We start from the raw sequence: 88,831 nt of genomic DNA on the forward strand, positions 1-88,831 counted from the left end.
GCCGTAAACTCGCGGACGGAAATGTCGGCCGGGTAGAGGCCGGATTCGGCGTAGGCGCGCCACATCCAGGAGTTGGGCTTCATGCCGGGGTAGATAATGGCGCCGTCGGCAAGCGAAAGCTCCTCGTCGACTAGGCACGACAGATCAATATCGGAGACGCGGCCGGTACCCTCGCATTCGGGGCACATGCCGCCGGTGCGCTCGAAACGGCGCACCTCCTTAGTGCCGTTGACCTCGATGGCGCCCTGGCCGGAGGCGGAGGGCACATTAAAGGAGTAGGCCGCCGGGCCGCCGGCGCGCGGGGTGGCCATGCGCGAATACAGCACGCGCAGCATGGCAGTGATATCGGTGGCGGTGCCAAAGGTGGAGCGCGAGGAGGCGGCCATGGGCTCCTGGCCCACCACGATGGCGGCCGTGAGATGCTCTAGCTTATCGACGTCCGGCCGGGCCAACGACGGCATAAACCCCTGCACGAATCCGGGGTAAGTCTCGTTAATAAGCCGCTGAGACTCGGCCGCGATGGTGTCGAAGACCAGGGAGGATTTGCCGGAGCCGGATACGCCGGTAAAGACGGTGAGCTGGCGCTTAGGGATGGACAGGGAGATATTGCGTAGGTTGTTTTCGCGTGCGCCGGTGACCTTGATGTATTCCACGGGCCTAGTCTAGGTACAACAAAACCCGCCGCGCGGGAAGCGGGGCGGGCGATGTTGGGAAGGTTTAGTGCTGGTGGCCGTGACCGGCGTCAGCAGGCTGCTCTTCCTGTGGCTTTTCCACCACGGAGGCCTCGGTGGTAAGAACCATGCGGGCCACGGAGGTGGCGTTGACCACGGCGGAGTGAGTGACCTTCACCGGGTCGATAATGCCGTTATCGATGAGGTTGCCGTACTCCAGGGTATTGGCGTTGAAGCCCTCACCGTTGGACATCTCGGCAACGCGGGAGACGACGACGGCGCCGTCGAGGCCAGCATTTTCGGCGATCCAGAACGCCGGACGGGTCAGGGCGCGGGCGACGGCGAGAACGCCGACCTTAGCCTCGCCCTCAAAGCCCTCAGCGAAGGACTCGAGTTCCTTGGAGATCTGGACCAGCACGGAGCCGCCGCCGGCGATAACGCCCTCTTCGACGGCCGCGCGGGCGGCGTTGATGGCATCTTCGACGCGTAGCTTGCGCTCGTTGACCTCGGTCTCGGTAGCCGCACCAACGCGGATGACGGCCACGCCGCCGGAGAGCTTCGCCAGGCGCTCCTCGAGCTTTTCCTTATCCCAGGTGGAATCGGTGCGCTCGATGTCGCGGCGAATGTGCTCGCGGCGCTCTTCTACTGCTTCAGCGGTGCCGCCGCCATCAACGATGACGGTGTCATCCTTGGTGATGGTCACGCGGCGGGCAGAACCGAGCACGTCGAGGCCAGCCTCGTTGAGGTTGACGCCCACCTCTGGGTCGATGACGGTGGCGCCGGTAACGACGGCCAGGTCATCCATGAATCCCTTGCGGCGCTCGCCAAAGTACGGGGCCTTCACGGCCGCGACCTTGAGCACCTTGCGGATGGAGTTGACGACGAGCGCCTGCAGCGGCTCGCCCTCGACGTCTTCCGCAATGATGAGGGTCGGGCGGTTGGTCTCGGCGATCTTCTCCAGCAGCGGCAGGAAGTCCGGCAGGGAGGAGATCTTGTTGCGGACGAGCAATACTGCGGCGTCGTCCAGCACGGCGTGGTAGGTCTCTTCTTCCGTAGCGAAGTACGGGGAAAGGTAGCCCTTGTCAAAGGAAATGCCCTCGGTGACGTCAACTGCGGAGTCGATGGTCTGGGATTCCTCGACGGTGACCACACCGTCCTTGCCCACCTTGTCCATGGCGCCGGCAACCATCTCGCCAACCTCCGGGTCGCGGGAGGAGACGGTAGCTACCTGCGCGATTTCAGAGGAGGAGTTGACCGCGGTGGCGCGGGCCTTGAGCTCCTCGACGGCCTTTTCGGCCGCTGCTGCGATGCCGCGGTTGAGCTCGACTGGGTTGGCGCCGGCCGCGACGTTGCGCAGGCCTTCGAAGATGAGCGCCTGGGCCAGCAAGGTAGCGGTGGTGGTGCCGTCACCTGCGGTGTCATTGGTCTTGACAGCAACGGACTTGACCAGCTGCGCGCCGAGGTTTTCGAAGGGCTCCTCGATGTCGATATCGCGGGCGATGGTCACGCCGTCATTGGTGACGGTGGGGCCACCGAAGGCCTTGGACAGCACGACGTTGCGGCCGCGCGGGCCGAGGGTGACCTTGACGGCATCAGCCAGCGTATCGACGCCGCGCTGGATTCCCTCGCGGGCTTCTTGGTCGAATGCAATGAGCTTTGCCATAAGTGGGCCTACTTCTCGATGACGGCGAGCAGGTCACGGGAGGACAGCAGCAGGTACTCCTCGCCGTTGTACTTCAGCTCGGTGCCGCCGTACTTGGAAAAGACCACGGTATCGCCTTCGTTGACGCCTACCGGGGTGGCCTCACCCTTGTCGTTGGTGCGGCCTGGGCCTACTGCAACGACGGTGGCTTCCTGTGGCTTTTCCTTGGCAGAATCTGGGATGACCAGGCCGGAAGCGGTGGTGGTTTCAGCTTCTACGATCTGTACGAGGACGCGGTCCTCGAGAGGCTTGATGTTTGCCATGATGTTTCCTCCGTAGTGTTCGTATGCGCACCGGTATGGCGCGCGCGTGCCGGTTGTGGATGTCCAGCACAGCCGTCGTCGCGGGTGAACAACTGTGGGTCAAACAACCTGATTAGCACTCTACCCTCGTGACTGCTAACCCTCAACAATGGCTCGGCCCACATTTTTACGCCCTCAGCGATCCCCTCAGCGCTCCCGTTGCCCGGCGCGCACGAATCCGGCAAGCGCCAGCTTGACGACGCCCAGTGCGATAAACATGGCACCAAAAATCACGGCAAAGGCCGACCACCACAGCTCCTCCACCAGCGTTCGGCCGAAGGAAGCCTGCGGGGTGAGCAGGTGGTGGAGTGGGAGGAGTGTCGCCAAGCACAGCGCCCAGACCACGCCGGCCGCGGTCAGGGTGAGGCACGCCGCCTCCCCCACTTGCACGCGGGCCCAGGCCGAGGGGGTGGCACCGGCCAGGGTGAGGCCGCGGATATCAGAGGCGATGCGCCCGTGCATCAGCAGCGAGGTAAGCACAGCGCCCACGATGCTGGGAGCAAAGACAGGCCCTAAAAGGGCGACGAAGACTTGCCAGGAGGACAAGGTTCCACCGGCGCCTGCGTCGCTTGCAAAGCGCAGGCCCGAGCCGACGGCGACGATAAAGCCGCTGACGAGCACCCATGGCACGATGTGCGGGGTGGAAAAGCACCGGCGCACGCGCACGTTGGCCCCAGCGATACCGGCCGGACGGGTCCATTGGTCGATACCGGGCATGAGCCAAGGTAAGACGAGAGCGACGAGGATGACCAAGCCCATCTCGGCCGAGAGCAGGTCTCCAGGGTCATCAATCTGCAGGCACCCGTATGTTGTGCCGCCAATGGCCGCGGCTGCAAGCAGGAATTTCACCGTGAGCCACGCCGGGTGTGCGGCGGCGCGCGGCCGGAATACGCGGCGCAGCGGAGGCAGCGCACCGACTAGCGCCGCGGACGTGCAGACGGCTACCGCAATGACTACGACCTGGCCGGTGATGTCAATGTCCGGCATGGGGATGCCATCGCTGCGCAGGGCGCGCACGCACGGGGCAAGCAGCGGGCGGGCAGGCAGCACGCCGAGTAGCCCGGCGCCCGCGCTGACCACTGCGACTTGGCCCAGGATAAAAGCGAGGATCATCCAGCCGGGCATGCCCACCATGCGCCAGGAGCGGTAGACCGGCTCGCGCTCGGCAATGATAAGGCGCATCTGCGATAGCGTCACCAATACCACCACGCACAGGGCCATTCCCAACACCGTGCCACCCAGCGGGCCGGCGGGGTCTTCTTCGGCCCCGGAGGAAGCCACCAGCATGGCCAGCGCCAGGGTGCACGAGGTGGAAGACACCACCAGGGTCAGCGCCACGGCCAGCCACGATAGCCAATTGGACTGTAAGTCCTTAAGCCACACCAGCATGGGCCACCTCCTCTAAGGAAATGATCCGGTCGGCCGCCTCAGCGGCGAGGTGAGAGTGAGTCACCATGACCACACTGGCGCCATCGCGGGCGGCGGCGCGCAGGTGGGAAAGGACGGTGGATGCGGTGGCGTCGTCAAGCGCGCCCGTAGGCTCGTCAGCGAAGATATAGGGCGCCTGAGCCAGCAGTGCCCGGGCGACGGCCACGCGTTGCTGCTGCCCGCCAGAAAGCTGTGCGGGTAGGCGGCGCTCTAAACCAGCAAGGCCAAGCGAATCAAAGACCTCTGCCACCTGGCCGCGTGTAGGGCGCCGGCCGGAAAAGCGCGCGGTCAAGGTGGCATTGCGCTGCGCGTTGAGGGATTCCAGGAGATTATAGTCTTGGAATACAAATGCACGCTGCTTGCGCCCCGGCGCGTTGACTCGGCCGGAGGTGGGCTTATCTAGCCCGGATAGCAGGTTCAACAGCGTGGTTTTCCCGCTGCCGGAAGGCCCCATGATGGCGACGAATTCGCCTGGGGCGATGGACACATTCACGCGATTGAGCACGGTGCGGCGGCCGTAGCGCTTGCTGAGGTTATCTGCTTTTAACATGCCTTTGATTCCACTCGGCCGCGCAGAAGAAAGACATGGAGTGGGCCGCCCAGAAAATGGTAGAGCTAGCTCTACTGCCCCTCACTGGGTAAGGCGGCTAGGCTCATGGGTTATGCGAACCCTCAAAGCCTGCGCGTGGAGCCTCGTCCTTGGCGCGCTATTTATCCCGGCGTTGGTGGTTTCGGTGCTGATGCTGCCGTGGATTCCGTTGGTGGGACGCGCCGCGGAATTTGTCGGCCGGTTGGGTGCGCAGTGGATGGGCGTGGAGATCCCACCCCGGCGTGCGGGCCGCTGGTTTGATTGGCAGCAATTTTATCACCTTATTGTGCAGCTATTGCTTTCGGCTGCCTGCTTTGCCGCGTGGACAGCCTTGGGCTTTACAGCGGGTGTGCTGGTCATTGCGCCATTCGTGCCAAAGACCGAATTCTCCTTTGGCGAGTGGTCTACCTCCAACCGGCCGCTGATTTTCTTTACCTGCTGGCTCACCGCGGCGTTGCTGGTGGCTTTATTGGTGGGGCTCAACCGCTTGTTGGTCTTGGCCTCTACCTCGCTAACCCGGCTGGCGTTGAGCCCTTCGGCCGAGGAGTTGGCGGCCTCGCGTTCCACGCTTATCGATGCCTTCTCCGGCGAGCGCCGCCGCATCGAGCGCGAACTGCACGATGGTCCACAGCAGTACCTCACCGCGCTCAAGCTCAACTTGGCCGCGGCGAAATTGCAGGCCCCTCCCGAGGCACAACCGGCCCTGGCCGATGCGGAACATAATGCCTCATTGGCCTTGGCCTCCCTGCGGGCGACGGTGCGCGGCATTGCCCCGCAGGTGCTTTTCGACGCCGGATTAATCCCCGCCCTCGACGAACTCCTCGCCCACTCCGGGCTGGAGACCGAACTACACGTCGAAGGCGCCGAACGCTCAGTGGATGAAACCACTGCCCTGCTGGCTTACCACGCGGTGGCCGAGGCGCTTACTAATGCTTCCAAGCACGGCGCGGCTACCCAGGCGATAGTAACGGTTGCTTTCGGGCAGACGTTGCGCCTAGGCATCGTTGATAATGGCACGGGTCCCTGCCCCGGCCCCGGAGCTGACCTCGACCCCACGGACAAGGAGCTAGCTGGGACGGGCACCGGTCTCGCCGGGCTGCGCGAACGCGCCGCCGCACTGGGCGGCACGGTGAGCTTTGCCGCAGCTCATGACGCGGCTGCGGGTGAACTCGGTGGCCGGCTGCAGGTCGAATTACCGCTAAAGGAGGCGGAATGAAACTACTACTGGCGGAAGATTCCGCGCTGCTGCGCGCGGGGCTCGAGCAGCTACTTAGCGCCTTGGGGCATAGCGTTACGGCGGCCGCGGATGCCGAAGAACTGCGCGCTATTGCCCGGCAGGAAGATTTTGACCTGATTATCAGCGATGTGCGCATGCCACCGTCCATGACCGACGATGGCCTGCGCGCCGTGCACGACCTGCGAGCGGCCAATCCCACCCAACCGGTGGTGGTGTTGAGCCAATACGTAGCGGCAAGCTACCTCGACCGTCTCTTGGAACACGGCGGATTCGGGTATCTGCTTAAGGAACGCGTTTCTGACGTGGAAGAATTCGTGCGCACGCTAGACGAGGTCGCCCGCGGCGGCACCGTGGTGGACCCCGAGGTGGTCACAGCGTTACTGTCGGCGCGGCGTACTGGTTTAGCCCAGCTCACCACCCGCGAGCGGGAGGTGCTGGGGCTGATGGCTCAAGGATTGAGCAATAAAGAAATTGAAGACACGCTCGTTCTTACCGCCGGAGCGGTAAGCAAGCATGTCTCCAATGTGTTTATGAAGCTCGGGTTCCGGCCCGAAGACGCCAACCGACGGGTCAAGGCCGTATTGGCGTGGCTGCGCCATACAGAGCGCTAGCCAATGGGGCGACGCTCGCTACTTCTTCGAGCTGAGCCCGCCGAAAATATCGCTGGAGCTCAGGGAGCTGCCGCCCTCCGGATCCTTAGGCACCTCTGGGGTGTCTGGGTCGGTGGACTCGGTGGAGTCGGCGGGGTCGGTGGCGTCGTCGGCAGGCGCAGCGCCGCGGTCCTTCTTCTTGAGGGAAACCTTGTCCACCAGCGTGTTATCGCCTTCGTTGAAGGTGGTGAAGGTGAGCTTGTCATCGGAGACGTCCACGCGCATGTAGTCCTCGGTGTAGTCCTGGCGCCACATGGCGGTGGATTCGTGGGCAAGCTTTGGATCGATGGTCTCCATGCGCGCGCCCTTGTGCTTTTTGTTATTCACGTCGGTGAAGTCGTAGTACTTGCCACCGCCCGCGGTGGTGGTGGTCAGGTACAGCGCCTCGCCATCCTTGGGCTCGAGAACGTCGCCGCGCTGCGGCTTTTCTTCCGGCAGGACCGGCTTGTTGTTCTTCATCAGGTGGCTGCGGGTGTAGATGTGGTCGTGGCCGGAGAGCACGGCATCGACATTGAGTTCAGACAGCACCGGGGTGAGCTTCTCGCGCAGGTTGGTGACGTCCTTATCAAAGTGATGCGAGCCCTGGGAGTACGGGCCGTGGTGCATACCAACGACGATCCAGTCATTATCCGCGCCGCGGGATTCGATGGCCTCGCGCAGGAACTGCTCGTGGCGGGCGATATCGGCGTCGGAAGAAGCATTGGAGTCTAGGCCGATGAAGAGTACGTTATTGCGCTCGAAGTAGTGGTCGCGGATATCGTCCGCCTGGTGCGGGTTGGAGAAGTGCTCATCATGATGCTTCATGGTGAGGTTATAGGTCTCGTGGTTGCCCGGGACCGTGTTGGTGGGGATGTGACGGATCTCCGGGGCGGAGAAGTACGCATCGTACTGCGGCACATGGGCACCCCAGCCCTCCACCTGATCACCCAGGGACCAGATCATGCTGGCATTCGGCACGTGGGAGGCCGCGTGGCCGATGGTCTTGCGCCACTGTTCGGCCTGGTCATCCACCTTGAGGTCCACGCCGATCTGCGGGTCAGCGACAGTAAGGAAGGACCAGTCATCGCCATTGGAGCCAGTGTTAAAAGTCTCTGGCTCGGACCAGCCGCCTTCCTCGGAACCAACGCGGTAGGAATATTCGGTATCCGGCTGCAGGTTGGTAGCGGTGGCGAACTGGGACTTATACAGCAGGGCGCCGTAATCGCGCTCGTCGGCCTGGAAGGTGGTGGTGCCTTCTGGGCCGGTAACCTCGAGGACCTCGTCTGCCTTGGACTTCGTGCGCCAGGTGACCATGACCTGGGATTCATCCTCGCCCGGCTGCAGGATGGTGCGGTAGATGGGCGAGTCAGCGGCCAGCGCCGGGGTGGCGGGCACGACGGCGGCAGCGCCACCCACGGCGAGGGCGGTGGCGAAGGAGGCGACGAAACGCGACGAACGGAGCATACAGTTTTCACCTTTGGAGTCTTAGAAGAAGCGGTACGGCTCCCTAGAACACCATAAGAATGTGAACACCGTATTACGAGCGCGCGAAAAGCGCTTGAACCCTACCTGTGAGGGCTTGGCTTAAAGGCTCTTATCGGAGTTGATAACGGCCGCGCGCCAGAGGGTGTATTCCTCCGGGTTATCTTCGCGGTAGTTCTTCACTGCGCGAATACCCTGCTCCACGGACTCGATAACGGCATCGATAGTGGTGTCTTCGCCCTCAGCATCGACGAAAATGACGGGACCGCAGATGGAGCGGATGGGATCCTGCAGGAAAGCGGCGTTGCCGGTGGCAGCCGCGTTGCGCGCCAGGGAGGCTACCGGGTTCGGCTCGGCGCCTTCGGCCTTGGCTTCGGGGTTGTAGAGCGCGGCATAGGTGGTGCCGTCTTCCTGGAAAACAACGGAGACGCGGTCCTCGGTGGTGCCGCCCAAGAACTGGTTGGCGTGCTCCAGCTCGAACTCGAGCTTGCGGCGGGTGAGATCAGGGTTGACAAGGAAACCGACGGTCATGAGAGAAAGCTCCTTCAGAAAGCCAAGAGGGCATGAACGCTCTTTAGAGTACCGGCCCCCTGCCCCGCCTGCAGCGCGAGCGAGAAGAACTTTAGGTTAACTGCGGCTCTTCCACATCCAGCTGGGTATCGGTGCCTACGCCGAGGCCAGAGGGCTGGGCGCCTTCATGAATGAGTTGCGCGCCGATGGCCGCGATCATCACGCCGTTATCGGTGCACAGCGAAAAGCGCGGCACACGCAGTTCCACCCCGGCGGCGGCGCAGCGCTCGGCGGCCAGCTCGCGCAGGCGGGAATTAGCGGCCACGCCGCCTCCCAAGAGCAGCACGCGAGCGCCGGTGTCCTCGCAGGCACGCACGGCCTTGGCGGTCAGGACATCGGCCACGGCTTCTTGAAAGCTGGCGCAGACATCTTCCACGCTGATGGTCTCCCCTGCCTTTTCGGCGCGCTCCACGTAGCGGGCTACGGAAGTCTTGAGCCCGGAGAAGGAGAAGTCGTGGCGGTGCGGGCCGCGCAGATCCTCGGCGCGAGACATGCCGCGCGGGAAATCGATGGTGGCTTCGCCGCGGGCAGCGAGCTTATCGATCACCGGGCCGCCCGGGTAGCCCAGGCCGAGGAGGCGGGAGACTTTGTCGTAGGCTTCACCGGCGGCGTCGTCAAGCGTAGAGCCAAGCTCGCGCATGGGCTTGCCGACGGCCTCTACTTCCAACAGCTGCGTATGCCCGCCCGAGACCAAGAGGGCCACCGAGTGCGGCAGCTCTTCGCCTTCCAGGTTGGCCACGGCAACGTGGCCACCTAGGTGATTGACGCCGTAGAAAGGCACACCCCAGGCCGCGGCATAGGCCTTGGCGGCCGAGGCTCCCACCAGCAAGGCACCGGCTAGACCCGGCCCCACGGTGGCGGCGATGGCATCCGGCTTTTCGATGCCCGCCTCATTCAGCGCCGCCTGCATGACCTGCGGCATGGCCTCAAGGTGGGCACGGGAGGCGATTTCCGGGACGACGCCGCCGAAACGCGCATGCTGCTCCATGGAGGAAGCAACGGCGTTAGCGATGATCTCCATGTGGCCGTCCTCGCGCAGCTCGACGATGCCCACGCCGGTTTCATCGCAGGAGGACTCGATACCCATGATCTTCATGACTGCTCCTTAATCTTCTGGGCGCTCGGACTGGCGCGGGCGCACCATCACGTGCGCATCCGCCCCGGAAGGTTGGTAATAGTTCTTGCGGATCCCCTGCTTGGCAAAGCCGTAGCGCTCATACAGGCCAATAGCGGGATCATTGCCCACGCGAACCTCGAGGAAGACCGGGGCATCCTTAAGATCCGCGATATGGCAGATATTGTCCATCATCATCCGCGCGATGCCGCGGCGCTGCGCGGCGGGGTCAACGCCGATGGTGTGGATTTCAAACTCCGGGTCCGCGGCCGGGCCCATCATGCCGATGCCCGCATAGCCCAACAGCTTTACGGGCGCCGGTTCCTCGATCGCGCCTTCCACCCCGAGATAGAAGTTGAAGGGCTGGGCCATTTCTTCCCGGAAAATCCGGCTGGACCACGGAGTTTCGCCTGGGAAAAGGACCTCTTCCAGCTCGGCACACCGGGGCGCATCGGCCGGGGTCAGCTCGCGCAGCTTCACAGTTCGACCCTGGGGATGGCGGCAGAAAGCTGCTGCTGCTTCGGCGGGACCGCATCCGGGCGGCGCAGGTACAGCGGCACGACGGGAGCGGGTTCTGCCTCGAGGTCGGCCGCGGCAACGAGGGCCGCCGCACTCGGATGGGCCGCGCGGTGCGGGAGGGCGGCGAGCCGCTCGGGGAGTTGCTCAGCAAGGCGGTCAGGAATGATGACCTCGGCGGTGGAGGCAAGTTCCACTTCGAGTTCGGCCGGTTTCGTCACCGTGGGACCAGAAATGCGCTGCACACCGGAGTCGGTAGCGCGATAAGTGGCCCAGTAGATCTCTTTGCGGCGGGCGTCGGTAGCCACCAAGGCGGTCGCCTCGTCGGCCGCGGCGGCAGGATCTACGTGGAGCTCGGCGGCGGCCGCGATGGCATCGTGGGTGCAGATGCCGTGGAGGGGGATAGAGAGGGCGTCGGCAAGCGCGGAGGCCGTCGCCATCCCCACGCGCAACCCGGTAAAAGGCCCCGGGCCCACACCGGTGACCACCGCATCGAGATCGGAATACTCCATGCCCGCCTCGGCGAGGACCTCGGTGATGGTAGGAATGAGCTGCTCATTATGCGCGCGGGTATCCTCCAACACGCGCTCGGTGCTCTGCCCAGTGGCGGTATCCACTACCCCGGTGACCAGGGCGGTGGTAGCCGTATCGATCGCGAGGACGCGCATTAGGCGACCATCTTCCAGGTGCCATCCTCGCGCTGGAAGCCCAGCGGCTGGGTGCCCTGGATCATGGGCACGCCGCCATCAAGGCTCTGGCCCTGCTGCTCCATGGCCTTGACCTGCATGTCAATCATCTCGCACACCTCGACCTTTTCCGGATCCAGCTCTTCGATGAAGGGCTTAGCGCTCTGGGAGATGGCTACCGCGTAGCTCTTGCCTTCCGGCACCGCACCATCTTCAAAGGTGATGTTCTCGGTATCGATCTGTGCCTCTTTAACCTTGTCTTCGCGCATGCCCGGGCAGATGAAACCAATCGCGGGGTACTCCTCGCCATAGACATCGGTGGGCATAACGGTCATGACCTCCAAGTTACTTGGCGCCTTGGACAACGTGGAGGAGAGGTTTCCCTCCAAGTGGTTTTCCTCGCGCAGCGTGGAGGAGGCAAGAAGAACCATCATGACAACGATAAAGATGGCGATGATGGCGGCGGTGAGGTTGCGAGCGAATTTAGTCATGGGGTGAGTATGGCTCCTTGAAAAATGTTTAAGTTTCAGGCGGGCGGCGGTAATTCTGGCAACCGATGCTACCTGGTTAACCGCAACACAAAACCCACAGGGTAGTGCCTGCCAGTGTAGGCGGGCGACCCTGTGGGTGAGTAATTAACGCGAGATATTGCCGCTATAGCAACAACAGGAGCAATACCTGCGAGGCAATAATCTTGCCGATAATTGTGGTGGGATAGACCGTGGCCCATCCGCGGCCGGCCAGCTCGGTGCCGGTTTGGTCACGAATATAGGCAAAGACTGCCGGGTTGGTGGTCATGCCGGCTGCACAGCCCATGGCCTCGTCCCACTTCAGCTTGAGCACCAGCATGCCGATGACGCCGATCAGGATGGCGGAAACCAACGTGATGATAAGGCCCACGCCCATGATGGTCAGGGAGGATGGATCCGTCAGGGCATCGCGGAAGGAGGCGCCGGCCGAGGTACCCACGCCGGCCAGGAACAAGGTAAGGCCCATATTGGACAAGGTCTCACGGGTGTGGAATGGCATCTGCCAGTTCAACGGGCCGGTACGGTTAAGGTAGCCCAAGAGCAGGCCGACGACCACGGGCCCGCCACCGAAGCCCAGCTGCAGGGTGGAACCGCCCGGCATCGGAATCGGAATGAGGCCGAGCAGCATACCCAAGGACAGGCCGATGGCCATGGACAGCAGGTCCGCATTACCCAACGCGGCCTCAGAGTCACCGAGGTACTTGCGCACGTATGGCAAGCGGCTCGGGCTAGTCACCACGCGAACGCGGTCGGAGTAGTTGAGCACAGTGTCCGGGTGCGGCACGAGGTCCTTATCGCCCTTACGGATACGAGCGATGATAAAGCCGTGGTCGAGGGCCTTGATCTCGCGGACGGATTTACCGGCAATCTCCGGGTTGGACACGGTAACGCGGGTGTATTTAAGCCCAGCGTCCTCGGTCAGCTCCACTGGGTGTTCTTCACCCAAGACCTCAATGGCCTTATCGACGGCCTCTTCGGAGCCGTTGAGCAGATATGCTTCACCCTCGCACAGTGGCATTTCTGGGACGGCGAGGCGGTGGCGCTCCTCGTCGGAGATGATACGAGTAGCCACAACGGTCTGGCCAGTAACGCGGTAGATATGACCAGCGGTGTCATTGAAGTTCTTGGTCAGGCGCACGCCTTTGGCTACGAGCTCGGCGGGAATCATGCCCTCTGCGCGGGCATCTTCCTCATGGTTGGCTTTGACAACCTTGGCGCCAATGGCGGCGACGAGAATCGCGCCAATAACCGCGCCTGGGTAGGCCAAGGAGTAACCGACGACCGGGGTGGAATCGCCCACCATTTCCACCACGGCAGCCATACCCGGCGTGGAGGAGAGCGAACCGGCGAACATGCCGACGGCTTCTGGCACGCTCAGGCCAAAGCCACGGATGAGGCCATAGCCAACCGCAACCAAGACAACCAACATGCCCAGCATGAAGACGGTGAGCTTCCAACCGCGGGTTTTAAACTCGCGGACAAAAGAAGGCCCGAAGCTAAGGCCAATGGCATAAACGAAGATCGCCAGGCCAAATTGATAGACCAGCGGCGGAATTTGGATATCCGGATTGGCAGTAGATAGACCCAGTGCCACAAACATCGCAGCCGCGGCACCGAGGGAGATGCCGAAGATCTTGATCTTGCCAATCGCTAGACCCACCGCCATGATGACGAAGAGAGATAGCAAAGGACTTGAGGCGAGAAAATTCAACACCGTAATAGAATTACGTAGTGGTTATACCCGGATCAAGTTTGCTTTCTGGGATATTCATCACTTAACCCCCTATAAGGCGGAACGATGTACTATGCACCACTTTTCCAAGACCATGTGAAGCGGCGAACATCCTCTTCTGCGCCGGCATAGTCCACCGGCTCACGGTCGATGCTGATAAATAGGTAGCGCTCCGCAATCTGTTCCACGAGTCCCCCGCCCCATTCGGCAATAACCACGGCGTCCTCTAGCTCCGTGTCCAGATCCAGCGCGTCGAGCTCCCCTAGCGGGTCCCCGGAATTAGCACCGCCTTCATCGAGCAGGCGGTAGGCATCCACGTGCACAAGGTCTGGCCCACCCACAGTAGAGCGGTGCACGCGGGCGATAACGAAGGTTGGCGAGGTAACGCGGCCTTTAACCTGCATGCCCTTGGCGACGCCCTGCGTCAGCGTCGTCTTTCCAGCCCCCAACGGCCCATCCAGGATCACTACATCGCCGGCTTCAAGCGCCGCACCTAGCTCTTCACCAAAGGCATAGGTGTCTTCCACCGTGGATAGGTCGCGGCTGCCGGATTCGGGAAAGCTATTGCGCATTTTCTTCTCCTATATATTCGCGTTCGGTGCGGCCATCGGGCAGGCACACCACCTCATAGTTAATGGTGCCTGCTGCCGCGGCGAGATCCGTGGCCGATACTCCCCCGTTGCCAAAGATCACGGCGTCTTGCCCCGTGTCCACGCCATGCGGGTTCTCACCTAAGTCCACCACAATCTGATCCATGCAGACTCTTCCTACCTGCGGGTAGAGGTGCCCACCAATGCCCACGTGCAGGTCGCCCTGATAGCCACGCGGCAGGCCATCGGCATAACCACAGTCCACTGTGGCCAAAAATCCCGACTTATCCGCCTTCCAGGTCAATCCGTAGCACGTGCCCTCCCCCGGTTTAATGGGCTTGACGTTAAAAATCTGCCCGGACCAGGTCATGGCCGGGCGCAAGCCGTGTTCGCGTCCTTCAATGGGCTCCAAGCCATAGCAAGCGGCGCCTACGCGCACCTGCTCGAAATAGGAGGAAGGACGCGTCAGCACTGCGGGCGAATTGGCCAGGTGATTGATTGGGCATTCCAAACCAATCTCACGCGCGAGTTGCAGGGCCGTGCGGAACGCCTCCTCTTGCGCGTCATTGTGCGGATTATCCGGCTCATCGGCGCACGCAAAGTGGGACATGAGCCCGAGCACCTTGATGTGTGGGGCATCGCGCAACACCTTAAAGGTCTCTGCCCAATCCTCTTCGTCCACACCGGAGCGGTGCATGCCGGTTTCCACCTTGACGTATACCTCGGCAGGAAAATCGGCCTTGACCAGCTTATGCGCCTGCTCAAGGGAGTTGACCGCTACCTCGATTCCATTGGCCAAGGCTTCTTCGAGGATTTCATCTGTTTGCCAAATCCACGCCACGATGGGCGCATCCACGCCCGCGCGGCGCAGGTCCACCGCCTCCCGCAGGGTGGCCACGCCAAAGCAATCCGCACCGGCGCGCGCCATCACCGGCACAACCTTGGCCGCGCCGTGCCCATAGGCATCGGCCTTGACCACGCACATGAGCTTGACCTCAGGCCCCACCTTTTCCTTGATGAGGCGGACGTTGTGCGCTATGGCGGAGAGATCAATCGTGGTTTTCAGCATGCCCACCATTGTGCCACTGCTCACCCTTGGGCTGAATTCGGGTGGGGTGCGGCGCACTGACTCGCGATACCTCCACCTTGGAGTCGGCACATCCAATTTCTTCTATGGAAACTTGCCTCGTAAGTTCTATCCGCGAGCAGAAATCTTCATCATGGCTAACCACTAGCAATGCGCCCCGATAGTTCTTCAAGACCGAGACCAACCAATCAACAGTTGAAATATCAATGTTGTTAGTCGGCTCATCGAGCATTAGCAATTGCGGCGCCGGATCCGCTAAGAGCACTCTGGCGAATTCCGCCCTAAATCTTTCGCCTCCCGAGAGGGTCCCTGTCAACGCATGAACCGAGTCAGATTGAAACAACAACTGAGCTAGCTGATCACGGATGAACTGCGGATCCTCTCGTGGATTCGCGTTGGTAACCACGTCCCATACGCTTAGAGAAGGATCTAATCCAATTCGTTGACGCAAATACCCCGAGTTGCCGATCACGTAACCCGCCTCACCGGAGTTAATTCGGTTTAAGAGCGTGGTCTTGCCACTTCCATTTGGTCCTGACAAGCGCACCCGTTCTGGGCCGACAATCGTCAGCCCGGGAATCGAAATAACCCGCTTTCCTTCCGGCAGCTCAGTTTGTGGCAGCTCGATATAGACCGAATCATCATCTCGTATGTTTCGCTCAGCTCGAGCTAAAGAGCGTTGGGCCGCTTCAACTGCGCCTGAATGGATCTGCGCTCTGCGCGATGCCGTCTTTTCGGATCGCTGCTTATCAAGCTTCATCGTCATGCCTGGTTTGCGCTTCGACTCCGCGAACTTCTTTCCACGGCGCGCATCACGCGCAATCCGTGTCTGCATTGCTTGTTGTTCGCGGAGTTGCTGCTTATAAGTCGCCTTGGCGGTAGATACTGCTTTTTGAGCTACTTCCTGCTCTACATCAATCGTGGTTAGGTAGTCGGAATAGTTGCCTTGGAAGAAGCGTAGGTTCCCATCCCTTAATTCCGCTACCTCGGAAACTACATCCAACAAGTCTTTGTCATGGCTTACCACTAACACCGGCGCAGCGGCATTCACCAACATTTCTTTCAGATGCTTCTTTGCAGATCCGTCGAGGTTATTGGTCGGTTCATCAAGGATAATGAAATCCGGCTCGGACAGGAACACCGCCACCAAAGCGACGCGTACCGCTTCCCCTCCAGAGAGGCTTGCGATAGGGCGGTCTAATGGGATATCCAATCCAGCGGCGGAAAGGGCAGCGGCAATGCGCTCACCGACGTCCCATTGCTCCCCAATTAACTCATAAAGTTCTGGTTCATACTCACCGGCTTCGACTGCGTAAATCGCCGCGAGCACTTGGGTGACACCGAAGATGTCTGCTACTACATCATGTTCATTCCAAGCAAGGTCTTGTGACAGGTACGCTATCGATTCCGGCTTTTCCACCGTTCCAGCAGTGGGCAAGATTTTGCCAAGGATGACGTTAAGCAGAGTTGTTTTTCCTGCACCGTTATCCCCAATGAGCGCAGTTAAAGGACCAGAAAAGACACCGTTTAGGCCACTGAAGCAGGTTGTGCCATCGGGCCATACTAGGGAAAGGTCGTTCAATAAAATAGGCATGCTTAAATCCGTTCTTCCTTTAGTGTTTTACGCAAAAACACGACGGATGAGCACTGCCTACTCCTTTCACCGACAACAATCGCTCCTAATAGCATAACAGTTTCAAGCTTCAATGAAATGCCAAAGCCCCCTTCCCTTCCACGCAAGAAACGCAGCAGGCAAGGAGGCTTAGCTAGTACCGTTCGGCGTGGATTACTCCACGGTCACGGACTTGGCCAGGTTACGCGGCTGATCCACGTCGTAGCCCTTGGACTTTGCTACATGGGCGGCGAAGATCTGCAGCGGCACGGTGGCCAGTAGCGGCTGCATGAGGGTCGGTGCCTTCGGGATGCGGATGACGTGGTTAGCGTAATCCTCCACGGCGGTATCGCCCTCTTCCGCAATCACGATGGTGATGGCACCACGGGCGCGGATCTCCTGGATATTGGAGACAACCTTGGAGTGCAGGGAGTCGCGGCCGCGCGGGGACGGCACGATGACGAAGACCGGCTGGCCTTCCTCAATCAGTGCAATCGGGCCGTGCTTGAGCTCGCCGGCGGCAAAGCCCTCGGCGTGCAGGTAGGCGATCTCCTTGAGCTTGAGCGCGCCCTCAAGAGCTACAGGGAAGCCAACGTGGCGGCCCAAGAAGAGCACGGATTCCGCATCCTTCATGGAGTTGGCCAGGTTGGCCACCTGGTCCTCTTCGTCGATGACGTTTTGAACCTTGTCCGGCATGTGGCGCAGCTCAGCCAGAACGCTCTGGATTTCATCGGCGAACATGTTGCCGCGCAGCTGGGCCAGGTAGAGGCCAAGCAGGTAGGTGGCGGTAATCTGCGCCAGGAAGGCCTTGGTGGAGGCCACGGCGATTTCCGGACCGGCGTGGGTGTAGAGCGCGGCATCGGATTCGCGCGGGATGGACGAGCCCTGGGTATTGCAGATGGCGATAACCTTGGCGCCCTGCTGGCGGGCGTGGCGCACGGCCATCAGGGTGTCCATGGTCTCGCCGGACTGGGACAGGGCGACGACCAAGGTCTTTTCGTTCACGATCGGATCGCGGTAGCGGAACTCGTGGGCGAGCTCGACCTCGGTAGGAATGCGGCACCAGTGCTCGATGGCATAGCGTGCCACGTGGCCCGCGTAGGCCGCGGTACCGCAAGCGATGACGATGATCTTGTCGATGGACTTCAACACGGTCTCATCGATGCGCAGATCATCGAGGGCCAGCTGGCCCTGTTCGTCGAAGCGGCCGAGCAGGGTATCGCGCACAGCGGCGGGCTGGTCGTGGATTTCCTTTTCCATGAAGGAATCGAAGCCACCCTTTTCGGCAGCGGCGGCATCCCATTTGATTTCAAAAGGCTTGCCCTGTGCAGGGTTGCCCGCATAATCGGTGATTTCTACTTCGTCGGCGGTGATGGTCACGACCTGGTCGTTGTCCATCTCCACGGCGGACTTGGTGTAATCGATGAAGCCGGATACGTCGGAGCCAAGGAAGTTCTCGCCCTCGCCCAGGCCGATAACCAGCGGCGAGTCACGGCGAGCGGCAACGATGCGATCGGCCTGCTCGGCGTGGATGGCCAGCAGGGTGAATGCGCCCTCCAAGCGGGAGCAGGTCAGCTGCATTGCCTTGGTGAGGTCACCAGCGGCCTCGTTGTGGAAGACATCGCCCAGCAAAGTAGCGGCAACTTCGGTATCGGTCTCGGAGACGAAGTTGTAGCCCTTGTTCAAAAGCTCGGACTTGAGCTCGGCGAAGTTCTCAATGATGCCGTTGTGCACCACGGCCAGCTTGCCGCCATCGACCACGTGCGGGTGCGCATTCAGGTCGGTAGGGCCACCATGGGTAGCCCAGCGGGTATGGCCAATGCCCAGCACGGAGTCTGGCAACGGGCGGCCATCAATCTCAGCATCCAACGCAGCGACCTTACCGGCCTTCTTGCGCCAGCTAATGTCCCCATCGGCGTACATTGCTACGCCAGCGGAGTCATAGCCGCGGTATTCCAAACGGCGCAGCCCTTCCAAGACTACGTCGAGGGCGAAGTAATCACGGTCACCACCAGCGTGACCAATATATCCAACAATTCCACACATGGTTGCTGATTTTACAGCACGTGGAAGAAACCTCTAGGCGGGCGGGGCGTCGGCAAGCGGGGCATAGTGCCCCACCCGCTAGTGCGCTGGGAAAACTAGCGCGTCGCCTGCTCCAAAAGTTCCAGAATGTGGTGATAATCCTCGCCGGTAGCACGGGTCAAGCCGAGCTCGCAGGTGCGGTTGGTCGAGGCGTGATACTGCGCCCCGATTTCCTTGACTTGCGCTGCCTCGGCGCGCGTTGCGGCGTCGGTTAGCTCCGGATGCAGCATGCCGCGATCGCCGGCATAGCCACAGCAATTCCATTCAGTGGGAATGTGTACCTCGGCCGCGGCGGCGCGGGCTACCTTCTCCACATCTTCCATCATGCCCAGCTGGAAGGCAGAGCAGGTGGGGTGCACGGTCACGGAAGCCGCGGGGTTCTTGACCGCAAGCTGCGGCAGGAGGGTATCGGCCGTAAAGCTAATGGCGTCGATGACGGTAATGCCCACGGACTCCAGCATGTCCTTAAATCCGGCGGTGCAGCTGCTGGCGTCCACGATGACCGGCAGGCGCGCACCATCGGTGGCCTCCATGACGACATCGCGCACGCGCTGCTCCATCGCATCGTGGCCGGCCTGCATGCCCTTAGACGCCCATGGGGTGCCACAGCAGAGCTTGTCGATGCCCTCCGGAACCTCCAGCGCTACCCCGGCGCGCTCCAAGAGAGCCACGAAGGAATCGGTAGTGCCCTTGCCACCGCCCTGCGGGCCAAACATGGTGTTCACGCAGGCCGGCAGGTAAATTCCGGTGGTCTGAGCGTAGCGGTCTCCCACGCGCCCGGCCAAGCGGCCGCGGGACTTGCCGCCCTTGCCCAGCTCCGGCTGGTACTGCGGCAGATTATCGGTGCCGATGAGGTTGCGGCCCACGTCGGTGACCTTCTTGACCAGCTCGGTGGGCAGCAGGTGCGCGCCGGTCAGCGCCAGCCCGGCGCCTTGGCTAACCACCTGCCAGTTCTTGGCGGCAGCGCCCCACAGCTTCTGCTGCGCTGGTTGGGCCTCCTCGCGGCGCAGGCGCTTGATGAACTTGCCGGTATCGATACCTACCGGGCAGGCGGTGCGGCACATGGAATCCACCGCGCAGGTCTCGATGCCCATGTATTCATAGGCCCCATCCAGCTCGGCTACGAGCTGGCTATCGCCGGCTTCTTCCGCGCGCTTGCGGGCGCGGCGCACGACGATGCGCTGGCGCGGGGTAAGGGTGAGATCGCGCGACGGGCAGACCGGCTCGCAGTAGCCGCACTCCACGCAGCGGTCCACTTCCTCTTCCACGGTGGGGTTGAGCTTGATGTTTTTGATGTGCGCATCGGGGTCATCGTCCAAGATAACGCCTGGGTTCATCGTGTTGGTGGGATCGCAGGCCCGCTTGAGTTCTTGCATGACCGCGTAGAGTTCGTCGCCATACTGGCGGCGTACATATGGCGCCATGGCGCGGCCGGTGCCGTGCTCGGCCTTGAGGTTGCCCTCGGCCGAGAGAACCAAGTCCACCATGCCCTCGTTGAAGTCGTTATACCGACCGATGGCGTCATCGCCTTCAAAACGGTCCGTGAGCAGGAAGTGGATATTGCCGTCTTTGGCGTGGCCGAAGATAACGGCGTCGTCATAGCCATAGCGGGCAAAGAGTTCCTGCAGGGAAGAGCAGGTATCAGCCAAATCCCCCACGGGCACGACGATATCTTCCAAAAGCGCGGTTGTACCGGACGGGCGCGCCTCAGCGACCTGGGCGTACAGGCCCTTGCGGAAGCTCCACGCGGTATTGCGCGAAGCGGCATCGGCCGAGAAGGCAGCCGGCGATTGCAGCGGCAGCTCGCGCAGAAGCTGCGAGCCCTTGCCTTCCTTCTCCCGCAGTTCTTCTTCTGCATCCGCGTGGTACTCAATGAGCAGTGCGGCCTGCTTGTCCACATCGAAACCGGTGATGGCCTGCGGGATCTTGTCAAAGCCTTGGCCTACGCGGATCGAGGCAGAGTCCATCAGCTCCAGGGTGGCCGCCCCGGTATCTAGCAGGGCCGGCAGGGACTTGGTGGCAGCGGTGAGGTCATCAAAGACAGCCACCGTGGTGGTGGTCAGCTTGGAAATGGGCACGGTGCGGAATACCGCCTCAGCGATGAAGGCCAGGGTTCCCTCCGAGCCGATGAGCAGGTGCTCAAAGAGCTTGACCGGGCTATCAAAATCCAGGAAGGAATTGAGGCCATAGCCCATCGTGTTTTTCAGCTGGAAGTGGCGGCGGACAATATCCACGGACTCCTGGTTATCGCGCACGCGGCGCTGCAGGCGGGTAAGTGTTTCCACCAGCTCCGGTTCCTGCTGTTGGAACTGCCGGTCTGCATCCGCATCGGCGGTATTGATCACGGTGCCGGTAGGCAGCACGAAGGTTAGCGATTCCAGAGTGTTATACGTATTGAGCTCGGTACCGCAGGCCATACCGGAGGAGTTATTGGCCACCACGCCACCGATGGTGCAGGCAGATTCACTAGCCGGATCCGGGCCAAGCTTGCGATTGCGCAGGCCTAGGCGGGCGTTGACCTGGCGCACCGTCGCGCCGGGCTGGACGCGCACGCGCTTGCCCTCATCCAATACCTCGATGCCGCGGAAGTGCTTGCGCACGTCCACCAGGTAGCCATCGCCGGAAGCCTGGCCGGCAAGGGAGGTACCGCCGGAGCGCAGGGTGACCGGAACATTCTGCTGCCGGCCCGCGCGGAAGATGGCGGCCACGTGCTCGGCCGAGCGGGCCTCGATGACTGCCTTGGGGGTGTACAGGTAGTGCGAGGCATCGGAGGCATGTGCCACGCGGTCAATGACCTCGGTCTTTACCTCCATCCCATAACGAGTAGAAAGTTCTTCCACATCAACGACGCCGGTAGTCATGTACCGCAGCCCGCCTTCCCAGAAAAATAGAGTATGTAGTTGCCCACACATTGCACTCCCCTACCCACAGGGGCGCAAGTTAGGAGGGGCTTAGGAAAGCCTTTCCACCACACCCGTGGCTCGGCTGGATACTACGCAGACATTTCTCAGATAAACCCGCACCCTTTCCCGCCTAGCGGGTGATCTTCCTCTATCCTGGAATGCGTGTCTGCGAATTTGAATAAACATCTAGCAACGTTGTCGAAGCGCGGTCGCAACCGAGTTTTGGTTGGCGACCTTGACTATGCCGGAATCACCGGCAAGGTTTATACCCCTGCGGAGGGCCAAAGCCTGCCCGCCGTGGCCTTTGGCCATGACTGGATGCACAAGATTAAGGATTACCACGCCACCCTGCGCCACCTGGCTAGCTGGGGCATCGTCGTGGTAGCCCCCGATTCCGAGACCGGCCCCTTCCCCAACCACCGCAACTTGGCCGCGGATATGGAATCCGCGCTGCAGATTGCCGCTGGGGTGAAGCTTGGCGCTGGCAATATTACGGTCTCCCCGGGCAAGCTCGGCATGATTGGCCACGGCATGGGCGGTGGCACGGCCGTGCTGGGTGCCTTAGATAACCAGAAGGTCGCCGCCGTCGCCGCGATTTACCCTTCCATCACCGCGCCATCTGCGGTGCAGGCGGCCCGCCGCATTACTACCCCGGGCTTGGTCATTGGCGCCGGCCAGGAAGATATTTTCAATGCCGGCAACCCCGCCAAGCTGGCCCATAACTGGAATGGCCCGGTCTGCTTCCGCGCCATCGATAAGGGCAGCCACGCCGGCTTTACCGAAGATCGCCTGCGCAAGTTGGCCATCGGCACCGCCGCCTTCCAGTCCGGCCCTACCGAAATCGCCCGCGGCTTGGTCACCGGCTTCCTGCTGGCCACCCTCAATGGCGATTCCACCTATGACGCCTTTGCGGATCCAGAGGCGAGCGCCAAGAAGGTCACAAGCCTTGTAGGCGAGGACTTGGCCGAGCGCGCCGGCGTCACCCGCGACGCCTAAGGTATTAGCCCCGCCGCAGCACAGATTGCACCTGCCCCGACGCGTTCCTTGAGCGTGCCGGGGCAGCGCCATATCGGGGCCTTGGCGCCGTCGCCGCTTGCCGACGCCCCACCTGCCCCTTCTCCCATCGCGCCTCCTGCATGGCCTTATCCGCGGACTTTTCTAGCTCGTCTTGCGCTTTCGCCAGCGTTTTTTCAAATTCCAGCAGGCGTTTAGCCGTCCTTTCCCGAAAGCCCTGCGCAAATTCTGCGAAGTCGTTATTCATTACCACTGACCTGCCTTTCGTGCCTTAATGGTTGGTTCTTCTGGCGCGGGCGCCGCCTCCTGCTGCGGCGCTGGGGCCGGTGCCGGTGCTGGCGCTTCTTCTGGAGCCGGCTGCGGTGCCGGGGCTGGTTCAGGAGCCGGAGCTGGGGCTGGTGATGGTGCCTCTGCTGGACCGGCCGCCTGGAGGTGTGCGACCTTCTCTGGTGGCGGCGTTGGCTCCTCTACCTGAGACAGCTCAGGAGGCGGCGCCATAACGCCATCATCACCAGCTGGCTCCGGTTCAGGACAAGGCTCCGGCTCGGGTTCGGGCTCAGGTTCCGGGCAGGGCTCAGGCTCAGGGTCCGGTTCGGGCTCTTGCACCGGGCAATCCGCCTCGGACATTTGCTCCAGGCACTGCGCGGCACCTTCCACAATCAGGCCCACACCTACTAAAGCGATTCCGGCCCCTACCAGGCCGAGGCTGCCGCTGCAGGAGGATTCAATTTCACAGCCTTCTGAGCTGGTTTGGGTCGATTCCACACATTCTTCGGTACTTTCCGCCGTATTTTCCGGGCAGAGCGTTTCCTCGCCTGCGCCCGAGTCAGAAGCGGGTTCCGTGTCCATGTCCGGCTTAGGTTTTGGATCTGGCTGAGGTTCAGGTTCCGGGCACGGCTCTTCTTCTTGCTGTGGCTGTTCTGGCGGCTCCTGCGGCGGAATGATCTCCGCCTGTGCCGGCCTGGTGATCTCTACTTCGCGCTGGGACTGCGATGGACGCTCGGTAAATGATTGCTCGGTGCATTCATTGCAGTGGCAGCCCGCGCCGTGTTCTGCGGTGGTCTCCGTGTGCACTTCCGTCTTGGATGATTGCTCCGGCTCGGGCTCGGGGCATTCCCTTGATGGAACTGATGGTGGCGAAGGAGGCGTCGGCTGTGGCGGCGCGGAAGTCGTCTGGCTCGATTCTTGCTTTGAGTCAGGCTCCGGCATGGGCGTGGGCTCTGGTGGACACTCCACCTGGGCCGGCTCGGTGGGCTGCGAGGGCGGAGGTGGGCATTCTTCCTTCGGCATCGGCTTAGTGGGAGTAGGAGTCTCCGGGCATTGTTCTACCGGTTCGGGACAGGCATTATCTGTAGGTTTAGCCGGCGTCGGGCATTCTTCCGGCATTGGGCGCTCACAGACGCATTCGCAGCGCGATTCAAATTCGTTATAGCAGGACTCAATCGCATCATCGCGGTCGCGGCAGGTGCTAGCGATATTGTGATTCGTCTCTTCGATAACGCGCCCGCCGATGGTGGAAAGAATCGGGATAATAAACCTGGCCAGCGGGTGCTTGGTGGCCACCATGGACAAGATATTCAGCAGTGGAATGACCGCAGAGATGAGCTCGGTAAGGGCAGTGTCGGAGACATCGACGACGTCGGCAATAGCGCCCGAGCACTGCTCCGCCGAACTGGTGAGATGGGCAGCATCCTGGCGGTCAATGTCGAAATCTTCCTGCACGCCGCACAGGTGCTCGCGCATAGCGCCTTGAGCAACCTCGGAATCATCTTGCTGCAAATAGCCCGCTAATCCAGCACCGCCTCCCTTCGGGCGGTTACCGCCTACGGCCGCAACGGTGTTTTTCACCAGGTTTTCGGGCGCGATACCGTCCACCGCACCGACTAGCTCCCCCAGTAGGTTCATCGGCATGCTGGGACCCGAGTAGCTTCCCAAGCATGCGAACTGGAATTGGGAAATCGCGTTTGAATAGTCCCCCAGCAGGGATTTTGTCAGCGTACTCACTTGCTGTCCGCCTCCCCGCCGCGCGCAAAGGAGCTGCCGAAGGACTCATCAAAATCGGCAAAGGCGCGCACCTGTTCATGAGCGGCATGGGCGGTGGCGGATAGATTATCCAACCTCCGACCGCCGCGCTCATGGATGCGCACCAAGACATCACGAATGCGCTCACCGTGGCCGCCAAAATTGCGTCCAGCCGCGGCCACCGGAAAATCCGGCACCTCGGCCCGGTGGGCATCGCGTTGTTCGTCGTTATCGGCTACGACCTGCCGTAGTGCGGACATCGCCTCCAAGGGGCGAAGAAAAACCTCAGACACTGGTGTATTCCCCCAAATCCATATGCGGTAAAAGTTCTCACCTTCATTGGACTGGGGATTGCGCCAAATGGTTCCCTAGGATGCCAAAATTCTTCCGCACCCGGCGGTTGCGCTAGACCGAGGAAACGATGGCGGAAAGCCTGCCGGCAACCTTGCGGGCCTGCTCCTTATCGGCGGCCTCCACCATGACGCGGAAAACCTCCTCAGTGCCGGAGGGACGCAACAGGACGCGGCCGGTTTCGCCGAGTTCTTCCTCGGCCTGGGCAATGGCTTCTTGTACCTCGGGGGCGTCCATGATGACGCCCTTATCAGAAACCGGCACGTTAATGAGCACCTGCGGCAGCACGGTCATCACCGATGCCAATTCCTTCAGGGACTTTCCGGACTTGGCCATGCGCGCCATGATGGACAGGCCAGTAAGCGTGCCGTCGCCAGTCGTGCAATCATCTGGCAACACGACGTGGCCAGACTGCTCGCCGCCCAAGGAGAAATCGCCGCGGTTGAGCTCTTCCAGCACGTAGCGGTCGCCTACTGCGGTGTGGCGCACCTCGATGCCTTGTTCCTGCATGGCTAGCTTCAGGCCCAGGTTAGACATGACGGTTGCTACCAGAGTGTTATAGCGCAGGTCATTATCCTCCTTCATGCCTACGGCCAGCAGGGCCATAATCTGGTCACCGTCCACAACATTGCCCTCGGCATCCACAGCCAGGCAACGGTCGGCGTCACCATCGTGTGCCAGGCCCAGATCGGCGCCATGCTCGACGACGGCCGCCTGTGCCTTTTCAATGTGCGTCGAACCGCAGTCTTCATTGATATTGAAGGCATTCGGCTTGTTGTGGATAGCAATAACCTCTGCACCAGCCGCCTCGTAGGCGATCGGAGCAACCTTGGAGGCCGCACCATTGGCGGTGTCTACGACCACCTTGATGCCGCTCAGGTCGGTGGAGACCACTTCCTTCAAGTGGTTGAGGTAGCGCTCGCGTCCGTCCGGGGCCTCCGAGATGATGCGGCCCAACTTGGTGCCGGTCGGGCCATCCTCGGTGAGGTTTTCCATGGTGGCCTGAATCTGATCTTCTACCTCGTCCGGTAGCTTCTTACCACCTGCGGAGAAGAACTTGATGCCGTTGTCTGGCATTGGGTTGTGGGAAGCGGAAATCATCACGCCGAGATCCGCGCCATAATCATCCGTCAAGTAGGCAATCGCCGGCGTCGGCAGCACGCCCACGCGCACCACATCCACGCCGCGGGAAGCCAGCCCGGACGCAATCGCTGCATCCAGCATCTCGCCAGAAACACGCGGGTCGCGGCCAATAATGGCCAGCGGCTGGCGCTCGTAGGATTCACGCTTGGCGGTAAATACCTCCGCAGCGGCCTGGCCTAGCTGCAAGGCCAGAATAGGGGTCAGCTTCTTGTTCGCGAGGCCGCGAACGCCATCGGTTCCAAAAAGTCGAGTCATGCAATCAATTATGCACTCCTGTGCCCATCGATTGCATGTTGGGGCGGTCTAGGCGGAAGCAAGCTTCTGGTTTATCAATGCGTTGAGTGAAATTCCTTCCGTCCTTGCTTCCATCACTAGCTTACGATGCAGCGACGGAGAGGTTCGAACGTTGAATCTTCCCGAAAATGAACGAGCCCCCAGCGGTTGTGGGATGACTTCCCCTGAAACCTGCATATCTTCTACTACTTCCGCGACCAACTTCAGAAGTTCCTGCTCTGCACAGCTACGGTCAGAATCCAGCCACGATAGCGAAGGAAACTCGGCAACCGTCGCCACAAACTCAATATTCTCTGCCGAAGCTCAAAACGACGAAAGCCGCCGCCTCCCAAAGGAAGCAGCGGCTTTGCGTAGCGCTTGCGCGCGCAGTATAAGCGAGATTAACGCTTGGAGTACTGCGGTGCGCGACGTGCCTTGTGCAGACCAGCCTTCTTACGCTCAACTGCACGAGCATCTCGGGTGAGCAGACCAGCCTTCTTGAGGGCGGTGCGGTCAGCCGGGTTGTAGATGTTCAGTGCACGAGCGATAGCCAGGCGCAGGGCGCCAGCCTGACCGGTTGGGCCGCCGCCGTTAACGGTGACCTTGAGGTCGAACTGGTTCTCGCGCTCCAGCAGGGTCAGCGGAGTGAGGATATCCTGCTGGTGCAGCTTGTTCGGGAAGTACTCGCCGAACTCGCGGCCGTTAACCACAATCTGGCCGGAGCCAGCAACGAGGCGAACACGTGCGACGGCGCGCTTACGACGACCGACGGTCTGGATCGGGCCCTCGTGTACCGGAGCGGCAGCCTCGACCTCTTCGGTCTCGGCCGGTGCGATGGAATCACCGATGGTGTTGGTGAACTCTTCGGTAGCGGCGCTTGCTGCAGCGATGTCAGCAGCGTCGGCTACGTTGTTGTCGATGTTCTGCTCAGACATTACTGTGCCACCTGCTTAAACTCGAAGGTTTCCGGCTTCTGGCCGGCGTACGGGTGCTCTTCGCCTGCGAAGACGTGCAGCTTCTTGATGGAAGCGCGGGAGAGCTTGTTGTGCGGCATCATGCCGGCAACGGATTCTTCGATAACGCGAACCGGGTTGGCGTCCAAAGACTGACCCAGGGTCATGGACTTCAGGCCGCCCGGGTAACCGGAGTGGCGGTAGCGCATCTCGCGGCCGCGCTTGACGGAAGAAACGTGGATCTTGTCAGCGTTGATGATGATGACGTGGTCACCAGCATCAACGTTCGGTGCGAACTGTGGCTTGTGCTTGCCGCGCAGCAGGTCTGCAACGGTGGAAGCGAGCTTGCCCAGCACCACATCAGTAGCGTCGATGACGTACCACTTGCGGGTGATGTCACCGCTCTTTGGGTGGAAAGTAGACAATTTGACTCCTTGAAAGTCTGTCTCGGAACTGCCGGCCAGCGCTAAGCATCCATTCACTCCCGTACAGCGGCCGGTGGAGACCTGCAGGGAGCGCTTCGCCAGCTGCTTGCCGACGAGCGAACACATAGGTTTCCTACCCTACTTGCTCACCTGCCCAAAGACCAAAACACCGAAACCGGCACCTTCCGCGGCTCAAACGGGAGGTGCCGGCTCGTGGGTACGGACTAGAAAGGTACGACTTCAAAGAGTGGAAGAGATAGCAAGAGAAAAGAACTAAACAGGAGTAGTCACGCCGGTTTCCTTGGTCGGGGCTGCGGCTGCGTCCGCCTCCTGCCACGCGGGTGTGGTCAGTGGCACCGCAGCCCCGACGGCGACAGCGTGGAACCGTGCAATCAGGGTGTGGATTTAGCCCCAGCTTGCGGCGGCGCGACGGTTGACGTCGCTCATTGCATCGTTGCCCTGCGAAACCGTCTTGGAGATGGTGGCGAGCACGGTGTTGAGTTCCTGCGATGCCTTATCCCACTTCGCCTGCGCTTGGTTATAAGCCACGGCGGACTCACCCTCCCATGTGCTTACCATCGGCTGTAGGCGCGCCTTCAGGTCTGCCAAGGTGCTGTTGATGCGACCAGAGGTGGCGTTGATATCGGCTGCGGCGGAAGAAATGGCACCGAATTCGTACTTGATCTCGGACATGTGGTGGTGGATTCCCTTCTGTGAATCTATAGCTTTTGGGCTGCGGAGTAGTGAACTGTGCGGAGCGGTTTAGAGGGCGAGGCCGCCGCCCACGTTGGAGAAGGCCTGGGTGTTTTCTGCTTCCACGTTGTCGAAGTTGTGGGCGTTGCTGCGGATATTGTCAGAGATAGAGGCCAAGGCCTCGCGCAGCTGCTGTGCAGAGGTGTTGTAGCGCTGCATCAGGTCATCGAAGGAGACCTGCGCCTGGCCAACCCAGCTGCCACGGACGGAGTCGACGACGCCCTGCAGGCGGGTGAGCTCGCTTTGGACTTCATCGTTGGTGTTATCGACTTTGCCAGCGGTGGCAACCATGACATCGGCTTGTGTCTTGAAAGTCTGAGACATAAGAGTGCGCCCCTCCTTAGGGCGGATGAGATTGTGTGTATTTCCCCCGAAAAAGCAGCTGTGCTTCGCATCTGTGCTTTCTCACTCTTATTGGACTGAACTTTCCGCCAAACGGTTCCCGGCTGGGGCAAAGTTTTTGAGACTATTTTTTGACCAGGCTTTCCGTGGCCATGCGGCAGGCTGCCTTTTGAACGGCGTTGGAGTTATGCCGGGTATGGCACCCCACGGACATCTGGTGGCCTCGGTCTTCCCAAGTGGTCCATTCCACCAAGGAGCCGTCCCCGGGGTCTTCGGTATAGGTCAGGCGCCCTGCCTCATCGGTGGCATCGCGAAGCGTCGGATCTTCGTCGACCTGCGCGTGAATTTCTTTGAACAGGGCATCCGCCGGCACGTTAAACATCTCATCCGCCGCCAGCAGGATGCGTAGGTTCGGGTCTTTCCCGGTGGCGGTGACCAGACCATCTTCTACCTTGGTGTGGAACCCACTGGGGACTACTACTGACATTCCTTCCACGTCTAAGCGCTTTTCGCCTGGGTTCAATTCGTCGCTGCCGGAATCTGACGCGCCTGGCATTCCCGGTTGCGGCGAGGCCGGCGCGGACTCCGCCGCACCATCGCCGCTTGGCTCGGCAGCGCGGGGTTGCGGGTGCGATGCATCCGAAGCGGCGTCGTCATCGTCTGAAGCTTGGGCACCGATGGCCCACCAAGAAGCCCCAGCCACGGCGATGATGACCACGGCAATTGCCACATGAAAGATATCGATGGCTCCGAGCCAACCGCGCAGGCGGTCGGTCCAGCGTGGCGTTACCGGCTCGTCATAAGCAGGTGCCTCCATCACCGTAGTGGGAGGTGCCGAATCAGTGGTTTCAGGAACCGGGTGAGGAGGCGGATCGAGTGGGTCCGGGGCGGCTAGCGGGGAGATGGTTGGTTCTGGGTCGATGAGGCGCACGCCTGTGACTTCCAATTGCCGGCAGATGATGGAGGTGGCTTCCTGCGCAATGTCCGTGCCGGAAGAGTCTGCCACCACGCAGGCTTCCACGTCGGGCCAGGACAGTCCCGCCATCTTGGATATCTGATCCATGACTTGGCCCAAGGCCCAGCCTTCCACAATGCCGGTTCCCGGCAGGTCATAGCGATAGACCGTTTCGGGTCCTTCAAAGATTGTGGCCGCATCCAGGATGGTGACGGTAATGGGGACGGCGGTGGTCTCCCCACCAGTAGGAATAGGGGTGTCGGTTGGCGTATGCGCGCTGAGATTGGTGGTCATTTACTTCTCTCCTTCTAGGTACACCGCTTGGGCGACGCCGAGGTTTTCACCGCGGATGCTCCACTGACCGCGGCCGGGTGGTTGGTGGCAGGGCTTGAGTCCGAAGATGGTTCCTTCGTCGCGGTCGGCGTCGAAAAGCAACAGCGCCGGCTGCAGATCGCGCACCGCGGAAAAGAATTGGCCAAAGAGGGCACGGCCGATGCCGCCGGATTTGCGAGCGATAACAAGGTGCAATCCAATGTCGCGGGCATGTGGGAGCAATTCCAGCAGTGGCGAGAGGGCAATATCGCTCAGCAGGTCCGCATCATCGATGACTAGGTATATATCTGGGCCCTGCCACCAATCTCGTGCGGCGAGCTGCGCCGGGGTAATGTCCGGGCCAGGCAGGCGAGATTCCAGGGTCCGGACTGTATCGACAATGGTCTCTTGCGCACTCGACTGCGTCGCGGCATACGCCGCAACCATGTTCTGGTCCAAGGTTCCCAGGTGGGCTCGGCGCTGGTCGATGACCACGAGCCGGGCGTCTTCCCGCGCAAAGGCGCTAATGCCGCGCATGATCTGCGCCAAGAAGGTGGATTTGCCGCAGCCCTGCGCGCCTATGGCCACAAGGTGCGGCTCGCGCGATGGATTCCAGGTCAGCGTATCGAGGTCGCGCCCGCCGATGCCCCAGGCGATCTCGCTGGCGGGAACATCCCCTTGAGCTGCAAGTGCGGCCGGGGTAAGCACAGCGGGCAGCATCTTGAGTTGTGGGACTGGGTCAGCCGCAGCATGCACGCGGCAGATGTGGGCGATGTCCTGGTTCGAGGTGCGAGCTAAGAGCATATTTTCACCGGCCAAGGTGAGCCCGCGGCCCGGCGCGCTAGGGAGTTTTTGCTGTAGTTTGCGGTCGATGAGTGAATCCAAGGCCTCACCCAGGCGCAGCTCGAGGCGGTTGGCAATGAGATCGCGGATCGCCGGGCGCATCGTGGTCCACCGCGAGGTAGCAATGATGACGTGCACATGGGCGGAGGCGCCATCGGCGACGATCTCGGTAACCTTCTCCGCTATGTCTTCAAACTCCGCATTCGAGGTACCGATGTGGTGCCAGCCATCAATGACAAGGAAGGTTGCGCACCGTTCTGGGCGGCGGATAAACCCAGCTACTTCGTCGACGATGCGCCGTACCTTTTCACCCTCCTCACGCCCGGCAACTCCGGCGACGTGGGGCAGTCGCTCCAGGGATGCTAGCTGACCGCCGCCAAGATCGATGACGTAGAAGCGTGCCGCTTGCGGGTCATGCCGTAGAGCTAACGCAGAGACGATCGTGCGCAGCGCACTCGATTTACCGGACTGCGGGCCACCACACAGGGCCATGTGTCCGCCGTGCTGGGTCAAATCAATAATCAGCTCGTCCTGGCGTTGGTAATACGGCCTATCGATAATGCCGATGGGCGCGCGCAGCGACCCTTGGTCCACTGCGGGCGAGACTGCACCCGCGTCATCTGCACCGGAAAGCCCTGGCAACGCGGAAAGCTCAATGACCGGCGGTAGTGGCGGCAGCCAGATGCGGTGCGCCGATTGATCGCGCATGTGGGCCTCTTCCGCCGCGGCGCGCACGACCTCGGTAAGCACAGTGGTGGAGTCATCGAGAACCACTGCAGCACTAGTATTGTCCTCTTCCTGGGACCAGCCATGAAAGAGCTGCACGCGGCCGCGGGAGGCTGCGGGGTGGTCCACGGAGACGTCGGCAAGCGCCCGGCGCGGCAGGGGCCCAGACACGTAGGAAGCTTGGAAGCGGGTCAAGGCCTCGGCATCGGATTTGAGGTAGCCCGCGCCGGGCTGGCCGGGCAGGTGGTAGGCATCGGTCACGCCCAAGACCTGGCGGGATTCCGCTGAAGAGAAGGTTTTCAGGCCGATTCGGTAGGACAAGTGGGAATCTAGCCCCCGCAAGCGGCCTTCTTCGAGCCTTTGGGAGGCCAAAAGCAGGTGCACGTGGAGACTGCGCCCCAAGCGGCCGACGGCGACGAAGAGTTCCGCAAAATCCGGGTGCTGGCCCAAAAGCTCCGAGAACTCATCGACCACAATGACCAAGGCCGGAAGCGGCCCGTGCTCACGCACGGCGGTGGCAGAAGCGTTGTACTCGCCGACATTGGCAAAGTTTCCGGCCGTACGCAGCAGCTCTTGGCGGCGGTTCATCTCGCCGGAGATGGCATCGTACATGCGCTCTACCAGTGTAGATTCCTCCTCCAAGTTGGTAATCACCGCGGAAGTATGCGGCAGGCGGTCGCATCCCAAGAATGTCGCGCCGCCCTTGAAATCCACGAGCACGAGGTTAAGCTCGTCCGGACTATGGGTAGCCGCCAGCGCGGTGACAAGGGTGCGCAGCAGCTCCGACTTGCCGCTGCCGGTCGCACCGATGCACAAGCCATGCGGCCCCATTCCGCCGTGGGCCGATTCCTTGAGATCTAACGTGACGGGCTGGCCCACCGTATCGATGCCGATGGGCACCATGAGACGCGCCGAACCCTCCCGGCCATGCCACATGCCACTGGCCGCTAGCTCTTCCACATCGCGATAGCCCAGAAGGCCCATAAGGTCACTGCCGCGCCTGCCAGAAGTGCTATCGGGGCGGCGGTAGGAGGCCATACTGCGCGCGAGCAATGTCGCGCCGGCCGCACTCATTCCATCGGGAGACCCCAGGTCTTCCACCCCTGCCGCGGTGACCACCTGCAGCTGCTCCCCTGCCACGAGGCTTAGGCCTTCGTGCTCGGCGCGTACCCCCAGCGCCGAAGACGGCGCCCCACCGACCTCAATGATGGTGGTATAGGAATTATCGTGGAAGAAGTCTTCGGTTCCCGTGGTCAGCACGCCATCGACTATGAGGATGCGAAAGCGGGCCTTTTCCGGTGTGCGCGCATGGGGCAGCCACTTCAGCCACTCCCACTGGCCACCGATGGCCTCGATACCGCAGGTTTCCGGGCCATGCGCCAACGCCATCTGCAGCACCATTGCGCGCACCATATCTCTGGCGGGATCTGCAGGCTCTTCGCCTTGGGAAGACGCGGTACCTGACACGGACAGGAAGCGAAAGGCCTGCAGTTGGATAACCACCGGCATATCGGGAACGGTGCCCACCGCCTTAATGGTCTGGCGCATGCTTACCGCACACACCGGGTCCAGGTCTTCAGTGGCGCCGGAATCCGGCACGTTGATGGGGGTGCACAACGTCGTTGGTCCAGTTCCCACGCGTACCTCGAGGGCGTCCGAGTCATCCGGGCCACGCTCCCACATGCGGCGCGAGCCGACTAGAGTGCTAAGTTCCACCGGTGCCGGGTGGCGATAACTTTCATGTGCACGCTGCGCCGAAGCATTGCGCAGCGCCTTTTCCCGCAAGGCTTTGATGTGGCGCAGGTAGGTACGCCGGGTTTCATCCGGATCCTGCCCGCTGTTATTGGGCCCAAACATCATGGCCATGCTCGCCAGCATCATCAATGGAAACATCAAGGCCATCGGGCTAATCTGCCGGGATTCCCCAGCACCTAACACCATGAGGGCGACCATGCCGAGCATCGCCGCAATCATCACCACCGGAAGCAGCAGCCGCACCAGCGGCACCGGTTGTGGGCGCACCGCTTCCGGGACTTCCTCGGCCTCGATGCTGCCGGTGGGCAGCGGCGGCGCAGCATCCCGCAATGGCATGGTCAACGGCTCAATAACGCGGGTATCCCCGATCCCAAGCATGCCTAAATAACCTCCCCCGAGCCACGCGCCAAGCGCCCTTGGCCCCCTGCCAAGATTCCCCGCGCTGCGGTGGACACGTCGCCACTAGTAAGCCACAATATGTGGCATTGGGCAAGGGGGACGCCCACAATCCATACATTTTTCGGGGGACATCATGACTACTGCAACGGCGCATCATCTGCGCCTTACCGTTCGCATTCATGCCGGCGCCTTCCACAAGGAGGCGGACGTGGCGCTACCGCTAAGCTCCAGCGTGGGCGAGCTTTTGGCGGAAATCACTGACTTGGTGGATGCGCCCACCATTTCTGAGCCTTGGCGCGCGAGCACAGCCTCCGGCCGCGCCATCGATCTCACCGCCCCATTGGCTGCCACTGCGCTCACGGAAGGCTCCATCCTGGTTATTAGTCCACGCGAGCGCCGGCCTGCACCGGTGATTCGGGATGCGGCGGAATCGCTCGCCGCCGCGGCTGAGGAGGATACTACCGCCGCCCTTCCCACCATCTGGGCTTGGGCGGGGCTGCTTGCCGCCTTCGCCCTCGTGTGGGTTAGCTCCCTTCCCCTCGCGGCGTGGGCGGCGTTGACCGCTGGTGCCCTGTTGCTCGCCTTGTGGACCCGGGCCCTATCGCTGGTGCACCTTAGCCTGGTGGCCGGCATGGCGTGTGGCTGGGTGGTGATATCGCCCTCGCTTGGCGAAGCCCCCTTTGCCGCACTCACCGCCTGCGTCGCCCTCCTCATCGTGCTGCTTGCCTGCCACGTCACCGGGTTGAGCACGGTTCGCACTACCGCCGTGGCACTCACCGTCTCGGTGCTGTTGTTGGTCGCGGCTTTGGGCTACCTGTTGCCTGGACCAGGGACGAGTCTCCAGGGCAGCCACGGTACGGCGGCCGCCGCCTGCGTGGTGATCGCTGGCATTATCCTGCTGGCCGCAGCTCCTGCGCTGACTGTTGCCACCGCTGGGCTCAAAGTCCCGCAGCTGCCCACGGCCGGCCAAGACCTCGCGGTTTCGGATGCCGTCCAGCCGGATGTCGATATCCGTGCCCGGCGCGCCGGCAGCGCTTATGAGGGAATGTGCTGTGGGCTGGCGCTCTGTCTCATTCCGGCCCTGATCGCCCTCTCGCTGACGGGCAGTGGTCCGGCCTTGGCGCCGACGAGCGGCGCGCCCGAATCTCTCGCCGAGTACGTTGCGGTGCTCTTTGGTGCTGAGCACACCGGTGTGTGGTTCGTCCAAGCACTCTGCGTGACCACCGCGGGTGCCGTCGTCCTGCATGCCGCCCGGCACGGTCGTGCGCTGGCTAGTTGGGCCCTGATGCTGCTGGCGATGACCGCCTGTCTCGCTACATGCTTGTGCGCTACCCACGCGGTGGCGAATTCCGGGCTTGCCGAAGCCTGGGCGCCAATACTTGTTGCCTGCCTGGTTCTCCTCGCCATGCTAAGCGCCCCGCTGTGGGCATCCAAGGTGGCTGGGCTCGAGCCCACCACCATCGCGTGGTTTGAGCGCATAGAATCCCTGGCCATTGCCGCTAGTTTGCCGCTGGCCGCGCACCTTGCCGGTGTCTTCGTGCTCATTAGGGGGCTTGGGTAATGCGCGTGCTACCTGCCGCTTTAGTAGTTGCATTCGCTGCGGGACTGACTGCTACTCCCTACACGGCCGCGCGCGAGCCGGACCGCGAATGTGCCACCGCGCATTCCTCACCGCTTTCGCCCCAACCGAGCGAGGAGCAGCTAGACTACCGGGCCCGTTTACATTCCTTTGCTACCGGGGAAGGCGTCAAAGTAGCCGTTATCGATACTGGCGTGGCCCGCCACGATCAACTGCGGCATCTCAGCAGTGGCGCGGACCTTGTCGCGCCAGAGGAACCAGAGCCGCATCGCGATTGCGACCTGCACGGCACCGTCGTGGCCGGTGTCATTGCCGGACACGATATCGGTATCGCCCCGCGAGCAGAGATTTACGCGGTGCGCCAGACCAGCGCGCACTACCGCCAGGAAGCGGAAGACAGTACCACCGGATCGCTGGACACCTTGGCCCGCGCCATTGATGACGCCGCCGCTGCCGGTGCCCGCGTCATCAACATCTCCGTTGTCTCCTGTGTCCCGCCAGATGTGGCCGCGCAGGTCGATACTTCCCGATTGGATCGTGCTTTGGCGCATGCGGAAGACTCCGGGGCCGTGGTGATCGCAGCATCCGGCAATGCGTCCTCGGGCAGCTGTGAGATGGGTGACCGCGTCTTTCCGGCGGATTCGCCTACGGTGCTCTCAGTAAGCGCCCTCGCGGATTCGCACGAACTCGCTGACTACTCTCTGAACTCGGCCGATGGCCCCCAGCTTGCTGCGCAAGGGTTCATTCCGCTAGCGCTCAACCCCGCGGGTGGATGGGCCGATGGTAAGGAAGGCACGGACGGAACGGCGCAGTTCCATGGCACCTCTTTTGCCGCGCCGGTGGTCAGCGGCACCGCTGCCCTCTTGGCTCAGCGCTTTCCCGACGATAGCCCGGCCGTCCTCCGCAAACGCTTGGAGGACGCCGCAGAACCGGGACACGGTTTCATCGACCCGCTCACCGTGCTCACCCACGTGGAAGCGGGCGCGGACGTCGATACCCGAGCTATGACCATCCGCCCCGCTGACGAAAGCGACTCGCGCGCCCCCACACGCAGTGTCTGGGTGCTGGGTGGATTAGCGGTGGCGCTTGCTGCGTGGGCGGTATGGCGCGGGCTACGACCTAAGAACTAACCTGCAGCGCCTGCTCACGATTGAGCGCGGAGCCTTCCGGCAGCAAGCGCAGGATCTCCCACGGCACCTGCGCGCCCACGCCGGTACCAAGGGCTTCCAAAGTCTCCTTGTCCTTGACCTCGTGCCGCTGCCCCGTGGGTGAGACCACGTGATAGCCATGGCCGCTGTCTACGCCTACGCCACCGGAGTCGAGCCCACCAAAGCGATGAGCCACCGACTCACCTGCCAAGGCGACGGTGCCTGCTTGGGCAGGTACCACGACCCCGCCGCCCTCGTTACCAGCACACATCCAGCCATCGTCCGGGCTTAAGAAGCGGAAGGACGTGGAGGGAAGGTTGAGGTTTAAGGGGGCGTCGGCAAGCGCGGCAATCTCCTGCGGCGTGGCTGCCGTCTCCTTGGCACCCACGCCTGTGAGCATCTCCGCCTGCGTAGGCGTGAGCTCCGCTACGCCCTCGGGCGTACGCGCCCACAGGCTCTGCCCAGTATCGACAACCTCTGGCGGATTAGCCGGAAAGTTCAGCGGCGGCAGCTCCGCAAAGGCATTGAGCAGCTCGGGCGGCACGGGCCAGGTGTGGGTACTATCGTCCACGCCCAGCGCCCGGCGCACGACGCGCCCTTCGGTGCTGGAGGAATCTGGCAACGCCACGCGGCCTTCCTCTGTGATAAGCCACTGCGTGCCCTCGGATTCCACCAGTGCGGCGCGCTCCTCACCGAGGCTTTTCTGCTCGGGCTCGGCAAGGACAATAACCTCCTGCGACGCAACCTGATGGCCGCCGATGCTGGTTGGGTTTTCTGTAGTCGGTGCCTCATCCTTGCCGGCTAAACACGCTGCCCAACGCTGCTGGGGAGTCTCGCCTGCTGCCGCGAGGTACCCAGGGGCATCCGAGATACCCACCGGTGAGCCCAGCAAAGCTTCTTGCAGATGCTGGTCCCCAATGGTCTGCGCCTCGGCCGCTTGCCCGGCGATAATGCGCGCCGACGCCAGGTTGAATACCGGGTGGTAGGTGTCGTTGACATCCACAAAGAGCTGGCCCTGCTCCGAGCGCACAATCGGCGCATCACCCGGCTGCGGGCTCGGCTGCAGCCATGCCAACATGCCGGAGCCCACCGCAAGGAAGGCGACGCCGACCCCGCCGAAGAGGAGAGCTTTGCGGCGCCTAGCCAATGGATCGTGAATCATGCGGATATCGCCTAAGACAAGCCCATGCTCGACGCGGCGACGCAAGAATTTATGCCCCGATACCTGGGCCTTGGTAGTAGGCAGCGGACGTGCCATGATTTTCCCCCGAAAAGTCTGTGTACACCCAGCACACAGGCTATCCCAGGTAAGCACCCGCTGCCACCTGGGCGCTAATCGGCGCTGCGCCTTTCTCGGGTGACCTCGGCGCGTGCCGCCAGTTGAGCCGCGGCCGGGTAATCAACGGCGACGAGCGAGAGTCCCTTGGCCGGGGCCACGGGGATGCTGGAAGAGCGCTTCGTTTCTTGCAGCAGTGCCGCGGCGAAGTCGGCATCGCGGCGCCCCTCGCCCACGCGCAGGCAACAGCCCACCAGCGAGCGCACCATCGACCAGCAAAACGCATCGGCGCTCACCCGGGCCTCAAAAAGGTCCGGTTCTTCGGGCGTGGAAACGTCGCGCCAGGAAAATTCCTGCAATTCACGGATGGTCGTGGCATTCGGCTTGGCCTTACAAAAAGCCGCAAAATCATGCAGGCCCACCAGCGCGGTGGCGGCTTCCTGCATGGCATCGATATTCACCGGCTTAATCCACTCGGCCGTATCCCGCGCCCGCGTGGGCAGCGCGCCGCGCGGATTGGTGGTAATCCGGTACACGTAGTGCCGACGCAGTGCCGAAAACCGCGCATCAAACCCCGCGGGTGCGAACTCACACCCGTGTACCCGAACATCTTCTGGCAGAAGCTTTGCTAGCCGACGCACCAGCTTCGCCGGCTCCCCCGCCACCGAGCGCTGCGCCAGCATATCTGTGGGCACGTCCACATGCGCCACCTGGCCACGAGCGTGAACGCCCGCATCCGTGCGCCCAGCAACGGTAAGCGGGACATCTGTGCGCGCAATCATCGCCAGCTTTTCTTCCAGCACGCCTTGCACCGTGCGCAGACCGCCCTTCTGCTTGGCCCAGCCATGAAAGTCCGTGCCGTCATAAGCCAAGTCCAAGCGCAGGCGAACAAACCCGTCCGCCGCCCCTTCAGGAAAAGTCGATGCTGCATCTGTCATAGTGAGCTTCATGCTACCGGAGTGTTTACCGCCCGCCGGCGCTGGGCCTGGGTCGTTCGTGCGCTAAGCCCCTGGTTGGGCGCGGACATGAAAAAGCCGCCGCCCCTCCCACAGACGGGAAAGGCGGCGGCCAAGCGCTAGGGCCGAAGGGAAATTACTTCTCCTCGGACTCCTCAGCTGCGGTCTCCTCGGCAGGTGCCTCGGTCTCAGCAGCCTCGTCTGCCTTAGCTTCCTCGGCCTGCTTGGAAGCAGCAGCGCGGGTAGCGCGGTTAGCCTCGGAGGTCACGGTCTCCTCGAGAACGAGGGAGATCTGGGACATCGGGGCGTTGTCACCGGCGCGGTTGTCCAGCTTGATGGTGCGGGTGTAGCCACCCTCACGGTTCTCAAACTTCGGGGCAACCTCGTCGAACAGGTAAGAAACGACATCCTTGCGCGGGATGAGCTTCAGAACTGCGCGGCGGTCAGCAATGGTGCCGGACTTAGCCTTGGTGATGATCTTTTCGATGTACGGGCGAAGAACCTTCGCCTTGGCATCGGTGGTCTTGATAGCGCCGTGCTCGATCAGGCTGGCTGCCAAGTTGCTCAGCATGTGAGCCTGCTGCTTGGCGGAGCCGCCGAGACGGGCACCCTTCTTAGGGGTTGGCATTGTGTACTCCTCGTATGCGGTAAAAGTTGAGCGCGCGGCAATTAGGTCTTTGCCGCAAGTCAGCGGGGTTCTTTACTCGGAATCCTCGGCAGCCGGATCCTTGAAGTCACCGGTCTCTGCGTCGTAGCCCTCGAGCTGGGTCGGGTCGAAGTCCTCAGGGGTGTCCTTGAGAGCCAGGCCCAGGTTAGCCAGCTTGATCTTTACCTCATTGATCGACTTCTGGCCGAAGTTACGGATATCCAGCAGGTCGGACTCGGTGCATTCAGCGAGCTCGCCCACGGTGTGGATCTCCTGACGCTTCAGGCAGTTATAAGAGCGGACGGAGAAGTTCAGGTCCTCGATCGGCATGCCATAAGCAGCGATGTACTCGGTCTCCTGCGGGGAGGGTCCGATCTCGATGCCTTCGGCAGCGTTGTTCAGCTCGCGAGCCAAGCCGAAGAGCTCGACCAGGGTGCCGCCGGCAGATGCCAGGGCGTCGCGTGCAGAAATCGAGTTCTTGGTTTCGACGTCGATGGTCAGCTTGTCAAAGTCGGTGCGCTGCTCAACACGAGTTGCCTCGACCTTGTAGGAGACCTTGAGGACCGGGGAGTAAATCTGGTCGACCGGGATGCGGCCGATCTCACCGGAGGTAGGAGCGGCTGGGACATAGCCACGGCCGCGCTCGACGACGAGCTCAATGTCCAGCTTGGCGGTGTCATTCAGGGAAGCGATGTGCAAATCCGGGTTGTGGATCTCCACGCCAGCCGGCGGCTGGATATCGCCCGCGGTGACATCGCCCGGGCCTTCCTTGCTCAGGTACATAACAACCGGCTCATCGGAGTCGGAAGAAAGCACCATGCTCTTGATGTTCAAGATGATCTCGGAAACGTCTTCCTTCACACCGTTGATGGTGGTGAACTCGTGGAGAACACCATCAATCTTGATGGAGGTTACCGCTGCACCCGGAATGGAGGACAGCAGGGTACGACGCAGCGAGTTACCGAGGGTGTAGCCAAAGCCCGGCTCGAGCGGTTCGATGACGAACTTGGAACGAGACGAGTCGATGAATTCCTCGGTGAGCTGAGGACGCTGGGAAATGAGCATTGAAATTCTCCTTTTCGGCGACCGCTATTTGACGCCGGTAGAGGGGTAAAAATCTTCGGGATTGAAGATTCCTGATTATCCGCCAGGCCATTACAGGCCGTGCGGTATAACAGTTTACTTCGAGTAAAGCTCGACGATGAGCTGCTCCTGCAGCGGAATGTCGATCTGAGCGCGCTCGGGCAGCTGGTGCACGAGGATGCGCAGGGTATCAGGAACAACCTGCAGCCATGCCGGTACGTTGGCATCGATGAGGGCGTCCTGAGCATCTTCGAACCATTCCATCTTCTTGGAGCGGTCACGGACATCGATGATGTCGTACTGGGTGACCTTATAGGAAGGAACGTTGATGTTCTTGCCGTTCACGGTGAAGTGACCGTGGGAGACAAGCTGGCGAGCCTGGCGGCGGGTGCGTGCCAGACCTGCACGGTAAACTACGTTGTCCAGGCGGGACTCGAGCAGGATAACCAAGTTATCGCCGGTCTTGCCCGGGAGGCGGTTAGCCTCTGCGTAGTAGCGACGGAACTGACGCTCCAGCACACCGTAGGTGTACTTTGCCTTCTGCTTCTCCTGGAGCTGCAGCAGGTACTCAGATTCCTTGATGCGGTTGCGGCCAGCCTGTCCCGGTGGGTACGGGCGGCGCTCGAATGCCATATCGCCGCCGACCAAGTCGACGCGAAGACGGCGGGATACGCGGGTAGCGGGGCCAGTGTAACGAGCCATTTTCTTACCTCTTCCTTTCCCTTAAACCTTGCGGCGCTTGGTCGGACGGCAGCCGTTGTGCGGCTGTGGGGTTGCATCCGTGATCGAGGAAACCTCGAGGCCTGCAGCCTGCAGGGAACGGATGGCGGTCTCGCGGCCGGAGCCCGGACCCTTGACGAATACGTCAACCTTCTTCATGCCATGATCCATTGCCTTGCGTGCAGCGTTCTCGGCTGCCATCTGAGCGGCGAACGGAGTGGACTTACGGGAACCCTTGAAGCCAACGTGGCCGGAGGATGCCCAAGAGATAACAGCACCGGTCTGATCGGTGATCGAGACGATGGTGTTATTGAAGGTGGACTTGATGTATGCGTGGCCGAGGGCCACATTCTTCTTTACGACGCGACGGCCGGAACGGCGCGCGCCGGAACGAGTCTTTGGAGGCATGAATTACTTCTTCTTTCCTGCGATCGTCTTCTTCGGACCCTTACGAGTGCGCGCATTGGTCTTGGTGCGCTGGCCACGTACAGGCAGGCCACGGCGGTGGCGCAGACCCTTGTAGCTTCCGATTTCAATCTTGCGGCGGATATCAGCCTGAACCTGACGGCGGAGGTCACCCTCAACCTTCCAGGTAGCCTCAATTGCGTCACGGAGCGCCGACAGCTGGTCATCATCCAGGTTGTCAGTGCGCAGGTCAGGAGAAATGCCAGTCTTTTCTAGCAGTTTCTTGGCACGGGTTGGACCGATGCCGTAGATGTAGGTGAGAGCGACCTCCATGCGCTTATTGCGGGGGAGGTCAACACCAGCTAGACGTGCCATATGGCGTGTCCTTTCGGGTTGTTACGGCGGTTTTCTCCCCATCCGTCCCGCTCCATGCAACGCTTCGCCCGGACCGTGCCGGGAATCCTTGGGTTACTTACCAGTGCGGGCTCAGGCCACCGTAGCCTGAGGTGGACAGGGTGAACCTACGGGTTCACCCTTGGGTGAGGAGGCTTACTGTCTTTACTTGTAGCGGTAGACGATGCGTCCGCGGGTCAGGTCATAAGGAGACAGCTCTACAACCACGCGGTCCTCTGGGAGGATGCGAATGTAGTGCTGACGCATCTTGCCAGAAATGTGTGCAAGAACCTTGTGTCCATTGTCGAGCTCGACACGGAACATTGCGTTGGGCAAAGGCTCGATAATGCGGCCTTCTACCTCGATTGCGCCTTCCTTAGCCATAACCTCTACTTTTCTGGCGACGGACAAGTGCGCCGTCACCTGCATGTTTGTTGTCTACTGCGGTGGCGTATCCGCGTCAGCCTCGCTGACGCTATACACCGACTTAACAGCATACGCTGCAGCGACACGTTTTCCAAACCGCTGCGCTTTCCGACGCCCCGCTCACTCGCCCGTCCCTCACCCTAAGCCAGCAAAATCCCCCGAACCGATTCTCCTTCTCGGGAGCCGGTTCGGGGGATGAGGCTTTCGCTTAAGCGCGGGCCTTAGTAGATGAAGACCTTATCGCCAACCTGTACATTATCCCAGTAGCGCTTTGCAGCATCTGGCGGAAGGTGAACGCAGCCATTGGAATCAACAGCCGGGTCATCCAGGTGGAAGGCGTGACCGTTATTGGTGAAGTAGATGGAGTACGGCATCGGTGCGTTATTGAACTCGCGGGAAATCTCATGCTCTACCTTGCGGGTCACATGGAAAGTACCGCGTGGGGTTTCCTGACCGCGCATGCCGGCGGACATTGCCGGGGACACGTAGGACACCTTGCCGCCATCCTGCAGCCAGGTGCGTCGACCATTGAGGTCGACACAAACCTTGGCATCAGCCGGGCACGGGCCACGGTCGAACTGGTTAGCGCGGCGCTGTGCTTCCGCCTTGCGTGCTGCAGCCTCAGAACGAGCCTTCTCGGCAGCGACGCGCTCAGCGTTGGCGCGAGCAGCAGCCTCGCGGGCCTTGCGTGCTTCCTCGTTCTTCTGTGCAATCAAGCCTGGGAAGAGGAATTCTACGGCGCCGTCCACAGCGGTCTGGACGCTAGGTGCCAGCTCCGGGGAGAACTTCTCTGCCTGGTCAAGGATCTGGTTGCGGGTATTCCAGGCCTGCTCGCGGCTCTGGCCGTAGAAGTTATCCAGCTGCTTCTTTGCCTCAGCGGTGAGCTGGTCTAGGCCGGACTGGGAAGAGAGCTGAGCGAGGTCGGAGTTTGCCTTGGAGCTGAGCTGATCCAGGTTCGGGATCTCCTGGGCGGTAGCGGCAGGAGCCGCAACGGTGGTGCTCAAGGCCATCACGCCAGCGACTGCGGGCGCTGCAACCGTGGCACGAATCTTGCGGAAGCTAAATTTAGACATGGCTGTGAGTATAAACCTTTCAGGGGCATATGCCTAGTGCAACAGGCATATATCGGGGAATAAATGTCAGTAGCGGCGGGTAAGAATACGGGGACCATCGGCCGTCGCGGCCACCGTATGCTCCCAGTGGGCGGCAAAGGAACCATCGAGGGTAACGACCGTCCAGTCATCTTCTAGCACGGCAGAATCCTCTGTGCCCAAAGTTAGCATGGGTTCAATGGCCAGCACAGAACCTTCTTGGATCAGTGGGCCGCGGCCCGGGCGGCCCTCGTTAGCCAGGTAAGGATCCTCGTGCATGGTGCGGCCGATACCGTGACCGCCATAGCCATCCACGATGAAAAGATCCACGCCGAACTTCTGCTCGGCCCGGCGGGTGGCTTGCTCTAGGGCATGGGAGACGTCGGTAAGCATTTTGCCCGGAACCATAGCCTGCATGCCCTCCATAAGGACATACTCGGTGGCCTTGTTGAGGGCCTCTACATCAGCATCGAGCTCGCCCACTGCGAAGGACCAGGCACTATCGCCTACCCAACCGTCCAGCGTGGCACCGCAATCGATGGACACCAAGTCACCTTCTGCCAGGACGGTTTCCTTATCCGGAATGCCGTGCACGATGACGTCATTAACGGAAGCACAAATGGAGCCCGGAAAACCCTCGTACCCCTTGAAGGTGGGATAGGCGCCGGCATCGCGAATGGTCTGCTCAGCCACTGCATCCAGCTCGAGGGTAGATACGCCAGACGCCGCAGCAGCGCGGACTTCCTGCAGTGCCTTGCCAACAATTTCGCCGGCGGCCTGCATGGCGTCTAGCTCGCCCGGGGTGCGGGCGGGGATGCGCTTACTGCGGCGTCGAAAAGCCATGCTTACTTACCCAGGGCTTCCATCGCACGGGCGTTGATTTCCTCCACGGTGCCTTCGGCCTTAATGGAGATGATGGCATCGCCGTAGTGCTCGATAAGCGGGAAGGTTTCCTCGCGGTAGACACTGAGGCGGGTGCGGATGGTCTCCTCGTTGTCGTCGGCGCGGCCACGGGCCATCATGCGCTCAACCACAACGTCCTCAGAGACCTCGAAGTTGAGAACTCCGTCGAGCTTCTCGCCCTTCTTAGCCAGCAGCTCCTCCAGGATGTCTGCTTGCTCGGTGGTGCGTGGGAAGCCGTCCAGCAGGAAGCCATTCTTGGCGTCATCCTGGTTGAGGCGGTCCTCGACCATACGGGCGGTGACGTCGGTAGGTACAAGCTTGCCTGCATCGATGTAGGACTTTGCCTCTACACCCAGCGGGGTGCCCTCGCCGATATTGGCGCGGAACAGGTCGCCGGTGGAGATGTGCGGAACGTTTAGCTTCTCGCTGAGGATAGCTGCCTGGGTGCCCTTGCCGGCACCGGGAGGTCCTAGAAGTACAAGACGCATTACTTAAGTAGTCCTTCGTAGTTGGATTGCAGTAGCTGGGACTCGATCTGCTTGACCGTAGTCAAGGCGACGGAGACCATAATCAGGATGGCCGTACCACCAAAGGCGGACGTGCCGCTGGCGGAGGAGCTGCCTACGCCGAGGTCCAAGAGGATATTCGGCAGGATGGCGATAAGTGCCAGGTACAGGGCGCCCACGCACAGCAGACGGTTCATCACATAACCAAGGTACTCCGCGGTCGGACGGCCCGGGCGAATACCCGGAATAAAGCCGCCGTACTTCTTCATATTATCCGCCTGCTCTGCCGGATCGTACTGAACCGAGACATAGAAGTAAGCGAAGAAGATGGTCAGGACGAAGTACAGCACGATGTACTGCCAGGAGGAAGGTGCCTGCAGGTGCGCAATGACATTGCGCTGCCACCAGTTATCCGGGGTGCCGGCGGAGCCAGAGTTCACAATCTGGGTAATGAGAACCGGCATGTAGATAAGGGAGGAGGCGAAGATGACCGGGATAACGCCGGCCTGGTTGACCTTCAGCGGCAGGTAGGTAGAGGAACCACCGTACTGGCGGCGGCCGACCATGCGCTTTGCGTACTGAACCGGAATGCGGCGCTGGCCCTGCTCGATGAAGGTAATGCCAACAACTAGGATGACCAAGCCGGCTACCACCATGGCGAAGACGAGTCCACCATTGTTCTGCAGGATGCTTACACCATCGGTTGGCAGGCGGGTTGCGATACCAGCGAAGATGAGCAGGGACATGCCGTTACCGATGCCCTTTTCGGTGATGAGCTCACCCATCCACATCACCAGCACAGCGCCGGAGGTCATGGTGATGACCAAGACGATGAGGGTGAAGAAGTTACGGTCTTCTGCCAAGACCGGTACGCCCTGGCCCAGCAGCTGCTCGCGGTCTGCCAGCGCGACGATGCCGGAGGATTGCAGCAACGCCAACGCGAGGGTCAGGTAGCGGGTGTACTGGGTCATCTTGGCCTGACCGGACTGGCCTTCCTTCTTCAATTCCTCAAAGCGGGGAATGACCACGGTCAGCAGCTGCACAATAATCGACGCCGTAATGTACGGCATGATGCCGATAGCGAAGATCGACAGCTGCAGCAGCGCACCACCCGAGAAGAGGTTGATGACGGAGTAAAGGTCTCCGGACTGCTCGGTCAACTGGCGCAAACGGCCAGCAATAGACGCATAGTCAACACCCGGGGACGGGATCTGTGCACCGACGCGGTACGCGATGATCATCACGATGGTGAAGATGATCTTCTTACGTAGGTCGGCATCCTTGAAAGCCTGGACAATGGCGGACACTACAAAATCCTCCTGGCCTACCGCTGCCGAACGCGAAATCTAGGGAGGGTTTCGCGTTCATACACGGAGGTGGAAACTCATCTACCCCTAGGAAACCGCACCCCCTGAGCCGGAAAGCTTAGGGGAAATTCAGGTTTCCTTCAGGGACGGTTGAACACTTATGACCCCATTACCCTACCAGCCTTGCTCCGCATAGCCACATTAAGACCCAATAGTGTGACCATGATTGCTTGTCCTTTCGCGCGTTTTGTATTCGGGGTTTACCATGAGGGGGTATTGCGCACACGCAATTCTCCTGAAATATCTCCGACCTCACAGCGCTATGCGCTCCGAGGCCGTTATTGGTGTGAACCTAATGTTTCGAAAGAAGTACTTATGAGCAAGAAATTCACGCCGATGACCGTTGCTGAGATCATCGACGTTTTTGTCCCTAGCCCCAACCCCTTCCGCTGGGAAGCCTTTGACGGCTCCTCGACCGGACCGGAAGACGCCCAGTACAAGGTGACCATTAATAGTCTTGAGGGCCTCTCCTTTATTGCTACCCACCCCGGCGACGTGGGTTTTGCGCGAGCTTATGTCACGGACGGCATCACGGTGCATGGCGATCACCCGGCTCACCCCTATGGCATTTTTGACGCCCTGCATGCCATGTATGACAAATTCCGGAAGCCGGATGCCAAGACCCTGGCCCGCGTTGTTCGTTCCCTAGCTTCCATGGGCGCCTTTCAGATCCAGCCGGTCCCTGAGGTGGAGCGCGCTTCCTGGTTGCGCCGCAAGCTACACGACGGCCTTTCCAAGCACTCGAAGCAGCGCGATGCCGATGTCATTTCTGATCATTATGACGTTGGCAATGATTTCTACGAGCTCTTCTTGGGCGATTCGATGACCTACACCTGCGCCTACTACCCCTCCCCGGATGCCACCCTGGAGGAAGCGCAGGAGAATAAGTACCGCCTCATCTTTGACAAGCTGCGCCTCAAGGAAGGCGACCGCCACTTGGATGTGGGCTGCGGCTGGGGCGGCATGGTGCGCTACGCGGCGCGCCGCGGCGTGAAGTCCATCGGCGTCACACTATCCAAGGAACAGGCCGAGTGGGGCCAGCGCAAGATTGAGGAGGAAGGCCTCCAAGACTTGGCGGAGGTCCGCTTCATGGACTACCGCGATATCACCGAAGAGGGCTTCGATGCCATCTCCGCTATCGGCATTATCGAGCACATTGGCGTGAAGAACTACAACGACTTCTTCAAGTTCCTCCACGGCAAGTTGAAGGTCGGCGGCCTGATGCTCAACCACAACATCACCTACCCGGATAATCACAAGACCCCTAAGGGCGGTTTCATTGACCGCTATATCTTCCCGGACGGCGAGCTCACCGGCTCCGGCAATGTCACCAAGGCGATGCAAGACAATGGCTTCGAAGTCATCCACACCGAGTCCCTTCGCTTTGACTACATGCGCACGCTGCATGACTGGTGCGAGAACCTGAAGGACAATTGGGACGAGGCCTGCGCAACCGTGGGACTGCCCACCGCTCGCCTCTACGGCATTTATATGGCCGGATCCGAATGGGGCTTTGAGCGCAATATCATCAACCTGTACCACTTCCTCGGCGTCAAGCTGGGCGAGGCCGGCTCCCGCGCCGGCGTGCCTGAGCGCCGCTGGTGGGAAGATAGCCGCTTTTAAGGAGGGGTGCCATGACTCTCATTGATAACCTGCGCGAACGCCTCGCCGCCGCCCAGCCGCGACCGGTGGATGCCATGCCCATTGAGCCGGTGGGATGGGAGGCGCACCAGGAGGGCGTCGATAAGCTGCTGGCGAGCTTCCGTGCCGTCCCGGCCGGAAAGCGCGTACGCCTAGCCAAGAAGACCTCCAATCTCTTCCGTAGCCGCAGCGAGGAGCAGGAGGGCCTCGATGTGTCCGGCCTTAGCGGCGTCATTGAGGTCGATCCAGTTGCGCGCACGGCCGATGTACAAGGCATGTGCACCTACGAAGACCTCGTGGATGCCACCCTGCCTCATGGCCTGATGCCCTTCGTCGTCCCGCAGCTTAAGACCATTACTTTGGGCGGTGCGGTTACTGGCATGGGCGTGGAATCCACCAGCTTCCGCAATGGCCTCCCACACGAGTCCGTGCTGGAGATGGATGTCCTTACCGGCACCGGCGAAATTCTCACCTGCTCCCGCGAGTCCAACGTTGATCTCTTCCGCCTGTTCCCCAACTCCTATGGCTCGCTGGGCTATGCGGTGCGCCTCAAGATTGAGCTGGAACCCGTGCCCGCCTATGTAGAGCTGCGCGAAGAACGTTTCCACACCGTGGAGGAGGCAAGCCGCGTGCTTGCCGACGTCGCCTCTTCCCACACCCACCGCGGCGAGCCCGTCCACGGCCTCGACGGCGTGGTCTTCTCCGAGGACGAGGCCTACCTCGTCTTCGCCCGCTTTACCGATGAAGAGGGCCCAACCTCCGATTACACGCGGGACAAGATTTACTACCGCAGCCTCCAGCACGCCTCTGGCATCCGCCGCGATCGCCTCACAATCCGGGATTACATCTGGCGCTGGGATACCGACTGGTTCTGGTGCTCGCGCGCTTTTGGTGCGCAGAACCCGAAGGTGCGCAAGGTGTGGCCGCGCGAGCTTCGCCGCAGCTCCTTCTATTGGAAGCTAGTCCGCCTCGACCGCAAGTATGAGCTGGAGTATAACTTCATCAAGAAGCCGCACGGCAAGCCGCGCGCCGAGCGCGTAGTCCAGGATATTGAGGTCACACCGGAGAACCTGCCGGAATTCCTCCACTGGTTCTTTAACGCCTCCGATATTCAACCGGTGTGGCTGTGCCCGATCCGCCTGCGCGATGGCGTGGACGAGCTCGTAGGCACCGGCGACATCGCCTCTGACTCCGCCGACCCATGGCCGCTCTACCCCCTTCGCCCCGGACAGACCTGGGTGAACGTCGGCTTCTGGTCCGGCGTAGACGGCGACCACGTCGACCCGTCCGCCCCGAATAATGGCGCGTTCAACAAAGTCATCGAATCCAAGGTCAACGAGCTAGGAGGGCACAAGTCCCTCTACTCCGAGGCCTTCTATTCCCGGGAGAAGTTCGAAGAGCTCTACGGTGGCAGCCTTCCTTCGACTATTAAGGCGGTTACCGACCCGGATGACCGCTTCCCCGGCCTATACGAAAAGACCGTGGACGAGGCCTAGCCCTCCCCCACCCCGCACGGCCTGATACGCACAGAGGGTGGAACGCCTTTCCCAGGCGTTCCACCCTCTTCCTTTGCCCAAATCTAGGGTCTTCGCGCTTTAGTAGGCAGCGGTGATGTTCTCATAGCCGTTGACCTTCAGCGCATCCATGACGCGCTGCACAGCAGCCTCGTCCTTGTCCGGGTTATAGGTCTCCGGGAAGGTCAGGTGGGCAGAGTGATCATCCTTGAACTCAATGTTCATGAACTCGTGGCCAGCCTCCTGGGTAGCAAGTGCCAGCTCGCGCTGCACCGCTAACTTGCCGCTCTGCAGGTTGCCGCCGTTGAAGCCAGGATCTACCTCGGTGGCACCTTCCCCCTCACCGTTGATGACATCTTCCTTGTCACCGGTGATGCGGCCCTTTTCAGCGTGCGCGCCCGGCTGCTGGTCCTTGGTGCCCTGCTCGCCAGTCTCGGCCGGCGCGGTTTGGGTGGTCTCAGCAGGATCAGGCTGCGACAGCTGGTCTTGAGCATCGACCGGGCCGGTAGAGCCGGCAAACGGCATGACGGCAGCAATTGCGGTAGCGAGCAGGGAAGAAATAGACGACATAAGAGTCTCCTTAACGTTTGATGATTTTCAACTAAGGGAGACCCTAACACTCGTGAATATAAATCGCTATACCCCGAGCCTTATTTATTAATAAAGGTTTCCTGTCAACTATTTTCAGCACCAATGGCGCGCATAGCCTAGGCGCCACGTTATATAGCGGCACTAGGATGCCTACAAAACGGAAACATCCCCCTGCCCCGCATGTGCGGAGAGGGGGATGAAATCTACCTAGTAGAGATTACTTGGTGTTGGCGGAACCGCCAGCAGCCTCGATCTTCTCTACAGCAGACTTGGAGAACTTGTCAGCGGTGACGTTCAACTTAACGTTGATGTCGCCGTTGCCCAGAACCTTGACCGGCTTGTTAGCGCGGACCAGGCCAGCAGCTGCGATGTCAGCAACGGTGATGTCGCCGCCATCTGCGAACTTCTCAGCCAGGTCAGCAACGTTAACTACCTGGTACTCAACGTGGTTCGGGTTCTTGAAGCCCTTCAACTTAGGCAGACGCATGTGGATCGGCATCTGGCCACCCTCGAAAGCAGCGGAAACCTGCTTACGAGCACCGGTGCCCTTGGTACCGCGACCAGCGGTCTTACCCTTGGATGCCTCACCGCGGCCGACGCGGGTCTTAGGCTTGTTTGCTCCTGCGGTTGGGCGCAGGTCGTGCAGCTTGATGATATCAGCCATGGTTTACTCCCCTGCCACTTCTTCGACGGTGACCAGGTGGCGAACCTTATGAACCATACCGCGAACGATCGGGGTGTCCTGCTTAACTACGGACTGACCGATGCGCTTGAGACCAAGAGCCTCAATGTTCTTGCGGTGGTTCGGATTGGTGCCCACCAGGCCCTTTACCTGTGTAATCTTCAGAGCCATTGTTTATGCCTCCTGACCTGCGCGCTTGCGCAGCATACGGGCCGGGGTGACCTCTTCGAGGGACTTGCCACGACGTGCGGCGACCTCTTCAGGGCGGACCAGCTGCTTGAGGCCGTCCACGGTAGCGCGGACGACGTTGAGTGCATTGTCGGAGCCCAGGGACTTCGACAGGATGTCCTGCACGCCAGCGCATTCGAGCACTGGACGAGCAGCACCACCAGCGATAACACCGGTACCAGGTGCGGCAGGCTTCATCATGACGATGCCAGCTGCGTCGCGACCCTCAACCGGGTGGGTGATGGTGCCGGCAATCATCGGAACGCGGAAGAAGTTCTTGCGAGCCTCTTCAGCGCCCTTCTGGATTGCGGCCGGGACTTCCTTGGCCTTGCCGTAGCCAACGCCAACCTGACCCTGGCCGTCACCGACGACGACGAGGGCGGTGAAGGACATGTTGCGGCCACCCTTAACGGTCTTGGAGACGCGGTTGATGGTCACAACGCGCTCGATGTACTTATCGCGCTCGTTGTCCTGCTGGTTACGACGATCGTTGCGGCGGCCGTTGCCACCGCGGTTGTTCTTGTTGTTCTCGGCGGAGCGTCCGCCGTCACGCTGTTCACGGTCCGACATTAGGCGTTCCTTCCGTTGATGTTTCCGTTGACGATGATCATTAGAACTTCAGACCACCTTCACGTGCGGCGTCAGCCAGCGCAGCGACGCGGCCGTGGTACTTGTAGCCTGCGCGGTCAAATACGACGTGCTCGATGCCAGCGGCCTTAGCGCGCTCGGCAACCAGCTCGCCTACCTTGGCAGCCTTGGCCTTCTTATCGCCCTCGAGTGCACGAACGTCCGCCTCCATGGAGGATGCGGAGACCAGGGTGTGGCCTGCCAGGTCATCGATGACCTGCACGTGCATGTGACGGGAGGAGCGGTGAAGAACCAGACGTGGTGCCTCAGGGGTGCCACGCAGGGTCTTACGGATACGGAAGTGACGGCGTGCGCGTGCTTCGCGACGACGAGAGGAAATGTCCTTGCCGACTGGAGTGCGCTTGGTGTTTTCAGTGTTTGCCATTGCTTACTTACCCGTCTTTCCGACCTTGCGACGGATCTGCTCGCCCTCGTAGCGAATACCCTTGCCCTTGTAAGGATCGTCCTTACGCAGACGACGGATATTAGCGGCGATCTGTCCGACTAGTTGCTTGTCAATACCGGTAATGGACAGCTTGGTTGCGCCGTCCACTGCGAAGGTAATTCCCTCCGGAGCCTCGATGAGGATCGGGTGGGAGTAGCCCAGGCTGAATTCCAGGTCCTTACCCTTCTGCTGGACACGGTAGCCGACACCGAAGATTTCCATCTTGATGGTGTAGCCCTCGGTCACGCCAACAACGGCGTTGTTCAGCAGGGAGCGGGACAGACCGTGCAGCGCACGGTGCTTGCGGTGGTCATCAGGGCGGGAGACGGACAGTACACCGTCTTCCAGGTTGATGGCGATAGGCTCTGGAACGTTAACGCTCTGGGTGCCCTTTGGGCCCTTAACCTCAACGTCTTGGCCGTTGATCTTGATTTCGACGCCGTTCGGTACGGCGATTGGTGCTAGACCGACTCGAGACATGTGTCAAACCTCCCTTTACCAGACGTAGGCGAGAACTTCTCCGCCTACGCCCTTCTCCTCAGCCTGACGGTCAGTCAGCACGCCGTGGGACGTGGAAATGATAGCCACGCCCAGGCCGCCCAAGACCTGTGGCAGTTCGGTGGACTTTGCGTACACACGCAGACCCGGCTTAGACACGCGACGCAGACCAGACAGGGAGCGCTCGCGGTTGTTGTACTTCAGCTCGAGGGACAGGGTGTGGCCCTCGACGGTGTAGTCAGCGATGTAGCCTTCCTGCTTCAAGATGTCAGCAATGTTTGCCTTCAGCTTGGAGGTAGGCATCGACACGGTGTCATGGTGCGCATTACTTGCGTTGCGCACGCGCGACAGCATGTCGGCAATAGGATCAGTCATAGTCATATGAGTGACCGTGTACCTTTCTCGTTGCGGTTCCCGTGCTCACCAAAGCGTTCTCCGTGTGATTTCGGGCTACTCACGCTCCCTACGGTCAATACCGTAAGGCGCTCGCCACCCTTTGATTCAGACAACGGTCCGCTATCTACGGCGAGGGGCCTACAACAAAGTTGATGTTCAGTTCTTGCATCGGCTCAGCGCTTTCTGCAGCTCAGCGCGCCAAAATCCGCATTGATTGGGGCACGCTGACGCCTCGGCGCAAGCACGAGGTACTATGCTACGCCATAACCTGCGGTTTTCCAAATAATCTGGCGCCTTCATTAGAGTCGGGACCAGCACGAACGTAAATAAGGAGATGGTGATGAGCCAAACACACGAGGACCCCATCCAATCCGCACACGAGTGGCTCGAAGAAGCCGCCCGTCACCTCGGCCTCGATCCTCAGGAGGCAACCGCACTCACCCGCGAAATCCTGGACCTCACCAAGGACGTCGCGCACAATCGCTCCCGCCCCGCGGCCCCACTTACTGCTTTCCTCGTGGGTCTAGCCTCCAGCGACGTAGAGGAAGCCCGCGGCAATATCGATGTCCTGAAGCAGGAGCTGCAGTAATGGCCGGCCGCAAGAACTCTACTTTTGCCGTCACCAAGGTCCGCCTAGGAGATGGCCTGCAGGTCGATACTCGCGCCGATACCGTCGCCGGCGAGGAGCCCCTGGAAATCCGCGCGGGTGGCCAGACCATCACCACCACCATGCGCACTCCCGGCCATGACATTGAGCTGGCGCATGGATTCTTGCATTCAGAGGGCCATATTGCTTCGCTTAGCGACGTCACCGAGGCCCGCTACTGCGCCGGCTCCACCGTCGACGGGATGAACACTTATAACTTGCTCGACGTTGAACTAACAAAGAAGAATGTGCTCGACCTCAGCGATCTGCGCTTGACCACCACAACTTCTGCCTGCGGCGTTTGCGGTACCTCCTCCATCGAGGCACTAACCAAGCACACCCGGTACCCGATTCCACAGGTACCGGTGGACCCCTATGTCATTGCCAAGCTGCCCGAAGCTCTGCGCGCCGAGCAAAAACAGTTTAAGAAAACCGGCGGCATCCATGCCGCCGGCGCCTTCACCCTAGACGGAGAACCGGTGGTCATCCGCGAAGATATCGGCCGGCACAATGCCGCCGATAAGGTCATCGGTCACCTTCTGCTAGAAGATCGACTGCCTGCAGACGATCTCATCTTGGTAATGAGCTCGCGCGCCAGCTTTGAGCTCGTCCAAAAGGCCGCGATGGCCGGCTTCGGAATGCTGGTTGCCGTCAGCGCCGCCTCCTCCTTAGCGGTGGAAACGGCCCGCGAAACTGGCATGGCACTCGTGGGCTTCGCCCGCGGTGACCGTTTTAACCTTTATTCTGGGGAGCTCGCTTAGTCGCGGTAGGCTTCAGGGCCGCGATTGAGCCACGCGTAGACGCCGCCAACTAAAAGGCCGCCGCCAATAAAGTTGCCGATCCAGACCAGGATCCAATTGAGAGCCACGTTACCAGCAGTCAGGGCTACCGGCACCGGATCGGAAGCGAATAGCGTGATGCTAAACAGGCAGAAGTTCGCGATAACGTGCTCCAGGCCCAGGCCAACAAAGGCGCCAATAATCGGAATGATGACGAAGAACTTAGAGACAATGTCCTTAGCAAAGATGGCGCCGACGATGCCCATATTGACCACAAAGTTCGCCGCGATTCCCTCTACCAGCATTCCCTGCGGGGACTTGGTCAGCTTCCCCTCAGAAAGGGTGACCAACAGATGCGAAGGATCCATTTCAGCGAATTTTGCGGACATACCCATGATGGCCGCAAAGATGACTGCGCCCACCAGATTGAAGAGAGTCGTGATGAGCAAAAGGTAGAAGGCTTTGCCCCACGAAACCTGCTTATTGCTTGCGGCATAGACCATATACATCATGTTTCCCGTGGCCAGATCCGCGCCCAGAATCAAAATGGCGAAGAGCCCGAGGCCAAAGAATAGAGCAAAGGTCACCGCACCCAAGCCTGGTGCTACACCATTGACGGCTTGGCCAACCACACCAGCAAATGCGGTACCGATGCACAGGTACACGCCGGCCAAAGTGGAGCGCACCGCGAAGCGAGAGAAGGATTCATCTAATAAGGTGACCTTCTTGACGGCCGCCGCCTTAGCGGCATCATTGAGAGACATCTTCTACCTCATTAATTAGAGCGAATTAAATCCCTGTAATCTTATCGTGACCACCTGATTCCGCGTCAATTCCGGGTATGCATACCCCTGCGTTGTAAGCTAGAGCTTTCCTATAACCCTTATTTTCTCTTCGGAGGTCGCATGGATTCCCACTACCGGCCGCGGCGGGAACCGAATCGGCTTCCCGCTAATGGGCGCCGCAGCGTTCCATCGCGATCCGACCGCACAGATGCTGATCGCCAGTGGCGCCAGGCCGAAACGCGCACCCGCCAACAACAGCGCCGCCACCCGCCGCGCCGCATTGAGGACACCTCACTTCCCCGGCACCGCCGCAAACCCACCATGTGGGAGCGGATCAAAAAGGTATGGAAGTCCTCCGGCATCCTTCGCGTGGTCACCGGCATCGTTGCCACCGTGTTACTCGCCAGCACGATTAACCGCGTGGTCAACCCTCCAGAGGGACTAGAAACCAATGAAGTCACTGCAGAAGAGGCACCTGCCATCGACCCTTCACCTGCAGTCGAGCTCTTCATCCCAGCTATTGAGGTTCATGCCGATTTTCAAGACGGCTCCTGCCGCGTAGTCAACGGCGCCATCAATCCGGACTCCATGAACAAGGCCTGCACCTATACTGCCGAAGACCGCCCTTATTCTCTGCCGGGCACGACGTCCCAGGACCTCGTGGTCATTGCCGGCCATACCGGTGCGGGAGTGCCAGGCGTTTTCAATAACCTCTACGATGGCTCTGCCAATGAGCACAAGGTTCATCTGGGAGACAAGCTCTACGTGCGCACCCAAAATTCCGGCCAGAACTGGCTCATCTATACTGCTACCGACTTACACGACCCAGATAAACAGGGGCTTTCTGACGACGCCTCTATTTGGGGCGAAGGCCCCATGCCCGGCCGCCTTCTCACCATCAGTTGCATTCAACCTGCGAATCCGCTGGAGCCAGCGGTGCGCAACGCGGTCGTCGGCTGGCAGTATGAGGGCACCACGCACACAGAGGCCGAAAGCGCCTAAGCCACACCCGCACAAGCCGGCGCCTGCGCACCTTTGAATCCAAACTGCTCGGTAAAACTAGAAAATCCCAACGCCCCTTCCGGGGAGTTGGGATTTCTTAGCGCTCTATCTACTTGAACGGGAAGCCGAGCTCGCGCAGGAGCTTGCGGCCCTCGTCGTCGTTAGTAGCGGTGGTAACGACGGTAATGTCCATACCACGAGGGCGGTCGATCTTGTCGATGTCGATCTCGTAGAACATGGACTGCTCGGACAAGCCGAAGGTGTAGTTGCCGTGGCCGTCGAACTGCTGATCAGACAGACCGCGGAAGTCACGAATACGTGGCAGCGCGATGGTCAGCAGGCGGTCCAGGAACTCCCACATACGGTCGCCACGCAGGGTAACGCGTGCACCGATGGGCATGCCTTCACGGAGCTTGAAGTTCGCGATGGACTTCTTAGCGCGACGCAGCTGCGGCTTCTGACCGGTAATAGCGGTCAGATCCTCGAGTGCGCCGTTGATGACCTTGGAGTCACGTGCGGCTTCGCCAACACCCATGTTGACAACAACCTTGGTAACGCCAGGGATCTGCATGACGTTGTCGTAGTTGAACTCGTCATTCAGGGTCTTGCGGATTTCCTCGCGGTAGCGAGTCTTCAGACGCGGGGTGTAATTCTCGCTCATTTTTAGATGTCCTTCCCGTTGCTACGCGCGATACGGACCTTCTTGCCGTTCTCGTCGAAACGGTAGCCCACGCGGGTCGGGTTGCCTTCGGAGTCAACGATCGCAACGTTGGACACGTGGATCGGAGCTTCCTGGGTAACGATTCCGCCGGACTCGGCGCCACGCTCGGCAGCAGAGTTTGCGACGTGCTTCTTGATGCGGTTAACGCCCTCAACGAGGACCTTGTCACGCTTTGGGTATGCCTCGATGACCTTGCCCTTCGCGCCCTTATCTGGGCCCGAAATGACGATCACCATATCTCCCTTATGGATCTTCATAAGACTAGATCACCTCCGGTGCGAGAGAAACGATCTTCATGAAACGCTTGTCACGAAGTTCGCGAGCAACCGGTCCGAAGATACGGGTACCACGGGGCTCGCTATCGCCCTTGAGAACAACTGCAGCGTTCTCGTCAAAGCGGATGTAGGAGCCGTCTGGGCGACGGGTCTCCTTCTTCGCACGGACGATAACTGCCTTTACGATGTCGCCTTCCTTGACGTTGCCACCTGGGACAGCGTCCTTGACAGTCGCGACGATGACGTCGCCGATGCCAGCGGAGCGTCGGACAGAGCCGCCAAGAACGCGGATGCACAGCAGTTCACGTGCACCAGAGTTGTCGGCGACGCGCAGACGCGATTCTTGCTGAATCACTATGGGTCTCCTGACCTGGATTGATGTGCGGTAAGATTTCCGTCCTTGCCACACGCGGTCTACAAACTTGCGATGCTCAAGCCTTTACAACGGACTGTGCCGAAGGGTCTCGGACCGGCGGTTCGGAAACGCACCGCTACGGGCCGACCAGCTTTCGCAACCTATACATTCAACCACACGCGCGCACCATTACCAAAACACTGTCTTTTGCTTGCCGACACCCCTCCAACGCCAAAATTTTCCCTGCATTACCCCCGGACACCCCCATAAAGCCTTGTTTCGAATAGGTCAATCCCCCTCGCCCGTCGCATTTAATTGCTCTACCTGGGACTTTAGTTCGCACTTCCAAGCCTGGCGGTGCAACTTTCCGGGCACGCATGTTCTAAATTGACCCAATTTTCACACGTGTAACACATGAAAATTCCAGTTAATTCACGTTTTTGAGGTGACAGTTGGGAACGATGTGACTAATGTGGTTTGCGTCAAGAAAGACATCTGCTTTTTGGCGCGTACCTATATTTCCCGAAGGAGAAACACATGAAGCGTTTGCCACAGACCCTGACCGCTGCTGTTCTGACCGGCGCGCTCGCCTTTGGCGGCGCGGCTGTTGCTCAGGCTCAAATCGGTGACCCAATGTCCGTTACTAAAGACGGCGAGGAATACGTTCGCCAAGACGATAATGGTGGCTCCACGTACATTTACGATAAGCGAGACGAAGACGGAAACCTCGTTGAGCGTAAAGCAATTTCCGTAGAAGAGGCACGACAGATTCGCGACGCAGAGCTCGGAAACGACAATGCTGGCACCACCGACGGTGAAGCCGACACTGACGGTTCGAATGACTCCGAGGGCGCAAACGACTCTGAAGGAAACGGTTCTGAGGGTGGAAATTCCGAGGACTCCGAAGGCTCTCAGGAAAATGTCATCCCAGCCCCAGCTACCATCGAGCTTGAGGATGGCACCGTTTGCTACCAGCACATTCAGGATAAGAGCGTTTACGTCGAGAACAGCAACGAGGTAAACACCGAGATCACCGACGAGACCGTCGGCAAGTGCAAGGATGCCAATGCTGGCACCACCGATCCTGAGGGCTCTTCCGAGCTGAGCGATGCTGCTAAGGCCGGCATCGGCGCTGCAATCGCTCTGCCAATCCTGGGCGGCATTGTTCACTACTTCCTGAACAAGGACGGCAAGACCTGGGTTAAGAGCCAGGATCGTGTAAATGCTGAGCCTACCCCTGAGGAGAAGGCTGAGTCCGAGAAGATCGTCGCTGAGCACGAGGACGAGATCAACGCTCAGCTCGCAGAGCAGGGTCAGGGCAACAACGCTGAAGGTACCGCTCCGGCTGCTGGCGAGTCCGCAGACTCCGCACGTGGTATGTCCGCTGAGACCGGCTCCAACTCCGTTGCACAGGCTCTGGCTGCTCTGGCCGTAGCTGCAATGGTTGCTGCTGGCGCCTTCGCTGCACGCCGCAAGTTCTTCGCTTAAGAAAGAACTCCCCTACTGAGTAGGGTCTGAAACTGAGACTGGCTGTGCCGGTCGGACTTCGGTCCGGCCGGCGCAGCTTTTTGTATGCCTGACTAAAACTGCGGTCACTCAGAGTCAAGGGCCCATCCGATTTAAGGCCGATCTGATCAGGCTGAATTGAGGTGGAAAAGGCCGATCTGAGGGGTGGTTTTCCTCAGATCGGCCTGATCACTATGGACCTAATGGGGTGGCCCTAAAATGATGGGCCCGAAAGCCCACCGTTGGCTTTTAAAGGATGCGCATTAAGACGCGGATTCGGAAGCCGGCGAGGCTGTCTGTGCAGGTACTGCGGCCGGCTTGGGGTCCACGGTAAAGATATCGGTGCCGGAGCCAATGAGCTCGCCGGGACGGAAAGCCTCGGTAGGAATTACGGGGCCGGTCTTCTTGGAGTTGGAGACCACCACCGGGGTGGTTACCGGAAGGCCGGCGGCCTTGATGGCGTCGATATCGAATTCGGCAAGGACATCGCCTCGCTTGACTTCATCGCCCTTGGTGACGTGGGAGGTGAAGTGTTCGCCCTTGAGGTTTACCGTATCGAAACCAATGTGCATGAGGATATCGATATTTCCCACCGCTGGGTCCTTGGCGCGGATGGCGTAGGCGTGGTGGGAGGGGAAGGTGACGGTGATTTTGCCGTCGGCAGGCGCAACCAGCTTGCCCACGGTCGGCTCGATTGCTACACCTTGGCCCAGCTTGCCGCCAGCAAACATGGGGTCACTGACCTGAGACAGTGGTACGGCGGTGCCCTCCAGCGGGGAGAAGATGGTGCACGCATCGTCGGCAGCTACCGCAGCCGGGGTGCCTGCGGCGGCCTGCGCCTCGGCTGCGGGAGGGTTGACCTCATCCGGGTCGATGGAGCCATTCTTGCGAATGAGCACCCGTCCGTAGAGGTAAGCGCCCACAAAGGCGACTACGAAGGAGATAACGCCGCACAACAGGAAAGTCGGGACGAAGCGGGGGACGGAGACGAAGCCGATGAAGCCGGCGGCACCGAGGGCGTCGGCAAGCACGCCAAAGATGGCGATGAAGGCAGAAGAAATAGCAGATGCTGCCATACCGATATAGAACGGCCAGCGCAGGCGGAGGTTCACGCCGAAGATGGCGGGCTCGGTAATACCGAAGAGGGCAGAAATACCCGAAGCGCCGGCCAGGCCCTTGAGCTTTTCGGAGCGGGCCAGGAAGTACACGGCGAGTGCGACGCCGCCCTGGGCGATATTGGCCATGGAGGCAATCGGGAAGACGAAGGAGCCGCCCTCGTTCCACAGCATCGTCTCAATCGGCGGGAAGGATTGGTGCAGGCCGGTAATCACAATCGGCGAGTAGACGAGGCCGAAGAGGAAGCCGGCGACGGGACCGGCAAAGTCATAGAGGTTGGCCAGGCCCATGCCCAGCCACTCGCCGGCCGTGCGCAGGATGGGTCCCAAACCCATGAAGGTCAGGAAGCCAGTAATCAGCAAGGTGAGCAGTGGGGTGAGCATGAAGTCCACCGTGCCCTTGAGATGCTTGTGCAGGAATTTCTCTAAGGTGGCGAGAATCCACGAAATCACCAGGATGGGCAGGATGGAGCCCTGGTAGCCGGCCTGAGCGACGTCGAAGCCGAAGATGTTCCAGTAGGACATCTCACCGTTTTCGATCGCCTCGGCCACGCTGTAGCCGCTGACCAAATCGGGCATGACCATGGCCATGGCCATACCGGCGCCGAGGAACTCGTTGCCGCCGAAGCGCTTCGTCGCGGTAAAGCCCACGAGGATGGGCAGGAAGGCAAACGGCGCAGAGGCAAGCAGGTTCACCAAGCCGGCAAAACCTTCCCAGGCGGGGAACATCTGGATGACGGATTGGTCACCGAAGAGCCCCTCGGCCGTCAAGACGTTGTTGAGCGCCATGAGCAGACCGCCGCCAAGCAGAATTGGAATGAGCGGGACGAAGATATCCGCAAGCACCTTGACCGCACGGCTGAACCAATTGCCGGATTCGGCGGCGATGTCTTTCAAGCGGTCGGTGGATACGGCCACGTCCTTGGAAATGAGGTTGGTCATTTCCTGGAAGACGATATTGACGTCGCCGGGACCGACGATGACCTGGAACATACCGCCGGCCTCAAAGGTGCCCTTGAGGTCGGGGTCATTATCCAGCGCGGCGGTGTCTACCTTGTCAGAATCTTGCAGCACCATGCGCAGGCGCGTGGCGCAATGCGCGAGTGCGATGATGTTGTCTTCGCCGCCCAGCGCCTTTAGCGTACGGGCGGCTACTTCCTTGTGGTCCATAGAAGAGCCCTTCAGTGTAATGGATCACATCCGGGTACCGGACGTGACTGCTTATTTCCATTACAGCCGGGATTCGGGCCTAAGTCCACACATTCGGGCGGAGTGTTGGCAACCTCACCGGTCTCGGGTACACCTACCCGCGCGGCTCCCACCCCTGCCAGGGGGACTCGCCAAACACAGCGAAGGACGCGGCGATGCGACCGCCACCGGCGTATACCTCGACGGCGCAGCCATCAGCAATCAAGCGCATCTCGCCATCCGGGCAGTCGATGGGATCGCCGCCGTTAAAGGCGATGGTGCCGTCACGTTGGGTGACGCGGAAGGCTTCGTCCCCGGCGGCGTCGATAAGAGCAAAGGAGCCTTCGCCCTTGATATCGATGGTGGAGCCAAAGCCTTCGCGCCCTTGGGTCTCCGGCAAGGCGGACCACAGCGGCTCTTGGTGCAGGTAGTTGTCCTCCAGCCAGATGCGGCGGGGCAGCGTCAAGGTATGGACCCAGCCTTCCGTTGGGGTGTCATCCTGGGCGGGCATGCCCATCCATCCCAGGAGGATGCCGTCCTCGGTGGCCTGGGGCGCATAGAACTGGGTGCCATGATCCAGGAGGGTAAAGCCGCGCTCAATATGGAAATCCAGGCCATCGAGCGTGCCCACGATATAGCCGCAGCGGTCTGTTTCTGCCTGGGGGCAGAAGATGAGGACCTGCTTATCGCCCAAGGTAAGCAGGTTGGGGCACTCCCACATATAACCGCCGGGCAGCTGCGAGGGATCGTCGAAAGAAATCTCGCCCTGGAATTCCCATCGGGCCAGGTCCTGCGAGCGGTACAGCACAATGGTGCCGCGCTCGTCTTCGGTCTGGGCACCGATGACCATCCGCCAGCCATCGCCATCGCGGGTGATCTGTGGATCCCGGAAGTGCCCCGTATAGCCCTCCGGGGAGTCCGGAATGAGGGGATTATTCTCGTCGCGGAGGTAGATGCCACCCTCCGGGCCCGAAGGGTCTATGGCGCGCACGCGGTTCTGGGACGGGATGCGGCGGCCATCCTCTTTCAGGTTGCCTGTGTAGAACAGCCAGACGTCGGTGCCATCGACCACCGCACCGCCCGAGTAGCAACCATCCTTGTCATAGGGCAGGTCCGGATACAAGGCATCGGGGTGGTGCTGCCACGGCGTGGGGGCCGATACGCTCGCCGTCGCATGCCCCCAGCCCGTGCGCTTGGGCTTGCGGGGAAAGGCCGGGTCGTGCTGGTAGTACACGTGCAGGGTATCGCCATCCACAAAGACGCCATTGGGATCATTGAGGCGGCCTTGCGGCGGGGCGAGGTGAAAATTGGGACGGTAGTTCATATCACCGATACTATGGAAACATGACTATTCATGTGTGCGGTGAAGGCCTCGTGGACCTCGTTCCGGTGGCCCCTGGCAGCTTGAACGACCACACGCCGGCGCTGGGCGGCGGGCCGTTTAACGTGGCCATCGCGGCCGCCAGACTGGGAGCAGACGTAGAGTTCCAGTCGCGCCTTTCTACCGATGGTTTCGGGCAGGAACTCGTTGGTCGCCTTGAGGCAGAGGGGGTAACCACCACTCACCTCCAGCGCGGTGACGAGCCCACAACCTTGGCTGTTACCACTATCCATGAGGACGGCTCGGCCTCCTATAACTTCTATATCGAAGGCACGGCCGACCGCCTGGTCGAGCCACAGCTGGTGCCGGCCGATATCGCATGCTTCGGCACGGTCTCCCTCGCCCTTGAGCCGGGAGCCTCCCGCTATGCGCAGCTGCTCAAGGACTTTGCCGCGCAGGGAACCCTGGTCGCCCTCGACCCGAACATCCGCCCCTTATATGCCACTGCGGAGCACCGCGAATTCTTGGCTGAGCTTCTCCCCTACGTGACTTTGTTGAAGCTTTCTGATGAAGAGGTGGAGTTCTTGGGCGACGACCTCATTTCGCAGGTTCCCATCGTAGTGGTCACCCGGGGCGGCGAGGGCCTGAGCGTTCGCGCGGGCGATACGTCCCTTACGGTGCCGGCCGCGCGGGTCACGGTCACCGATACCATCGGCGCCGGCGACACCATTATGGCCGCCCTGCTGACCCAGATTGATGAGCGCGGGCTCGACGCCGCCGCTCTTGCTGCGCTGGATCCGGCGCAGTGGAAGGACATCTTGTCCTTCGCCGTGGCTGCCGCCGGCATCACCGTCTCCCGCAAGGGCGCCAATCCCCCGCGCCGCGAGGAAGTAGAGGCTTCGCTATGACCTATACCAAGCGCACGCTGTGGCTCCACGCCGCGCTCTTTATCCTGGCGTTTCTCGCGTTCATTTTGCCGGTGGTCTTTGGCACCTCCGCTCTACTACCGGTTTGGCTCACCGGCGGCTTGAGCTTGGGCATTGCTGCCTGCGCGCTTGTCGACGCCGCCTATAAGTTCTTCGCCCCCTCTTCCCCGCGCAGCCTGCGCTTGCTCTCCGGTCTCGCCGGGCTCGTACTCCTTATTGGCTGGGGAATCTGGGTCTATATTTACGGCAATATGGCCGCCGTAGGCACAGGCTCCTATCGAATCGGCACCTTTTTGCTCGGCGCGGGAAGCGTGCTCAATCTTTTTGTAGTGGCAATTTCCTTTCTAGATTTGCAACGAAAGGTCAAGTAGAGCGTCGGGGAAACAGCCACTATTGGCTCGATTCCACTAATGTCCCGCTATGACGCGGCGGGGAACGATAATGGGGGCATCGCCAAGCGGATCCTCCCAGGCCTCGGCCTCGATGCCATAGGCCTGCGCCAATACCTTCGGCGACAGCGCTTGTTTCGGTGCCCCGCGAGCGATGATATCGCCGGATTTCATCACCACCATGGAATCAGAATAGTGGCCCGCCAGCATGAGATCGTGTAGGACTACAACCACTGTCTTTCCCGCCTGCGCCTGTGCGCGGGCCAACTCCAGCATGCGCATGGCATGGGCAGGGTCGAGGAAGGTCGTGGGTTCATCGAGAAGCAGCACGGGCGTATCTTGTGCCAGGGCCAACGCCAGCCAAACGCGCTGGCGCTGCCCGCCCGATAGCGAAGCGATATCACGATCGAGGAAGTCCACAATCTCGGTAGCCTCGCAGGCCCGCGCAATGATCTCCCGGTCCGTCGCGGAAACGCCGCGCATCCTCCCCTGATAGGGATGACGCCCGCGCGCGACCAACTCCCCCACCCGCAGCCCATCGGGGGCCACGGGGTGCTGTGGCAACAGCGCCACCTGCTGCGCGGCATCCTTCGCGGACATGGCGTGTAGGTCAGCTTCCCCGACCATGACGCTGCCCTGCCGCGGGGCCAGGATTTTCGAGAGAGTTTTCAGCAGAGTGGACTTGCCGCAGCCATTCGGCCCAATGAGCGTGGTGACTTCGCCGGCGCGGGCGTACAGATCAACGCCGGCAAGGATATCCTCGCCATCCTTATATCCCGCATGAATGCCGGTGGCGTGGAGGCTGCACCGAGGCTTTGGGCTCGTGATCTGTTTAGGCTGATTAGGCCGATTATCCTTCATTTCTTTTCCTTCATCCACGTCTGAGTGTCTAGCACCATCTGGCGCCGTGCTTATCCGTTCCCCTGCTGTGCCGCGGCACAACGTTTAGCTGCGCCCGGCCGCATTCCACACCAATATCACCAAGACGCAGCCGCCGATGACCGAGGAAACCGCACCCACCGGTGCATTTACCGGGATAGCACCGGCGATCACAGCACACACGGTCAGCAATGCGGCACCCGCGGCTGCCGATGCCAGCGGCGATGGCGTGGGGGTGCGCGCCACCATCCGCGCCAGGTGCGGCGCCAACAGCGCGATAAACCCAATGGGTCCCACCACTGAGACCACCACGGCGCTGATACCGGTTGCCGCAATAAGCAGGAGGGTGCGCTGGCGGGAGATATTCACGCCCAGGGTGGTTGCGGAGGAATCATCATGGGCAAGCAGCGGCAACTCCCTCGAGCACCAGATTCCTATGGCGAGAAACGGCGCTAATGCCACCAGGAGGGGGAGAATGACCTCCATGCGCACGAATCCAGTCGATCCTGCGAGCCAAGTTTGCGCCTCCGCAGCGCGCAGGATCTGGGCGCTGCGCATTAAATACGCGACGATGGCTTGAAACATCAGCGATAAGGCAATACCGATGATGACGATGCGGTTGCTCGTACCGATGCCACCCAGAACAGCGAGGAGGATGACAACGAGGAGGGCGCCGATCATCGCCAAGCATGCCCGCCACCAAAACTCCGGGATACCCTCGGCGAAACTGGGGCGCGAATGCACGGTGCCCAAGACCACCAGCACCGACGCCCCGCCGGTAACGCCTAAAATATCCGGGGAGGCCAGCGGGTTACGAGCCATGGTTTGCGTCCAAGAACCGGCCAAGCCGAGGGCGGCGCCCACGATAACGGTGGCGATGGCAACCGGCAGGCGCAAGTCCCACACCACCCTGATGTGGTTCTTGCTGCCGCCTCCGGTGAGGACATCGATAACCTGCCGCGGACTCAATGCCATGGGACCTTGCCCCAGTAGCACTAGGTACGCGCTAAGGGCGATGAGGATGAAAGCCAGCGTGGAAGCGAGCACGCGCACGTGCCGGCGGCGTTGTTGAGCTTTTAAAATATTGCTGATTGCGGTCATGCTTTATTGCCCCCATGCTCTGCCCACGCCGCGGTGAGCACCCCAAATGAGGAAAGGTGCGCCCACTATCGCGAGGACGATCGACATCTCCAGCTCCGAGTTACCCGCAATGAGGCGGCCGGTGATATCAGCGGCAAGCACGGCACAACCGCCCAAGAGCGCAGAGGGCAAAAGCAAGGTGGCAACGCTAGGGCCCACCACCCGCCGCACGATGTGGGGAATGGCAAAGCCGACGAAGGCAATGGGACCCGTTGCTGCCGTTGCGCTGCCGGCCAACACCACGACGCTGAGCGCCGCGCCCACCCGCGCGGTAGTGGGGGACCCACCCAAGGCGAGGGAGGACTCCTCCCCCATTGCCAGAAGGTCGAGGGGTCTAGCCACCATCGCCGCACACGCTACGCCAATAACTAGCCCTATGCCCGCGATCGCGACATCTTCTGGGCCGCGGCCAAAGGTCGAGCCGATAGTCCACCGCCGCATGCTATCGAGGACGTCCGTGGAATATAGACCGATGATCATAGCGCCCGATCCCAAAGCTGCGGAGACGCCGGCGCCCACCAGAATGAGCGTCAGGGGATCCTCAAACCGCCGCGATACGGCTAAGACCAGCAGCGTAGTAATACCCGCGCCAACGAGCGCGAGGGTAGTCCGCATACTGGTGGAGGTAGCAATACCAATGGCCGTGCCTAAGGCAACGAAGAAGGACGCGCCCGCGGTAACACCAATAAATCCTGGATCCGCTAACGGGTTTCTGGTCCACGATTGCGCCAGCACACCTGCCACAGCAAGGGCCGCGCCGGCGAAATAAGCCAAGAAGGTGCGCGGCATGCGCAGGTTCCACACGATATCGCGGATATCCTGCTCCCCTGCCCCGTGCAGGGCAGCGATAACCTCCCCGGGCGGAATCGAGCGGGATCCCACCGCCAAAGACACCACCGCCAACACCAGGCTGGCGAGAATGAAGGCGACAAGGAGCACTTTATGACTCTGTGCCCGCGCCACTACCGTTGCGGGGGTGCCGGTGGTCGTAGGACTATCTGCTGCGGAATCCGCCTGGATTTGTTGGCCGTCCATCGTGGTTGCTGACAATTACAGCTTCTCTTCAAATTTATCTACTGCCCAGGGGATAGTCACCGGATTGGGCATACTCATGGCATTGCCGGTATCGGTATCCAAGTAGCGCACGCGACCCTCCTTGACAATGTCGAGGCCTTGGAAGGTCTTATCATTCTTCAAGGCATCGGAGGAGCCGTTGTAGTCCAGGACAAAGAGGTAATCAACCTGGTTAAGCTTCGCGTAGTTTTCTGGGGCAATGTCGACGAAGAAGCTGCCGCCATCGCCCTGCAATGCATCGGGGATCTCCATGCCAAGGTCCTCGATAAATTGTCCACGCCCATCCTCCTCGGTGTATAGGCCAATTTTGCCGTCATAAGGCATGACGATGGCCGCAGACTTATCCTTCAATTCCGCGTGCTCGTGGCGGAACTCCTCGAAGGCCTTTTCGGTGTCATCGATAAGCTTATCGCCTTCGTCTTCTTTGTCCACCGCATCCGCGATGGTCTCTACCTGCTTTTCCCAGGGTACCTGCCAGTCTTCATAGCCGTTCGGCTTGACGGTGGTAGGCGCGATTTCTTCCAGGGATCCCTTCGTGCGTGCATCCACCGTCTGGTTCACCGCAATGATCTGGGTGGGGTCGGCCGCGGTGACCTGCTCAAAGGTATCCGCCGTAAATCCGGTCGCGGTATTATAAATCACCTCAGGCTTTGCGTCGCCCAAAAGTTCCTCTGCCCAGGGGCCGACGCCAGAAGGGTCGCCATCGCCCTCAGCACCCCACGGCGCCACCGTTACGGGAGTGATCCCCAGGGCAAGCAGCGTGTCGGCATCACCTAGACCCAGGCTAGCCACGCGCTGCTCGCTGGCAGCGTCGGTCGCCTGAGCTGTTTCATCACCATCACCACGCGAGCAACCGCCTAAAGCTACGGCTCCGGCGGAAAGCATTGCGACTGCGCCCATGGTGCGACGGCCGAAAATCTTCATGAGGTTAAGCCTTTCAATAAAGGAGGAAAATAACCTTGCTTACCCTATAACGCATAGCCTCGATTAGGCAAGGCTAAACTAAACTAGTAATTTTTTAGACACATGAACCCTTCCTTACGATCGGCCCCAATGTCTGCGCACGAACTCATCCCCGTTACTTTGACCGCCAATAAACGGATCCGTCCGCGCTTGCACCGACTCACGTTCTACGCCGAGGCTTTCCGGACATACACCCTCTCTGGCCCCGATGAATTCTTTGGACTCGTCATGCCCCGAGCCGAACAGGAATTTACGCCCTTCCCCGTCGACGGCATAAACCTCCGCTCGGCTGTGAGCGCGATCGACGAGGAGAGGCGGCCGGACCTGCGCTGGTACACCATCCGCGCTCTCCACTCGGAGGAGGCCACAGTCGATGTCGACGTGGTGACACACGGTGATTCAGGACCTGGCTCGCGGTGGATTCGCCGCGCACAAGCCGGAGATACAGCGGGATTCTTCACCTGCAACGACCTGTGGCGGCCAATCGAGAAGCCACAACTTCTAGTCGCCGACGCATCCTCCTTGCCCGCGCTGCGGCACATTTTGGCCTACCAAGAAGACCATAACCCGGAAATGCTTCGGGCCACCGACGTTATGGCCGTGGTTACCAGCAACGACGAGGTAGAACCAGGCCTCGCAGCTAGATGGGAGGCGAGCGTACACAGCCTGCGGATTATTCATACCCAACCGCACGGGGAGGCGGAGGCTGTCGTTGCCGCCTTGAGAGCGGACTATGCCGGTGCGTCGGGGCCAGGGTACGTATGGGCTTCCGGCGAGGGGAAGCTAGCAAAAAGCGTGCGAGGCCTCGCGGTGAATGAATGGGGCCTAGATACCACCGACGTCACGTGGGTACCCTACTGGTTTTATGAAAGGGCCCGGCCGTAAAGAAGTCCTAAAACGGCGAAGGCCCCGCCCCGAACCATAAGATTCGGAGCAGGGGCTGCGCTGGCTAATTTTTACTTAGCCTTCTCGATGATCTCAACGAGACGGAAGTGCTTGTCCTTGGACAGCGGGCGGGTCTCAGCGATGCGTACGAGATCGCCGATGCCTGCGGTTTCTTCCTCGTCGTGCGCCTTAACCTTCTTGTTAGAGCGCATGATCTTGCCGTACAGGGCGTGCTGCTTGCGGTCTTCCAGCTCGACAACGATGGTCTTGGTCATCTTGTCGGATACTACGTAGCCGGTGCGAACCTTAGGAGCGCCCTTGACCTTCTCCTTCTTCGGAGTAGGTGCCTTCTTGGAATCAGTCACGTTAGCCTCACTCATGATTAAGCCTCAGCTCCCGGAGCAACGGACAGGCCCAGCTCGCGCTCGCGCAGAACGGTGTAGATGCGGGCAATGTCGCGCTTAACCGTGCCGATGCGGCGGTTGTTGGTCAGCTGGCCAGTGGCCTTCTGGAAGCGGAGGTTGAACAGCTCTTCCTTCGCATCCTTCAGGCGGGACTGCAGCTCAGCGTTGTCGAGCTCACGGAACTCGTGGGCGGGGGTACCGGTTGCCATTAGAACTGGTCCTCCTTCTTGATGATGCGGACCTTGCAAGGAAGCTTCTGGCCTGCACGGCGCAGAGCCTCAATAGCAACGGCCTCGGTTGGGTAGCTCATCTCGAAAAGTACGCGGCCTGGCTTAACGTTAGCCACCCACTTCTCGACCGGGCCCTTACCGGAACCCATACGAACGCCAAGCGGCTTCTGGGTCAACGGACGGTCCGGGAAGATGTTGATCCACACCTTGCCACCACGCTTGACGTGGCGGTTGATGGCAATACGTGCGGCCTCAATCTGACGGTTGGTGATGTACGCCGGCTCGAGAGCCTGGATAGCGTAATCGCCGAAGTTGATGCGGTTACCGCCCTTGGACACGCCGCGACGGTTCGGGCGGTGCTGACGGCGGTACTTAACACGCTTAGGAATCAGCATGGATTAGCCCTCCTGCTTCTGCTGTGCACGCTGGCGGCGCTGGCCACCGCGGCGGGAGCGACCATTGCGGTCACGGCCACGGCCCTGTGCCGGAGCGTTCAGTTCGGACTCGCGTACGCCACCGACGACGTCACCCTTGTAGATCCACACCTTGATGCCGATGCGGCCGAAGGTGGTGTGGGCTTCTGCGGTGCCGTAGTCGATTTCGGCGCGAAGAGTGTGCAGCGGAACGCGACCCTCGTGGTAGCGCTCAACGCGGGACATTTCTGCACCGCCCAGGCGGCCGGACAGCAGGATCTTGATGCCCTTAACCTGTGGCTGGCGCATAGCGGACTGGATAGCCTTGCGCATTGCACGACGGAATGCGACACGGTTAACCAGCTGCTCCGCGATGGAGTGAGCAACCAGGGTTGCGTTTGCGTCTACCTGCTTGACCTCGAGGATGTTGAGGGCAACCATCTTGCCGGTGAGCTTTTCCAGCTCGCGGCGGATGCGGTCAGCCTCAGTACCGCGGCGGCCAATCACGATGCCCGGGCGGGCGGTGTGAATGTCGACGCGGACGCGGTCGCGGGTGCGCTCGATGACGACGTCGGCAATGCCGGCGCGCTCGAGGCCCTTGTTGAGGTAGTTACGAATCTTGATGTCTTCGGCTACGTAGTTCGCGTAGTCCTTATCGGCGAACCAGTGGGTCTTCCAGTCGGAAGTGATGCCCAAACGTAGGCCGTGAGGATGGATCTTCTGGCCCATTACTTGGCCCCTTCCTGCTGGCTTTCGACAACCACGGTGATGTGGCTGGTGCGCTTACGAATCATGAATGCACGACCCTGTGCACGCGGCTGGAAACGACGCATGGTCGGACCCTCGTTGGCATAAGCCTCGGAGATGACCAGGGTACGTGGGTCGAGGCCGAAGTTGTTCTCAGCGTTAGCGGCTGCAGATGCAACGACCTTGGCAACTGGCTTGGAAGCACCCTGCGGTGCGTACTTCAAGATAGCCAGGGCTTCGCTTACGGACTTGCCGCGGACCAGATCGAGCACGCGACGTGCCTTCATCGGGGTGACGCGGACGTAGCGGGCCGTGGCGGATGCGGAGGTGATGGTCTCACTCATCGCTTATCGACGTCCCTTCTTGTCATCCTTGACGTGACCCTTAAAGGTCTTGGTTGGTGCAAACTCGCCCAGCTTGTGGCCGACCATGGAATCCTCGATGAAAACCGGCACGTGCTTGCGGCCGTCATGGACGGCGAAGGTGTGACCGATGAAATCGGGGAGAATGGTCGAGCGGCGAGACCAGGTCTTGATGACCTGCTTGGTGCCTGCATCGTTCTGAGCATCCACCTTGTTGAGGAGGTGCTCATCGACGAACGGGCCCTTCTTAAGGCTGCGTGGCATTGTTTACCTCCTCTTAGCGCTTCTTGTTCGGGCGACGACGGCGCACGATCATGTTGTTGGAGTAACGGTTCGGGTTGCGGGTGCGACCCTCCTTGTGGCCCCATGGGGACACAGGGTGGCGACCACCCGAGGTCTTACCCTCACCACCACCGTGTGGGTGGTCAACCGGGTTCATAACGACACCGCGGACGGTCGGGCGTACGCCCTTCCAGCGCATACGGCCGGCCTTGCCCCAGCGGATGTTCATCTGCTCGGCGTTGCCAACCTCACCAACGGTGGCGCGGCAGCGGATGTCCACACGGCGGATTTCGGAAGACGGCATACGCAGAACTGCGTACTTGCCTTCCTTACCCAGCAGCTGGATGGAAGCACCAGCGGAGCGGGCCAGCTTAGCGCCAGCGCCCGGCTTGAGCTCAACAGCGTGGATGGTGGAACCGGTCGGGATGTTACGCAGCGGCAGGTTGTTGCCAACCTTGATATCTGCGTTCGGGCCGGACTCCACGATGGTGCCCTGCTTCAGGCCCTTAGGGGCGATGATGTAGCGCTTCTCGCCATCAACGTAGTGAAGCAGTGCAATGTTTGCGGTGCGGTTCGGGTCGTACTCGATGTGAGCGACCTTTGCCGGAATGCCGTCCTTGTCGTTACGACGGAAGTCGATGAGACGGTAACGGCGCTTGTGGCCACCGCCGATGTGGCGGGTGGTGATGCGGCCGTAGTTGTTACGGCCACCAGTCTTGCTCAGCGGGCGCAGCAGGGACTTCTCCGGAGTAGAACGAGTGATCTCGTCAAACTCAGAAACGGAGGATGCGCGGCGACCCGGAGTTGTCGGCTTGTACTTACGAATAGCCATAATTCTTCCTTTTCCTTTCGGCTCTCCGGTGGCGCTTAAGCGCCGCCGCCGAAGACGTCGATGGAGTCGCTGCCTTCACGGAGCGTCACGTATGCACGCTTGGTGGACTTACGCTGGCCGTAACCGGTGCGGGTGCGCTTACGCTTACCTGCACGGTTCACGGTGTTCACGGAGTCGACCTTAACGTCAAAGATCTGCTCTACGGCATCTTTAATCTGGGACTTGTTGGAGTCCGTGGAGACGTAGAACGTGTAGACGTTCTGCTCCATCAGACCGTAGGACTTCTCGGATACAACCGGGGCGATGATGATATCGCGTGGGTTAGAAATCTTAGCCATTAGTTCTCCTCCTTATCCGCGCCGGTTGCGCGGTTGATGAAGGTGTGTAGCGCCTCAACGGAGAACACAACGTCATCGGAGTAGAGAACGTCGTAGGTGTTGAGCTGGCCAGCGTCCAGGATCTGGACGTTAGGCAGGTTATTAGCGCTACGACGAGCATTGATGTCCTCGCGGCCGATGACCAGCAGCACGTTCTTGCGCTCGGTCAGGGACTCGAGGAAGGCCTTGGCCGACTTGGTGGACGGCTTCTGGCCCGGTACGAGCTCTTCGATGACGTGGATGCGCTCGTTGCGAGCACGGTCAGACAGTGCACCGAAGAGAGCAGCCTTGATCATCTTCTTAGGGGTGCGCTGTGCGTAGTCGCGGGGCTGTGGGCCATGGACGGTGCCGCCACCGGTGTAGTGCGGTGCGCGGATGGAGCCCTGGCGTGCACGGCCGGTGCCCTTCTGACGGAAAGGCTTGCGACCACCACCGCGGACGTCGCCGCGGGTCTTGGTTGCGTGGGTGCCCTGGCGTGCAGCAGCAAGCTGAGCGTTAACAACCTGGTGCATCAAAGCAATGGATGCCTCGGTGTCAAAGATTTCAGCTGGCAGGTCTACACAGCCGTTGGTCTTACCCTCGGAAGTGTGGACGTCTAGCTTGAGGTTGCTCATGCGTGTGCACCGCCCTTCACTGCGGTCTTAACGGTGACGAGGCCGCCGCGCGCACCAGGGATAGCACCCTTGATGAGCAGCAGGTTGGACTCGGCATCGATTTTCTGAATCTTCAGGTTCTGGGTGGTCACGCGGTCGTGGCCCATACGGCCAGCCATGCGCTTGCCCTTGAAGACGCGGCCCGGGGTAGCAGCGCCGCCGATGCCGCCAACGCGGCGGTGAGCGGCCTGGTTACCGTGAGCTGCGCCCTGGCCTGCAAAGCCGTGGCGCTTCATGCCACCAGCGTAACCGTGGCCCTTGGTCTTGCCGGTGACGTCAACGAAGGAGATACCCTCGAAGATGTCAACCTTGACCTCTTGGCCAACCTCGTAGGCAGAGGTGTCGTCCATGCGGATTTCCGCAACGTGACGGCGCGGGGTTACGCCAGCCTTCTTGAAGTGACCACCAACCGGCTTGTTTGCCTTGCGTGGGTCGATTTCGCCAAAGGCGATCTGGATGGCGCTGTAGCCATCGGTTTCGGGGGTGCGAATCTGGGTGACAACGCATGGCCCTGCCTCGACGACGGTAACCGGCACAACGCGGTTGTCCTCGTCGAAGACCTGGGTCATGCCGAGCTTCTTGCCCAGAATGCCCTTGATCTCGTTTTCACTCATTATTTGTTCTCCACCAAAGTCGCTTACTGGATGTTCACGTCGACGCTTGCCGGAAGATCGATGCGCATAAGAGCATCAACGGTCTTCGGGGTTGGGTCGAGAATGTCGATCAGGCGCTTGTGAGTGCGCATCTCGAAGTGCTCGCGAGAGTCCTTGTACTTGTGCGGAGAACGAATAACTGCGTATACGTTCTTCTCGGTTGGGAGCGGCACTGGGCCAACTACACGAGCACCGGTACGGGTAACGGTCTCGACGATCTTCTTTGCAGAAGCGTCGATAGCCTCGTGGTCATAGGCCTTCAGCCGAATGCGGATTTTTTGTCCCGCCACGCTTATCCTCTTCCTCGCTTCCCCACTTTCACATTCCCGGCGTTTCCGGGGCGTGAAGCGGTGGGAAATTGCTTCTCGATTTCTCTATAACGTTGTCCGGGCTTGGGGCCTGACACAACGCCAGTGGTCTGACTGTCATGACGACCAAGAGTTGCGGTACATGGCAAGGGCCAGAACGCAGTGCTCTCGACGGGGTACAAGACCCGTAGTCAAAGTATTGTGAAGAGGACGGTTTTCACGCATTACACGTGGAGAGTGTCCAATTCGTCTACTGCCGCTGTTTATTTGCCATGCCCCTTCTCCGGTCCATCTTCTCGGGGTGTCACTGCTCTAACGCGGACCTAGCCCGATTGGATGACCTTCCAGTCAATGCTTCAGGTTTCCCTGAACCATGGCGACAACGAAGGTGTCATGTTCGCTTTACCAGCTCAGCGTCTCCCCGAGACTCACGCTTGGCGACGTCCGCCGCCATCACCGAATCTCGGTTCTCGCTGCCCTGTTAAAGCAACCTTTGTATTTAAGCATGTTGGGCTGCGGTTTTTCAAGCCGCGCATTAAACCGTGCCAAAAATCACGTTTTGGAAAATTTTGTTGGCCCACACCCCACACTCGCTTGAGAAGTATCTAAGCTCGGAGGCACTGGCTAAGGACTTTTTGTCCTGCCTAGATATCTAAATATCGCGTTCATGCATCACCCTACAAAGAAAGGCGCAATCGCCCATGTCTGAAAACAAGACTCCTGCACACAACACCGACAACCAGGTTCCTGCTTCCGAGGAGCGCGAGGTCAATAACAACCTGGAGACCCAGTACGGCACCACCACCATCGATGATGTCGTGGTGTCCAAGATTGCCGGTATCGCTGCCCGCGAGGTCTCCGGCGTGGATTCCCTGGGTGGCGGCGGAGCCCGCATGATCGGCAATATCCGCGAGTCCTTCGGCGCTTCTGAGGACGTCCGCCAGGGCGTCGACGTTGAGGTTGAAGACGGCACCGCTCGCATCGAGATTGCCATCACCGCAGAGTACGGCGTAGCTATCCACGAGCTTGCCGAGGCCATCCGCCGCAACATCATGAATGCTGTTGAGCGCATGACCGGCCTGAGCGTCGAGCGCGTCAACGTTGTTGTTCACGACGTAAAGCTGCCGAAGGATGAGTCCGAGGCGGAAGACCAGGCTGCTTTGAACCAGGGTCAGGCTTAAGCCCAATGCCTGAGCCCCGAGCACGTTTTGAGCTCGAGGTAAGCCACGCCCGCGCTATTGCAGAGGCAGTCCAGAAGGTACGCGGCGTCGCCGCGCTCGACGGCGGTTCGTTCGGTTCGGTGAGTTTGTACCTACCGGGCGAACGCATCGTCGGCATGCGTCGGCCCGACCCGCGCGATGATCGCCACCTGCAGATCAACATTCGCGTTGATATAAGCGCCGCGCCGGACCTTTATGCCTTGGCAGAAGATATTCGGTCCGCCGCCCGTGGGGCTTGTCCCGAACTGCAGCGCATTGACGTTGAGTTTTCTGACGCCGTAGATGGCTTATCCGCTGCTCCATCGAAGGAATAGATATGAAGAATTACACCACTTTGGGCATCATTTCCGGCCTTATTCTTGCCTTCTTCTTGCACCTAGGCTGGGGTCCTACTTTGCTCGCCGTACTCCTTGCCGCAATCGGCGGCATTGTGGGAGCACACTTTGATGGCCGTATCGATCTCACTTCTGTGTGGAATGGCCTCATTGGTAAGGAGAAAGGCCAAGGTTAATGACAGATAGTTCCACTCAGGGCCACACGCGTATCTCGCTGCGGACCATGGAACGCATCGTTACCGCCGCGATTGCTAGCGTGCCCGGCACCAAGGCTATAGAGGCCAAGCTAGCAGGCATCGGCGGCCGCGGTTTTCCACGGGTCTCGGTCCAAATGGACTCGGAGCGCGAGGTAGCGGCCGTCAACGCCACCATTGGCGTAGTGTGGCCTTCGCCGGTCACCACGGTGGCGGAACATACTCGTGCCGCCATCTCGGAGGCCATCGCGGCACACACCGGTTATTCCACAACTCGCGTCAATGTCACCGTCGGCGGTTCCGTTCCGGGCAATCGAGTAACTTCCGCAGAGGTGGAGCAGCGCCAGGTCGCTGCTGCCGTCGCGCCACGCATCACGCCCTCGCCGGTATGGCAGCCGGTCACTGCAAAGTCGGTGAATGTACGCAGCATTGCCACACCGCAGGAGGCACCGGTGCGCACCATCGCTGCGCCGGCTAATGGCGTCGCAGTGCAGTCCGTGGACACCCCGCGCGAGACCGAGGTACGCAACATTTCCACTGACCTCCCAGACCACCAGCTGCGTGAGATTTCGTCCCCAAGCGACCACACGGTACGGCCGATTAGGGAACCCAAGCCGGTTCGCGTGCACAGCGTGGCTGCACCTCGCCCAGCCAGGTTGATCCCGAGTGGGCAGGTTCGTCCACTGGCACGGAAAGTTCAGGTAGCAGTCCCTCGGCCGCAGCCGCTGCGCGAGATTGAAATTCGGCACGAGTGGACTCCGCGCCGGGTCGAGGCCCCCAAGTCTGCCCCTGCGCGCACGGTAAAGGCCCCGCGGCCACAACCGCTCAAGAGCATTGAGGTCACGCCAGCAAATCCTCGGCCGTCGCACGTCGATGCGCCACGACCCGAGCCCTTGCGCGCCATTTCCATTAACCCGTATCGCCCACAAGGAGGCAATAATGGCTGATCAGCACATGCCTGAACACTTTGGGCAGCAGCCGAAGGCGTCTCCGGCGGCTCGTACTTGGGCCGTAATCCTTGGGCTCCTACTGCTCGCCGCGGGCGTCATCGGCGTGCGCGAGACGTGGCTGGTGGGTTCCGGCTCCGATGCCCAGTCCTGGGTACAGCCGGTGCTTAATCTCATTGCCACCGAAGACCTGCAGACGTGGATGATTTGGGCCGGCGTTGCCTCCATTGTCGTAGGCCTGATTTTCCTCTTCGCGGCAGTGAAGACCCGCCGCACCACGCACATGCAACTAGCCTCCGATACCGCGTCCATGTGGATGCGGCCGGTGGATATCGCTCGCCTCTCGTCGGCCACTGCTCGCCGTGTTCCGGGCGTGGCCTCCGCACAGACCTCCGCGGATAGCAAGACTGCCAAGGTCACCGTCAATGGCGATACCGAGGATGCAGAGTTACAGGGCCGGGTGGAGACCGCGGTAACACGCTGCCTGGCTCATCTCAAGAACCCGCCGCAGGTCACCGTAGCTGTAGAGAAGATTCCGGAGTTGGATAACAATGTCTAGAAAACTTGCTACCTTTGACCGTATCCTGCTGGGCCTGCTGGGAATCATCCTCATCGCTTTGGGCGTGTGGCCTATCTTGATCCACTTCAATGTGGAATTTGCCAAGTACTTAGCCCTGTGGGTGGACCACGATACGTGGAAGAGCCTGGCGGACAATGATTGGTGGGTGTGGGCGCTAGCCGGCGGCTCCGCACTGCTACTTATTCTGGGGCTGTGGATTGTGGTGGCCAATCTGCGCCACCGCCGCTTCAATAACGTGGAGTCCGCTTCGTCCAATGACAAGGGCTCTATCACGACGTCGATGAACGCTATCGCCGGCGCCGTGGCCCAAGATTTGGATGGAGTCAAGGGAGTAGACCATGTAGAGCGCCTCGTGGCTTATGACCGCGCGCGGCCCACGCTGCAGTACACAGTGACGGCAAATCCGGACACCCCAGTGGAGCGCCTTACCGGTGCGGTTGAAACCAATGAGCGCGATTTCCGCGCAGCGTTTCCCGACGCCGATTTGGACACCATCTACAAGCTGCAGTTCAGCAAGGTAGGTCCGATGAAAGACCTATCCGAATAGCGGGTTTGGAGTCTCCGCCACCAAGATCTCCTGAACGGCCCCAAGGCGGGCCGACTCGCCGCCCCCGAGGATCATTTCCAGTTCCTCGCCGGGGCGGCATTTTTCTATGCGCTGCCAAGAGTAGTCCTGGCGAGTTACGCGGCGGTTTTCCTTAGCAAATAGGTGCAGCCCATGATCGAGCACACCGATGGCCGCTGCGAAGCGAAGAATAAAGACGAAATCACCCAAATCCTGCCGCTTCAGGCCATTAAGGTCTGGGCACTCGGCACTCAACCGCATAAGGCTTGAGACCACGCCAAAGCGGTGTTCAAACCCCTCGGTATCCCGAATAGTAAATGGGCGGCCAGGGCCCGTGGGGCGAATGGACTCATAGGCCCACACCACGGGCTGGGTGTCGGGGCGGCGCACGATGATGCGGGTAGGGGTGGCGGTGATGCGGTAGGTGGGGGCGTCGGCAAGCACGAGCCATTCCCCCGCCGCAATGCGGCCGCCCTCTAAGGGAAGCAAGGGCGGGTGAACGCCCGCTTGGCGCTCCAATTCCGCAACGAGTTCGGCGTCGGTGGCGCCCCATCCAATGCCTTGATTGGCCAGCATGGCAAAGAAAGTGGGAAGGCTGAGGTCGGGCTGGCCCTCCCAGGCGCGGCGGAGGGACTCAAGCGTGGGATCGATGCGGGTGGGGTCATCCATATCCCTACAGACTATACCGGTCCAAAGCTACCGGGCCCCGAGCAGCCCAAAAGAATCGTACAGAAGGCAGAAACACCATATGGGGCGAACATTAGATATAGATCAAAAAATCCGCCCCACCCGAAGGTGGAGCGGACTCTTTAAAGCTCTACTGAGCGGTTACGGGGTATCGATTACTCGATAACCTTGGTAACGCGGCCAGCGCCGACGGTGCGGGAGCCCTCGCGGATAGCGAAGCGCAGGCCCTCGTCCATAGCGACCGGCTGGATGAGCTCAACGGACATCTCAACGTTGTCGCCAGGCATAACCATCTCGGTGCCCTCTGGCAGGTTAACAACACCGGTAACGTCAGTGGTACGGAAGTAGAACTGCGGACGGTAGTTGTTCATGAACGGGGTGTGGCGGCCGCCCTCGTCCTTCTTCAGGACGTAGACGGAACCCTCGAACTTGGTGTGCGGGGTGTAAGCGCCCGGCTTGATAACAACCTGGCCACGCTCAACGTCCTCACGCTTGGTACCACGCAGAAGCAGACCACAGTTGTCGCCAGCCTCGGTGTAGTCCATCATCTTGCGGAACATCTCGATACCGGTAACGGTGGTGTTCTGGGACTTCTCCTGGATACCGATGATCTCAACGTCCTCGTTGACTTCCAGACGGCCACGCTCAACACGGCCGGTAACAACGGTACCGCGGCCGGTAATGGTGAAGATGTCCTCGATAGGCATCAGGAACGGCTGGTCGGTAGCGCGCTGCGGATCTGGGATGGAGTTGTCGCAAGCTTCCATCAGGTCAACAACGGACTGTACCCACTTCTCATCGCCCTCAAGAGCCTTCAAAGCGGAAATGTGGGTGATAGGAGCTTCCTCATCGTAGTCCTGCTCTGCGAGCAGCTCACGGATCTCCATCTCAACGAGCTCGATGATTTCCTCATCATCAACCATATCGCACTTGTTCAGTGCAACGAGGATGTAAGGAACGCCAACCTGGCGAGCAAGCAGAACGTGCTCACGGGTCTGCGGCATCGGGCCATCGGTTGCAGCAACAACCAAGATAGCGCCGTCCATCTGCGCAGCGCCGGTAATCATGTTCTTGATGTAGTCGGCGTGGCCCGGAGCGTCAACGTGTGCGTAGTGGCGCTTCGGGGTGGAGTACTCAACGTGGGAGATGTTGATGGTAATACCGCGCTCCTTCTCCTCAGGAGCCTTGTCGATCATGTCGAACGCGAATGCCTCGTTCTCCTCAGGGTACTGGTCAGCCAGCACCTTGGTGATCGCTGCGGTGGTGGTGGTCTTGCCGTGGTCGACGTGTCCGATGGTGCCGATGTTCACATGCGGCTTCGTACGCTCGAACTTCTCCTTTGCCACTGTATGTCCTCCTGGACTATATGGTGGCTACGACCTTCGCAGCCACGTGGTTGACAGTTGTCATTGGCACCCGACCCACAGTATGTGGGGCAAAGCGCTAATGACGCTTTCTTTACGTGCCAGTTACACGATCCTAGATTTATGTCGCGGTTTTTTCAAACCGCCGTTATAGGAGGTAACCCCGCGAAAAATCGCGGCCATTTCCCTCGACAAGAATCTTTTTAAAAGGATCCTGGGAGGGTAACGGCCGGCTCAATTCACAACCTAGAAGCCTAAGCTGCAAACTCAGCCCGCCGCTACCCTGGCCCAGTTGTCCCGCCCCGCGGCGGGTCTGGCATCTACTGGCGAAGAGTACCAGCCCGACTAAACCGCGGAAGAGACGGGGCTAGTGCTTAGTTAGCGCCGCCGGTGCGCTCCTCGATGATCTCCTGTGCCACGGAGGAAGGAACCTCTGCGTAGGAATCGAAGACCATGGTGAAGTTTGCGCGGCCAGCGGTGGAAGAACGCAGGTCACCGATATAACCGAACATCTCGGACAGCGGCACCTTAGCCTTAACGACCTTCGCACCGGAGCGGTCTTCCATAGCGAAGACCTGGCCACGACGGGAGGAGATGTCACCGTTAACGGTACCCATGTACTCCTCAGGGGTGACAACCTCAACGGCCATCATCGGCTCCAGCAGAACAGGCTTAGCCTTGGCCATAGCTTCCTTGAATACCTGGGAGCCGGCCAGCTTGAAGGCCATCTCGGAGGAGTCGACGTCGTGGTACTGGCCGTCTTCCAGGGTGGCCTTGATGTTGACCATCGGGAAGCCTGCCAGGTAGCCGTACTGCATAGCGTCCTGGATACCAGCGTCGACGGAAGGAATGTATTCCTTCGGAACGCGGCCACCAGTAACGGCATTCTCGAATGCGTAGGTTGCGGACTCGCCCTCTTCCAGGGTCTCTGGGTCCGGGTTGTACGGCTCGATGGTGCAGATAACCTTTGCGAACTGGCCGGAACCACCGGTCTGCTTCTTGTGGGTGTATTCCATGGACTCAACCTTCTTGCGGATGGTCTCACGGTATGCAACCTGCGGGTTACCGATGTTTGCTTCGACCTTGAACTCGCGCTTCATGCGGTCAACCAGAACATCGAGGTGGAGCTCGCCCATGCCGCCGATAACGGTCTGGCCGGTCTCTTCATCCAGTTCAACGGTGAAGGTTGGGTCCTCAGCAGCAAGCTTCTGAATGGCGTTACCCAGCTTCTCCTGGTCAGCCTTGGTCTTTGGCTCGATGGAAACCTTGATAACCGGATCCGGGAAGTCCATGGACTCGAGGATGATCTGGTCATCCTTGTCACACAGGGTGTCACCGGTGGTGGTCTCCTTCAGGCCAACAACTGCGTAGATGTTGCCGGCGTCTGCCTGCTCAACAGGGTTCTCCTTGTTGGCGTGCATCTGGAAGAGCTTACCGATACGCTCCTTCTTGCCCTTGGTGGAGTTCATAACCTCGGTACCCGGGGTGACCTGGCCGGAGTACACGCGGATGAAGTTCAGCTGGCCGAAGAACGGGTGAGCTGCAATCTTGAAGGACAGTGCGGAGAAGGAAGACTCCACGGAAGGCTTACGGGTGAGCTGGTTGTCCTCGTTGCCGACCTCGTGGCCGATAACCTCGCCAACGTCCAGCGGGTTAGGCAGGAAGTCAACAACAGCGTCCAGCAGCGGCTGCACGCCCTTGTTGCGGTAAGCGGTACCGCAGTAAACCGGGTAAATCTCGGAGTTGATGGTCAGCTTACGGATGCCGGCCTTGAGCTCGTCAATGGTCAGCTCCTCGCCGCCGAAGTACTTCTCCATGAGCTCTTCGTCGGACTCAGCAACAGTCTCGACCAACTTCTCGCGGTACTCAGCCGCCTTGTCCTTGAGGTCCTCAGGGATATCTTCAACAACAGGCTCTGCACCGGTCTCGACCTTGCCGCGCCAGGTCAATGCCTGCATGTTCAGCAGATCAACGATGCCGTCGAAGTCATCTTCAGCACCAATAGGCAGCTGCATTACCAGCGGCTTAGCGCCCAGGCGGTCCTCAATGGTGGAGACGGTGTAGTAGAAGTCTGCGCCCAGCTTGTCCATCTTGTTGACGAAGCAGATACGCGGAACGTCGTACTTAGCAGCCTGACGCCACACCTGCTCGGACTGCGGCTCCACACCTTCCTTACCGTCGAAGACTGCGACGGCGCCATCAAGGACACGCAGGGAACGCTCAACCTCAACGGTGAAGTCAACGTGACCCGGGGTGTCAATGATGTTGATCTGGTTGTTGTTCCAGAAGCAGGTCACGGCAGCGGAGGTAATGGTGATGCCGCGTTCCTTCTCCTGTGCCATCCAGTCAGTGGTGGAAGCACCGTCGTGGGTCTCGCCCACCTTACGGTTGATACCGGTATAGAAGAGAATACGCTCGGTGGTGGTCGTCTTACCAGCATCGATGTGGGCCATGATGCCGATGTTGCGGACCTTGTTCAGGTCCTTAAGCACTTCTTGTGCCACGTTTATACCCCAACTTAATAGTCGTCGACGCCGTGACCAGGTTTCTGGCTATGACGCCTGCATGGATAAGGTCATGTATATTTTTGCCACTATTTGGCCGTCCTCGGAGCAGCCTGCCCCTAGACTTCCATCGCTTCAGTGTACTGGACACTCCACGATGCCGCTGGACTGGGCAGGGATACCGCTCAGAGATCACACCCATTAGGGCAAAAAATGGCCCAAGCAAGAGATATGGAGTTTTGTGTTGCCGCGGCGGGAAAACTGCCGACAGCCAGCGCGAAACTTGTTTCTCGTTGCTTGGGCCATTGATGTGGGTGCTGAAATTACCAGCGGTAGTGGGCGAAGGCGCGGTTGGCCTCTGCCATCTTGTGAGTATCCTCACGACGCTTAACGGAAGCGCCGAGGCCGTTGGAGGCATCCAGGATCTCGTTTGCGAGACGCTCAATCATGGAGTTCTCGCGACGCTGGCGGGTGAAGGTCACCATCCAGCGCAGTGCCAGGGTGGTAGCACGGTCAGGGCGAACCTCAACCGGCACCTGGTAGGTAGCGCCACCGACACGGCGGGAGCGAACCTCGAGGTCTGGGCGGATGTTGCCCAGTGCCTTCTCCAGGGTGCCAACCGGATCGGTACCGGTCTTCTCGCGGCAAGCCTCGAGAGCGCCGTAGACGATGCGCTCTGCGGTGGACTTCTTGCCGTCCTGGAGGATCTTGTTGACGAGCATGGTTACCTGCTCGGAGTTGTATACCGGGTCCTTGACTACAGGACGCTTCGGAGCAGCATTCTTACGCATTGTTTATTACTGTCCCTTCTTTGCGCCGTAACGGGAACGTGCCTGCTTACGGTCCTTGACACCCTGGGTATCCAGAGCGCCGCGGACGATCTTGTAACGAACACCAGGAAGGTCCTTCACACGGCCGCCGCGAACGAGGACCATGGAGTGCTCCTGCAGGTTGTGGCCCTCACCCGGAATGTAGGCGGAAACCTCAATACCGGTGGTCAGGCGAACACGAGCAACCTTACGCAGTGCTGAGTTCGGCTTCTTAGGAGTGGTGGTGTACACGCGGGTGCATACACCGCGACGCTGCGGGGAACCCTTCAGCGCAGCAGTAGACACCTCAGAACGCTTGCTGTGGCGGCCCTTGCGGACCAGCTGCTGAATAGTTGGCATTTAACAGTCTTTCTGTCGAATCGCACCGAGGCCAAAAGAAAGGAACCAAACATGCAAAAATAGGCGCTCTTTCCCGGGGCGCTGCCGCATGTCCAGAACTCTTTCCAAAGCCGGTGCTTTGTAAAGGATCAGACTCTTCACCGCGCGCCTAGAAAGGCACGCATAGTGAACTGACGTTTAGAGTAGCAAACCGACCGCGCTTTATACAAAACGCGATCGGCGCCTTCCTGCTGCTAGGACCATTCCCAGACCAGATCCGCCTCGGCGGCCTTGGTGGCAAAGTAGTCCTTTTCCTGTTCCTCCCAGGTTTCAAACCACTGGTCGTAGTCAGGCTCGCGGGCGATGGCGCGTTCGCGGCGTAGGTCACGAGGGCCGTCGATAAGCACGCTAATTACCGCTCCCCTTTCCTTTGCTGCTGCGATATTGGCCGGGGTTACCGAGCCCACGCCTTCGACAATAAGGTCATCGCGCACGTCCAGACTAGCCCAGTCTCCAGGGGCGTCTGCCTCCCAATCCCAGCGCCAATAGCCGGGGTTCATGGTGCGCAACACCTGCTCTGCCACCATGTCAGAGCCCTTGTCCAACCCGTGCCAGCCGGGATAGAACTCATCGAGGTGCACTACCCGCCAATTGGTGCGCTCGGCCAGCGCGGCGGAAGTCCAGGTTTTTCCGGCGCCCGAAGGGCCGTCGATAAGTACGGTCACTGGCTTGAAGGCACGCTTTCTGGCTGCCGCCAGCTTGACGACGTCCTCTAAAAGGCGCTCTAGTTGGCTATCAAAGTCCATGGTCGCTCAATCACTGCTTTCGCGGTTTATAGGCCGAAGAATCTCCAGGCCCCAGTGAGTACCGAAACTACCACCGGTACGAAAGCGAAGACAGTACCTAGGGCCATAATCCACCCATCGCGGGCCCGCAGGCGGGACTCGCGCGCCCATGTCCGTGCCCCTCCTCCAGGTGGAGTACGACCAAATCCGCGCGCCTCCATAGCCGTGGCCAACTTGCCACCGCGGCGCAGCGCGATGACCAAAAGCCCGAAGGACATAGTAAGCAGATGCTTCAGCTTGCCGACGTCCGTCAGCCCCCTCGCCCTGCGCGCCATCCCCAGCGACTGCCAATCGGATTGGAAAAGCGTCATCATACGCACACCTGCAACCGCACCAATGACAAAGCGCGAGGGCAGCTTCAGGATCTGCGAGAGAGCATCACCCAGCTCCGTAGGATCGATGTCGCGGGCCAGCACCACCATGGGCAACGCTACGGCGAAAACACGCAGTGTGATGGCGATGGCAAGAGTAAGGGAATTTTCGGTGATGTGAATTAACCACCAGTGGAAGTATTCGGTGCCGCTGGGTTCGCCGTAAAGAAGCATTGAAATGCCCGAAATCGGGGCAATCAAGAAGAGGAACCATCCGGCCTTAAAGACTCGCACCCACGATACCCCGCATAGCGGGGCGAAAATCAGGGTGAGCGCTAATGATACCGCTGCCGAAACCCAGTCAATGGATGCCAAAATGGGAGTGACCCAGATAAACATCAAAAACACTCGCGTCAGCGGATTGGCCCCGCGCAAAAGGTTAGGCACCCTCCACCTCCACATGATGATCCCCCAAAGCCTGAATAAACAAAGGATCGTGGGTGATAGAAGCGACGGTGGTACCACCATCGGCTAGCTCCCGTAGCAACCGCACCAGCTCCACAAAGGTCTGCGGGTCCTGCCCAAAAGTAGGCTCGTCAAGGAGCACTACCTCAGGTGAGGTTACCAACGCAGTAGCGACTGAAAGCCGGCGCTTCTCGCCTCCTGAAAGCGTGAAGGGATTAGCCTCCAAAAGGTGCTCCAGGCGCAAGGAATCCACCAATCGGGCTATGCGCTCTTCCGGCGGCTTTACTCGCATGACCTTTGGCGCCACACGCAGCTCTTCCGCCACCGTGCGAGAAACGAACTGGTGCTCTGGGTTCTGGAATACGAATCCAATGCGATCTGCCAACTCACGGGATTTCCACCGAATCGGTGGGCCCTTGACCCCACGGCGCACATAGTCTACCACTCCGATCTCGCCGGAGATGGCCGGCAGCAAGCCCGCCATGGTCATTAACCATGTCGATTTTCCTGCGCCATTAGGACCTGTAATCACAGTCGAAGCCCCCGCCGGCAAAGAAATCGTACGCGGTGGTCCGAAGCGAGTAACCAAATCCTTACTCCAGAGTGCGGCGTCGCCTTCCCCAGCTGCACCATCGCCCATCTCGCGGGCCTGTGGGAGCCCTTCGACACGTCGGCGCTTTGCTACTTGCTCAAAGGGGCCATCGGCCACGATGCGCCCATGCGCAATTTCCACGGCACGGTCAAGCAGTCCTTCCCAAGCCGAATGTTGGTGTTCTACCACCACGAGGGTAGCCCCAGTCTCTTCTACTAGTGCAGAAACGGCACGAACGACATCGCGGGCGCCGGCAGGGTCAAGATTGGCAGTGGGTTCATCGAGCAGCACCACACCTGCACCCATAGCGATTACACCCGCTAAAGCAAGGCGTTGCTTTTGCCCACCAGACAAGCGCTCAGTAGGAAAATCGATATCTACAAACGGGCCGACCAGATCCTTGGCCGCGGCAACACGGCGCCAAATCTCTTCTCTCGGATACGCTAGGTTCTCGCAGCCGAAAGCAATATCGTCTCCCACTCGAGCTGAGATAACCTGCGAATCTGGGTCTTGCAGCACCAGCCCTACGGGAATAGAGTGGCCCGGTTCTTCCACCGCGCCAGTGGAATCTTCCAAGAGGATCTCTCCGGTGCGGGTTCCCTCTTCATCGGAACCCAGCACCCCAGCTATAGCAGCCAGGAATGTGGACTTTCCGGATCCAGAGTCTCCGCAGAGCAATACCCGCTCGCCCGGCTCAATAACCAGGTCAATATCTGCTAACGCCGGCTGGGTGCGCCCGGCATGCGTCCAGCCAAAACCGCGGGCGGTAATTTTTGTGGGCCTTCCCGCCAGAGTGGAAAAGTCAGTCACAGTGCCCACACGCCCTAAGCGCGCTGTTCACGGCCTGCGACGAAACGATCCAAAGCACCTGTCTTCGCTAGCGCCTTCACCACGAAAAAGCCCAAAGCACCGGCGAGGATAGCACCAGAGATAGTCAGCGTAGCCAAATAAATCATTTGGAACTCGACGGAGCGAGCCAAGTTACCGGAAAGGAATAGCTCGAGAATAAAAGCACCCCAGCCAGCAGCCATACCAGCAAGCACCGACACACCAAAGCCAAACTTGCGGTACAGGAAGATAGCCAGGATAATTTCCACGCCGAGCCCTTGTGCCAAACCGGAATACAAGGTTTCAATGCCCCACTGGGAACCCAGCACTGCGGAAACAGTAGCCGCTAGGACCTCAACGTATACAGCTGCACCCGGTTTGCGGATGATAAGGCCACCCAGCACACCACCAATGAGCCAAATGCCGGTGGCTATACCGCCCAACCCCGGGGTAATAGCATCCATTGCTTGGAACCAGGCGTAGCCCACTGCGTTCCAACCCAAAAATACAAAGCCGCAGGCTACACCCAGCACGGACGCAACCACGATATCGACCACGCGCCAATTCAAACTGCGCTTCGGGGCAGCGGACGCACGTGCAGTATTAGCAGACATAGTTTTCCTCCCTCTCGCCGGCATTATCCGGATCAGGTTCTACGGTTCACCGCACAGTGGCGGTATCTCAGCCTCAGCCTGTCTATAAGACGTTGTCTTCTTCGTACAGGCAGAAGCACCCGTGAGTTGTACAATTATCGTTCTCTAGCATTAGCCATGGTGGCGTACCTGACTAAAGACTGTGTCCATACTAGCAAGCACCATTGGCTCCCCTCCCCCATTGGCCGCCCGATGCGTAACACACGACTCCTTTGGAGCAGCAGGGCCGACTTTTGTCCGCTGGCTATCCAGCAAACCGCATTGTGAGGCGACCTGGACTACCTCCTACACAGCTATCCCAGTCCTTCCCAAAACTATCCGAGCAACTAATCACTTCCGCGAAGCTCTAGGGACCCCAGGTAACAAGGCTCTCAATGATCGTAGCGACTCGACTAATTTATCTGGTCGAAAGCCTCAACCTTTAACTAGCAAAAGACAACGAATGGCCGTTAGCACCAGCGATCCTAATGGATTCAACTGGGCTAACGGCCATATCCGTTCCCTAAAAGGTTGGGAAGATTACGCCCTTCCCATGGCGCGCAGATGCGGGACTTTAAGTAGCCCCACTCCCACGATTACTTGGAGGAGCTAGAGGAACCAGCACCTGGAGCACAGGAATTGATAAGCAATCCCAGTGCAAGTGCGCCAGCTGCAGCAAGAGCAACTCCGCCACCGATGCGGCCAGCCTCTGGGCTAACCTTCTTTAGCATCATGTCAATCTGGCTAGCCTGCTTTGCAAGCGGGCCATTGTAGATACCCAGCTGCTTCTGCAGTGCAGCGTTCTGCTGACCCAGCTGACGGTTAATGCCATCAATCTGAGCGGATACCTGCTTTACCAGCGGGGAGAAGCCCGGAATGTTCATCTGCGAAGCCAGACCAATTGGCAGCAGGAACAGCAGCGGCAAACCAACGCCAGCAGCAGCTGGTGCACAGCGCTCCCAATCAACATTGGAAGAACCACCCGGGAGGCTGGAGCCGTCATTGGACTGCTCGCCCTTCACAGTTGTGGAATCCTCGTTGCCGTCCTTATCAGTGACAGTAATCTTGTCACCTTCCTTCAGGTCAACACCAGGCTTAGCAGTCCACTTGCCGTCATCACCGACAGTCACAGTGGTCTTACCCTTTTCATTACCATCCTCATCGACGATAGTGACCTCTACCTCAGAGCCAGGCTTACCCTCACCAGTGATTTCCTTGTCACCTTCAGTGACATCATCAATAGCGGGCTTCTGCTCCTGACCATCAGTCTGCTTGCTCTTGACAGTTGTGGAATCCTCGTTGCCGTCCTTATCGGTGACAGTAATCTTGTCACCTTCCTTCAGGTCAACACCAGGCTTAGCAGTCCACTTGCCGTCATCACCGACAGTCACAGTGGTCTTACCCTTTTCATTACCATCCTTGTCAACGATGGTGACCTCTACCTCAGAGCCAGGCTTACCCTCACCAGTGATTTCCTTGTCACCTTCAGTGACATCATCAATAGCGGGCTTCTGCTCCTGACCATCAGTCTGCTTGCTCTTGACAGTTGTGG

General features: G+C 60.3%; 98 protein-coding genes and 1 riboswitch (1 of these 99 cut by a window edge). Of the genes, 20 read left to right on the forward strand and 78 right to left on the reverse strand.

The window, feature by feature from the left end; all coding sequences use genetic code 11:
* The 5 genes from MHY08_RS02135 to MHY08_RS02155 all read right to left on the reverse strand — a co-directional run.
* Positions 1-653 carry the 5' portion of an excinuclease ABC subunit UvrA gene (locus MHY08_RS02135; RefSeq protein ID WP_239235098.1) on the reverse strand. The gene continues 1,675 nt to the left of window position 1, outside the view, so 653 of the gene's 2,328 nt are visible here — the first part of the coding sequence; it begins with the start codon at positions 651-653; its stop codon lies off the left edge, out of view.
* 64 nt (positions 654-717) lie between these two features.
* Complete coding sequence (gene groL / locus MHY08_RS02140) at positions 718-2,334, reverse strand: chaperonin GroEL (protein ID WP_204610151.1); 1,617 nt, start codon at positions 2,332-2,334, stop codon at positions 718-720.
* Between the two features lie 8 nt (positions 2,335-2,342).
* On the reverse strand, positions 2,343-2,636 hold the full coding sequence (gene groES, locus MHY08_RS02145; protein WP_204610153.1) for a co-chaperone GroES: 294 nt from the start codon (positions 2,634-2,636) through the stop codon (positions 2,343-2,345).
* 186 nt (positions 2,637-2,822) lie between these two features.
* Positions 2,823-4,064 (reverse strand): FtsX-like permease family protein, encoded by a 1,242-nt coding sequence (locus MHY08_RS02150; protein ID WP_239235100.1) that lies wholly within the window; start codon positions 4,062-4,064, stop codon positions 2,823-2,825.
* On the reverse strand, positions 4,048-4,653 hold the full coding sequence (locus MHY08_RS02155) for an ABC transporter ATP-binding protein (protein WP_204610176.1): 606 nt from the start codon (positions 4,651-4,653) through the stop codon (positions 4,048-4,050). Before MHY08_RS02155 ends, MHY08_RS02150 begins: the two co-directional genes overlap by 17 nt.
* Before the next feature lie 112 nt (positions 4,654-4,765).
* Here MHY08_RS02155 and MHY08_RS02160 point away from each other — a divergent pair, with 112 nt between their 5' ends.
* Positions 4,766-5,908, forward strand: a complete 1,143-nt coding sequence (locus MHY08_RS02160) for a sensor histidine kinase (protein WP_204610177.1) — start codon at positions 4,766-4,768, stop codon at positions 5,906-5,908.
* A complete protein-coding gene (locus MHY08_RS02165; RefSeq protein WP_239235102.1) occupies positions 5,905-6,540 on the forward strand; it encodes a response regulator transcription factor in 636 nt (211 codons plus the stop codon). The genes MHY08_RS02160 and MHY08_RS02165 overlap by 4 nt, the downstream gene beginning before the upstream one ends.
* 18 nt (positions 6,541-6,558) lie before the next feature.
* Here MHY08_RS02165 and MHY08_RS02170 read toward each other — a convergent pair whose 3' ends face one another.
* The 12 genes from MHY08_RS02170 to MHY08_RS02225 form a co-directional block, all read right to left on the reverse strand.
* Positions 6,559-8,022 (reverse strand): metallophosphoesterase family protein, encoded by a 1,464-nt coding sequence (locus MHY08_RS02170; protein ID WP_239235105.1) that lies wholly within the window; start codon positions 8,020-8,022, stop codon positions 6,559-6,561.
* Between the two features lie 120 nt (positions 8,023-8,142).
* Complete coding sequence (locus MHY08_RS02175) at positions 8,143-8,571, reverse strand: hypothetical protein (protein ID WP_005322709.1); 429 nt, start codon at positions 8,569-8,571, stop codon at positions 8,143-8,145.
* A gap of 91 nt (positions 8,572-8,662) precedes the next feature.
* Positions 8,663-9,706, reverse strand: a complete 1,044-nt coding sequence (gene tsaD, locus MHY08_RS02180; protein WP_005326850.1) for a tRNA (adenosine(37)-N6)-threonylcarbamoyltransferase complex transferase subunit TsaD — start codon at positions 9,704-9,706, stop codon at positions 8,663-8,665.
* 9 nt (positions 9,707-9,715) lie between these two features.
* Complete coding sequence (rimI, locus tag MHY08_RS02185; protein ID WP_239235107.1) at positions 9,716-10,204, reverse strand: ribosomal protein S18-alanine N-acetyltransferase; 489 nt, start codon at positions 10,202-10,204, stop codon at positions 9,716-9,718.
* Positions 10,201-10,908: a tRNA (adenosine(37)-N6)-threonylcarbamoyltransferase complex dimerization subunit type 1 TsaB gene (tsaB, locus tag MHY08_RS02190; protein WP_239235109.1), complete on the reverse strand. Its 708-nt coding sequence runs from the start codon at positions 10,906-10,908 to the stop codon at positions 10,201-10,203. Before tsaB ends, rimI begins: the two co-directional genes overlap by 4 nt.
* Positions 10,908-11,417 (reverse strand): hypothetical protein, encoded by a 510-nt coding sequence (locus tag MHY08_RS02195; RefSeq protein WP_239235111.1) that lies wholly within the window; start codon positions 11,415-11,417, stop codon positions 10,908-10,910. Before MHY08_RS02195 ends, tsaB begins: the two co-directional genes overlap by 1 nt.
* A 163-nt stretch (positions 11,418-11,580) precedes the next feature.
* Positions 11,581-13,170 (reverse strand): aspartate:alanine exchanger family transporter, encoded by a 1,590-nt coding sequence (locus MHY08_RS02200; protein ID WP_204610186.1) that lies wholly within the window; start codon positions 13,168-13,170, stop codon positions 11,581-11,583.
* Between the two features lie 89 nt (positions 13,171-13,259).
* Entirely contained in the window at positions 13,260-13,760 is a 501-nt protein-coding gene (gene tsaE, locus MHY08_RS02205; protein ID WP_204610187.1) for a tRNA (adenosine(37)-N6)-threonylcarbamoyltransferase complex ATPase subunit type 1 TsaE, read from the reverse strand.
* Positions 13,750-14,853 (reverse strand): alanine racemase, encoded by a 1,104-nt coding sequence (gene alr / locus MHY08_RS02210; RefSeq protein ID WP_239235181.1) that lies wholly within the window; start codon positions 14,851-14,853, stop codon positions 13,750-13,752. The genes tsaE and alr overlap by 11 nt, the downstream gene beginning before the upstream one ends.
* Positions 14,828-16,459, reverse strand: coding sequence for an ABC-F family ATP-binding cassette domain-containing protein (locus tag MHY08_RS02215; RefSeq protein WP_239235113.1), 1,632 nt, complete (start codon positions 16,457-16,459; stop codon positions 14,828-14,830). The genes alr and MHY08_RS02215 overlap by 26 nt, the downstream gene beginning before the upstream one ends.
* A gap of 192 nt (positions 16,460-16,651) precedes the next feature.
* Positions 16,652-18,523, reverse strand: coding sequence for a glutamine--fructose-6-phosphate transaminase (isomerizing) (gene glmS, locus MHY08_RS02220; protein WP_239235115.1), 1,872 nt, complete (start codon positions 18,521-18,523; stop codon positions 16,652-16,654).
* Between the two features lie 95 nt (positions 18,524-18,618).
* A complete protein-coding gene (locus MHY08_RS02225) occupies positions 18,619-21,423 on the reverse strand; it encodes an FAD-binding and (Fe-S)-binding domain-containing protein (protein WP_239235117.1) in 2,805 nt (934 codons plus the stop codon).
* A 204-nt stretch (positions 21,424-21,627) separates the two neighbouring features.
* Between MHY08_RS02225 and MHY08_RS02230 the strand changes: the two genes are divergently transcribed.
* The gene (locus MHY08_RS02230) at positions 21,628-22,461 is read left to right on the forward strand and encodes a dienelactone hydrolase family protein (RefSeq protein WP_239235119.1); all 834 of its coding nucleotides are present in this window, start codon (positions 21,628-21,630) and stop codon (positions 22,459-22,461) included.
* 4 nt (positions 22,462-22,465) lie between these two features.
* On the opposite strand, the gene MHY08_RS02235 is transcribed toward MHY08_RS02230, so the two are convergent.
* The 11 genes from MHY08_RS02235 to eccCa form a co-directional block, all read right to left on the reverse strand.
* The gene (locus MHY08_RS02235; RefSeq protein ID WP_239235121.1) at positions 22,466-22,726 is read right to left on the reverse strand and encodes a hypothetical protein; all 261 of its coding nucleotides are present in this window, start codon (positions 22,724-22,726) and stop codon (positions 22,466-22,468) included.
* Positions 22,726-24,483: a hypothetical protein gene (locus MHY08_RS02240; RefSeq protein WP_239235123.1), complete on the reverse strand. Its 1,758-nt coding sequence runs from the start codon at positions 24,481-24,483 to the stop codon at positions 22,726-22,728. The genes MHY08_RS02235 and MHY08_RS02240 overlap by 1 nt, the downstream gene beginning before the upstream one ends.
* A complete protein-coding gene (locus MHY08_RS02245; RefSeq protein WP_239235125.1) occupies positions 24,480-24,794 on the reverse strand; it encodes a hypothetical protein in 315 nt (104 codons plus the stop codon). Before MHY08_RS02245 ends, MHY08_RS02240 begins: the two co-directional genes overlap by 4 nt.
* A gap of 112 nt (positions 24,795-24,906) precedes the next feature.
* On the reverse strand, positions 24,907-26,250 hold the full coding sequence (gene glmM / locus MHY08_RS02250; protein ID WP_225745952.1) for a phosphoglucosamine mutase: 1,344 nt from the start codon (positions 26,248-26,250) through the stop codon (positions 24,907-24,909).
* Between the two features lie 48 nt (positions 26,251-26,298).
* On the reverse strand, positions 26,299-26,577 hold the full coding sequence (locus tag MHY08_RS02255) for a type II toxin-antitoxin system HicB family antitoxin (protein ID WP_239235182.1): 279 nt from the start codon (positions 26,575-26,577) through the stop codon (positions 26,299-26,301).
* Between the two features lie 92 nt (positions 26,578-26,669).
* Positions 26,670-27,203, reverse strand: coding sequence for a 30S ribosomal protein S9 (gene rpsI / locus MHY08_RS02260; protein WP_204610198.1), 534 nt, complete (start codon positions 27,201-27,203; stop codon positions 26,670-26,672).
* Positions 27,203-27,646, reverse strand: a complete 444-nt coding sequence (gene rplM / locus MHY08_RS02265) for a 50S ribosomal protein L13 (RefSeq protein ID WP_204610199.1) — start codon at positions 27,644-27,646, stop codon at positions 27,203-27,205. Before rplM ends, rpsI begins: the two co-directional genes overlap by 1 nt.
* Positions 27,647-28,051: 405 nt before the next feature.
* A complete protein-coding gene (locus tag MHY08_RS02270; protein WP_005322746.1) occupies positions 28,052-28,339 on the reverse strand; it encodes a WXG100 family type VII secretion target in 288 nt (95 codons plus the stop codon).
* Positions 28,340-28,408: 69 nt separating this feature from the next.
* The gene (locus MHY08_RS02275; protein ID WP_239235127.1) at positions 28,409-28,723 is read right to left on the reverse strand and encodes a WXG100 family type VII secretion target; all 315 of its coding nucleotides are present in this window, start codon (positions 28,721-28,723) and stop codon (positions 28,409-28,411) included.
* A gap of 142 nt (positions 28,724-28,865) precedes the next feature.
* Complete coding sequence (locus MHY08_RS02280; RefSeq protein WP_239235129.1) at positions 28,866-29,990, reverse strand: type VII secretion-associated protein; 1,125 nt, start codon at positions 29,988-29,990, stop codon at positions 28,866-28,868.
* A complete protein-coding gene (gene eccCa, locus MHY08_RS02285; RefSeq protein WP_239235131.1) occupies positions 29,991-33,710 on the reverse strand; it encodes a type VII secretion protein EccCa in 3,720 nt (1,239 codons plus the stop codon).
* Positions 33,711-33,864: 154 nt separating this feature from the next.
* Between eccCa and eccD the strand changes: the two genes are divergently transcribed.
* Entirely contained in the window at positions 33,865-35,292 is a 1,428-nt protein-coding gene (eccD, locus tag MHY08_RS02290) for a type VII secretion integral membrane protein EccD (RefSeq protein ID WP_239235133.1), read from the forward strand.
* Positions 35,292-36,440: a S8 family serine peptidase gene (locus MHY08_RS02295; RefSeq protein WP_239235136.1), complete on the forward strand. Its 1,149-nt coding sequence runs from the start codon at positions 35,292-35,294 to the stop codon at positions 36,438-36,440. The genes eccD and MHY08_RS02295 overlap by 1 nt, the downstream gene beginning before the upstream one ends.
* Here MHY08_RS02295 and eccB read toward each other — a convergent pair.
* From eccB to secY, 12 genes are all read right to left on the reverse strand, one after another.
* A complete protein-coding gene (gene eccB / locus MHY08_RS02300; protein WP_239235138.1) occupies positions 36,430-37,716 on the reverse strand; it encodes a type VII secretion protein EccB in 1,287 nt (428 codons plus the stop codon). The genes MHY08_RS02295 and eccB overlap by 11 nt on opposite strands.
* 74 nt (positions 37,717-37,790) lie before the next feature.
* The gene (gene truA, locus MHY08_RS02305; protein ID WP_239235140.1) at positions 37,791-38,684 is read right to left on the reverse strand and encodes a tRNA pseudouridine(38-40) synthase TruA; all 894 of its coding nucleotides are present in this window, start codon (positions 38,682-38,684) and stop codon (positions 37,791-37,793) included.
* 142 nt (positions 38,685-38,826) lie between these two features.
* On the reverse strand, positions 38,827-39,318 hold the full coding sequence (gene rplQ, locus MHY08_RS02310; RefSeq protein WP_239235142.1) for a 50S ribosomal protein L17: 492 nt from the start codon (positions 39,316-39,318) through the stop codon (positions 38,827-38,829).
* Between the two features lie 72 nt (positions 39,319-39,390).
* On the reverse strand, positions 39,391-40,401 hold the full coding sequence (locus MHY08_RS02315; RefSeq protein ID WP_005322760.1) for a DNA-directed RNA polymerase subunit alpha: 1,011 nt from the start codon (positions 40,399-40,401) through the stop codon (positions 39,391-39,393).
* A gap of 114 nt (positions 40,402-40,515) precedes the next feature.
* Positions 40,516-41,121, reverse strand: a complete 606-nt coding sequence (gene rpsD, locus MHY08_RS02320) for a 30S ribosomal protein S4 (RefSeq protein ID WP_005322762.1) — start codon at positions 41,119-41,121, stop codon at positions 40,516-40,518.
* A gap of 21 nt (positions 41,122-41,142) precedes the next feature.
* Positions 41,143-41,547, reverse strand: a complete 405-nt coding sequence (gene rpsK, locus MHY08_RS02325; protein ID WP_005322764.1) for a 30S ribosomal protein S11 — start codon at positions 41,545-41,547, stop codon at positions 41,143-41,145.
* A 3-nt stretch (positions 41,548-41,550) separates the two neighbouring features.
* On the reverse strand, positions 41,551-41,919 hold the full coding sequence (gene rpsM / locus MHY08_RS02330) for a 30S ribosomal protein S13 (RefSeq protein WP_239235145.1): 369 nt from the start codon (positions 41,917-41,919) through the stop codon (positions 41,551-41,553).
* 183 nt (positions 41,920-42,102) lie between these two features.
* Positions 42,103-42,321, reverse strand: a complete 219-nt coding sequence (infA, locus tag MHY08_RS02335; protein WP_004566852.1) for a translation initiation factor IF-1 — start codon at positions 42,319-42,321, stop codon at positions 42,103-42,105.
* A gap of 263 nt (positions 42,322-42,584) precedes the next feature.
* Positions 42,585-43,436, reverse strand: a complete 852-nt coding sequence (locus MHY08_RS02340; RefSeq protein ID WP_239235147.1) for a L,D-transpeptidase — start codon at positions 43,434-43,436, stop codon at positions 42,585-42,587.
* A gap of 66 nt (positions 43,437-43,502) precedes the next feature.
* Complete coding sequence (map, locus tag MHY08_RS02345; RefSeq protein WP_239235150.1) at positions 43,503-44,297, reverse strand: type I methionyl aminopeptidase; 795 nt, start codon at positions 44,295-44,297, stop codon at positions 43,503-43,505.
* Positions 44,298-44,299: 2 nt separating this feature from the next.
* Complete coding sequence (locus MHY08_RS02350; RefSeq protein ID WP_239228607.1) at positions 44,300-44,845, reverse strand: adenylate kinase; 546 nt, start codon at positions 44,843-44,845, stop codon at positions 44,300-44,302.
* Positions 44,845-46,170: a preprotein translocase subunit SecY gene (gene secY / locus MHY08_RS02355; RefSeq protein ID WP_204610218.1), complete on the reverse strand. Its 1,326-nt coding sequence runs from the start codon at positions 46,168-46,170 to the stop codon at positions 44,845-44,847. The genes MHY08_RS02350 and secY overlap by 1 nt, the downstream gene beginning before the upstream one ends.
* Positions 46,171-46,545: 375 nt before the next feature.
* Here secY and MHY08_RS02360 point away from each other — a divergent pair, with 375 nt between their 5' ends.
* Both MHY08_RS02360 and MHY08_RS02365 read left to right on the forward strand, forming a co-directional pair.
* Complete coding sequence (locus MHY08_RS02360; protein WP_239235153.1) at positions 46,546-47,853, forward strand: class I SAM-dependent methyltransferase; 1,308 nt, start codon at positions 46,546-46,548, stop codon at positions 47,851-47,853.
* An 11-nt stretch (positions 47,854-47,864) separates the two neighbouring features.
* Positions 47,865-49,367 carry an FAD-binding oxidoreductase gene (locus tag MHY08_RS02365; protein ID WP_239228608.1) on the forward strand — a complete coding sequence of 501 codons (1,503 nt, stop codon included), beginning with the start codon at positions 47,865-47,867 and terminating at the stop codon, positions 49,365-49,367.
* 99 nt (positions 49,368-49,466) lie between these two features.
* Here the strand turns inward: MHY08_RS02365 and MHY08_RS02370 are convergent, their stop codons facing one another.
* The 7 genes from MHY08_RS02370 to rpsH all read right to left on the reverse strand — a co-directional run bounded on the left by MHY08_RS02370 (position 49,467) and on the right by rpsH (position 52,837).
* The gene (locus tag MHY08_RS02370; RefSeq protein ID WP_239235155.1) at positions 49,467-49,955 is read right to left on the reverse strand and encodes a hypothetical protein; all 489 of its coding nucleotides are present in this window, start codon (positions 49,953-49,955) and stop codon (positions 49,467-49,469) included.
* A gap of 238 nt (positions 49,956-50,193) precedes the next feature.
* On the reverse strand, positions 50,194-50,640 hold the full coding sequence (gene rplO, locus MHY08_RS02375) for a 50S ribosomal protein L15 (RefSeq protein ID WP_005322777.1): 447 nt from the start codon (positions 50,638-50,640) through the stop codon (positions 50,194-50,196).
* Between the two features lie 3 nt (positions 50,641-50,643).
* Complete coding sequence (gene rpmD / locus MHY08_RS02380) at positions 50,644-50,829, reverse strand: 50S ribosomal protein L30 (RefSeq protein ID WP_204610229.1); 186 nt, start codon at positions 50,827-50,829, stop codon at positions 50,644-50,646.
* A 3-nt stretch (positions 50,830-50,832) separates the two neighbouring features.
* Positions 50,833-51,456, reverse strand: coding sequence for a 30S ribosomal protein S5 (gene rpsE, locus MHY08_RS02385; protein WP_204610231.1), 624 nt, complete (start codon positions 51,454-51,456; stop codon positions 50,833-50,835).
* Positions 51,457-51,496: 40 nt separating this feature from the next.
* A complete protein-coding gene (gene rplR / locus MHY08_RS02390) occupies positions 51,497-51,898 on the reverse strand; it encodes a 50S ribosomal protein L18 (RefSeq protein ID WP_005322788.1) in 402 nt (133 codons plus the stop codon).
* 3 nt (positions 51,899-51,901) lie between these two features.
* Entirely contained in the window at positions 51,902-52,438 is a 537-nt protein-coding gene (gene rplF / locus MHY08_RS02395) for a 50S ribosomal protein L6 (protein ID WP_005322792.1), read from the reverse strand.
* Between the two features lie 15 nt (positions 52,439-52,453).
* Entirely contained in the window at positions 52,454-52,837 is a 384-nt protein-coding gene (gene rpsH, locus MHY08_RS02400) for a 30S ribosomal protein S8 (RefSeq protein WP_005322799.1), read from the reverse strand.
* Positions 52,838-53,192: 355 nt separating this feature from the next.
* Here rpsH and MHY08_RS02405 point away from each other — a divergent pair, with 355 nt between their 5' ends.
* Complete coding sequence (locus tag MHY08_RS02405; protein WP_239235157.1) at positions 53,193-53,441, forward strand: DUF6457 domain-containing protein; 249 nt, start codon at positions 53,193-53,195, stop codon at positions 53,439-53,441.
* Positions 53,441-54,259, forward strand: a complete 819-nt coding sequence (gene fdhD / locus MHY08_RS02410) for a formate dehydrogenase accessory sulfurtransferase FdhD (RefSeq protein ID WP_239235158.1) — start codon at positions 53,441-53,443, stop codon at positions 54,257-54,259. Before MHY08_RS02405 ends, fdhD begins: the two co-directional genes overlap by 1 nt.
* Here the strand turns inward: fdhD and MHY08_RS02415 are convergent.
* Complete coding sequence (locus MHY08_RS02415) at positions 54,256-55,041, reverse strand: formate/nitrite transporter family protein (protein ID WP_239194925.1); 786 nt, start codon at positions 55,039-55,041, stop codon at positions 54,256-54,258. The two genes, fdhD and MHY08_RS02415, sit on opposite strands and share 4 nt — an antisense overlap.
* Before the next feature lie 141 nt (positions 55,042-55,182).
* Between MHY08_RS02415 and MHY08_RS02420 the strand changes: the two genes are divergently transcribed.
* Positions 55,183-56,064 carry a hypothetical protein gene (locus MHY08_RS02420; RefSeq protein WP_239194927.1) on the forward strand — a complete coding sequence of 294 codons (882 nt, stop codon included), beginning with the start codon at positions 55,183-55,185 and terminating at the stop codon, positions 56,062-56,064.
* A 109-nt stretch (positions 56,065-56,173) separates the two neighbouring features.
* Here the strand turns inward: MHY08_RS02420 and rplE are convergent, their stop codons facing one another.
* The 3 genes from rplE to rplN are packed head-to-tail and all read right to left on the reverse strand — an operon-like array spanning position 56,174 to position 57,415.
* Positions 56,174-56,725 (reverse strand): 50S ribosomal protein L5, encoded by a 552-nt coding sequence (gene rplE, locus MHY08_RS02425; RefSeq protein WP_049358620.1) that lies wholly within the window; start codon positions 56,723-56,725, stop codon positions 56,174-56,176.
* A gap of 2 nt (positions 56,726-56,727) precedes the next feature.
* A complete protein-coding gene (gene rplX / locus MHY08_RS02430; RefSeq protein ID WP_023027809.1) occupies positions 56,728-57,042 on the reverse strand; it encodes a 50S ribosomal protein L24 in 315 nt (104 codons plus the stop codon).
* A gap of 4 nt (positions 57,043-57,046) precedes the next feature.
* Entirely contained in the window at positions 57,047-57,415 is a 369-nt protein-coding gene (rplN, locus tag MHY08_RS02435; RefSeq protein WP_049378875.1) for a 50S ribosomal protein L14, read from the reverse strand.
* Positions 57,416-57,952: 537 nt separating this feature from the next.
* On the opposite strand from rplN, the gene MHY08_RS02440 reads away from it, so the two are divergent.
* A complete protein-coding gene (locus MHY08_RS02440) occupies positions 57,953-58,903 on the forward strand; it encodes a hypothetical protein (protein ID WP_239194636.1) in 951 nt (316 codons plus the stop codon).
* Positions 58,904-59,184: 281 nt separating this feature from the next.
* On the opposite strand, the gene MHY08_RS02445 is transcribed toward MHY08_RS02440, so the two are convergent.
* Both MHY08_RS02445 and MHY08_RS02450 read right to left on the reverse strand, forming a co-directional pair.
* Entirely contained in the window at positions 59,185-61,206 is a 2,022-nt protein-coding gene (locus MHY08_RS02445) for a sucrose-specific PTS transporter subunit IIBC (RefSeq protein WP_239228614.1), read from the reverse strand.
* Between the two features lie 133 nt (positions 61,207-61,339).
* Positions 61,340-62,548, reverse strand: coding sequence for a glycoside hydrolase family 32 protein (locus MHY08_RS02450; protein WP_239235159.1), 1,209 nt, complete (start codon positions 62,546-62,548; stop codon positions 61,340-61,342).
* 20 nt (positions 62,549-62,568) lie between these two features.
* Here MHY08_RS02450 and MHY08_RS02455 point away from each other — a divergent pair, with 20 nt between their 5' ends.
* Together MHY08_RS02455 and MHY08_RS02460 are read left to right on the forward strand one after the other, a co-directional pair.
* Positions 62,569-63,453, forward strand: a complete 885-nt coding sequence (locus MHY08_RS02455) for a carbohydrate kinase (RefSeq protein ID WP_239235160.1) — start codon at positions 62,569-62,571, stop codon at positions 63,451-63,453.
* Positions 63,450-63,842, forward strand: a complete 393-nt coding sequence (locus MHY08_RS02460) for a multidrug transporter (RefSeq protein WP_239235161.1) — start codon at positions 63,450-63,452, stop codon at positions 63,840-63,842. Before MHY08_RS02455 ends, MHY08_RS02460 begins: the two co-directional genes overlap by 4 nt.
* Before the next feature lie 36 nt (positions 63,843-63,878).
* Here the strand turns inward: MHY08_RS02460 and MHY08_RS02465 are convergent, their stop codons facing one another.
* The 4 genes from MHY08_RS02465 to MHY08_RS02480 all read right to left on the reverse strand — a co-directional run bounded on the left by MHY08_RS02465 (position 63,879) and on the right by MHY08_RS02480 (position 67,877).
* Positions 63,879-64,721 (reverse strand): ABC transporter ATP-binding protein, encoded by an 843-nt coding sequence (locus tag MHY08_RS02465; protein WP_239235183.1) that lies wholly within the window; start codon positions 64,719-64,721, stop codon positions 63,879-63,881.
* Between the two features lie 84 nt (positions 64,722-64,805).
* Positions 64,806-65,840, reverse strand: a complete 1,035-nt coding sequence (locus MHY08_RS02470) for an iron chelate uptake ABC transporter family permease subunit (protein WP_239235162.1) — start codon at positions 65,838-65,840, stop codon at positions 64,806-64,808.
* Between the two features lie 3 nt (positions 65,841-65,843).
* A complete protein-coding gene (locus tag MHY08_RS02475) occupies positions 65,844-66,929 on the reverse strand; it encodes an iron ABC transporter permease (RefSeq protein WP_239235163.1) in 1,086 nt (361 codons plus the stop codon).
* Positions 66,930-67,877 carry an ABC transporter substrate-binding protein gene (locus MHY08_RS02480; protein ID WP_239235164.1) on the reverse strand — a complete coding sequence of 316 codons (948 nt, stop codon included), beginning with the start codon at positions 67,875-67,877 and terminating at the stop codon, positions 66,930-66,932.
* Between the two features lie 129 nt (positions 67,878-68,006).
* On the opposite strand from MHY08_RS02480, the gene MHY08_RS02485 reads away from it, so the two are divergent.
* The gene (locus MHY08_RS02485; RefSeq protein ID WP_239235165.1) at positions 68,007-68,801 is read left to right on the forward strand and encodes a siderophore-interacting protein; all 795 of its coding nucleotides are present in this window, start codon (positions 68,007-68,009) and stop codon (positions 68,799-68,801) included.
* A gap of 71 nt (positions 68,802-68,872) precedes the next feature.
* On the opposite strand, the gene rpsQ is transcribed toward MHY08_RS02485, so the two are convergent.
* From rpsQ to rpsJ, 11 genes are read right to left on the reverse strand one after another with little or no spacing between them, the layout of a single operon-like run.
* Entirely contained in the window at positions 68,873-69,181 is a 309-nt protein-coding gene (gene rpsQ / locus MHY08_RS02490) for a 30S ribosomal protein S17 (protein WP_005322841.1), read from the reverse strand.
* Positions 69,182-69,183: 2 nt separating this feature from the next.
* Complete coding sequence (gene rpmC / locus MHY08_RS02495; protein ID WP_005322842.1) at positions 69,184-69,414, reverse strand: 50S ribosomal protein L29; 231 nt, start codon at positions 69,412-69,414, stop codon at positions 69,184-69,186.
* Positions 69,414-69,830, reverse strand: coding sequence for a 50S ribosomal protein L16 (rplP, locus tag MHY08_RS02500; RefSeq protein WP_005322843.1), 417 nt, complete (start codon positions 69,828-69,830; stop codon positions 69,414-69,416). The genes rpmC and rplP overlap by 1 nt, the downstream gene beginning before the upstream one ends.
* Before the next feature lie 3 nt (positions 69,831-69,833).
* The gene (gene rpsC, locus MHY08_RS02505; RefSeq protein WP_204610250.1) at positions 69,834-70,577 is read right to left on the reverse strand and encodes a 30S ribosomal protein S3; all 744 of its coding nucleotides are present in this window, start codon (positions 70,575-70,577) and stop codon (positions 69,834-69,836) included.
* A complete protein-coding gene (gene rplV, locus MHY08_RS02510; RefSeq protein ID WP_005276938.1) occupies positions 70,577-70,939 on the reverse strand; it encodes a 50S ribosomal protein L22 in 363 nt (120 codons plus the stop codon). Before rplV ends, rpsC begins: the two co-directional genes overlap by 1 nt.
* A gap of 3 nt (positions 70,940-70,942) precedes the next feature.
* Positions 70,943-71,221: a 30S ribosomal protein S19 gene (rpsS, locus tag MHY08_RS02515; RefSeq protein ID WP_005276936.1), complete on the reverse strand. Its 279-nt coding sequence runs from the start codon at positions 71,219-71,221 to the stop codon at positions 70,943-70,945.
* 13 nt (positions 71,222-71,234) lie between these two features.
* A complete protein-coding gene (gene rplB / locus MHY08_RS02520; protein ID WP_023020551.1) occupies positions 71,235-72,071 on the reverse strand; it encodes a 50S ribosomal protein L2 in 837 nt (278 codons plus the stop codon).
* Between the two features lie 35 nt (positions 72,072-72,106).
* The gene (gene rplW, locus MHY08_RS02525) at positions 72,107-72,409 is read right to left on the reverse strand and encodes a 50S ribosomal protein L23 (RefSeq protein ID WP_023020550.1); all 303 of its coding nucleotides are present in this window, start codon (positions 72,407-72,409) and stop codon (positions 72,107-72,109) included.
* On the reverse strand, positions 72,409-73,062 hold the full coding sequence (rplD, locus tag MHY08_RS02530) for a 50S ribosomal protein L4 (protein WP_239235166.1): 654 nt from the start codon (positions 73,060-73,062) through the stop codon (positions 72,409-72,411). Before rplD ends, rplW begins: the two co-directional genes overlap by 1 nt.
* Positions 73,059-73,715, reverse strand: a complete 657-nt coding sequence (rplC, locus tag MHY08_RS02535; RefSeq protein WP_204610256.1) for a 50S ribosomal protein L3 — start codon at positions 73,713-73,715, stop codon at positions 73,059-73,061. Before rplC ends, rplD begins: the two co-directional genes overlap by 4 nt.
* Positions 73,716-73,738: 23 nt before the next feature.
* Positions 73,739-74,044, reverse strand: a complete 306-nt coding sequence (gene rpsJ / locus MHY08_RS02540; protein ID WP_003848085.1) for a 30S ribosomal protein S10 — start codon at positions 74,042-74,044, stop codon at positions 73,739-73,741.
* A 719-nt stretch (positions 74,045-74,763) separates the two neighbouring features.
* On the opposite strand from rpsJ, the gene MHY08_RS02545 reads away from it, so the two are divergent.
* From MHY08_RS02545 to amaP, 6 genes are read left to right on the forward strand one after another with little or no spacing between them, the layout of a single operon-like run.
* A complete protein-coding gene (locus tag MHY08_RS02545; RefSeq protein ID WP_204610257.1) occupies positions 74,764-75,243 on the forward strand; it encodes an Asp23/Gls24 family envelope stress response protein in 480 nt (159 codons plus the stop codon).
* 5 nt (positions 75,244-75,248) lie between these two features.
* The gene (locus MHY08_RS02550; protein WP_049378862.1) at positions 75,249-75,596 is read left to right on the forward strand and encodes a hypothetical protein; all 348 of its coding nucleotides are present in this window, start codon (positions 75,249-75,251) and stop codon (positions 75,594-75,596) included.
* Between the two features lie 2 nt (positions 75,597-75,598).
* Positions 75,599-75,793, forward strand: a complete 195-nt coding sequence (locus MHY08_RS02555) for a DUF2273 domain-containing protein (protein ID WP_023020546.1) — start codon at positions 75,599-75,601, stop codon at positions 75,791-75,793.
* Positions 75,793-76,758 carry an Asp23/Gls24 family envelope stress response protein gene (locus tag MHY08_RS02560; RefSeq protein ID WP_204610258.1) on the forward strand — a complete coding sequence of 322 codons (966 nt, stop codon included), beginning with the start codon at positions 75,793-75,795 and terminating at the stop codon, positions 76,756-76,758. The genes MHY08_RS02555 and MHY08_RS02560 overlap by 1 nt, the downstream gene beginning before the upstream one ends.
* Positions 76,751-77,317, forward strand: coding sequence for a DUF6286 domain-containing protein (locus MHY08_RS02565; protein WP_239235167.1), 567 nt, complete (start codon positions 76,751-76,753; stop codon positions 77,315-77,317). Before MHY08_RS02560 ends, MHY08_RS02565 begins: the two co-directional genes overlap by 8 nt.
* Entirely contained in the window at positions 77,310-77,885 is a 576-nt protein-coding gene (gene amaP, locus MHY08_RS02570) for an alkaline shock response membrane anchor protein AmaP (RefSeq protein ID WP_239228626.1), read from the forward strand. The genes MHY08_RS02565 and amaP overlap by 8 nt, the downstream gene beginning before the upstream one ends.
* On the opposite strand, the gene MHY08_RS02575 is transcribed toward amaP, so the two are convergent.
* The 10 genes from MHY08_RS02575 to MHY08_RS02620 form a co-directional block, all read right to left on the reverse strand.
* The gene (locus MHY08_RS02575) at positions 77,874-78,572 is read right to left on the reverse strand and encodes a hypothetical protein (protein ID WP_239228627.1); all 699 of its coding nucleotides are present in this window, start codon (positions 78,570-78,572) and stop codon (positions 77,874-77,876) included. The genes amaP and MHY08_RS02575 overlap by 12 nt on opposite strands.
* Positions 78,573-78,745: 173 nt before the next feature.
* On the reverse strand, positions 78,746-79,936 hold the full coding sequence (gene tuf / locus MHY08_RS02580) for an elongation factor Tu (RefSeq protein WP_239235168.1): 1,191 nt from the start codon (positions 79,934-79,936) through the stop codon (positions 78,746-78,748).
* 392 nt (positions 79,937-80,328) lie between these two features.
* Entirely contained in the window at positions 80,329-82,458 is a 2,130-nt protein-coding gene (fusA, locus tag MHY08_RS02585) for an elongation factor G (RefSeq protein ID WP_239235169.1), read from the reverse strand.
* Between the two features lie 323 nt (positions 82,459-82,781).
* The gene (gene rpsG, locus MHY08_RS02590) at positions 82,782-83,249 is read right to left on the reverse strand and encodes a 30S ribosomal protein S7 (RefSeq protein WP_204610265.1); all 468 of its coding nucleotides are present in this window, start codon (positions 83,247-83,249) and stop codon (positions 82,782-82,784) included.
* 6 nt (positions 83,250-83,255) lie between these two features.
* Entirely contained in the window at positions 83,256-83,627 is a 372-nt protein-coding gene (rpsL, locus tag MHY08_RS02595; RefSeq protein WP_204610266.1) for a 30S ribosomal protein S12, read from the reverse strand.
* A gap of 233 nt (positions 83,628-83,860) precedes the next feature.
* Complete coding sequence (locus tag MHY08_RS02600) at positions 83,861-84,412, reverse strand: hypothetical protein (protein ID WP_239235170.1); 552 nt, start codon at positions 84,410-84,412, stop codon at positions 83,861-83,863.
* A gap of 26 nt (positions 84,413-84,438) precedes the next feature.
* Complete coding sequence (locus tag MHY08_RS02605) at positions 84,439-85,209, reverse strand: energy-coupling factor transporter transmembrane protein EcfT (protein ID WP_239235171.1); 771 nt, start codon at positions 85,207-85,209, stop codon at positions 84,439-84,441.
* Entirely contained in the window at positions 85,202-86,629 is a 1,428-nt protein-coding gene (locus tag MHY08_RS02610) for an ABC transporter ATP-binding protein (RefSeq protein WP_239235172.1), read from the reverse strand. The genes MHY08_RS02605 and MHY08_RS02610 overlap by 8 nt, the downstream gene beginning before the upstream one ends.
* 14 nt (positions 86,630-86,643) lie before the next feature.
* A complete protein-coding gene (locus tag MHY08_RS02615) occupies positions 86,644-87,261 on the reverse strand; it encodes an ECF transporter S component (protein ID WP_239235173.1) in 618 nt (205 codons plus the stop codon).
* A riboswitch (TPP riboswitch) is annotated at positions 87,252-87,394 on the reverse strand. It overlaps the preceding gene by 10 nt.
* 481 nt (positions 87,395-87,875) lie before the next feature.
* Positions 87,876-88,831, reverse strand: a 956-nt coding sequence (locus MHY08_RS02620; protein WP_239235174.1) for an Ig-like domain-containing protein, incomplete at its 5' end; no start/stop codon positions are given.

The organism is Corynebacterium sp. ACRPJ (genome assembly GCF_022347345.1).
Taxonomy (GTDB): Bacteria; Actinomycetota; Actinomycetes; order Mycobacteriales; family Mycobacteriaceae; genus Corynebacterium; species Corynebacterium tuberculostearicum_D.

Coding starts and splice junctions, on each gene's coding strand:
- rpmC (WP_005322842.1), bottom strand. CDS start 69,414: ATGGCAACCGGTACCCCCGCCCACGAGTTCCGTGAGCTCGACAACGCT.
- MHY08_RS02270 (WP_005322746.1), bottom strand. CDS start 28,339: ATGTCCGAGATCAAGTACGAATTCGGTGCCATTTCTTCCGCCGCAGCC.
- MHY08_RS02160 (WP_204610177.1), top strand. CDS start 4,766: ATGCGAACCCTCAAAGCCTGCGCGTGGAGCCTCGTCCTTGGCGCGCTA.
- amaP (WP_239228626.1), top strand. CDS start 77,310: ATGTCTAGAAAACTTGCTACCTTTGACCGTATCCTGCTGGGCCTGCTG.
- rpsG (WP_204610265.1), bottom strand. CDS start 83,249: ATGCGTAAGAATGCTGCTCCGAAGCGTCCTGTAGTCAAGGACCCGGTA.
- MHY08_RS02150 (WP_239235100.1), bottom strand. CDS start 4,064: ATGCTGGTGTGGCTTAAGGACTTACAGTCCAATTGGCTATCGTGGCTG.
- rplW (WP_023020550.1), bottom strand. CDS start 72,409: ATGGCTAAGATTTCTAACCCACGCGATATCATCATCGCCCCGGTTGTA.
- MHY08_RS02295 (WP_239235136.1), top strand. CDS start 35,292: ATGCGCGTGCTACCTGCCGCTTTAGTAGTTGCATTCGCTGCGGGACTG.
- glmS (WP_239235115.1), bottom strand. CDS start 18,523: ATGTGTGGAATTGTTGGATATATTGGTCACGCTGGTGGTGACCGTGAT.
- tsaB (WP_239235109.1), bottom strand. CDS start 10,908: ATGCGCGTCCTCGCGATCGATACGGCTACCACCGCCCTGGTCACCGGG.
- MHY08_RS02615 (WP_239235173.1), bottom strand. CDS start 87,261: ATGTCTGCTAATACTGCACGTGCGTCCGCTGCCCCGAAGCGCAGTTTG.
- MHY08_RS02340 (WP_239235147.1), bottom strand. CDS start 43,436: ATGTCTAAATTTAGCTTCCGCAAGATTCGTGCCACGGTTGCAGCGCCC.
- groL (WP_204610151.1), bottom strand. CDS start 2,334: ATGGCAAAGCTCATTGCATTCGACCAAGAAGCCCGCGAGGGAATCCAG.
- MHY08_RS02445 (WP_239228614.1), bottom strand. CDS start 61,206: ATGGACCACAAGGAAGTAGCCGCCCGTACGCTAAAGGCGCTGGGCGGC.
- rpsL (WP_204610266.1), bottom strand. CDS start 83,627: ATGCCAACTATTCAGCAGCTGGTCCGCAAGGGCCGCCACAGCAAGCGT.
- MHY08_RS02170 (WP_239235105.1), bottom strand. CDS start 8,022: ATGCTCCGTTCGTCGCGTTTCGTCGCCTCCTTCGCCACCGCCCTCGCC.
- rplR (WP_005322788.1), bottom strand. CDS start 51,898: ATGGCAAACACTGAAAACACCAAGCGCACTCCAGTCGGCAAGGACATT.
- rpsK (WP_005322764.1), bottom strand. CDS start 41,547: ATGCCTCCAAAGACTCGTTCCGGCGCGCGCCGTTCCGGCCGTCGCGTC.
- rpsQ (WP_005322841.1), bottom strand. CDS start 69,181: ATGAGTGAGGCTAACGTGACTGATTCCAAGAAGGCACCTACTCCGAAG.
- rplX (WP_023027809.1), bottom strand. CDS start 57,042: ATGAAGATCCATAAGGGAGATATGGTGATCGTCATTTCGGGCCCAGAT.
- truA (WP_239235140.1), bottom strand. CDS start 38,684: ATGAAGCTCACTATGACAGATGCAGCATCGACTTTTCCTGAAGGGGCG.
- tsaE (WP_204610187.1), bottom strand. CDS start 13,760: ATGCGCAATAGCTTTCCCGAATCCGGCAGCCGCGACCTATCCACGGTG.
- rplC (WP_204610256.1), bottom strand. CDS start 73,715: ATGAGTGAAAACGAGATCAAGGGCATTCTGGGCAAGAAGCTCGGCATG.
- rplB (WP_023020551.1), bottom strand. CDS start 72,071: ATGGCTATTCGTAAGTACAAGCCGACAACTCCGGGTCGCCGCGCATCC.
- MHY08_RS02465 (WP_239235183.1), bottom strand. CDS start 64,721: ATGAAGGATAATCGGCCTAATCAGCCTAAACAGATCACGAGCCCAAAG.
- MHY08_RS02280 (WP_239235129.1), bottom strand. CDS start 29,990: ATGACCACCAATCTCAGCGCGCATACGCCAACCGACACCCCTATTCCT.
- MHY08_RS02485 (WP_239235165.1), top strand. CDS start 68,007: ATGTCTGCGCACGAACTCATCCCCGTTACTTTGACCGCCAATAAACGG.
- MHY08_RS02215 (WP_239235113.1), bottom strand. CDS start 16,459: ATGCCTATTTTATTGAACGACCTTTCCCTAGTATGGCCCGATGGCACA.
- MHY08_RS02450 (WP_239235159.1), bottom strand. CDS start 62,548: ATGAACTACCGTCCCAATTTTCACCTCGCCCCGCCGCAAGGCCGCCTC.
- rpmD (WP_204610229.1), bottom strand. CDS start 50,829: ATGGCTCTGAAGATTACACAGGTAAAGGGCCTGGTGGGCACCAATCCG.
- MHY08_RS02315 (WP_005322760.1), bottom strand. CDS start 40,401: ATGCTCATTTCCCAGCGTCCTCAGCTCACCGAGGAATTCATCGACTCG.
- MHY08_RS02455 (WP_239235160.1), top strand. CDS start 62,569: ATGACTATTCATGTGTGCGGTGAAGGCCTCGTGGACCTCGTTCCGGTG.
- eccB (WP_239235138.1), bottom strand. CDS start 37,716: ATGGCACGTCCGCTGCCTACTACCAAGGCCCAGGTATCGGGGCATAAA.
- map (WP_239235150.1), bottom strand. CDS start 44,297: ATGGCTTTTCGACGCCGCAGTAAGCGCATCCCCGCCCGCACCCCGGGC.
- rpsE (WP_204610231.1), bottom strand. CDS start 51,456: ATGTCGGACCGTGAACAGCGTGACGGCGGACGCTCCGCCGAGAACAAC.
- rpsS (WP_005276936.1), bottom strand. CDS start 71,221: ATGCCACGCAGCCTTAAGAAGGGCCCGTTCGTCGATGAGCACCTCCTC.
- rpsM (WP_239235145.1), bottom strand. CDS start 41,919: ATGGCACGTCTAGCTGGTGTTGACCTCCCCCGCAATAAGCGCATGGAG.
- MHY08_RS02195 (WP_239235111.1), bottom strand. CDS start 11,417: ATGACTAAATTCGCTCGCAACCTCACCGCCGCCATCATCGCCATCTTT.
- MHY08_RS02550 (WP_049378862.1), top strand. CDS start 75,249: ATGCCTGAGCCCCGAGCACGTTTTGAGCTCGAGGTAAGCCACGCCCGC.
- rplV (WP_005276938.1), bottom strand. CDS start 70,939: ATGAGTGAGACCATCACCTCCGCATCCGCCACGGCCCGCTACGTCCGC.
- MHY08_RS02360 (WP_239235153.1), top strand. CDS start 46,546: ATGAGCAAGAAATTCACGCCGATGACCGTTGCTGAGATCATCGACGTT.
- MHY08_RS02275 (WP_239235127.1), bottom strand. CDS start 28,723: ATGTCTCAGACTTTCAAGACACAAGCCGATGTCATGGTTGCCACCGCT.
- MHY08_RS02370 (WP_239235155.1), bottom strand. CDS start 49,955: ATGTCGTCTATTTCTTCCCTGCTCGCTACCGCAATTGCTGCCGTCATG.
- rplD (WP_239235166.1), bottom strand. CDS start 73,062: ATGAGCAACCTCAAGCTAGACGTCCACACTTCCGAGGGTAAGACCAAC.
- tsaD (WP_005326850.1), bottom strand. CDS start 9,706: ATGAAGATCATGGGTATCGAGTCCTCCTGCGATGAAACCGGCGTGGGC.
- rpsH (WP_005322799.1), bottom strand. CDS start 52,837: ATGACTATGACTGATCCTATTGCCGACATGCTGTCGCGCGTGCGCAAC.
- glmM (WP_225745952.1), bottom strand. CDS start 26,250: ATGACTCGACTTTTTGGAACCGATGGCGTTCGCGGCCTCGCGAACAAG.
- MHY08_RS02560 (WP_204610258.1), top strand. CDS start 75,793: ATGACAGATAGTTCCACTCAGGGCCACACGCGTATCTCGCTGCGGACC.
- rpsI (WP_204610198.1), bottom strand. CDS start 27,203: ATGTCTGAGCAGAACATCGACAACAACGTAGCCGACGCTGCTGACATC.
- MHY08_RS02440 (WP_239194636.1), top strand. CDS start 57,953: ATGAAGCGTTTGCCACAGACCCTGACCGCTGCTGTTCTGACCGGCGCG.
- MHY08_RS02545 (WP_204610257.1), top strand. CDS start 74,764: ATGTCTGAAAACAAGACTCCTGCACACAACACCGACAACCAGGTTCCT.
- rplO (WP_005322777.1), bottom strand. CDS start 50,640: ATGGCTGATATCATCAAGCTGCACGACCTGCGCCCAACCGCAGGAGCA.
- MHY08_RS02600 (WP_239235170.1), bottom strand. CDS start 84,412: ATGGACTTTGATAGCCAACTAGAGCGCCTTTTAGAGGACGTCGTCAAG.
- eccD (WP_239235133.1), top strand. CDS start 33,865: ATGACTACTGCAACGGCGCATCATCTGCGCCTTACCGTTCGCATTCAT.
- MHY08_RS02165 (WP_239235102.1), top strand. CDS start 5,905: ATGAAACTACTACTGGCGGAAGATTCCGCGCTGCTGCGCGCGGGGCTC.
- MHY08_RS02225 (WP_239235117.1), bottom strand. CDS start 21,423: ATGACTACCGGCGTCGTTGATGTGGAAGAACTTTCTACTCGTTATGGG.
- rpsD (WP_005322762.1), bottom strand. CDS start 41,121: ATGGCTCGTTACACTGGCCCCGCTACCCGCGTATCCCGCCGTCTTCGC.
- MHY08_RS02415 (WP_239194925.1), bottom strand. CDS start 55,041: ATGTCTCTCAATGATGCCGCTAAGGCGGCGGCCGTCAAGAAGGTCACC.
- MHY08_RS02575 (WP_239228627.1), bottom strand. CDS start 78,572: ATGGATGACCCCACCCGCATCGATCCCACGCTTGAGTCCCTCCGCCGC.
- rplQ (WP_239235142.1), bottom strand. CDS start 39,318: ATGCCAACCCCTAAGAAGGGTGCCCGTCTCGGCGGCTCCGCCAAGCAG.
- infA (WP_004566852.1), bottom strand. CDS start 42,321: ATGGCTAAGGAAGGCGCAATCGAGGTAGAAGGCCGCATTATCGAGCCT.
- MHY08_RS02350 (WP_239228607.1), bottom strand. CDS start 44,845: ATGCGTCTTGTACTTCTAGGACCTCCCGGTGCCGGCAAGGGCACCCAG.
- MHY08_RS02460 (WP_239235161.1), top strand. CDS start 63,450: ATGACCTATACCAAGCGCACGCTGTGGCTCCACGCCGCGCTCTTTATC.
- MHY08_RS02555 (WP_023020546.1), top strand. CDS start 75,599: ATGAAGAATTACACCACTTTGGGCATCATTTCCGGCCTTATTCTTGCC.
- rpsC (WP_204610250.1), bottom strand. CDS start 70,577: ATGGGCCAGAAGATCCATCCTCACGGCCTACGTTTGGGCATCACTTCC.
- MHY08_RS02155 (WP_204610176.1), bottom strand. CDS start 4,653: ATGTTAAAAGCAGATAACCTCAGCAAGCGCTACGGCCGCCGCACCGTG.
- MHY08_RS02365 (WP_239228608.1), top strand. CDS start 47,865: ATGACTCTCATTGATAACCTGCGCGAACGCCTCGCCGCCGCCCAGCCG.
- rplP (WP_005322843.1), bottom strand. CDS start 69,830: ATGCTGATTCCTAAGCGTGTTAAGTACCGCCGTCAGCACCGCCCGAAC.
- MHY08_RS02470 (WP_239235162.1), bottom strand. CDS start 65,840: ATGACCGCAATCAGCAATATTTTAAAAGCTCAACAACGCCGCCGGCAC.
- MHY08_RS02405 (WP_239235157.1), top strand. CDS start 53,193: ATGAGCCAAACACACGAGGACCCCATCCAATCCGCACACGAGTGGCTC.
- MHY08_RS02480 (WP_239235164.1), bottom strand. CDS start 67,877: ATGAAGATTTTCGGCCGTCGCACCATGGGCGCAGTCGCAATGCTTTCC.
- MHY08_RS02235 (WP_239235121.1), bottom strand. CDS start 22,726: ATGAATAACGACTTCGCAGAATTTGCGCAGGGCTTTCGGGAAAGGACG.
- MHY08_RS02420 (WP_239194927.1), top strand. CDS start 55,183: ATGGATTCCCACTACCGGCCGCGGCGGGAACCGAATCGGCTTCCCGCT.
- rplE (WP_049358620.1), bottom strand. CDS start 56,725: ATGAGCGAGAATTACACCCCGCGTCTGAAGACTCGCTACCGCGAGGAA.
- groES (WP_204610153.1), bottom strand. CDS start 2,636: ATGGCAAACATCAAGCCTCTCGAGGACCGCGTCCTCGTACAGATCGTA.
- rplF (WP_005322792.1), bottom strand. CDS start 52,438: ATGTCTCGAGTCGGTCTAGCACCAATCGCCGTACCGAACGGCGTCGAA.
- MHY08_RS02565 (WP_239235167.1), top strand. CDS start 76,751: ATGGCTGATCAGCACATGCCTGAACACTTTGGGCAGCAGCCGAAGGCG.
- eccCa (WP_239235131.1), bottom strand. CDS start 33,710: ATGCTTGGGATCGGGGATACCCGCGTTATTGAGCCGTTGACCATGCCA.
- MHY08_RS02175 (WP_005322709.1), bottom strand. CDS start 8,571: ATGACCGTCGGTTTCCTTGTCAACCCTGATCTCACCCGCCGCAAGCTC.
- fdhD (WP_239235158.1), top strand. CDS start 53,441: ATGGCCGGCCGCAAGAACTCTACTTTTGCCGTCACCAAGGTCCGCCTA.